At 70.6% G+C, this 113,768-nt stretch carries 105 protein-coding genes and 3 pseudogenes (2 of these 108 running past the window's edge); 63 read left to right on the top strand and 45 right to left on the bottom strand.

All coding sequences use genetic code 11. From position 1 onward, the window contains the following. The 3 genes from JIG36_RS04170 to JIG36_RS04160 form a co-directional block, all read left to right on the top strand. Positions 1-312: the 3' portion of a YciI family protein gene (locus tag JIG36_RS04170; RefSeq protein ID WP_203374616.1), read on the top strand. The gene continues 57 nt to the left of window position 1, outside the view; the window shows 312 of its 369 coding nt (coding positions 58-369); its start codon lies beyond the left edge, outside the window; it ends in the stop codon at positions 310-312. Next, positions 309-1,460, top strand: a complete 1,152-nt coding sequence (locus JIG36_RS04165; RefSeq protein ID WP_203374615.1) for an RNA polymerase sigma factor — start codon at positions 309-311, stop codon at positions 1,458-1,460. The genes JIG36_RS04170 and JIG36_RS04165 overlap by 4 nt, the downstream gene beginning before the upstream one ends. Positions 1,461-1,817: 357 nt before the next feature. Next, complete coding sequence (locus JIG36_RS04160; protein ID WP_203374614.1) at positions 1,818-2,180, top strand: hypothetical protein; 363 nt, start codon at positions 1,818-1,820, stop codon at positions 2,178-2,180. A gap of 50 nt (positions 2,181-2,230) precedes the next feature. Here the strand turns inward: JIG36_RS04160 and JIG36_RS04155 are convergent, their stop codons facing one another. Both JIG36_RS04155 and JIG36_RS54765 read right to left on the bottom strand, forming a co-directional pair. Next, positions 2,231-2,866 (bottom strand): DUF6082 family protein, encoded by a 636-nt coding sequence (locus JIG36_RS04155; RefSeq protein WP_203374613.1) that lies wholly within the window; start codon positions 2,864-2,866, stop codon positions 2,231-2,233. Positions 2,867-3,059: 193 nt separating this feature from the next. Continuing rightward, complete coding sequence (locus JIG36_RS54765; RefSeq protein ID WP_268919528.1) at positions 3,060-3,254, bottom strand: hypothetical protein; 195 nt, start codon at positions 3,252-3,254, stop codon at positions 3,060-3,062. A 322-nt stretch (positions 3,255-3,576) separates the two neighbouring features. Here JIG36_RS54765 and fdhA point away from each other — a divergent pair, with 322 nt between their 5' ends. The 4 genes from fdhA to JIG36_RS04130 are packed head-to-tail and all read left to right on the top strand — an operon-like array spanning position 3,577 to position 7,487. After that, positions 3,577-4,824 (top strand): formaldehyde dehydrogenase, glutathione-independent, encoded by a 1,248-nt coding sequence (fdhA, locus tag JIG36_RS04145; RefSeq protein ID WP_203374612.1) that lies wholly within the window; start codon positions 3,577-3,579, stop codon positions 4,822-4,824. A gap of 53 nt (positions 4,825-4,877) precedes the next feature. Then, the gene (locus tag JIG36_RS04140) at positions 4,878-6,050 is read left to right on the top strand and encodes a calcium-binding protein (protein WP_203374611.1); all 1,173 of its coding nucleotides are present in this window, start codon (positions 4,878-4,880) and stop codon (positions 6,048-6,050) included. A gap of 37 nt (positions 6,051-6,087) precedes the next feature. After that, positions 6,088-6,783, top strand: coding sequence for a hypothetical protein (locus JIG36_RS04135; protein ID WP_203374610.1), 696 nt, complete (start codon positions 6,088-6,090; stop codon positions 6,781-6,783). Further along, complete coding sequence (locus JIG36_RS04130) at positions 6,780-7,487, top strand: hypothetical protein (RefSeq protein ID WP_203374609.1); 708 nt, start codon at positions 6,780-6,782, stop codon at positions 7,485-7,487. The genes JIG36_RS04135 and JIG36_RS04130 overlap by 4 nt, the downstream gene beginning before the upstream one ends. On the opposite strand, the gene JIG36_RS04125 is transcribed toward JIG36_RS04130, so the two are convergent. Then, positions 7,488-7,925, bottom strand: coding sequence for a TIGR03618 family F420-dependent PPOX class oxidoreductase (locus tag JIG36_RS04125; protein ID WP_203374608.1), 438 nt, complete (start codon positions 7,923-7,925; stop codon positions 7,488-7,490). A gap of 74 nt (positions 7,926-7,999) precedes the next feature. Between JIG36_RS04125 and JIG36_RS04120 the strand changes: the two genes are divergently transcribed. Beyond that, complete coding sequence (locus JIG36_RS04120) at positions 8,000-8,761, top strand: hypothetical protein (protein WP_203374607.1); 762 nt, start codon at positions 8,000-8,002, stop codon at positions 8,759-8,761. Between the two features lie 635 nt (positions 8,762-9,396). Continuing rightward, positions 9,397-9,780: a tautomerase family protein gene (locus tag JIG36_RS04115; protein ID WP_203374606.1), complete on the top strand. Its 384-nt coding sequence runs from the start codon at positions 9,397-9,399 to the stop codon at positions 9,778-9,780. Positions 9,781-9,838: 58 nt separating this feature from the next. On the opposite strand, the gene JIG36_RS04110 is transcribed toward JIG36_RS04115, so the two are convergent. Continuing rightward, positions 9,839-10,705, bottom strand: coding sequence for a helix-turn-helix transcriptional regulator (locus JIG36_RS04110; RefSeq protein WP_203374605.1), 867 nt, complete (start codon positions 10,703-10,705; stop codon positions 9,839-9,841). 101 nt (positions 10,706-10,806) lie between these two features. Between JIG36_RS04110 and JIG36_RS04105 the strand changes: the two genes are divergently transcribed. Beyond that, positions 10,807-11,682, top strand: a complete 876-nt coding sequence (locus tag JIG36_RS04105; RefSeq protein ID WP_203374604.1) for an oxidoreductase — start codon at positions 10,807-10,809, stop codon at positions 11,680-11,682. A 15-nt stretch (positions 11,683-11,697) separates the two neighbouring features. On the opposite strand, the gene JIG36_RS04100 is transcribed toward JIG36_RS04105, so the two are convergent. Further along, the gene (locus JIG36_RS04100; RefSeq protein WP_203374603.1) at positions 11,698-12,285 is read right to left on the bottom strand and encodes a TIGR03086 family metal-binding protein; all 588 of its coding nucleotides are present in this window, start codon (positions 12,283-12,285) and stop codon (positions 11,698-11,700) included. A gap of 214 nt (positions 12,286-12,499) precedes the next feature. Here JIG36_RS04100 and JIG36_RS04095 point away from each other — a divergent pair, with 214 nt between their 5' ends. The 4 genes and pseudogenes from JIG36_RS04095 (at position 12,500) to JIG36_RS04080 (ending at position 18,003) form a co-directional block, all read left to right on the top strand. Next, on the top strand, positions 12,500-15,658 hold the full coding sequence (locus JIG36_RS04095) for a LamG-like jellyroll fold domain-containing protein (RefSeq protein WP_203374602.1): 3,159 nt from the start codon (positions 12,500-12,502) through the stop codon (positions 15,656-15,658). A 62-nt stretch (positions 15,659-15,720) separates the two neighbouring features. Next, entirely contained in the window at positions 15,721-16,131 is a 411-nt protein-coding gene (locus JIG36_RS04090) for a pyridoxamine 5'-phosphate oxidase family protein (protein WP_203374601.1), read from the top strand. Positions 16,132-16,159: 28 nt separating this feature from the next. Beyond that, positions 16,160-16,276: pseudogene (locus JIG36_RS54615) on the top strand (hypothetical protein); the annotation flags it as partial. A 50-nt stretch (positions 16,277-16,326) separates the two neighbouring features. Then, positions 16,327-18,003 carry a DUF262 domain-containing protein gene (locus JIG36_RS04080; RefSeq protein ID WP_203374600.1) on the top strand — a complete coding sequence of 559 codons (1,677 nt, stop codon included), beginning with the start codon at positions 16,327-16,329 and terminating at the stop codon, positions 18,001-18,003. A gap of 436 nt (positions 18,004-18,439) precedes the next feature. Here JIG36_RS04080 and JIG36_RS04075 read toward each other — a convergent pair whose 3' ends face one another. Further along, on the bottom strand, positions 18,440-19,018 hold the full coding sequence (locus tag JIG36_RS04075) for a dihydrofolate reductase family protein (protein ID WP_203374599.1): 579 nt from the start codon (positions 19,016-19,018) through the stop codon (positions 18,440-18,442). 93 nt (positions 19,019-19,111) lie between these two features. Here JIG36_RS04075 and JIG36_RS04070 point away from each other — a divergent pair, with 93 nt between their 5' ends. The 3 genes from JIG36_RS04070 to JIG36_RS04060 are packed head-to-tail and all read left to right on the top strand — an operon-like array spanning position 19,112 to position 20,917. Further along, positions 19,112-19,375, top strand: a complete 264-nt coding sequence (locus JIG36_RS04070) for a hypothetical protein (RefSeq protein WP_203374598.1) — start codon at positions 19,112-19,114, stop codon at positions 19,373-19,375. Between the two features lie 9 nt (positions 19,376-19,384). After that, positions 19,385-19,852 carry an alpha/beta fold hydrolase gene (locus tag JIG36_RS04065; RefSeq protein WP_203374597.1) on the top strand — a complete coding sequence of 156 codons (468 nt, stop codon included), beginning with the start codon at positions 19,385-19,387 and terminating at the stop codon, positions 19,850-19,852. A 45-nt stretch (positions 19,853-19,897) separates the two neighbouring features. Beyond that, positions 19,898-20,917: an alanine racemase gene (locus JIG36_RS04060; protein ID WP_307872562.1), complete on the top strand. Its 1,020-nt coding sequence runs from the start codon at positions 19,898-19,900 to the stop codon at positions 20,915-20,917. Between the two features lie 4 nt (positions 20,918-20,921). On the opposite strand, the gene JIG36_RS04055 is transcribed toward JIG36_RS04060, so the two are convergent. Next, on the bottom strand, positions 20,922-21,620 hold the full coding sequence (locus tag JIG36_RS04055) for a GntR family transcriptional regulator (RefSeq protein WP_203374596.1): 699 nt from the start codon (positions 21,618-21,620) through the stop codon (positions 20,922-20,924). 96 nt (positions 21,621-21,716) lie between these two features. Here JIG36_RS04055 and manD point away from each other — a divergent pair, with 96 nt between their 5' ends. The 6 genes from manD to JIG36_RS04025 are packed head-to-tail and all read left to right on the top strand — an operon-like array spanning position 21,717 to position 28,624. Further along, complete coding sequence (gene manD / locus JIG36_RS04050; protein WP_203374595.1) at positions 21,717-22,925, top strand: D-mannonate dehydratase ManD; 1,209 nt, start codon at positions 21,717-21,719, stop codon at positions 22,923-22,925. A gap of 5 nt (positions 22,926-22,930) precedes the next feature. Further along, positions 22,931-24,250, top strand: coding sequence for a mannitol dehydrogenase family protein (locus JIG36_RS04045; RefSeq protein ID WP_203374594.1), 1,320 nt, complete (start codon positions 22,931-22,933; stop codon positions 24,248-24,250). Between the two features lie 27 nt (positions 24,251-24,277). Further along, positions 24,278-25,813 carry an MFS transporter gene (locus tag JIG36_RS04040; RefSeq protein WP_203374593.1) on the top strand — a complete coding sequence of 512 codons (1,536 nt, stop codon included), beginning with the start codon at positions 24,278-24,280 and terminating at the stop codon, positions 25,811-25,813. After that, entirely contained in the window at positions 25,810-26,826 is a 1,017-nt protein-coding gene (locus tag JIG36_RS04035) for an alcohol dehydrogenase catalytic domain-containing protein (protein ID WP_203374592.1), read from the top strand. Before JIG36_RS04040 ends, JIG36_RS04035 begins: the two co-directional genes overlap by 4 nt. Continuing rightward, complete coding sequence (locus JIG36_RS53885) at positions 26,823-28,028, top strand: sugar kinase (RefSeq protein WP_307872561.1); 1,206 nt, start codon at positions 26,823-26,825, stop codon at positions 28,026-28,028. The genes JIG36_RS04035 and JIG36_RS53885 overlap by 4 nt, the downstream gene beginning before the upstream one ends. After that, positions 28,025-28,624 carry a bifunctional 4-hydroxy-2-oxoglutarate aldolase/2-dehydro-3-deoxy-phosphogluconate aldolase gene (locus JIG36_RS04025; RefSeq protein ID WP_203374590.1) on the top strand — a complete coding sequence of 200 codons (600 nt, stop codon included), beginning with the start codon at positions 28,025-28,027 and terminating at the stop codon, positions 28,622-28,624. Before JIG36_RS53885 ends, JIG36_RS04025 begins: the two co-directional genes overlap by 4 nt. A gap of 2 nt (positions 28,625-28,626) precedes the next feature. Here JIG36_RS04025 and JIG36_RS04020 read toward each other — a convergent pair whose 3' ends face one another. Further along, positions 28,627-31,209: a caspase, EACC1-associated type gene (locus JIG36_RS04020; RefSeq protein ID WP_203374589.1), complete on the bottom strand. Its 2,583-nt coding sequence runs from the start codon at positions 31,207-31,209 to the stop codon at positions 28,627-28,629. A gap of 76 nt (positions 31,210-31,285) precedes the next feature. Here JIG36_RS04020 and JIG36_RS04015 point away from each other — a divergent pair, with 76 nt between their 5' ends. Continuing rightward, entirely contained in the window at positions 31,286-31,756 is a 471-nt protein-coding gene (locus JIG36_RS04015; protein ID WP_203374588.1) for a hypothetical protein, read from the top strand. Positions 31,757-31,762: 6 nt separating this feature from the next. On the opposite strand, the gene JIG36_RS04010 is transcribed toward JIG36_RS04015, so the two are convergent. Further along, positions 31,763-32,704, bottom strand: a complete 942-nt coding sequence (locus JIG36_RS04010) for an alpha/beta hydrolase (RefSeq protein WP_203374587.1) — start codon at positions 32,702-32,704, stop codon at positions 31,763-31,765. Positions 32,705-32,946: 242 nt separating this feature from the next. On the opposite strand from JIG36_RS04010, the gene dhaK reads away from it, so the two are divergent. From dhaK to JIG36_RS03975, 7 genes are all read left to right on the top strand, one after another. Then, positions 32,947-33,948: a dihydroxyacetone kinase subunit DhaK gene (gene dhaK, locus JIG36_RS04005; RefSeq protein WP_203374586.1), complete on the top strand. Its 1,002-nt coding sequence runs from the start codon at positions 32,947-32,949 to the stop codon at positions 33,946-33,948. A gap of 5 nt (positions 33,949-33,953) precedes the next feature. Continuing rightward, complete coding sequence (dhaL, locus tag JIG36_RS04000) at positions 33,954-34,574, top strand: dihydroxyacetone kinase subunit DhaL (protein WP_203374585.1); 621 nt, start codon at positions 33,954-33,956, stop codon at positions 34,572-34,574. After that, positions 34,574-37,264 (top strand): phosphoenolpyruvate--protein phosphotransferase, encoded by a 2,691-nt coding sequence (gene ptsP, locus JIG36_RS03995; RefSeq protein WP_203374584.1) that lies wholly within the window; start codon positions 34,574-34,576, stop codon positions 37,262-37,264. The genes dhaL and ptsP overlap by 1 nt, the downstream gene beginning before the upstream one ends. Positions 37,265-37,331: 67 nt before the next feature. Continuing rightward, complete coding sequence (locus tag JIG36_RS03990) at positions 37,332-38,657, top strand: radical SAM protein (protein WP_307872560.1); 1,326 nt, start codon at positions 37,332-37,334, stop codon at positions 38,655-38,657. Between the two features lie 142 nt (positions 38,658-38,799). After that, positions 38,800-39,561 (top strand): alpha/beta fold hydrolase, encoded by a 762-nt coding sequence (locus JIG36_RS03985; RefSeq protein ID WP_307872559.1) that lies wholly within the window; start codon positions 38,800-38,802, stop codon positions 39,559-39,561. Positions 39,562-39,875: 314 nt separating this feature from the next. After that, positions 39,876-40,655, top strand: coding sequence for a hypothetical protein (locus JIG36_RS03980; protein WP_203374581.1), 780 nt, complete (start codon positions 39,876-39,878; stop codon positions 40,653-40,655). Between the two features lie 97 nt (positions 40,656-40,752). Beyond that, positions 40,753-41,379, top strand: a complete 627-nt coding sequence (locus JIG36_RS03975) for a pentapeptide repeat-containing protein (protein WP_203374580.1) — start codon at positions 40,753-40,755, stop codon at positions 41,377-41,379. A gap of 25 nt (positions 41,380-41,404) precedes the next feature. On the opposite strand, the gene JIG36_RS03970 is transcribed toward JIG36_RS03975, so the two are convergent. After that, positions 41,405-42,172, bottom strand: a complete 768-nt coding sequence (locus tag JIG36_RS03970; RefSeq protein ID WP_203374579.1) for an IclR family transcriptional regulator — start codon at positions 42,170-42,172, stop codon at positions 41,405-41,407. A gap of 92 nt (positions 42,173-42,264) precedes the next feature. Here JIG36_RS03970 and JIG36_RS03965 point away from each other — a divergent pair, with 92 nt between their 5' ends. The 9 genes from JIG36_RS03965 (at position 42,265) to JIG36_RS03925 (ending at position 53,228) form a co-directional block, all read left to right on the top strand. Continuing rightward, complete coding sequence (locus JIG36_RS03965) at positions 42,265-42,810, top strand: TetR/AcrR family transcriptional regulator (protein WP_203374578.1); 546 nt, start codon at positions 42,265-42,267, stop codon at positions 42,808-42,810. Positions 42,811-42,884: 74 nt separating this feature from the next. Beyond that, positions 42,885-44,771 (top strand): primary-amine oxidase, encoded by a 1,887-nt coding sequence (locus JIG36_RS03960; protein ID WP_203374577.1) that lies wholly within the window; start codon positions 42,885-42,887, stop codon positions 44,769-44,771. Then, positions 44,762-45,109 carry a hypothetical protein gene (locus JIG36_RS03955; RefSeq protein WP_203374576.1) on the top strand — a complete coding sequence of 116 codons (348 nt, stop codon included), beginning with the start codon at positions 44,762-44,764 and terminating at the stop codon, positions 45,107-45,109. The genes JIG36_RS03960 and JIG36_RS03955 overlap by 10 nt, the downstream gene beginning before the upstream one ends. A gap of 4 nt (positions 45,110-45,113) precedes the next feature. After that, positions 45,114-46,547 carry an APC family permease gene (locus JIG36_RS03950; protein ID WP_203374575.1) on the top strand — a complete coding sequence of 478 codons (1,434 nt, stop codon included), beginning with the start codon at positions 45,114-45,116 and terminating at the stop codon, positions 46,545-46,547. Between the two features lie 32 nt (positions 46,548-46,579). Then, on the top strand, positions 46,580-46,918 hold the full coding sequence (locus JIG36_RS03945) for a PadR family transcriptional regulator (protein ID WP_307872558.1): 339 nt from the start codon (positions 46,580-46,582) through the stop codon (positions 46,916-46,918). Continuing rightward, positions 46,915-47,958 carry a hypothetical protein gene (locus tag JIG36_RS03940; RefSeq protein WP_203374574.1) on the top strand — a complete coding sequence of 348 codons (1,044 nt, stop codon included), beginning with the start codon at positions 46,915-46,917 and terminating at the stop codon, positions 47,956-47,958. The genes JIG36_RS03945 and JIG36_RS03940 overlap by 4 nt, the downstream gene beginning before the upstream one ends. After that, positions 47,955-48,686 carry a hypothetical protein gene (locus tag JIG36_RS03935; RefSeq protein WP_203374573.1) on the top strand — a complete coding sequence of 244 codons (732 nt, stop codon included), beginning with the start codon at positions 47,955-47,957 and terminating at the stop codon, positions 48,684-48,686. The genes JIG36_RS03940 and JIG36_RS03935 overlap by 4 nt, the downstream gene beginning before the upstream one ends. Before the next feature lie 178 nt (positions 48,687-48,864). Then, positions 48,865-52,935: a SpoIIE family protein phosphatase gene (locus JIG36_RS03930; RefSeq protein ID WP_203374572.1), complete on the top strand. Its 4,071-nt coding sequence runs from the start codon at positions 48,865-48,867 to the stop codon at positions 52,933-52,935. Next, positions 52,932-53,228 (top strand): STAS domain-containing protein, encoded by a 297-nt coding sequence (locus JIG36_RS03925; RefSeq protein WP_203374571.1) that lies wholly within the window; start codon positions 52,932-52,934, stop codon positions 53,226-53,228. The genes JIG36_RS03930 and JIG36_RS03925 overlap by 4 nt, the downstream gene beginning before the upstream one ends. 192 nt (positions 53,229-53,420) lie before the next feature. Here the strand turns inward: JIG36_RS03925 and JIG36_RS03920 are convergent, their stop codons facing one another. The 12 genes and pseudogenes from JIG36_RS03920 to JIG36_RS03860 all read right to left on the bottom strand — a co-directional run bounded on the left by JIG36_RS03920 (position 53,421) and on the right by JIG36_RS03860 (position 68,364). Then, positions 53,421-53,900 carry a gamma carbonic anhydrase family protein gene (locus tag JIG36_RS03920; RefSeq protein ID WP_203374570.1) on the bottom strand — a complete coding sequence of 160 codons (480 nt, stop codon included), beginning with the start codon at positions 53,898-53,900 and terminating at the stop codon, positions 53,421-53,423. A gap of 174 nt (positions 53,901-54,074) precedes the next feature. Beyond that, on the bottom strand, positions 54,075-56,777 hold the full coding sequence (locus JIG36_RS03915) for an FAD-binding and (Fe-S)-binding domain-containing protein (RefSeq protein WP_307872557.1): 2,703 nt from the start codon (positions 56,775-56,777) through the stop codon (positions 54,075-54,077). Continuing rightward, positions 56,774-57,853 (bottom strand): PCC domain-containing protein, encoded by a 1,080-nt coding sequence (locus JIG36_RS03910; protein ID WP_203374569.1) that lies wholly within the window; start codon positions 57,851-57,853, stop codon positions 56,774-56,776. Before JIG36_RS03910 ends, JIG36_RS03915 begins: the two co-directional genes overlap by 4 nt. Continuing rightward, complete coding sequence (locus JIG36_RS03905; protein ID WP_203374568.1) at positions 57,850-59,649, bottom strand: AMP-binding protein; 1,800 nt, start codon at positions 59,647-59,649, stop codon at positions 57,850-57,852. The genes JIG36_RS03910 and JIG36_RS03905 overlap by 4 nt, the downstream gene beginning before the upstream one ends. Continuing rightward, positions 59,646-60,818 carry a thiolase domain-containing protein gene (locus JIG36_RS03900; RefSeq protein ID WP_203374567.1) on the bottom strand — a complete coding sequence of 391 codons (1,173 nt, stop codon included), beginning with the start codon at positions 60,816-60,818 and terminating at the stop codon, positions 59,646-59,648. Before JIG36_RS03900 ends, JIG36_RS03905 begins: the two co-directional genes overlap by 4 nt. A 195-nt stretch (positions 60,819-61,013) precedes the next feature. Beyond that, positions 61,014-61,811, bottom strand: coding sequence for an SDR family NAD(P)-dependent oxidoreductase (locus JIG36_RS03895; protein ID WP_203374566.1), 798 nt, complete (start codon positions 61,809-61,811; stop codon positions 61,014-61,016). Further along, a complete protein-coding gene (locus JIG36_RS03890; RefSeq protein WP_236045508.1) occupies positions 61,808-62,701 on the bottom strand; it encodes an alpha/beta hydrolase in 894 nt (297 codons plus the stop codon). Before JIG36_RS03890 ends, JIG36_RS03895 begins: the two co-directional genes overlap by 4 nt. Then, a complete protein-coding gene (locus JIG36_RS03885; protein WP_203374565.1) occupies positions 62,694-63,809 on the bottom strand; it encodes an ATP-binding cassette domain-containing protein in 1,116 nt (371 codons plus the stop codon). Before JIG36_RS03885 ends, JIG36_RS03890 begins: the two co-directional genes overlap by 8 nt. After that, complete coding sequence (locus JIG36_RS53130) at positions 63,790-64,542, bottom strand: ABC transporter ATP-binding protein (RefSeq protein WP_268919489.1); 753 nt, start codon at positions 64,540-64,542, stop codon at positions 63,790-63,792. The genes JIG36_RS03885 and JIG36_RS53130 overlap by 20 nt, the downstream gene beginning before the upstream one ends. Positions 64,543-64,670: 128 nt before the next feature. Beyond that, a pseudogene (locus JIG36_RS03870) lies at positions 64,671-65,804 on the bottom strand (ABC transporter permease); the annotation flags it as partial. Next, positions 65,801-66,742, bottom strand: a complete 942-nt coding sequence (locus JIG36_RS03865; protein ID WP_203374563.1) for an ABC transporter permease — start codon at positions 66,740-66,742, stop codon at positions 65,801-65,803. The gene JIG36_RS03865 and the pseudogene JIG36_RS03870, both read right to left, overlap by 4 nt. Positions 66,743-66,804: 62 nt before the next feature. Further along, positions 66,805-68,364, bottom strand: coding sequence for an ABC transporter substrate-binding protein (locus JIG36_RS03860; RefSeq protein ID WP_203374562.1), 1,560 nt, complete (start codon positions 68,362-68,364; stop codon positions 66,805-66,807). A gap of 293 nt (positions 68,365-68,657) precedes the next feature. Here JIG36_RS03860 and JIG36_RS03855 point away from each other — a divergent pair, with 293 nt between their 5' ends. The 3 genes from JIG36_RS03855 to JIG36_RS03845 all read left to right on the top strand — a co-directional run bounded on the left by JIG36_RS03855 (position 68,658) and on the right by JIG36_RS03845 (position 73,176). Continuing rightward, a complete protein-coding gene (locus tag JIG36_RS03855) occupies positions 68,658-69,377 on the top strand; it encodes a FadR/GntR family transcriptional regulator (RefSeq protein WP_203374561.1) in 720 nt (239 codons plus the stop codon). 158 nt (positions 69,378-69,535) lie between these two features. After that, entirely contained in the window at positions 69,536-71,956 is a 2,421-nt protein-coding gene (locus JIG36_RS03850) for a penicillin-binding protein (protein ID WP_203374560.1), read from the top strand. Further along, positions 71,953-73,176, top strand: coding sequence for a diacylglycerol/lipid kinase family protein (locus tag JIG36_RS03845; RefSeq protein ID WP_203374559.1), 1,224 nt, complete (start codon positions 71,953-71,955; stop codon positions 73,174-73,176). Before JIG36_RS03850 ends, JIG36_RS03845 begins: the two co-directional genes overlap by 4 nt. Before the next feature lie 169 nt (positions 73,177-73,345). Here JIG36_RS03845 and JIG36_RS03840 read toward each other — a convergent pair whose 3' ends face one another. Further along, positions 73,346-74,116 (bottom strand): metallophosphoesterase family protein, encoded by a 771-nt coding sequence (locus JIG36_RS03840; protein ID WP_203374558.1) that lies wholly within the window; start codon positions 74,114-74,116, stop codon positions 73,346-73,348. Between the two features lie 59 nt (positions 74,117-74,175). After that, positions 74,176-75,279: a glycoside hydrolase family 12 protein gene (locus JIG36_RS03835; RefSeq protein ID WP_236045506.1), complete on the bottom strand. Its 1,104-nt coding sequence runs from the start codon at positions 75,277-75,279 to the stop codon at positions 74,176-74,178. Between the two features lie 343 nt (positions 75,280-75,622). On the opposite strand from JIG36_RS03835, the gene JIG36_RS03830 reads away from it, so the two are divergent. Together JIG36_RS03830 and JIG36_RS03825 are read left to right on the top strand one after the other, a co-directional pair. Next, positions 75,623-76,276, top strand: a complete 654-nt coding sequence (locus tag JIG36_RS03830; protein WP_203374557.1) for a DUF3159 domain-containing protein — start codon at positions 75,623-75,625, stop codon at positions 76,274-76,276. A gap of 137 nt (positions 76,277-76,413) precedes the next feature. Next, positions 76,414-76,587: a CsbD family protein gene (locus JIG36_RS03825; RefSeq protein WP_203374556.1), complete on the top strand. Its 174-nt coding sequence runs from the start codon at positions 76,414-76,416 to the stop codon at positions 76,585-76,587. 40 nt (positions 76,588-76,627) lie between these two features. On the opposite strand, the gene JIG36_RS03820 is transcribed toward JIG36_RS03825, so the two are convergent. Further along, positions 76,628-76,990, bottom strand: coding sequence for a nuclear transport factor 2 family protein (locus tag JIG36_RS03820; protein WP_203374555.1), 363 nt, complete (start codon positions 76,988-76,990; stop codon positions 76,628-76,630). Positions 76,991-77,133: 143 nt separating this feature from the next. Between JIG36_RS03820 and JIG36_RS03815 the strand changes: the two genes are divergently transcribed. From JIG36_RS03815 to JIG36_RS03795, 5 genes are all read left to right on the top strand, one after another. Continuing rightward, a complete protein-coding gene (locus JIG36_RS03815; protein WP_307872556.1) occupies positions 77,134-77,724 on the top strand; it encodes a DUF4232 domain-containing protein in 591 nt (196 codons plus the stop codon). 164 nt (positions 77,725-77,888) lie between these two features. Then, positions 77,889-78,467: a DUF3455 domain-containing protein gene (locus JIG36_RS03810; RefSeq protein ID WP_203374553.1), complete on the top strand. Its 579-nt coding sequence runs from the start codon at positions 77,889-77,891 to the stop codon at positions 78,465-78,467. A gap of 355 nt (positions 78,468-78,822) precedes the next feature. Further along, positions 78,823-79,761 carry a YxiH-YxzG fusion protein gene (locus tag JIG36_RS03805; protein ID WP_203374552.1) on the top strand — a complete coding sequence of 313 codons (939 nt, stop codon included), beginning with the start codon at positions 78,823-78,825 and terminating at the stop codon, positions 79,759-79,761. Between the two features lie 90 nt (positions 79,762-79,851). Next, positions 79,852-80,220 (top strand): DUF4259 domain-containing protein, encoded by a 369-nt coding sequence (locus JIG36_RS03800; RefSeq protein ID WP_203374551.1) that lies wholly within the window; start codon positions 79,852-79,854, stop codon positions 80,218-80,220. Positions 80,221-80,360: 140 nt separating this feature from the next. Beyond that, positions 80,361-80,882 (top strand): GNAT family N-acetyltransferase, encoded by a 522-nt coding sequence (locus tag JIG36_RS03795; protein ID WP_203374550.1) that lies wholly within the window; start codon positions 80,361-80,363, stop codon positions 80,880-80,882. 202 nt (positions 80,883-81,084) lie between these two features. On the opposite strand, the gene JIG36_RS03790 is transcribed toward JIG36_RS03795, so the two are convergent. From JIG36_RS03790 to JIG36_RS03775, 4 genes are read right to left on the bottom strand one after another with little or no spacing between them, the layout of a single operon-like run. After that, positions 81,085-81,789: an alpha/beta fold hydrolase gene (locus JIG36_RS03790; RefSeq protein ID WP_307872555.1), complete on the bottom strand. Its 705-nt coding sequence runs from the start codon at positions 81,787-81,789 to the stop codon at positions 81,085-81,087. A gap of 47 nt (positions 81,790-81,836) precedes the next feature. Further along, a complete protein-coding gene (locus JIG36_RS03785; protein WP_203374548.1) occupies positions 81,837-82,940 on the bottom strand; it encodes a sensor histidine kinase in 1,104 nt (367 codons plus the stop codon). Next, complete coding sequence (locus tag JIG36_RS03780) at positions 82,940-84,061, bottom strand: sensor histidine kinase (protein ID WP_203374547.1); 1,122 nt, start codon at positions 84,059-84,061, stop codon at positions 82,940-82,942. The genes JIG36_RS03785 and JIG36_RS03780 overlap by 1 nt, the downstream gene beginning before the upstream one ends. A 20-nt stretch (positions 84,062-84,081) precedes the next feature. Continuing rightward, on the bottom strand, positions 84,082-84,597 hold the full coding sequence (locus JIG36_RS03775; protein ID WP_203374546.1) for a hypothetical protein: 516 nt from the start codon (positions 84,595-84,597) through the stop codon (positions 84,082-84,084). 144 nt (positions 84,598-84,741) lie between these two features. Here JIG36_RS03775 and JIG36_RS03770 point away from each other — a divergent pair, with 144 nt between their 5' ends. Beyond that, positions 84,742-85,398, top strand: coding sequence for a response regulator (locus tag JIG36_RS03770; protein ID WP_307872554.1), 657 nt, complete (start codon positions 84,742-84,744; stop codon positions 85,396-85,398). A gap of 99 nt (positions 85,399-85,497) precedes the next feature. On the opposite strand, the gene JIG36_RS03765 is transcribed toward JIG36_RS03770, so the two are convergent. From JIG36_RS03765 to JIG36_RS03735, 7 genes are all read right to left on the bottom strand, one after another. Beyond that, complete coding sequence (locus JIG36_RS03765) at positions 85,498-86,121, bottom strand: hypothetical protein (protein ID WP_203374544.1); 624 nt, start codon at positions 86,119-86,121, stop codon at positions 85,498-85,500. 84 nt (positions 86,122-86,205) lie between these two features. Continuing rightward, positions 86,206-86,349 (bottom strand): hypothetical protein, encoded by a 144-nt coding sequence (locus JIG36_RS03760; RefSeq protein ID WP_203374543.1) that lies wholly within the window; start codon positions 86,347-86,349, stop codon positions 86,206-86,208. 209 nt (positions 86,350-86,558) lie between these two features. Next, on the bottom strand, positions 86,559-87,443 hold the full coding sequence (locus JIG36_RS03755; RefSeq protein ID WP_203374542.1) for an ABC transporter ATP-binding protein: 885 nt from the start codon (positions 87,441-87,443) through the stop codon (positions 86,559-86,561). After that, on the bottom strand, positions 87,440-88,252 hold the full coding sequence (locus tag JIG36_RS03750) for an ABC transporter permease (RefSeq protein ID WP_203374541.1): 813 nt from the start codon (positions 88,250-88,252) through the stop codon (positions 87,440-87,442). The genes JIG36_RS03755 and JIG36_RS03750 overlap by 4 nt, the downstream gene beginning before the upstream one ends. After that, positions 88,249-88,944, bottom strand: a complete 696-nt coding sequence (locus tag JIG36_RS03745; RefSeq protein WP_203374540.1) for a hypothetical protein — start codon at positions 88,942-88,944, stop codon at positions 88,249-88,251. The genes JIG36_RS03750 and JIG36_RS03745 overlap by 4 nt, the downstream gene beginning before the upstream one ends. After that, complete coding sequence (locus JIG36_RS03740) at positions 88,941-89,792, bottom strand: anti-sigma factor (protein ID WP_203374539.1); 852 nt, start codon at positions 89,790-89,792, stop codon at positions 88,941-88,943. Before JIG36_RS03740 ends, JIG36_RS03745 begins: the two co-directional genes overlap by 4 nt. Further along, a complete protein-coding gene (locus JIG36_RS03735) occupies positions 89,789-90,331 on the bottom strand; it encodes an RNA polymerase sigma factor (protein ID WP_203374538.1) in 543 nt (180 codons plus the stop codon). Before JIG36_RS03735 ends, JIG36_RS03740 begins: the two co-directional genes overlap by 4 nt. Positions 90,332-90,486: 155 nt before the next feature. Between JIG36_RS03735 and JIG36_RS03730 the strand changes: the two genes are divergently transcribed. The 4 genes from JIG36_RS03730 (at position 90,487) to JIG36_RS03715 (ending at position 94,279) form a co-directional block, all read left to right on the top strand. Beyond that, positions 90,487-91,311, top strand: coding sequence for an alpha/beta fold hydrolase (locus JIG36_RS03730; protein WP_203374537.1), 825 nt, complete (start codon positions 90,487-90,489; stop codon positions 91,309-91,311). Positions 91,312-91,371: 60 nt separating this feature from the next. Beyond that, on the top strand, positions 91,372-92,346 hold the full coding sequence (locus tag JIG36_RS03725; protein WP_203374536.1) for a S1 family peptidase: 975 nt from the start codon (positions 91,372-91,374) through the stop codon (positions 92,344-92,346). A gap of 122 nt (positions 92,347-92,468) precedes the next feature. Beyond that, on the top strand, positions 92,469-93,455 hold the full coding sequence (locus tag JIG36_RS03720; protein WP_203374535.1) for an ATP-binding cassette domain-containing protein: 987 nt from the start codon (positions 92,469-92,471) through the stop codon (positions 93,453-93,455). Further along, a complete protein-coding gene (locus JIG36_RS03715) occupies positions 93,452-94,279 on the top strand; it encodes an ABC transporter permease (RefSeq protein ID WP_203374534.1) in 828 nt (275 codons plus the stop codon). The genes JIG36_RS03720 and JIG36_RS03715 overlap by 4 nt, the downstream gene beginning before the upstream one ends. Before the next feature lie 43 nt (positions 94,280-94,322). Here the strand turns inward: JIG36_RS03715 and JIG36_RS03710 are convergent, their stop codons facing one another. After that, positions 94,323-97,532, bottom strand: coding sequence for an ATP-binding protein (locus JIG36_RS03710; RefSeq protein WP_307872553.1), 3,210 nt, complete (start codon positions 97,530-97,532; stop codon positions 94,323-94,325). A gap of 184 nt (positions 97,533-97,716) precedes the next feature. Here JIG36_RS03710 and JIG36_RS03705 point away from each other — a divergent pair, with 184 nt between their 5' ends. Next, positions 97,717-98,865, top strand: coding sequence for a serine hydrolase domain-containing protein (locus JIG36_RS03705; protein WP_203374533.1), 1,149 nt, complete (start codon positions 97,717-97,719; stop codon positions 98,863-98,865). Positions 98,866-98,881: 16 nt separating this feature from the next. Here the strand turns inward: JIG36_RS03705 and JIG36_RS03700 are convergent, their stop codons facing one another. Genes JIG36_RS03700 through JIG36_RS03690 form a run of 3 tightly spaced genes read right to left on the bottom strand, consistent with a single transcriptional unit; the run spans position 98,882 to position 100,833 of the window. Next, positions 98,882-100,024 carry a hypothetical protein gene (locus JIG36_RS03700; protein WP_203374532.1) on the bottom strand — a complete coding sequence of 381 codons (1,143 nt, stop codon included), beginning with the start codon at positions 100,022-100,024 and terminating at the stop codon, positions 98,882-98,884. After that, on the bottom strand, positions 100,017-100,595 hold the full coding sequence (locus tag JIG36_RS03695; protein ID WP_236045503.1) for an RNA polymerase sigma factor: 579 nt from the start codon (positions 100,593-100,595) through the stop codon (positions 100,017-100,019). The genes JIG36_RS03700 and JIG36_RS03695 overlap by 8 nt, the downstream gene beginning before the upstream one ends. After that, positions 100,588-100,833, bottom strand: coding sequence for a hypothetical protein (locus JIG36_RS03690; RefSeq protein ID WP_203374531.1), 246 nt, complete (start codon positions 100,831-100,833; stop codon positions 100,588-100,590). Before JIG36_RS03690 ends, JIG36_RS03695 begins: the two co-directional genes overlap by 8 nt. Before the next feature lie 220 nt (positions 100,834-101,053). Here JIG36_RS03690 and JIG36_RS03685 point away from each other — a divergent pair, with 220 nt between their 5' ends. Genes JIG36_RS03685 through JIG36_RS03675 form a run of 3 tightly spaced genes read left to right on the top strand, consistent with a single transcriptional unit; the run spans position 101,054 to position 103,843 of the window. After that, a complete protein-coding gene (locus JIG36_RS03685; protein ID WP_203374530.1) occupies positions 101,054-102,046 on the top strand; it encodes a tripartite tricarboxylate transporter substrate binding protein in 993 nt (330 codons plus the stop codon). After that, entirely contained in the window at positions 102,043-102,504 is a 462-nt protein-coding gene (locus JIG36_RS03680) for a tripartite tricarboxylate transporter TctB family protein (RefSeq protein ID WP_203374529.1), read from the top strand. Before JIG36_RS03685 ends, JIG36_RS03680 begins: the two co-directional genes overlap by 4 nt. A 1-nt stretch (position 102,505) precedes the next feature. Further along, positions 102,506-103,843, top strand: coding sequence for a tripartite tricarboxylate transporter permease (locus JIG36_RS03675; protein WP_203374528.1), 1,338 nt, complete (start codon positions 102,506-102,508; stop codon positions 103,841-103,843). Positions 103,844-104,010: 167 nt separating this feature from the next. Here JIG36_RS03675 and JIG36_RS03670 read toward each other — a convergent pair whose 3' ends face one another. Next, entirely contained in the window at positions 104,011-104,178 is a 168-nt protein-coding gene (locus JIG36_RS03670) for a hypothetical protein (protein WP_203374527.1), read from the bottom strand. A 1,208-nt stretch (positions 104,179-105,386) separates the two neighbouring features. On the opposite strand from JIG36_RS03670, the gene JIG36_RS03665 reads away from it, so the two are divergent. After that, positions 105,387-106,175 carry an SAM-dependent methyltransferase gene (locus tag JIG36_RS03665; RefSeq protein WP_236045502.1) on the top strand — a complete coding sequence of 263 codons (789 nt, stop codon included), beginning with the start codon at positions 105,387-105,389 and terminating at the stop codon, positions 106,173-106,175. Positions 106,176-106,226: 51 nt separating this feature from the next. On the opposite strand, the pseudogene JIG36_RS03660 reads toward JIG36_RS03665, so the two are convergent. Continuing rightward, positions 106,227-106,922 (bottom strand): annotated as a pseudogene (locus tag JIG36_RS03660) (alpha/beta fold hydrolase); the annotation flags it as partial. Positions 106,923-106,965: 43 nt separating this feature from the next. Between JIG36_RS03660 and JIG36_RS03655 the strand changes: the two are divergent. After that, complete coding sequence (locus tag JIG36_RS03655; RefSeq protein ID WP_203374525.1) at positions 106,966-109,974, top strand: ATP-binding protein; 3,009 nt, start codon at positions 106,966-106,968, stop codon at positions 109,972-109,974. Here the strand turns inward: JIG36_RS03655 and JIG36_RS03650 are convergent. Then, on the bottom strand, positions 109,946-110,491 hold the full coding sequence (locus JIG36_RS03650; protein WP_203374524.1) for a dihydrofolate reductase family protein: 546 nt from the start codon (positions 110,489-110,491) through the stop codon (positions 109,946-109,948). The two genes, JIG36_RS03655 and JIG36_RS03650, sit on opposite strands and share 29 nt — an antisense overlap. A gap of 51 nt (positions 110,492-110,542) precedes the next feature. Continuing rightward, complete coding sequence (locus JIG36_RS03645; RefSeq protein ID WP_203374523.1) at positions 110,543-111,460, bottom strand: TetR/AcrR family transcriptional regulator C-terminal domain-containing protein; 918 nt, start codon at positions 111,458-111,460, stop codon at positions 110,543-110,545. A 104-nt stretch (positions 111,461-111,564) separates the two neighbouring features. Here JIG36_RS03645 and JIG36_RS03640 point away from each other — a divergent pair, with 104 nt between their 5' ends. Next, the gene (locus JIG36_RS03640; protein WP_203374522.1) at positions 111,565-112,302 is read left to right on the top strand and encodes an ABC transporter ATP-binding protein; all 738 of its coding nucleotides are present in this window, start codon (positions 111,565-111,567) and stop codon (positions 112,300-112,302) included. Continuing rightward, positions 112,299-113,615: an FtsX-like permease family protein gene (locus JIG36_RS03635; RefSeq protein ID WP_203374521.1), complete on the top strand. Its 1,317-nt coding sequence runs from the start codon at positions 112,299-112,301 to the stop codon at positions 113,613-113,615. Before JIG36_RS03640 ends, JIG36_RS03635 begins: the two co-directional genes overlap by 4 nt. On the opposite strand, the gene JIG36_RS03630 is transcribed toward JIG36_RS03635, so the two are convergent. Next, positions 113,605-113,768, bottom strand: partial view of an SDR family oxidoreductase gene (locus JIG36_RS03630; RefSeq protein ID WP_203374520.1) — the final stretch only. The gene runs 718 nt beyond the window's last position; only the last 164 of its 882 coding nucleotides appear in the window; the start codon falls outside the window, past its right edge; it ends in the stop codon at positions 113,605-113,607. The two genes, JIG36_RS03635 and JIG36_RS03630, sit on opposite strands and share 11 nt — an antisense overlap.

Genomic DNA, 113,768 nt, shown 5'->3' with positions numbered 1-113,768 from the left:
GAGGTGATCGCCGAGGGCAAACGGGCTATGACGAGCTATGCGGCGACGTTGCACGCGGCCGGGGTGCTCATCGGGGGCGAGGTGCTGCACTCGTCCGAGCTGACCACCACCGTACGGGTGACCGAAGGCGTCGCCCACGTGCAGGACGGCCCGTACGCCGACACCAAGGAACAGCTCGGCGGCACGATCATCATCGACGTGCCTGACCTCGACGCGGCCATCGACTGGGCCCGGCGGGCGCCGCAGGCTCAGTGGGGCACGGTCGAGATCCGGCCCGGCGCCTCGCATCTGGTCGAGGGCGTCTGGACGTGAGCGCCGACGAGGCGCGCGCCGCCGCCGAACGGGCCGCGCGTGCCTCGTACGGGAAGCTCGTCGCTCTGCTCGCGGCGCCGGCCGGAGACGTCGCCCTGGCCGAGGACGCGCTGGCCGGGGCGTTCGAGGAGGCCCTGCGCCGGTGGCCCGCGACCGGCGTGCCCGCGAACCCGGAGGGATGGCTGCTCACCGTGGCCCGCAACCGCCGGCGCGACGTGTGGAAGTCCGCCGCCGCGCGCACCTGCGCCCCACTGACCGAGGACAGCGCCCACATCGATCCGCTGGCCGACCACGACCCGTACGCGATCGGCGACAAGCGTCTCGAACTGCTCTTCGTCTGTGCCCACCCGGCGATCGACGAGACGGCCCGCACCCCGTTGATGCTCCAGACCGTGCTCGGGTTCGAGGCCGCCGAGATCGCCCGCGCGTACGCGGTCCCGCCCGCGACGATGGCGCAGCGTCTCGTCCGTGCGAAGAAACGCATCAAACAGGCCCGGATCCCGTTCACCGTCCCCGATCGACGGTCGATGCCCGACCGGTTGCCCCCGGTGCTGGAGGCCGTCTACGGCTGCGCCGCGATCGCTTCGTCTCCGGCGGGCGAGGCCCAATATCTGGCCGTGACCCTCGCGGTGCTGCTCGGGAACGAGGCCGAGGCGTGGGGCCTGGCCGCCCTGACGACGTTGACGCTGGCCCGCCACCGTACCGGTTTTGTCCCGCTGGACGCGCAGAACCCGTCCGACTGGGACGCCGCGCTGATCGACGAGGGCGAGGCCTACCTTCGGCGCGCGGATCCGTCCGGGCCGCCCGGCCGTTTCCAGCTGGAGGCCGCGATCCAGGCCGTCCACTGCGACCGCCGCCGCACCGGCCACACCGACTGGGCCGCGCTCGACACCCTGTACGCGGCCCTGCTGATCGTCGCGCCTTCGCTCGGAGCCCGGGTGGCCGCGGCCGCGGTGCGGGGCCGGATCGACGGCCCCGAGGCCGGCTTGGCCGCGCTCCCGACGGACGCCGAATCGTTCCAGCCCTACTGGGCGACGCGCGCCGACCTGCTGGCCCGCGCGGGCCGCGACGCCACGGCGGCTTATCACCGGGCCGCCGACCTGACCGACGACCCGTCGGTGGCCGCCTTTCTCCGCTCCCGCGCTTGACCTCGCAGGTCGGTAGATCCCGAGCTGCCCTCGATCTGGGGAAGTACCAGGACATCGGTAGATCGGTGACCAGTTCTCCTCCTTGGTAGAGCAGTCGATGGGAAAAGGTTGACAAAGCCGATATGATCTCATCCAAGTGGTACCTGTCCACACCATTTATGTGGACACGTACAGCTCTGCTGATGTGTGCGGTCGACCGAGATCGGGCCGACGCAAACTTTCCGTGTGCCCACGATCGCTCACGGTAATTACTTTTTTGCCAGCGGCTGTCGGCCCGTGGAAGTACCGGGCGCCGGCGTGCCATACCTACATAGAGCTCGAAGGCCTCCATTGGAAATGACAGAAATTGTTCGCCAGATGGGTACCTCGCCGCGCCAGAGGGTCTGCCGGACGGAATACAGTTGTCCAGCTTTCTTCTTTCTGAAGAACGGCAATATCGGCGCTATCGGGAAGACTGAGAACACCGACCTGTCGGCTCAGCTCAAGAATGTCGACGCCTCGAAGGGGCCCGACGAGACATTTGTCGTCTTCCCTCGTGAGGTGTACCACGATTCCGTGATCGACTATCTCGGCAGCCTTCCCCGGGACGAAGCCACGGCGATCGTCCGGCCGGTGCTGAAGAAGATCGCGGGCGACCTCCTCCGCGAATGGACCGAATCGCTCCGCATGCTCATCGCGGCGTGGATGGAGCGCCTTCTGGCGGCTCCGGCCTTCGCATAACTGCATACCGGCCGGCCCGGCTCTATCCAGCTCCGGACCGGCCGGATCAATCAATCCGCCGAAGGCGCGGGGCGAGCGCCTTCCATCTGTGCGGCCAATTCGGCAGACACACGCTCCATTTCTTCGAAGCTGCTCCACGCGACGGCAACGAACTCTCGGCGCCGCCGGGATCGATGCGCCATCCAGATGGGGCCCGCACTGCGCCACCAGTCGCGCGAAACCGCATCGGCGAACAGATCGTCGAACGCGTATCTCAGCGATTCCGCGTCCAGCTCACCGAGTTCCCACAAGAGCATCCAATGGGACACCCAGAGGTTGCACACGAGTTGCCGGCGATGCTCACGATCGGATTCGACGTCTGCCGGTCCGCGGTAGCTGAGCTCCGGATCTTCGAGAATGAGTTTGATCAGCTCGAAATGCCGCTCGCGGGCGCTCGCGATTCTGGCCCAGACGGTCTGCCGCCACTGCACGGTCACCGACACCGCCACCCCGCACAGTGCCAGCCCCGAAAGAATCGCCGAGATCGCGCCATAAGCCTGCCCCACGTCGGAGAGCGTCTGCCAGTCCCGGCCCGCCACGCCACGAACGAGGAACGGAAAGATCAGAATTCCGGCGAGAAACACCACCGAAGCGGAAATGATCAGTGACGTGTTGATCCATCGACGTCGGAGAGTGCGGGTTCGCATACTTTCAGTGTCGCAAGTCGAAGCATCTCGACCATGCTGCGACCATAGATGACATTTTCGGCCTGAGCCCGCCGTCGGGCCCGACCATTTGCCGCTGGGCCCACCCAGCGGTGCGCCAGCCGATCTATGCCGGCCCGGGTCCAGTGCGGCGGCGGTCAGGCGTCGGAGCGGTGATTCCCGAGCGGGACCGACTTCATCGCGCCCTCGATGCCGAAGAACCGGCGAGAGGCCAGGTCGAACTGGCCGGCGGGAGTCGCGGCCCGGGACTGCGTGGTCGGCTCGTAGGCCTGGATCGCCGCGTCCAGCGTGGTTTCCGTCGCGATGGCGTGGCCAGTTCGGCCGCGTCCAGCAGGGCCAGGTTGACGCCGAAGCCGCCGAACGGGCCCATCGCGTGGGCGGCGTCGCCGAACAGGGGCACGCCGGGGGCGTGCGGCCGGCGTCGGCGTAGCGCATGTTGTGGAACGCCACCCCGGAGTAGTCGGGACCGGCATCGGTGGCCAGGCGGCGTACGCAGGACCCGACGCCGTCGGCGCCGATCACCAGGTCGGCCTCGGCGGTGGCGCCGTGGGGAGTAGCGAGTCTTATCACCAATTGCGTATCTGTGAGCGGCACCAGCGGTTCTGTTTCGCGCGCCTGACGTGAAACATGGCGTTCATGGTGCCGTGACGACCCCGTCACTCACGGGCACCTAACGACGATGGGAGGCAACGATGCCAGCCAATCGCGCGGTGGTCTACGAGGGGCCCGGCCAGGTCGCGGTCCAGGACATCGACTACCCGACGTACGAGCTGAAGGACGGCCCGGGCGTCAACAAACTCAACGTGGGCCGCAAGGTGCCGCACGGCGCGATCCTCAAGACGGTCGCCACCAACATCTGCGGCAGCGACCAGCACATGGTGCGCGGCCGCACCACCGCCCCCGAGGGCCTGGTGCTGGGCCACGAGATCACCGGTGAGGTCGTCGACGTCGGGCCGGGCGTCGAGTTCATCAAGACCGGCGACATCTGCTCGGTCCCGTTCAACATCGCCTGCGGGCGCTGCCGCAACTGCAAGGAAGGCAAGACCGGCGTCTGCCTGAACGTCAACCCCGACCGGCCGGGCTCGGCCTACGGCTACGTCGACATGGGCGGCTGGGTGGGCGGCCAGGCCGAGTACGTCCTGGTCCCGTACGCGGACTGGAACCTGCTGAAATTCCCCGACCGCGACCAGGCCATAGAGAAGGCGCTCGACCTGGCCATGCTCGCCGACATCTTCCCGACCGGCTACCACGGTTGCGTGAGCGCGGGCGTGACGACCGGGTCGACGGTCTACATCGCCGGAGCGGGACCGGTCGGCCTGGCGGCGGCCACTTCCGCGTGGCTGCTCGGCGCCTCGGCCGTCATCGTCGGCGACCTGAACGAGGAGCGGCTGGCCCAGGCGCGCTCGTTCGGCTGCGAGACCGTGAACGTGGCCCAGGGCGACCCGGTCGAGCAGATCTCCCGGATCCTCGGCAACGACGCCGCCGCGATCGGTGAGCCGCTGGTCGACGCCGCGGTCGACGCGGTCGGCTTCGAGGCGCGCGGCCACGGCGAGAACGCGGACGTCGAACAGCCGGCCACCGTGCTCAACTCGCTGATGCAGATGACCCGGGCCGGCGGCGCGATCGGCATCCCGGGCCTGTATGTCACCGGTGACCCGGGCGGCGTGGACGAGGCGGCCAAGGTGGGTTCGCTCTCGCTGCGGCTCGGTCTGGGCTGGGCGAAGTCGCACTCGTTCGTCACCGGCCAGTGCCCGGTCATGAAGTACAACCGCAACCTGATGATGGCGATCCTGCACGACCGGGTGCAGATCGCGAAGAACGTCAACGCCGTCGCCATCACGCTGGACGAGGCCCCGCAGGGCTATCGGGACTTCGATCAGGGCGCGGCCAAGAAGTACGTGCTCGACCCGCACGGCATGGTGCGTAACCGGGCGGCCTGATGCGTACGCGGCGGGTCCGCGCGGGCGGGCCCGTCGCATTACGATCCGGCGTTATGAGGAAGCGCTGGATCGGGCTCGCCGCCGTTGCCGTGTTCATCTCCGCGACCGCGGTTCCGGCCGAGGCCGCCACCGCGGCGGGCGTCGCGCAGGTTCTCAGCCCCTACGTGGTGCAATACGCCGCGGGTCAGAAAGCCGTGAACGCGGTCGTCGTCACCCGGTCCGGCCGCACCGTGACGATCGACGACCGAATCCCCGTACGGGCGGGAAAGGGTTGTGCCGCCGTCAAGGGTGACTCGACGAAGGTGCGGTGCACGACCTCGCAGACGCCAAACCAGGTGCGGGTCTTCACCTACGACCTCAACGACACCGTCATCAACAAGAGCGACCTGCCGCTGACCGCGAACGGCGGCCCCGGCAGCGACAAGCTCCTCGGCGGCCCGAAGAACGACTTTCTCCAGGGCGACGTGTTCGGTCAGGCGGGCGCGGGCAACGACTCGATCTGGGGCTACGGCGGGGTCGACTTCCTCATCGGGGCCGGCGGCGACGACAGCATCAACGGCGGCGACGGCAACGACTACATCGACATCTACCTGACGGGCCCGGGCAACCCCTACAACCCGATTGCTTCGTACGGGCATGACAAGCTCTACGGAAGCAACGGCGACGACTGGCTGCTCGGCGGCGCCGGCAACGACCTGCTCTCCGGCGGCGCCGGCAACGACAACCTCGACGGCGGCACCGGCGACAACACCTTCTACGGCGGCGACGGCAACGACCAGATGGAGGCCACGACGGGCGCCGACAAGTTCTTCGGTGGTCCCGGCGCCCGCGACACCGCCTACTACGGCACCCGCGCCCGGCCGGTGACCGTCGACATGGACGGCCAGACCGGCGACGACGGCGAAGCGGGGGAGGGCGACACGGTCGGCTCCGACGTCGAGTGGCTCTACGGCGGCACCGGCAACGACGTGCTGATCGGCAACGCCTCGGCCAACTACATCTTCGGCGGCCAAGGCGACGACCTCATCCGCGGCGGCGCCGGCAACGACGAGCTCCGCGACACCCAGGGCAGCGACAAGGTCTACGGCGAGGCCGGCGACGACCTGATCCACGTGCACGAGTTCGAGGGGCAGGGTTTCCCCGATCTGGCCGACGGCGGCCCGAACACCGACACGTGCCAGGCCGACGCCGACGACACCGTCGCGGCGTGCGAGGTCACCGACTGATCGATTGCGGTGACGCTTTACCGTCCAGTGTGTGCGGTTGAATGATCTCCGAGCGGGCTGGCCGGAAGAGGTGCTGACCGGTCAATACTGGTTTCAGCGGACGGGTGGGACGGCGGCCCGCGAGGTCGTCAGCTTTCTCACCGACGACCTGCTCTACCCCGACAACGACACCTCGCTCTGGACCCGCGCCGGCGACCGGATCGTCATGCAGGTCTTCCGGAACCAGCATCCGGGCATCAAGGCCGTCCGCGCCGGGGGCAGCGCTCCCTGGCTCACCCTGCTCCAGCACGTCCGGTCGCCGCAGGGCGAGGAGCCGTACCTGCTGCACCGCATGAGACGCCAGATGTCCGACAAGCGATACACGTTCCGGTCCCGGCTGCGTCGGGCCCGGCGGGAGTTCACCGCCGACATGGCGCGACTCCAGCCGACGCCGCTCCAGGTCTGGGACGTGCTCGACAACCGGGCGGACCGCTTCCTCGGCCGCCTGACCGTGCCGATCGGCGTCCCCGGGGCCCGCACGGCGATCCACGGCGCGACCGGACGGACGGCCGCGCATCTGATGGCCGAGGGTGAATTGCTGACCGTACGGACCGGAGCCCGCCCCGTGGCTCAGTTCACGCGCGTGGACAACGCCTACCGCGTCGACGTCGCGGGCGCGGCCCCGGCCGGCCTGGATCCGCGGCTGGTGCTGGCCTGCGCGCTCCTGCGATACGCCCGGCTGAGTGACAAATGAGAATCGACGAGCTCCGCGCCGGCTGGCCCGAACAACTGCTCACCGGGCAGTACACGATCCGCATCTCGGGCGGCACGATCGGTGGGGAGATCCTCGACGACCTCGGCAAGCTGTTCACGCTCGGCCTGCACGAGCCCGGCAACGACACCCAGGTCCAGGTGATCGCCGGCGGCACCCCGGTGATGACGTTCCGGCGCGACGAGGGCGACGGGATCCGGGCCGTCGCCGACTGGCCGCTGCTCACCCTGGTCGAGATCTCGGGTTCCCGCCGCCCGCCCGGCCTGCTGCGCCAGATCTTCGACCCGCTCACCGGCACGAGTTTGACCTGGCGGTCCCGGCTGCGCACGGCGACCCGGCGGGCCCGCCGCGCCCGTCCGGTGGTCCCGGTGGTGTGGGACGTGCACGACAACCGCCTCGGCCGCGTCATCGGGCGGCTCACCACGCCGGTCGGGGCGCCACCCGGCACGCTGACCGTGCTCCTGGGCGAGGACGGCCATCCCGCCGCGTTCCTGATGGACGACCCGGGCCGCCGCGTGCCGCCCCGCAGCCTGACCTTCCTGTCCGGCGGCCACCCGGCGGCCCAGGTGACGCGCATACGCCGGGGCTACCAGGTCGACGTCGCGGCCGCAGCCGCCGCGGGCCTCGACCCGCGCCTGGTGCTGGCCGGCGTGATGCTGCAGTTCGCCCACCTGAGCACCAGGTGATCAGTTGCTGTAGACCCGTTCCGGTGCAACCAGCACAACGGCTCGCCGCTGCTCGACCATCACCCGGTCGTACTCGTCCCAGTCCTCGTGCGTGCCACCGGCCGCGGTGAACACTTCGCGCAGCAGCAGCCGCAGCCGCTCCCCGTCGATCCCGTCGGCGGGGTCGTCGGGCCCGATGATGCGCGCCGCCCCCTCGACGGTCGCCCACTGCCACCCCGAGCGCACCGACACCGCAATCCGCGGGCGTGCCCTCAGGTTGGCGAGCTTCACTTTCCCGTACGTCACGAACCCCACCGCCCGTACGCCGGTAGCTGGGTCTTCGAGCACGCCGGCGTTGACCAGCGAGGCCTGAACGCTGCCGTCCGCCCGAGTCGTAGCCACCGTCACCAGTCCCTGCTCGCCACCGGCCAGCCCCGCGAAGTCCTCCAACGTCGTCATGCCCCGAACCTACGCCGGATCGGATCAACGACTGCGGACTGGAACGGGGGCTCGGGGCGGACCACCGTGAGGGGATGCGATTCGACGGCGTCGAGGTGAAGGTCAGCCTGGACGGTGAGCACACCGTCAAGGCCGTGGAGGCGCTGAACCTGCCGGATGTCGACCCCTGGAAGATCTTCTTTCTGGAGGACGTCACGAGCGGGCTCAGTGCGGGCACTCCGTTGCAGGACCGGCAGCTGATTCTGCGGGCCCGCCAGAAAACCAAGGGCAAGGACGACGTCACGGTCAAGTTCCGGCCCGGGCGGCGTTCCCAGCTGACCGACGCGTGGCTCGGCACGACCACGACATCTCACGGCAACCTGAAGTCCGAGTTCAAGGTCGAGGCGGACTGGGCGGGCGACCGGCGCACGCTGGCTCTGTCGCTCACCGCCGACCGCCCCAAGGACCTGGTGGCCGGGGTCGCGGCCGGCGAGCGGAGCGTCCGGGCCCTGTTCACCGACGACCAGAAACGGCTCCTCGACCAGTGCGCCGGTTTCCCGCTCAACCTCGACGTGCTCACCGTCCTCCCACCGATCGCGGCCCGGCGCTGGCCCACCTTCGCCGTCAACGAGCCCCACCGTCCCCCGCTGGACGTGCGGGCCGAGCGATGGACGGTAGGCGACCTGGACTTCCTCGAGCTGTCGATCTCGGTAGCGCTGGAGGTCGCCGAGGAGGCGCAACAGGCGTTGCTCTCCTTCGTCGCACACCGCGGCCTGAAGGTCGGCGAGGGCCCGTCCAAAACGACGCAGGTGCTGCAACTGCTGGTCGCGAAGGCCGCTCACCTACCCAGCCCATAGAGCCCGAAGTCATACTTCCAGCCATGACCACAGACGCCAAAAAGGCCAAGAAAGAATGGTTTTCCCGAACCTTGACCACAGCATGGTGAGTTGCACAGAGCAGAAGGCTGTATGCCACCTTGAGTTTCACCGCAACCACCCCGAGAGGCCGCCCCAAGGAATCCATTAAAACCCCACAAGGGCGCAAGTTTTCAACCGCCCGCTCTCGAAACGCGGTTTTTCCCCTACCGCCTTCAGGGCAACCTCACCCGGATACGGCGCAGCATCCGGCCAAGTCAGACGCCCTTCGCGCCGAAGCCAGGCCAACTTCTCAGCATGCCGCCGCCGAAGCCCAAATTCCCGCCGCCGAGCATGCTCACGCCGAAATTCCTCACGCTCCGCGGAATATCGACGACCCAACGTCCGATCCCGCATCCGAGCAGTTTTCGCACGCCCAAACAACGACAACTGACCCATGAATCAATTGTCCTCCACCGTGCGAGCCGAATGTCAGCATTCAATCATGCCAAACTCAATTTGCCCACTCGAAATTCGGTGGAATGTGCTTCCGGTCAGAGACATGATGTGAGCGTGACCGAGATCCTGGCCAGCACGGCCAATTTCCCCGCAACACGACCGGCGCCGAGGAGTTGCTGATGCCCCACGTGACGCTCTACGCCCTGGAGGAAGAGCTGACCGGCCACGAGCCACGGCTCATCGAGCACCTGACCGACGCCGTCGTCTCGGTCTACGGCGAGTGGTCGCGCAGCGCGGTCGACGTCCGTCTCATCGGCATCCCCACCGGTCGCTGGGCTCGCGGCGGTGTCGCGGTTTCGGCGGCGGCGCCTTCGGTCACGTTCGGCATGCGCGAGGAGGTGTTCGCCCGCGACGACGCCGCCCGGGTCGTCGCCCAGCTCGTCACGGCGTTCACCGATGCCGTGACGGCTGTGTTCGGCGACGCCTGCCGCGACGAAGTCCTGGTCGAGCTGATCGGCCAACCCACGTCCCGTTCGGGCTTGGGCGGAAAGGTCATCGGCTGACGACGAGCGCGGCCTGCGCACCGACCAGGACGGGCACAGCCCGCGGCTCGGCCTGTTTTCAGGCCCTGCGGACCCGCGTGGCGTGCAGTGAGGCGAGCAACTGCAAGCGGTCGGCGTCCGGGCTGCCCGGCTCGGCCGTGAAGACCAGCATCACCGGCCCCGGGTTGCCCGGCAGCGGGTATGTGTCCCAGGTCAGGTCGATGTCGCCGACCTCGGGGGAGTGGAACGTCTTGAGGCCGCTCACCGACTCCCGTACGTCGTGGCGCGCCCACAGCCGGCGGAACTCGGCGCTTCGGATGCTCAGCTCGCCCACGACCTCGGTCGCGCGCGGATGCGTGGGGTCGGTGGCCACCGCGGCCCGCATCATGCCGATGTATTCCAGGGCCTGCCGCTCCCAGTTCTCGCACGTCCGGTCGCCGGTCAGTTCGTCGGAGAACATCAGCATCAGCATGTTGAGCTGCCCCGGCGGATAGCCGGCCGGGTCGCCCAGCAGCGCCTCGGCCATCGGGTTCCAGGCGAGCACGTCGAGATGCCGGCCCAGCACCACGGCCGGTGTCGCCATCACGGCCAGCAATCGCCGGGTGCTCTCGGGCACCCTTTCCGGCTCCCGCGACACGCGCTGCGGCTCCGGCCGCCGGGCCGCGCGGGCCAGGGCGAACATGTGCCGCCGTTCCTTCTCGTCGAGGTCGAGCGCCCCCGCCACGGCGTCCAGCACGTCGTCGGACGGGCGCAGGTCGCGGCCCTGTTCCATGCGCTGGTAGTAGTCGGTGCTCAGCCCCGCCAGCAACGCCAGTTCCTCGCGCCGCAATCCGGTCACCCGGCGGCGGCCACCCGGTTCGAGACCCACGTCCTGCGGCCGCAGCCTTCCACGGCGGGCGCGCAGGAATTCGCCGAGCTCGCGAGCGTACGGACGGGCCTCGTTCATGCCGACAAGTGTGCCCCGCCCGCGGACCAGCAAGGTAGGTCTGCCCGACCTAGGCAAAGGCGTGCGACGGCGCCGCCCCTCGACGCCCCCAGCATCGACTCATGACCTCCACCATTGCCGTCGTCACCGGCGCGAACTCAGGCCTCGGCCGCGTCACCGCCACCCACCTGGCCCGCTCCGGCGCCCGCGTAGTCCTAGCCGTCCGCAACACCACCGCCGGCGCCGAAGCAGCCCGCACGATGCCGGGCGACGTGGAGGTGCGCGAGCTGGATCTGGCCTCCCTGACCTCCGTACGCACTTTTGCCGCCAAGCTGACCGCCGACCACCCGAAGATCGACGTGCTCGTCAACAACGCCGGCGTCGTCCTGCTCGGCCCGCGCCGCACCACCGGAGACGGCTTCGAGATGCAGCTGGGCACCAACATGCTCGGCCATTTCGCGCTCACCGGCCTGCTGCTCGACTCCCTCGGCGCCGCGCCTGCACCCCGTGTGGTCACGCTCAGCTCGATCACCCACAAGCGCGCGCATCTGGACTTCGACGACCTGATGTCCGTACGGAATTACGGAGCCTCCCGTGCGTACGGCATCTCGAAGCTCGCCACCACGGTCTTCGGCCTGGAACTGGACCGTCGCCTGCGGGCCGCCGGTTCGTCGATCGTCAGCGTCCTCGCCCACCCCGGCATCACCCGCACCAACCTGACCCCGCGCGCCTGGGAGCACCTGGGCCTGTTCGGACGTTTCGTGGCCTGGGCGGGTCTGCTGTTCACCCAGCCGGTCGAGCGTGGCGCCGAGCCCCAGCTGCACGCCGCCACCACCCCCGGTCTGCGCGGCGGCGAGTTCTTCGGCCCGTCCGGTTTCCTCGAGATGCGCGGCCGGGCCGTGCCGGTGCGTCCGAGCACCGAGGCCGCCGACCCGGTCGTGGGCCGGCGACTGTGGGCGGCCGCCGAGGAGCTGACCGGGGTGCGTTACCTGGGATAGCGCGCCCGCCGGCGATCAGCGTGCCGGCGGCGTCCAGCGCGGGTCGCGCCCGAGGTAGCGCAGCAGGGTGGCGGCCGCGTCGTTGCCGGGCTCGGCGGGCAGGGCCGGGGCATAGGCGAAGCCGCGCAACGGCTCGACCGTCGCATGCGCGGCCGCCAGCAATTGCTCGGCCAGCGCGCCGGTCAACGGGGTCGGCCGGCCGAGCGCCACCGCGACGTCCCAGGCGTGGACGGCGGCGTCGAGCGCGCAGGCGCCTGCAGCGAGCGCGGGTGCCAGCTCCGGCACGGGCGGAAGCGGGGTGGGCACCGACGACACCTCCGGGTCGACACCGGCCCAGACCGCGGCGGCGGCATCGATCGCCTCGGCCACCGTCTTCTGAACGCCGGCCTCGAGCCGGAGGGGCGGATCGAACGGGTTGTAGGACGGCAACTCGGCCTTCCCGACCACGGACGCCCAGGCACGCTGGTCCCCGGCGGCGTGGAACAGCACCTGGGCCACTGTCCACTCGGAACACGGCGTGGGGTCGTCGAGCTGTCTGTCGTCGACGGCCGCGGAGACGTCGCGCAGCGCGTCCAGAGCGGTGGTCAGCACGGCGAAGGTCATGGACGTGTCCTCTCAGACGATTGTCGCGAAGAACCGAGCATGCCGGGTGCGTCGTGGCCGGCCCAGTGGCCGCGGGTGCCGTTCTCGCTCACGGAGTGCCTTTCCGTGCCCATCCGCTAGCGAAACTGTGCGGACCTGTTCCGTTCTGTTGACATGAGATATTTCGATGGCTCAATGTGGTCGCAACGCGTCGTTGATCGAAAGGAAACACTCGATGCCGCGATCGCTCCTGCGACCACTCCTTCTCGCCGTCCTCCTGATAGCTTCCGTCCTCTCGGTCCCCGCCTCCGCCCAGGCCGCCGTGACCGTCAACGGCCTCAAGGGCGAGTACTTCCGGATGTCGGCGCCCGGCGCCCGCGACTTCGCGGAGCTCGGCGGCACCGTGCTCGACCCCAACATCGACCTGCCCGGCCTGGCCGGCACCTTCGAATCGCTGACCGGCCGCACCGAGCACACGACCGCGCGCTGGACGGGCAAGCTCACCGCCCCGGCCACCGGCGACTACACGTTCTCGATGATCGGCGACAACGGCTTCCGCTTCTACCTCGACGACCAGCCGGTGATCGACCACTGGGTCGGCGACTGGGACGTCGAGCAGAACAGCACGCCCGTACGCCTCGTGGCCGGTGAGGCCCACACCGTACGCATCGAGATGTTCCAGGACGTCGGCGGCGCGAACCTGTTCCTGCGCTGGGCCGGCGCCGGCATCGCCAAGCAGATCGTGCCCGAGTCGGCGTTCACCCCGCCGGACGGCTTCCAGGTCTACCCGGTCGCGTTCGCCGTGGACAAGGCCGGCACGACGCTGACCGCCAACTTCGACAAGCGCGTGGACACCCTCGGGCAGTTCGCCGAGAAGACCAAGGTCGAGGTCGACACCACCCCGTTCCCGATCAAGTCGGCGAAGCGGGACGGCAAGAAGATCGTCATCAAGCTCGACGCCACGATCCAGAAGAACCAGCGCGTCCGGGTCAGCTATGACGGCACCGGCGGCCTGGTCGTCGGCGGCGAGACCGTCCCCGAATTCCAGCGCTCGGCCACCAACAACTCCACCCACCGCCTGACCACCCCGTGGGGCGACAAGGTGGACAAGAACCACCCGCTGCCGGAATACCCGCGCCCGCAGCTGATCCGCAAGGACTGGCTCAACCTCAACGGCCAGTGGGAGTTCGCCGGCGCCGAGGCGGGGGAGCAGCCGGTCTTCGGCCGGAAGCTGGCCGAGAAGATCACCGTGCCGTACCCGGTCGAGTCGCAGCTGTCCGGCATCGAGCGGCGCGAGGACCACATGTTCTACCGCAAGCTCGTCACCGTCCCCGGCGGCTGGAAGAACAAGCGGGTCAAGCTCAACTTCGGCGCGGTCGACTACCAGGCCAAGGTCTGGGTGAACGGCAAGCTGGTCACCGAGCACACCGGCGGCTACAACGCGTTCACGGCCGACATCACCGACGCGCTCAAGAAGAGCGGCCAGCAGGAGATCATCGTCGCCGTCACCGACGTGACCGGCCCGAACCAGCCCAAGGGCAAGCAGTCGCTCAACCCGCAGGGCATCGTCTACGAGCCGTCGTCGGGCATCTGGCAGACGGTGTGGATGGAACCGGTCGCCGCGGCCTCGATCGACGAGGTGGTCGTCACGCCGACGCTCGACTCGGCCAAGATCCAGATCCGCTCGCAGGCGGCCGCCACGGTCACCGTCGTCGCGCGGGACAAGAAGGGCAAGAAGGTCGGCGAGGTCAAGGGCGCGACCAACACGGACCTGACGCTGAAGGTCAGCAACCCGCGCCTGTGGAGCCCGGACGACCCGTACCTGTACGACCTGGACGTCAAGCTGGGCAACACCGATTCCGTACGCAGTTACTTCGGTCTGCGCACGGTCGAGGTGAAGAAGGTCGGCGGTTTCCCGAAGCTCGTCCTCAACGGCAAGCCGATCTTCAGCCTGGCCACGCTGGACCAGGGCTTCTGGCCGGACGGCCTCTACACCCAGCCCAGCGACGCCGCGCTCAAGTTCGACCTGGTCGAGACGAAGAAGCTCGGCTTCAACGCGGTCCGCAAGCACATCAAGGTCGAGTCGGCCCGCTGGTACCGGCACGCCGACGAGCTGGGCCTGCTGGTCTGGCAGGACTTCGTCTCCTCCGACATCAACAGCACGGCCGGCCAGGAGGCGTTCCTGAGCCAGGGCCAGGAGATGATGAAGCAGCACCACAGCTACCCGTCGATCATCGGCTGGATCGTGTTCAACGAGGGCTGGGGCGAGTGGAACCGCGAGGAGACCGGCCGTATCGCCGAGCGGATGAAGGCGGCCGACCCGTCCCGCATCCTCAACGCGCACAGCGGCGTCAACTGCTGCGCCTCCAAGGGTGACAGCGGCAAGGGTGACGTGATCGACCACCACGACTACGTCAACAACGACCCGGCCTGGCCCGACGCCACCCGCATCGCGATGGACGGTGAGCACGGCGGGTTCACGCTGCGCACGCCGGGGCACATGTGGCCTGGCCCGCCGGCCGTCATCTACAGCGGGGTCGCCGACAAGGCCGCGCTGACCGCCAAGTACGTCGACAACACCGAGCGGTTCTATCTCGAGGCGGCCGCGGCCGAACTGTCCGGCTCGGTGTACACGCAGATCACCGACCTGGAGACCGAGCTCAACGGCCTCTGGACCTATGACCGCCGGGAGATCAAGGTCAACCCTGGTCCCGTACGGGAAATCAACGCCAAGGTCATCCAGGCCGGCGCGAATCCGGTGACCGAAGCCTCGTATCCGGGCAAGGGCGACTGGACCCTGGACGAGGGCAGTGGCACGACCGCGCGCGACACCAGCGGAAGCGGCGCCGACTTCACGCTCTCGGGAAACACGGCCTGGGTGGACGGCGTACGGGGGAAGGGTCTGAAGTTCGACGGTGACGGTGACTCGGCCGACACCGCGAAGCCCGTGCTCGACACCACGAAGGACTACACGGTCGCGGCGTGGGTGACGCTCGACAAGCTGCCCGGCAACTACGCCTCGGCGGTGAGCCAGGACGGGCGCGTCACCGAGAACCCGTTCTATCTGCAGTACGGGCAGGGCGCGTTCGCGTTCAGCACCCCCGGCGGCAACCGGGCCCGGCTGGTCGTCACGCCCGAGCTGAACCGCTGGTACCACCTGGTCGGCGTGCGTGACCACGCCAGCGGTGAGGTCCGGCTCTACGTCGACGGCCAGAAGGCGGCCGCCGTCCCGGCCGGTCCCGACGTGGTCAGCACCGGCCCGCTGGCGATCGGGCGGGCCAAGTACGCGGGCAACCGCACCGATTACTGGTCGGGCTCGATCGACCAGGTGCACGCGTACAGCAAATCCCTGACCGACGCCGAGGTCGCGGCCCTCTACGCGGCCGAGAAGTAACCAGGCGAGGCCGACGGCCCGCTCCCGCGCACGTTGCGGGGGCGGGCCATAGTCTTGTGGGCATGCTCAGCGACGACGACCTCGCCCTGCTCAGCCGCCCGCTCTACGCCTTCCTGACCGTCGCGCCCGGCGCCGGCCGCTGGCCCGCGCCGCGCCCGGTGTGGTTCGGGCTCTCGGCCGGCAACGACATCGAGATGTTCTCCGACCCGGGCGCACCCAAGGTCCAGCGCCTGCGCGACGAGCCCCGCGCCTCCGTCGTCGTGGCCGCCCCGGCCGGCGAACCCGAGCACTGGGTGTCCGTCGAGGGCGAGGTCACGTTGCACGACGACGGCGCCGACCTCGCGGCCCGGCTCGCCGACCGCTACTACGACATGACCGATCCGGCCCACCAGCAGCTGCTGGCGTCGTGGCAGGCGAGCGGGATGGTCCGGATCGTCCTGCGTCCGCTGCGGGTGAACCGCTTCGCCGCTTAGGGCGCCGGCGGTTCGGTCAGCCCCTGCAGCGGGAGGCCTCCTGATCCACAACGCCGCCGGCGAGGTAATCGGCGTGAGCGGCGGCACCTCCGACGTGGACGAGGCCTGTGCCCAGGCCGGATTGAGCGGTTCGCCCAGCGACTGAGGACCGTCCGGTTGAGTGATCTTGGCTGGAACGCTGGGCAGAATGCATCGATGCAACAACTCGAGGCGCACGAAATGCCGCTCCACAAGGTCTTCTGCAGCGACTACAGCTTCCATATCCCGGAGTACCAGCGTCCGTACGCTTGGCGCAAGGAACAGGCTCTGCAGCTGCTCGATGACCTCTCCGAAGCCCTCGATCGCAACGAGAGGGAGCCCTACTTCCTGGGCTCCGTCGTGCTGGTGAAGAGCAAGCAGGACCCATCGGCGGGAGTCATCGACGGCCAGCAGCGGCTCACGACGCTGACGATTCTGCTGGCCGTGCTCCGCGACCTGGCCGACGACGAGGAAATTCGCTCCAGCCTGGGCCAGCTGATCTCCGAGCCCGGCAGCAAGATCCTCGGCCTGGAGACGCAGCCGCGGCTCGCCCTGCGCAAGCGTGACCGCGCCTTCTTCGGCGAGCACATCCAGCAGGCCGACGGTGTCACCAAGCTTCTTGACTTGAAGGACACCGTCGCCAAGAACGAGGCCCAGGCCACCGTCCGCGAGAACGCGGTCGCGATGTACGAGCGGCTGGTCCGGTGGCCGGAGCGGCAGCGCATGAGCCTCATGCGGATGCTGAGCCTGCATACGTATCTCGTGGTGGTCAGCACGCCCGACCTGGCCAGCGCACATCGCATCTTCAGCGTGATGAACGCCCGCGGCCTCGACCTGTCACCGACCGACATCTTCAAGTCGAGCATCATCGGGGACCTGCCGGCCGGCTCGTCCGACCTCTACGCGGAGAAGTGGGAGAACGCCGAGGAGCGCGTCGGCCGCGACCTGTTCGCCGAACTCTTCCAGCACATCCGCATGATCTTCGCGATGAAGCGGCCGGAGAAGGAGCTCCTGAAGGAGTTTCCGGACCAGGTCCTGGTCGACTATCTGCCGGGCAAGGGCGCGGATTTTGTCGATGACGTGCTCACGCCGTACGCCGAGGCCTATGGACAAATCCGCGACTTCAGCTACTCGGCGGCCTCCGGGGCGGACCGGGTCAACAACTGGTTCCGGCGGTTGGCCCAGATCGACAACAGCGACTGGCTGCCGCCGGCGCTGTGGGCCCTGCGTCACCACGCCGACGATCCGGAATGGCTGGACAGCTTCTTCCGGGCCCTCGAACGGCTCGCCGCGAGCATGCTGATCCGCCGGGTCTACGCGACTCCCCGTGCGCAGCGGTACGCCGGGGTGCTGCGGGAACTGGCCGACGGGCGAGGAGTCGACGCCCCTTCGCTGGCCCTGTCCGAGGGCGAGAAGGCCGAGGTGCTGCAGAAGCTGAACGCTGACCTCTACCTGCAGGAGAAAGTCCGGCGCTACGTGCTGCTCCGACTCGACGAGCTGCTGGCCCGCGCCCCGGGTGTCACGTACGAGCACGCGCGGATCACGGTCGAGCATGTGCTGCCGCAGAACCCGGCTCCCGCATCCTTGTGGCGGGTCAACTTCACCGATGAACAACGTGAGTACTGGACCCACCGCATCGCCAACCTGGTGCTGCTCAACCGGACGAAGAATTCCCAGGCCCGCAACTTCGACTTCGCCAAGAAGAAGACCGGCTACTTCACCGCCCGCAACGGCGTCGCGGCGTTCGCGCTGACCAGCCAGGTGGTCACCTATCCGCGGTGGACGCCCGAGGTTCTGCGGGACCGCCAGACCGAGCTTCTCGCCGTGCTGAAGAAGGCGTGGCTTACGGACTGACCCGTCTCCTAAAGGGGGGTAGGAGGTGACCCGACGGCCAGAATCTGCGGAGTGGCATTCAGACGACCGTGACGCTGATTTGGGATCTGGCGGGGCGCCGGGTCAACCTCGACAGTCGTCCCTCCTGCTTGAGCCGGGTGAGAACGCGGTGGTGGGTGTCGTTCGGGAAGGCTGGCGACGCGCCCAGGTCGGGTGGGGTGGCTCGCGAAGACGTCATCGGCGACGGACGACTCGTCCATGTATCGGCCGCGGTCCCGCGCGAGCCACAGCGGCGGTCGGACCTCGGCCGGCCAGAAACGAACAGCCCAGATGTCACCCTCGTCGTCGGCGGGACGGCGGCACACCCGTACGCGGAAATCGCCCGTCCCGCCCAGAGGAAGACCGGTTTGCGTGGGCCCGCTCGTCCTGCTGATGAAGCCGACGGCCCCGGAGAGGGCTAACCGTGCAACGTGGGTCGGTACGTGAGCTCCTGCGTGTGGCCGTCGAGCGTACGGTGGCCGACCAGTTCGAGGTCGAAGTCGGCGGCGCCGCGGAAGATGGGGTCGTCGCCGGTCCGGCCGGTGATGACCGGAAAGATGGTCACCTGGAGGAAGTCGACCAGGCCGGCCGCCATCAGCGCGCGGTTCATCCCCAGGCTGCCGTGGGAACGCAACGGCACCGGGGATTCCTCCTTGAGCCGGGCCACCACCTCGACCGCGTCGCCGCTCTCCACGGTCGCGTCGGGCCAGTCGAGGGACTTCTCCAGCGTGCTCGACACCACCGTGGCGGGCGTGTTCACCATCCTCGTGACCCAGGGGTCGAACACAGACTTTTCGACGCCCGAGGTCAGCAGCTCGACGAAGGCCCGGTAGGTGTTGGCCCCGAACACCATCCGCTGCGGTTGCCCATAGAGCGCGAGGCGGTGTTCGAGCAGTTCGGGACCCTGCTTGCCCCAGTAACCGCCCCAGTCGCCGCCGTCGGCGGCGCCGAAGCCGTCGAGGCTGCTGAAGACGTCGAACGTGTAGGTCGCGGTCATGATGCTCTCCTCCGTCAGTCAGTTGTCGAGAGCTAAGACCGGGCGGGTCCGCCGAACTCATCGGTCCTTCCGCTGCCCGTAGTGTGAGGTTCCATGAGTGAACCGACCCAGGACGAGATGATCCGAGGCGTGACCGCCCTGATCCCGTTCGTGCACCGCTGGAGTCTGCCGCTCAACCCCGAAGACCTGAACGAGCTGGCCTACGCCGTCCTGTTGCACGCCCGTTCCGGCCTTCCGCTGGAAGAGATCCCGGCCGCGGTCGAGCACCAGATCGACGAACACCGCCGGGCCGCGCAGGAGCTCTACGAGTCGATGAAGGCGGCCGCCGACCGCCGCCGCGTCGTCCCGCCCTGCTAGCCTCCGCCGATGCGGATCCTGGTGGAGGGCACGGTCGAGCGGTTGGTGCTGCTGCTCGGCGCGGACGACGATCCTGGGCCGGCGGAGACCTGGGCGCGTGGTGTCACGCTGGCCGTGACCGACGAGGCCGCGGTCGACCACTCAGGGCCGATCGGGGTCGTGGGCGCGTGGGGCGCCGGCCTCGAGGCGCTGGCTTTCGCCGCCCGCCACCCGGGCCTGGTCGACCGGCTCGTCCTGGTCGCGACCCCGATCCCCGACGAGGTGGAGGGCTTGAAGTTCAAGCTCTCCGAGGTCACCGCGAAGACGCTGCTGCTGTTCGGCGCGAAGGACCCAGACGCCGGCGCCCGCCACGGCACGTGGTGGCAGAAGAACCTTCCGGCGGCCCGCTTGGAGATGAACCCCGACGGCGACCACGACCTCCTGACCCCCATGTGGAAACGGGTGTTGTCCCACCTCGCCCCGCGCGCCAAGCGGTAGAGCCGGGCGGTGCGATCATGGGGGTCCGCACCGAGGAGGTAACCCGTGGCCGAAACGCCGTATGTGGCGGTTGACGTCGATGTGCTCGACCGGAACATCGCGGCCATGGCGGCCACGGCCCGGCAGCGTGGGCTGGCCCTGCGCCCGCATGCGAAGACCCACAAGAGCCTCGAAATCGCGCGGCGCCAGCTTGCGAACGGTGCCGCCGGGCTGACGGTGGCCACGGTCAGCGAGGCCGAGGTGTTCGCCGACGGCGGCTTCGACGACCTGTTCATCGCCTATCCGATCTGGCCCTCGGAGGAGCGGGCGCGCCGACTCCGGGCGCTGGCCGACCGCGTACGGCTGAGCGTCGGTGTCGACTCGATGGAGAGCGCGGTGGCCCTCGCGGCCCGGGTCGGCCGGCTCGATGTGCTGGTCGAGGTCGACAGCGGCCACCACCGCAGCGGCGTCCCGCCCAAGGAGGCCGAGCTGGTCATGGCGGCGGCCGAGCGAGCGGGGCACACCGTTCGGGGCGTCTTCACGTTCCCCGGGCACGCGTATGGGCCGGGACAACGACTCGAGGCGGTCAAGGATGAGGCCCGGGCGCTGCGGCGGGCCAAGACAGCTGCCGTACGCAGTGGCGGCTCCACCCCGACGGCGGCGATGACCGAAGCGGGGGACCTCACCGAGATCCGGCCCGGTGTCTACGTCTTCGGCGACGCCCAGCAGGTCGAGCTGGGCAACTGCACCTTCGACGACGTCGCCCTCACGGTGGCCGCCACCGTGGTGAGCCGTCGTGACGGGCATGTCATCGTCGACGCCGGCAGCAAGGTTCTCGGCGCTGACCGTCTGCCGTGGGCGTCGGGTTTCGGCCGTCTGCCCGACTATCCGCAGGCGCGCATCGTCGCCCTGTCCGAGCACCACGCCACGATCGAGATGTGGCAGGAGCCGGCCCTGGGCGACCAGCTGCGCATCGCCCCCAACCACGTCTGCGCCACGGTGAACCTGGCCGACGAGCTGATCGTCGAGCGGGCCGGCCGCGAGATCGACCGCTGGCCGGTTGACGCTCGGGGCGCCAACACGTAGAGCGCTAGTCCCAGGTGACGACGTTCCGCCGTACGGGCGTGGAACCGTCGTTGGAAGCGAACAACTCCGGTGACTGGGCCCGGATGCGCTCCACGTCGTCGAAGACCGCCCGCAGGTGGGTTCGCATCGCCGTGCGCGCGGCCGGCAGGTCGCCCCGGACCACGGCCTCGAGGATCGCCCGGTGCTGCCCGGCGTTCACGGCCGGCGGGGTCGCCTCGTTCAGGCCGAGGCGCCGCGCCCGGTCGAGATGGCCTTTGGCCGCGCTCACCGTGGCCCACGCCGCGCCGTGGCCGCTCAGCTTGAGCAGGCCGTGGTGGAACTCCTCGTCGAGCGTGAAGAACTCCTCCAGCCCGATGCCGGGCCGGTCCTGCCGGTTCAGGTTGTCGTCGAGCTCGGCCATCAGACGCTCGTCGAGCCGGCCGGGCAGGTCGTCGAGCGCGGTCAGCTCGACCGCCTCGCGCAGGAACTGGGCGTCGGCCACCCGCACCGGGTCGACCCGGGAGACGAACGAGCCGACCTTGGGGAAGACCTGGATCAGCCCCTCCTCGGCCAGCAGAATCAGACTTTCCCGTACGGGGGTACGCGAGACGCCCAGCGCCGCGGCCAGTTCGTTCTCGCTCACGGGGGCGCCGGGCGCCAGTTCCATCGAGAGGACCTTGCGCCGCAGCGTCGCGTAGACGGTCTGCCGGTTTGTGCCTGCCACGAGAACACATGATAGGGCCTTGACATCCTGAGCGACCGGTACTTGTATACAAGCACACGCACACAAGCAATCGGCCCGTGACGGAGGAGTGATCCGATGGCAACGATCGAGCGCGTCGAGGTCCTGGTGACCTCGCCCGGCCGCAACTTCGTGACGTTGCGGATCACCACCTCCGACGGCGTCACCGGGCTGGGCGACGCCACCCTCAACGGCCGCGAGCTGGCCGTCGCGTCCTACCTCCAGGAGCACCTGGCGCCGCTGCTCATCGGCCGCGACCCGGCCCGCATCGAGGACACCTGGCAGTACCTCTACAAGGGCGCCTATTGGCGGCGCGGCCCGGTCACCATGACCGCGATCGCCGCCGTCGACGTCGCGCTCTGGGACATCAAGGGCAAGGTCGCCGGCCTGCCGGTCTACCAGCTGCTCGGCGGGCGCTCGCGCGACGGCGTGCTGGTCTACTGCCACGCCAGCGGCGGGTCGGTCGACGAACTGCTCGACGACGTGGCGACGTACGGGGAAAAGGGTTTCCAGGCCATCCGGGCCCAGGCCGCCGTGCCCGGTCTGAGCGGCAGCTACGGCGTGCGCAAGGGCAAGCTGTACGAGCCCGCGGCGACCGCCCTGCCCGACGAACAGGCGTGGAGCACCGAGGCCTACCTCGACTTCGCACCGGGCTATCTGGCCAAGGTGCGCGAGAAGTTCGGATTCGGCTTCCACCTGCTGCACGACGTGCACCACCGGCTCACCCCGATCGAGGCCGCCCGGTTCGGCAAGAGCGTCGAGGACCTGCGCCTGTTCTGGATGGAGGACCCGACGCCGGCCGAGAACCAGGAGGCGTTCCGGCTCATCCGGCAGCACACCACGACCCCGATCGCGACCGGCGAGGTGCTCAACTCGATCTGGGACGTGCAGACGCTCATCACCGAGCAGCTCATTGATTTCGTACGCACCACGGTGGTGCACGCCGGTGGCATCACGCACCTGCGCCGTATTTTCGACCTGGCCGCGCTCTATCAGGTGCGCACCGGATCGCACGGCGCCACCGACCTGTCACCGGTGACAACCGCGGCCGCCGTGGCCGTCGACATCTCGGTGCCCAACTTCGGCATCCAGGAACACATGGGCCACGCTCCCGAGACGTACGAGGTCTTCCGCGGCACGCCGGAGCTCAGGGGCGGCATGCTGTTCCCGTCGGAGGCGCCCGGCCTGGGCATCGAATACGACGACGAGGTGGCCGCGCGTTTCCCGTACGAGCCGAGGTATCTGCCCGTGGCGCGGCGCCTCGACGGCTCCGTGCACGACTGGTGACGGCGATGGACCCGCGGATCCTGCACTTCGGCCTTGGCAACTTCCACCGCGCCCACCAAGCCGTCTATACCGAGGCGGTCGGCAACGGGGAGTGGGGGATCGCCGGTGTGGCGCCCCGTTCCCACGAGACGGTGGCCAAACTGCGCGCCCAGAACTGCCTCTACTCGGTCACCGTGCGCGGGCCCGGCGAGCCGCGGACAAGGCTGTGTCACGCGTTGACCGAGGCGCTGCACCTGACCGGCGACGCCGAACGGGTGGAACAGCTCATCACGAACCGGGGCACGACGGTGGTCACCCTGACCATCACGGAGAAGGGCTATTTCCGTACGCCGGAGGGCCGTCTCGACACGGCGGCGCCCGAGATCGCGGCCGACCTGGCCGGGGGCACCGCCCGTACGGTGATCGGCGCCCTGGTCCGCGGCCTCACGGTGCGGCACCTCACCGGCGGGGCGCCGCTGTCGGTCGTCTCGTGCGACAACATGGCGGCCAACGGCGCGGCCCTGCACGGCGTGGTCCGCGAGTTCGCCGAACTCTCCGGGGCGGGTGAGGCTTTCCTCGACTGGCTCGGCCGCAGCGTGGCCTGGCCGTCGACGGTGGTCGACCGGATCGTGCCGGCCACCGCCCCGGGCGACGCCGACGCGGCTTCGGCCGCCCTCGGCCTGCGGGACGAGATGCCCGTGTCCGCCGAGCCGTACCGCCTGTGGGTGCTCGAAGACGTGTTCGGCGCCGACCGGCCGCGCTGGGAACTCGACGGCGCCCTGTTCGTGCCCGACGTGACGCCCTACCAGCTGACCAAACTGCGGCTGCTCAACGGTTCGCACTCGGCCCTGGCCTATCTCGGCCTGGCCGCCGGGCTGGCGACCGTGGCCGACACGATGGCCACCGACTGGGGCCCGAAACTGGTGCGCCAGCTCGCCGACGAGGTCGCGCCCACGTTGCCCACCTTCGGGCCCAACCCCGCCGCGTACGCGGAGGAACTGGTGACCCGCTTCGAGAACCCGTCGATCCGGCATGCGCTGCGCCAGATCTCCTCGGACGGCTCCCGCAAGCTCCCCGAGCGCTGGTTCGCCGTGCTGCGGGCGGTGAAGGCGCCGACCCTCGAACTGGCCCTGGCCGCCTGGGTGCATGTCACCCGTGACGCGGCCGCGCCCGATCCGCTCTCGACCGAACTGGCCCGCAGCTGGGCCGAGCACAGCACCGCCCCCGAACTGGTCGCCGCCCAGCTGAGGCTTGTTGGCGCTCCCGACCTCGCCGACCGCGCCGAGCTCGTACGCTCCGTTGCGGAGCGGCTGCCCGCCGTGCAAGACGGGCGCATCGAAGTCTGACCGTTCTCTCCGACCACGGAGTGCCACATGACCGACATCTCCGAGCGGGCCACCCCCGTTCAGCGCAGCACCAGGGACCTCACCCGCGCCGCCGTGTCCGGCTGGCTCGGCACGGCCATGGAGTTCATGGACTTCCAGCTCTACTCTCTGGCCGCCGCCATCGTCTTCAACCACATCTTCTTCCCCGACGTCAGCCCGGCCATCGGTCTCATCGCGGCCATGGCCACGTACGGCGTGGGTTATGTGGCCCGCCTCGCCGGCGCCGTCTATTTCGGCCGCATGGGTGACCGGATCGGCCGCAAACGGGTCCTGTTCATCACCATCACGATGATGGGCGCCTCGACCACGCTGATCGGCGTGCTGCCCACATATCAGGCGATCGGCATCCTGGCGCCGATGCTTCTGGTGCTGCTGCGCCTGATCCAGGGTTTCGGGGCCGGCGCCGAGATCGCGGGCGCCACCGTGATGCTCGCCGAATACGCGCCGCCCAAGAGGCGCGGCCTCATCGCCTCGCTGGTCTCGCTCGGCACCAACTCGGGCACCCTGGCCGCCTCGGGCCTGTGGGCGATCCTGGTGGCCGTGCTCTCCGAGCAGCAGCTGCTCAGCTGGGGCTGGCGCCTGCCGTTCCTGCTCAGCTTCATCCTGATGATTTTCGCGGTCTGGATGCGCCGGAACCTCAAGGAGAGCCCCGTTTTCGAGGAGCGGGAGGCGAAGACCGCGCCCCCGATCGAGGCCGCCGTCAAGCAGCGCAAGGGCAGGTCGTTCTTCCTCGCGCTGGGCCTGCGGTTCGGCCAGGCCGGCAACTCCGGTCTCGTGCAGACATTCCTGGTCGGCTACATCGCCACCGATCTGGCCGTCAGCAAGAGCGTGCCGACCACCTCGATCGTGTGGGGCTCGCTGCTCGGCTTCGCCACCGTGCCGCTGATCGGCCTGCTGGGCGACCGGGTCGGCCGCCGCCCGGTGTACATCGCGCTGAGCATCCTCACGATGCTCTTCGCCGTCCCGATGCTGCTGCTCATCACCAGCGGCAGCACCGCGGGCATCATGGCCGGCATGATCCTGGGCCTGAACGTGGGTGTGCTCGGGCTGTTCTCGCTCGAGAGCGTCACCATGGCCGAGCTGTTCGGCGCCCGCAACCGGTTCACGCAACTGGCCCTGGCCAAGGAGATCGGCGGCATCCTGGCCACCGCCATCGGCCCGGTCACGGCGGCCGCGCTCACGGCCTGGACCGGGCACTGGTGGCCGATCGCCGCCATGCTCATCGTCTACTCGGCCATCACGCTGGTCTCGGCGGTGCTGTCGCCCGAGACGAGGGGGCGCGACCTGGTCCGGCTGGAGGACGCGAGTTCGTCCGAGCCGGTCCGGCTGGAGTCTTCCGAACCCGTCCGGTTGGAGGAGCCCTTCGCGTCCGTCCGGTCGGAAGACGCGAGCTTGTCCGACGCCGTCCGGTCGGAAGACGCGAGCTTGTCCGACGCCGTCCGGTCGGAAGACGCCAGCTCGTCCGAGTCTGTCCGGTCGGGGGACGCGAGCTCGTCCGAGCCCGAGCTGAGGGAGGCGCGATGAAGGCCGTTGTGGTCCATGGGGCTTTGGACGTACGGGTCGACGAACTCCCCGACGTGCAGGCCGGCCCGGGCGAGGTGCGGGTGGCCGTCGAGTGGGGCGGCATCTGCGGCTCGGACGTCTCCTACTACGCCCACGCCGCCTCCGGCACGGCCATGCTCAGGCACCCGCTGATCCTCGGCCACGAGATCGCCGGCCGGGTCTCGGCGGTCGGCCCGGGGGTGTCCGAGTCCCTGATCGGTACGGCGGTGGCGGTGCACCCGGCGACCCCGATCGGTGACCTGCCGGCCCGGCTGGCCGGGCGCGACAACCTCAACACCCAGGTCCGCTATCTCGGTTCGGCGGCGTTCGACCCGCACACCCATGGGGGCTTCGCCGAGGCCGTCGTGGTTCGGGCCGACCAGCTGCGGCCGTTGTCCTCCGGTGTCCCGACCCGTTCCGGGGCCCTCGCCGAGCCGCTCGCGGTGGCCATGCACGCGGTCTCGCGGGTTCCGGTGGCCGGGCGTGACGTGCTGGTGAACGGCGCCGGCCCGATCGGCTGCCTGGTCGTGGCGGCGCTCAAACTGGCCGGGGCGGCCACCGTCACCGCGGCCGACGTCGCCGACGCGCCCCTGGCGATGGCTCAGGCCCTGGGCGCGGACAAGGGGCTCAACCTGCGCGCCGGCGACGAACTGCCCTCGGACGCGGAACTCGTGTTCGAGGCCTCGGGTGTGCCCGCAGCCCTGGGAGGGGTGCTGCGGGCCACCGCCCGGGGCGGCACTCTCGTGCAGGTCGGCAACCTGCCCGGCGCCGCCGCCCCGGCCGTCCTGGGCGACCTGGTGACCCGCGAGATCACGTGGATCGGGTCGTACCGCTTCGCGGACGAGATCACCGACGCCGTACGGGCTCTGGGGTCGGGCCTTGATCTGGAGCCGCTGATCAGCGCCACCTACGACCTGGCGGACGCGCCCGCCGCCCTGGCCCGGGCCGCGCAGGGTGGCGGCGGCAAGGTGATGCTGCGGATCGGGGACGCGTGACCTCCGCGCCCGACGCGCCTGGCTCTTCGCGGGTTGTCACGATCGGCGAGACCATGGCTCTGGTTTCGGTGCCGGCCAACGGGCTCGTCCGCGGGCCGGCGCCGATCGGGATGGGCGGGGCCGAGTCGAACGTCGCCATCGGCCTGGCCCGCCTCGGGACACCGGTGACATGGATCAGCCGCCTCGGTGACGACGCGCTCGGCGCCTTCGTGCGGCGGGAGATCCGGGCCGAGGGAGTGACGGTGCTGGCGGCCGCCGACCCCGACGCGCCGACGGGTCTGATGCTCAAGGAGCTGCGCGGCGGGAAGCCGTCCCGGGTGCGCTACTACCGGGCCGGCTCGGCCTCGTCCCGCATGACACCGGAGGACATCGCGGACGAGGCGGTCGCCGCCGCCGAGGTTCTGCATGTCACCGGTATCACGCTTGCTCTCGGCCCCGGCCCTCGGGCGGCCGTCGCCCACGCGATCGCGGTGGCACGCGCGGCGGGCACGCTGGTGTCGCTGGACGTGAACCACCGCCGTACCCTGTGGACGGACATCGAGGCGCGGGCCGTGCTGACCGGCCTGTTGCCTTCGGTCGACCTGCTCTTCGCCGGCCCGGAGGAGGCGGCCCTGTTGCTGGACCGGCCCGCTCCCGGCGTCCCGTTCTCCGACGGCCGTCCCGCCGCGCACCGCGCCGATTCCGTTGCGAAAGAGGCCGATTCCGCCACGGCTCGGGCCGATTTAGCTGCAGGAGGGTCCGATTCCGTCACGGCGAGCGCCGATCTCGTTGCGGAGGGGTCCGATTCCGCTATGGCGAGGGCCGATTTCGCTGCGGAAGGAGTCGGCTCCGCCACGGCTGGGGCCGATCCCGGCGCCGGGTGGGATGCCGGGGCCGAGCTGGCGGCGGCCTTGGCCAAGTTCGGCCCGGCCACCGTTGTGGTGAAGCTGGGCGCACTTGGCGCCCTGGCCTTCGCCGGCGGCGAGGTCGTGCACGGCGAATCGGAACCGCGCGCCGTGGTCGACCCGGTCGGGGCTGGCGACGCGTTCGTGGCCGGCTATCTGGCCGCCCTCGGCGACGGCGCCGCCGTGGCCCGCTGCCTGGCCACGGGCAACGAGGCCGGGGGCCGGGTTGTCACCGTGCCCGGCGACTGGGAGGGTTTGCCCTTCGCCGCCGAACTGTCTGTTTCCGCCGAACAAGCCGAACAAGAGGTGATCCGATGAGCAGCCCGATCCTGCCCGTGGTGGTTCTGGACGAGCCCGGCCAGGCCGTCCCGCTCGGCCGGGCCCTGCTGGCGGGCGGCATCGACAGCGTCGAGATCACGCTGCGGACGGCCGCCGGCCTGGAGGGGATCCGCCGCGCCCGCGAGATTGAGGGCCTGCGCGTCGGCGCCGGTTCGGTGCTGACCCCCGACCACGTCGACCAGGTCGTCGCGGCCGGCGCCGAGTTCATCGTCTGCCCCGGCCTGTCCACAGCCGTGGTCGAACGCGCCCGGGAACACAACGTGGACATCCTCCCCGGCGTGGCCACCCCGTCCGAGCTGATGGCGGCCGTGGCGCTGGGCCTCGACGAGGTGAAGCTGTTCCCGGCCGGCCTGCTGGGCGGCCCGGCCTACATCGAGGCCTTGTCGGCACCGTTCCCCGGCATGCGCTTCGTCCCGTCGGGCGGCGTCAGCCTGGCCACGCTCGGTGGTTACCTGGCCGTCCCCGCCATCCACACCGTGAGCGGCACGTGGATGGTCGCCCGCAAGCTCCTCGCGGCCGGCGACTGGGCCCAGGTGACCGCCCTCTCCGCCGAGGCCGTCGCGGCCGCCACCTGAAGTCATTCGCCAGGAGCGTCCGCCTCGAGGCGCTCTGGCAGCCAGGACGGGTCGTCCCACAGCAGCGTGATGTGCCGGCCGATCTGGGCCGGGTCGTCCGGTGAGGCCACGGCGTTCAACCGCCACCGCAGCACCAGCTCGGGCAGCCCGGTGGCCTCGCCGTCGGAGAAGGCCTTGCTGATGGTGTCGCGGAACTCGGGATGAGCCGACGAGTCACGGTGCCACACGATGACGGGCACGCCGGCCTGCAGCGCGGCGGCGACGCCGGCGGTCGGACTGTTCTCCTGGCCGGATGGCGGCTCGTCCAGCACCACGGCCACGATGTCGGGATCGAGGCGGAGCGCCGCTTCCAGGCGTTCGGGGTTCTCCGCGTCGTGCCGGCCCGCGAAGTATGCCTTGGCGTTCTGGGGGGACTCGGACAACCTTCGCCAGCGGTTGCGCCACACCCGGTGCCACTGGCTGGCTTGCATCCGCTCCAGGCTGCGGACGACGACCGGGTATTGCTGGCCGATCCGAGCCCACTCGTCGACAGGCTCGTTGAGCAGCGCCGAGGGAAGGATGAACTCGACCGTGATCGGACCGTCCCGGTCGGCGTAGCGGCGTTCGGTCGCCTCGATGACCTCCTGCACGGCCGGCTGGAGGCGATCCCACGACACCACCCTGTCTTCGCCTCGCACCAGGCCAGCGTCGTTCCAGCCGTACCACTGCGACAGCCGGTAGGTGTCCGGCGTTTCGCCGTCGGGGGCGATCTCTACCAGGATGCGGCCGCCGTTCTCGGCGACAAGCGGCTGGAGCTGCTCCTGGATCGCCGAGCGGGCCGCCGGAGCCAGGCGGCCCAGCAGGGTGTCCCGCTCGCGGGACCGCATCGTGAGGAGCAGGCGCGCTCCGGCGCCGGCGTCCAGCTGGGTCAGAAGGGTGTTCGCGTTCGGCGCCTCCATCCGCGCGATCCGTTGCGCGGCATATTCGGGCGGCATGGCCAGGACCCGTTCGACGGCTTCGGCCGTGACCATCCGGTCGAGTTCGGCCGCCGCCTCGTCGACCGTCATCCGGGTCAGAGCCAGCGCGTCCGGCGCCTCCGTGCGCGGATAGATGGTCACCGTCACTACGCCGTCGCGTTGCTCCACGACCGGTTTCGGCGCTCCGACCGACTGGCAGTCGAGGATGGCCCGGGGGATGCCCGACCCTTCTCCCTCCACCAGCCGCATCCAGGTCAGGGTGCTGGCGAGCCGGAAGTTCCGCCGGTGCGAGTCGCCGCCCAGTTCGTCGAGCACCAGCCGCTCGCCGGGCGGGATCTCCCGGTTCGTCCAGCCGCCCGGACTGCTCACCTCGATCCGGTCGTCGAAGACGCGGACGTGCACGCAGACCGCGTGGTGTTCGTAGTCGCGGTGGACCAGGGCGTTCGCGATGATCTCGCGTACGGCCACCATGGGGTAGCGGTAGACCGGCCGGGCGATCGGCGAGCTCTCGGTCGGCGCCTCGCCGCGCCGGGACAGGGAGCCGACGAAGTCCACGGCGCTGAGGATCTGTTCCGCCACCGACCCTTTCAGATCCTCCTTGTCCAGCGCGACTCCCTTGGTCACCCCGTGGAAGCGGGCGCACTGGACGATCGCGGTGGGCAGGACGGCGGACGGGCTTTCGCCGAACAGCAGCGCACCGGTCCGAGTCAGCATCCCGGCGGTGAGTAGATGGGCGCGCTGCAGGAACTCGGCCGAGGTGAGCTGCTTCGGCATGTCACGGGCGATGTCCGCCCGCAGGTTCGCCCGGAACTCGGTGATCCGCTCCGGGCTGAACGAGGTCGCGGCGGTCGGCACGTCGAGAAAGGGCAGACCGGTGGCGGGTTCCTCGGACGGCAGCGCGGGGGCTGGAGCCGGGACCGACGCGGCGCGGCGCGCGATCGCCACGATGCCGGATCCGTCGAAGTTGCGCTGCGGCGCACCCCCTTCCGGCAGCCGGACGACGAGGTTCTTGTAGAGGTCGTCCAGGTCGACGAATCCGTCGTCGTTCTCGTCGACCGCTCCCCAGCGCAGCCCCTCGATCAGGGCCCGGGTGAACGGGCTGGTCTGTCCGGTGGTGCCCGCGTCGAGGGCGAGCCCGGTCGCCGTGGTCGCGGTAATCACGAAGCGGCCCTTCCCGGCCAGCTCGTCGGCGATCACGGTCGCGGTCGCGCCGTTGCTCTTGAAGGCGCCACCGTGGCAGCAGTCGAGGATGAGGATGCAGCACCGCGCCAGCGACTCCTCGACGAAGGCGGCGAGCGTACGACCCGGCAGGGCGGTGGACAGCAGCAAGCTGGTGTCGGTGTCGCGGGCGCAGAGATAGAAGCTCTGGTTGCGGGTCAGTCCGTGCCCGCTGAAGTAGAACAGAAGGACGTCCTCCGGGCCCGCCTCGGCGAAGAACTTGTTGGTCGCGACGGCTGTTTCCTGGAGCTTCAGCTCGGGCAGCACCTCGGCCTGCTCGAAGAGACCGAACTCGGGATCGAGCAGCGCGTCGCGCAGGGCGATGCCGTCTCGGCGTGGCCCGTGCAGCTCGTGGAGAGCGGTGGTGTCCGCTTCGTAGAGTGAGTTGCAGACCAGCAGTGCTCGGTACACGCCGAACGCCTCCAGGAGAGTGCCGGGCCCGTCGAAGGGCTCACTCTACTGCCGGGCCCGGGGGCGAAGGGGAGTCATGCGACCGTCCGAAGTGCAGTTCGCGCCGGGGCTGGCGGGCCTTCCGCGCGACCATTCCGCGTTGCTGCTGGCCGAGCAGGAGCTGCGGGACGATCTGCGGGAAGCCGGCGTGCCGGTCGAGGAACGCCGGACCGTCGCCGCGAACACGAAAGGGTGGCACACCGACCTGGTGTTGTCGCTCGGCGGTCCCGCCGCCGTCGCCGGAGCCGTCAAGATCTTTCAGGTCTGGCTGGGGCGGGATCGCCGCCGGTCGCTGACGGTGGTGCGCGCGGACCGGCCCGACGGGTCGACCGAGGTGACGATCCACGGTGAAGCGGTCAGCGACGAGACGATCCGCGCGGTGCTGGCCAACGCGCTCCAGCCGGCGCCAGAGCCTCCGCAGGCCCCAGAGCCTCCGCAGACGCCAGAGGTTCGGCAGCCGCCGGAGCTAGCAGGGGCGCCGGACGAGGAGACTCCCGGGAGGCAGTGAGCCGCCTCATCCGAGGTTGCGGTCGAGGAAGCGGATCACGTAGTCCCAGGAGAGGGTGACCGGGCGGTCGCCGCCGGTTGACAGCTCGTGGGCGCCGGCCATGGTGGCCGGGTCGGTGAGGAAGTGGTTCCACGGGCCGTGGGAGCCGTTCGGAAGCAGCACCAGGGTGGCGTCGGGCGCGGCGTCGTAGAGCAACTGACCCTGCTGCCACGGGACCAGCGTGTCCAACTGCCCGTGCAGGATCAGCAGCGGCGGGGTGCGGGCCGAGACGTACGACATGGGGCTCGCCTCGGCGACCAGGTCGGGGCGCTCGCGGATCGGCCGGCCGAGCAGCCGGGACTCGGGGGAGCGCGGGTCGGCGTGACAGTCGGCCAGGCCGAACGCCTCGTTGAACGACCGGCAGGCGTCCACCATCGTCTCGTCCATGCGCAGGAAGTCGGTCGGGGGATAGAACGCGACCGCCGCCCGTACGGTGCCGGTCACCGCGGCCATCGCCGCCGCCCAGCCACCCGACGACTCGCCCATGAAGGCGATCCGCGCCGGGTCGAGGTTGAAGCGGGCCGAGTTGGCCTTCAGGAACCGGACGGCGGCCGTGACGTCGTCGAGCTGCCCCGGGAACTGCGTCTGCGCGCTGGACCGGATCGCGACGCCCGCCACCGCGTACCCGTGCGGGTTGACCGCCCGCGCGACGATGTCGGCCCCGTCGCGCCCGTTCTCGGCCATCCAGCCCGACCCGTGCGACCAGACGATCAGCGGTGCGGGCCGCTCGCCGCGCGCGGGCAGATAGAGGTCGAGCAGGTGGCCCGCGCTGTCCGAGCCCGCCACATAGCTGATCCCCTTGACCACACGCCCCCCACCCGAAGCCGGCCCCGGCGCCGCCACCAGCAACGACGCGGTCACGGCAAGCCCGAACACCGCGCCCAGCCAGCGCCGCAACCCTCGCCCCATGAACGACCCCCTGGCGACATCGTGCGGCTGCGGGTCAAGCTCCGGCCATCCCCCGAAGGCGCTGTGCCGACCGCCGGAAAGCTCCCGCGCAATGACGCGATGGCTGGGCGGCGCGGCGGGGAGCCGGCAGCTCGGCGGTATGACCGGACTCCCGCGTAATCGTTGCGTGACGGTCTCGTAACGGAGCGATCTCGGGCGTAGCTTGGGGACGGAAGGTCGTTCCCCATCGGTGAGGAGCCACCATGAAGAAGCTCATCAACGATCCCGCCACCCTCATTCAGGACGCGTTGCACGGCATCGCGGCCGCTCATCCGCAACTGCGCGTCGACTTCGAGAACCGTGTCATCGTCCGCGGTGATGCCCCCGTACGCGGGAAGGTCGGTCTGATCTCCGGAGGCGGCTCGGGGCATGAGCCGTTGCACGGCGGGTTCGTCGGGCCGGGGATGCTCGACGCCGCGTGTGCCGGGGAAGTGTTCACCTCGCCGGTGCCCGACCAGATGGTGGCCGCCACCCAGGCCGTCGACGGCGGCGCCGGTGTGCTGCACATCGTGAAGAACTACACCGGTGACGTCATGAACTTCGAGCTCGCGGCCGAGATGGTGGCGGCCGACCAGGGCACCGAAGTCGTCGCGGTGGTGATCGACGACGACGTTGCCGTGCAGGACAGCCTCTACACGGCGGGGCGCCGCGGGGTCGGGGCCACCGTGCTGGTCGAGAAGATCGCCGGGGCCGCGGCCGAGGAGGGCCGCCCGCTCGCTGAGGTGGCCGAGGTGGCGCGCAAGGTCAATACGTACGCACGCAGCATGGGTCTCGCCCTCACCTCGTGCACCGTGCCCGCCGCCGGGCGCCCGACGTTCGAACTGCCCGACGACCAGATGGAGGTCGGCATCGGCATCCACGGCGAGCCCGGCCGCCGCCGCGTGCCCGTCGCGCCCGCCAACGAGATCGCCGAGATGCTGGTCAGCCCGATCCTGTCCGACCTCGACTACACCGGCGGCGACGGGGTCATCGCGTTCGTCAACGGCATGGGCGCCACCCCGCTGATCGAGCTGTACCTGATGTTCAACGAGGTCACGCAGTTGCTCGCGAAGAACGGGATCCCGGTCGCACGGTCGCTGGTCGGCCCCTACATCACCAGCCTCGACATGGCCGGCTGCTCGGTGACGCTGCTCAAGGCCGACGACGAGCTGCTGCGATTGTGGGACGCGCCCGTCAACACACCGGCCCTGCGGCGCGGGGTCTGAGGCCCGTGGACACGAAGGACCTCACCGCGTGGATCCGGGAGTTCGCCGGCCTGGTCGCGCAGCACAAGGACGAGCTCACCGCGCTCGACTCGGCGATCGGGGACGGCGACCACGGCGTGAACATGGACCGGGGTCTCACGGCCGTCGTCGCCGCGCTCGAGGCCGAGCCTCCCGACTCGCCGTCGGCCCTGTTCAAGAAGGTCGGCATGACGCTGATCAGCAAGGTCGGCGGGGCCAGCGGTCCGCTCTACGGCACGGCGTTCCTGCGGATGGCCGCCGCGGCCGACTCGGTTCTGGACGGCGCCGGGTTCGCCAAGGTGCTCCGCTCCGGTCTGGACGGCGTGGTGGCCCGCGGCAAGGCCCAGCCCGGCGACAAGACGATGGTCGACGCGCTCGGCCCCGCCGTGGACGCGCTCGACGCGGCTCTCGCGTCGGGGGCCGGCACCAAGGCCGCGCTGCAGGCGGCCGCCGATGCCGCCGAGCAGGGCCGCGAGGCCACGATCCCGCTGGTGGCGCGCAAGGGCCGGGCCAGCTATCTGGGCGAGCGCAGCGCCGGTCACCCCGATCCGGGCGCGACCTCGGTGACGTTGTTGATGCAGGCGGCGGCGTCGACGCTGGGTTCCTGATGGTCGGGCTCGTCGTCGTGTGTCACAGCCGTGCCCTGGCCCGGGCGGCGGCCGCCCTCGCGTCCGAGATGACGCAGGGGCGGCCGGTGGCGGTCGAGATCGCGGCCGGCCTCGACGAGACGACGTTCGGGACCGACGCGGTCGAGATCAGCGAGGCCGTGGTGGCTGCCGACAGCGGTGACGGCGTGGTCGTGCTGATGGACCTGGGCAGCGCCGTCCTCTCCGCCGAGACCGCCCTGGAGCTGCTCGACGACGACCAGCGTGCCCGCGTCGTGCTGTGTCCGGCGCCGCTGGTCGAGGGCTTGGTCGCGGCGGCGGTGACGGCGGCCGGAGGGGCCCCGCGCGACGAGGTGGCGGCCGAGGCGATGGCCGGGCTGGCGGGCAAACAATCCCATTTCGGCGCATTGTCAGAAGAGCCGGGCGACCCCGTTTCCCGTACGGAGGAAGCCCCTTCCGCCGTCGTCAGAGTGCTGAATCCGCATGGCTTGCACGCGCGCCCCGCGGCCCGGCTGGTGTCGGAGTTGCGGCCGTTCGACGCGCGGGTCGAGCTGCGCAACGAGTCCACGGATTCGGCGTGGGTGCCCGCGTCGAGCCTGACCCGGGTGGCGACGTTGGGCGCGCTGAAGGGCCACGAGTTAGCCGTACGGGCGTCAGGCCCCCAGGCCCAGCAAGCGATCGACCGTCTGGTGACCCTGGCCGCCGAGTCGTTCGGCGAATCCCCAGTTGATCATGCCGAGTTGATCAAGTCAGGGCCCGCCCTCCACCGGGGGTCCCCCGCCACCGACCATTATCCCCGTTCGGAGCGATCTTCACCGGCCCCCTGTGGACAGCCCGGAATTGTGGATAACTCCGACCCGCCCAGCCCGCAGCCGACGGACACAGCCGACCCGCCCAGCCCGCAGCCGACGGACACAGCCGCCGCGCCCAGTCCGCAGCCGACGGACGCAGCTGCCGCGCCCAGTCCGCGGCCGACCGACGCAGCCGCCGCGCCCAGTCCGCGACCCGACCAAGCCGCCGCACTTAGTCCGCAGCCGACGGACGCAGCGACCGTCTATGGGCTGACGTGGCAAGGGACCGCCTCCTCGCCGGGCATCGCGATCGGGCCCGCTGTCCGCCTGCACGAGACGGTGCTCGAGATCCCCGCCGAGGAGTCGCGGGGGAGCGAAGCGGAACGGGACCGGCTCGGCGACGCCCTGGCGACGGCCCGGCGCGAGATCGGCCGGCTGAGCGGCGACATCTTCGAAGCGCACCTTGTGCTTCTGGACGATGACGACCTGCTCGGCGACGCCCGCGCCCGCATCGACGGTGGCGCCACCGCTCCCCAAGCCTGGCGCGACGCCACCGACCGGGTCGCCGCCGAGTTCGACGCGCTGCCCGACCCTTATCTGCGCGCCCGCGCCGCCGACGTCCGCGCGGTCGCCGCCCAGGTGCTGCGGGCCCTGCTCGGCGTGGCCGCGGCCACGGTCGACGGCGAGGGCATCCTCTTCGCCGCCGACCTCACCCCGGCCGAGGTCGCCGGGCTCGACCCCACCCGGACGAAAGGGGTCGTACTGAGCGGCGGCAGCCCCACCTCGCACGCCGCGATCCTGCTCCGAACCAAGGGCATCCCGGCCGTGGTCGGCGCCGGCCCGATCGAGGTCACCGAGGGCACCCCGGCCGTCGGCGCCGGGCCAATCGAGATCGCCGAGGGCACCCCGGCCGCGGGTGCCGGCCCGATCGGGATCGCTGAGGGCACGCCGGCCGTGATGGACGGCAGCACCGGTGAGGTCGTCGCCGACCCCGACCCGAAGACGCTGGCCGACTTCCAGGCGCGGGTCGAACGGCAGCGGACCCGCCGCGACGAGGCGCACAAGCGGGCCACCGAACCGGCCGTGACCAGGGCCGGCGTGACGATCAAGGTGGGCGCCAACGTCGGTTCCGTCGCCGAGGCGCGCGCCGCCGCCGAGCACGGCGCCGACCTGGCCGGGCTCGTCCGCACCGAGTTCCTTTTTCTCGACCGCGACACCGCCCCCGACGCCGACGAGCAGGAGGCCGTCTATCGGCGGATCGCCGAGGCCCTGGGCGGCCGCCGCATCACGCTGCGCACCCTCGACGCGGGCAGCGACAAACCGCTTCCCTACCTGCCCGCGCCGGTCGAGGCCAACCCCTTCCTCGGCGTACGGGGGATCCGCCACTCCCTCGTGCACCGCGCCATGTTCGCCGAGCAGCTGCGGGCGATCGTCCGCGTGGCCCGGGAGACGCCCGTCAGCGTGATGTTCCCCATGGTCACCACGGTCGGCGAGGTCTTCGAGGCCCGGCGGATGCTCGACGAGACCACCGGCGGCAACACGCCGGCCGGCATGCGGGTCGGGATGATGGTCGAGGTGCCGGCGGCCGCGATCCGGGCGGCGGCTTTCGTCCCGTACGTCGACTTCTTCAGCGTCGGCACCAACGACCTCACGCAGTACACGCTCGCCGCCGAGCGGGGCAACGCCGACCTGTTGTCGCTGGCCAGTGGGCTCGACCCGGCCGTGGCCGAGCTCATCGACGGCGTCTGCCGGGCCGCGGGTGACCGGGTTCTGGTGGCGGTCTGCGGTGAACTGGCCGCGGACGAGACCGTCGTGCCGCGGCTGCTGGCTTCCGGCGTACGGGAACTCTCGGTTGCTCCTTCTCTGGTGCCGCTGGTCAAGCAGGCGGTCCGGCAAGGGTGACCGAACGCTCACCTCGGCTCGCGCGGTGGGAAGTGTCAGAGGTGTGAGAGAGGATTAGCGTCTAGCTGTGGATCAGGAGGGTTACATGACGTCGCGCACCGAGCTCGTCGAAGACCTTATGGGGCGGTTCCCGCACGTGCCGCGGGAAGCCGTCATCAAGGAGGACCTGCTGCGGGGCGGCATGGCCTTCGACGATTCGGCGCTGACCGACAACGAGCACGGCGACGTCAAACCCAAGTCGTACTTCATCTTCTCGTTCGACCACCGCACCCTGCCCGAGCTGGGAACGGCCGCCCTGCGCCGCCCGCCCGAGGAGGTCGTGCTCACCGGTGGTCCCTACGGCTTGCGTCGTACGGTCGTGTCCGTCCGCACCAACCCCAGCTCGCCCTACCGGGTCAAGACGGACGACGACGGCTTCATGCGCCTCTACCTCGACGGCAAGCCGATCGCCGACGTCGGGCTGCCGCCTATGCCCGACTATTACCGTCACACGCTCGCCAACGGCAAGTCGGTGATGGAGGTGGCCCCGACCATCCAGTGGGGCTATCTGATCTATCTGACCGCCTTCCGCGTCTGTCAATACTTCGGCGCGAAGGAGGAGTGCCAGTACTGCGACATCAACCACAACTGGCGCCAGCACAAGGCGGCCGGCCGGCCGTACACCGGGGTCAAGCCGGTCGATGAGATCCTCGAAGCGCTCGAGATCATCGACAAGCACGACACCGCCCGCACCTCCCAGGCCTATACGCTGACCGGCGGCAGCATCACCTCGCACGTGCAGGGCAAGGCCGAGGCCGACTTCTACGGGCAATACGCCCAGGCCATCGAGGAGCGGTTCCCCGGGCGCTGGATCGGCAAGGTCGTCGCGCAGGCGCTGCCCAAGGCCGACGTGCAGCGCTTCAAGGACTACGGCATCCAGATCTACCACCCCAACTACGAGGTGTGGGACAAGAAGCTGTTCGAGCTCTACTGCCCGGGCAAGGAACGCTATGTGGGCCGCGAGGAGTGGCACCGCCGCATCCTCGACTCGGCCGAGATCTTCGGGCCGCGCAACGTCATCCCCAACTTCGTGGCCGGGGTCGAGATGGCCGCGCCGCACGGCTTCACCACCGTCGACGAGGCGATCGACTCGACCGCCGAGGGCCTCCAATACTTCATGTCCCGCGGCATCACGCCCCGCTTCACCACGTGGTGCCCCGAGCCGACCACGCCACTGGGCCGCACCAACCCCGAGGGCGCGCCGCTGGAATACCACGTGCGGCTGCTCGAGACGTACCGCGCGGTGATGGAGGCCAACGGCCTGACCAGCCCGCCCGGTTACGGCGAGCCGGGCGCCGGCCGGGCCGTGTTCTCGGTGAGCTCGTTCATGGACTCGCTGCCCGCCCGCGACTGAGGGCTCGCCGAAGACGGAGGGCTCGCCGAAGACGGAGGGCTCGCCGAAGACGGAGGGCTCGCCGAAGACGGAGGGCTCGCCGAAGACGGAGGGCCCGCCGAAGACTGAGGGCCCGCGCGAGGTGACGTGCTGTGATCATGTGGTGATACGGGCCGAGGACGGCTTTCCGCTCGCCGCGCAGGTCAGTGGGCTCGATGACGGCCCACTGCTCCTGCTGCTCTCGGGGCAGGCCAACTCGCACGACTGGTGGACCGGGCTGCGCGAGGCGTTCGAGGGCGACTTCCGCGTCGTGACGTTCGATTTCCGGGGTACGGGCGGCAGCCGCGGCCCGGTCGGGGAGTGGACCACGGCCGGGTTCGCCGACGACGCCGCGGCCGTGCTGCGTGAAATCGGCGCCGGGGCGCCCGCGTCGGTCTACGGCACGTCGATGGGCGGCCGGGTCGCCCAGTTCCTCGCGGCCCGGCACCCCGACCTGGTCGAGCGGCTGGTGCTCGCCTGCACCTCGCCCGGCGGCCCGCACGCGGTGGAACGGACGGCCGAGGTGCGGCGGAAGCTCGCCGACGACGGGTTGCGCGGGCAGACGCTGCGCGAGCTGTTCTACACCGACGGCTGGACCGGCACGAGCCACCTCTTCGGCGACCCGACCATGACCCTCGACGAGAGCCGCGGGCACCTGAGGGCCAGCAACCGGCACGACGCGTGGGACGTGCTGCCGCTGATCCAGGCGCCGACCCTCGTGCTGCACGGCTCGGACGATCTCATGGTGCCGACGGCCAACGCCCCGCTGCTGGCCCGGCGCATCCCCGGGGCGAGCCTGCACCTGCACCACGGCGGGCGGCACGGGTTCTTCGACGAATTCGAGGGCGAGATCGCGCCGGTGCTCGACTCGTTTCTCACCTCTTAGCGGGGCTCGCGGCTTTTGCGCTTTTGCGCTCCGAGTCATAGACACCGAGTACTAGCCTCCGATTGTCACGGAGCGTGTCGGTAGTCGGTGGGGAACATTCCGTCACGGCGCGCATTGTGTTGACTGTGCGTGATCACGGCGGTGAGCTGTGGCTTCGGCTCTTTCGGAGATCATTTTCGGGATCTGACCAGTCAGGTCGATCAGATTTGCTCAACCCGGCTCTGAGCTGCGTAAAGACGTTTACCCGGCCCAAGTCAAGTGCGCATTCCCGCGTACGAGAAACCGGTGTTGACGTGTCTTGCAAGATGTGGGTCGTGGCAGCGGAATTACCTGATCTCACCCGATCCCGATCCCAGCGCCGGCACCGGGCCGCGCCCTCGGCGCCCCGCCATTCCTACGAGATTCCGGTTCCGGCGGCGCCGCCGGAAGCCGTACGCGGGGACGGAATTCAGGCCCTCACCCACGACGTTCTCGTCCGCCGCTCGCTGGAGATATCGCCGGGCGGTTTCATCACGATCATCAGCATCATCCAGGGCGTCGCGCTCGCGTTGCTGGCCGAGAACACGTTCGAGAAGCCCAGCGTGCTGGGGTTCGTGCAGAGCATCGCAACCCTGCTGATCTTCGTCGTCGTCTTCTACTGGTATCTGACGATGAGCGTTCTGCTGCGCTGGGCGCCCTCATTCCTCGATTCGTTCCTGCCGTTCGCGATCGCGAGCCTGGAGATCCCGCCGGCCTTTTTCCTCGGTGACGCGCGCGCCTGGAATCTGTGGCTGGCGCTTTTCTGGTTCGGCACCATGACCGGCCTCTACATCACCAAGAAATGGTCGCCCCAGTCGCACTTCGGCGACGCCGTCGAGGCCCACCGCACCCTGCACAATCTGTTACGCGAGCTGCAGACGATGGCCGGCATCACCGCGCTGGCCCTCGGCCTGTGCGGGGTGTGCGCGTTCCTGGACTGGACGAACCAGCTCTTCTGGGGCCTGGCCGGCGCCCTGATCGTGCTCTTCACGGTCGGCGTCATCGTGGCCCGCACCGAGGTCTGCTCGTCGGTGATCCACGCCCGTTTCGGCGTCCACCGCCCGCCGTTCAACTGAGCCGCCCGGCTCGCACTATTGGTCCGATTCTCCAGGTGGCCGGGATGTCAGTCTCCTGCCGACGGTTCCCCACGACAACGGTAGGTAGCGGATCCCCATGCAATTCCCTCTGTCCGACGACCGGCCCCGGGCCGATCAGGTGGCCGGAACCGGGCCGTGCGCGCCGCGGATGGTGATCGAGAGCGGCGCCGACCTGTCCGAGGCCGACCTCTGCGGCATCGTCCTGCACCGGGCCGATCTCTCCCGGGCCAAGCTGGGCCGGGCCAACCTCTCCGAGGCGGACCTCACGCGTACCGACCTGTCCGGCGCCGACCTGCACGCGGCGAACCTCTTCCGGGCTGATCTCTCCGAGGCGTGCCTGGCCGGGGCCGACCTGGCCGGCGCCGACCTGTGCAAGGCCCTGCTCATCAGGGCCGACCTGAGCGGTGCCGACCTGACCGGGGCTCGGATGGACAAGCGGACCGTGCTGTTCGGGGCGAAGCTGGCGGGGGCCCGCCTGACCGGTGCCGTGCTGGCCGGCGCGAACCTCGCCGGGGCCGACCTCTCCGGCGCCGACCTGGCACGCACCGACATGCCCCGGGCCAACCTCGCGGACGTCAGCTGGGACGGCGGGACGATCTGGCCCGAGCCGCTGGTCCAGATTGTGGCCGAGCGGTCGGAGCGGGTCAGTTCCGGCCTCTACCGGATTTTTCGTACGGGCAGAGCCGCCGTCGCGCCGGAGTGAGCCCCCACCGGCGCGAGCAGGTCGGTCAGCCGGCCACGGCCAGGGACGCCTCGAGGGAGCGGCTGATGTGGGCCGCCGTTGCCCAGAGGGCCCGGATCACCGGCTGGTCGTCGCGGCGGGCCAACGGCAGGGTGGCCGAGACGGCGGCCACCACCTGGTGCGGGCCGCTCACCGTGACCGGGACCGCGTACGACTTGTAGCCCTCGACGCACTCTTCCTGCTCGACCGCCCAGCGCCGTTCGCGGATCGCGGCTATCTGAGGGCGCAGCTGGGCGGCGGTGCGCACGCTGTGTGAGGTGCGCGGAGGGACGCCGTCGCGGTCGAGGGCCGTCAGCAGGTGTTCGGCGTCGGCGCTGTGGGCGATGAACAGCTTGCCCGACGCGGCGAACCACAGCGGGATCCGGTTGCCGACCGCGGTGTGCAGGCGGGCGTCACGGCGGCCGGCCAGCCGTTCCAGGTAGAGCGTGTCGAAGCCGTGCGGGACGGCCAGGTGCACGACCGCGCGGGTGGCCGAGTGCAGGTCCATGAGCACCGGCCGGGCCAGGTGGCGCAGGTTGGCCGGGCCGGGCACCAGCTGGCCCAGCTCGTACATGCGCCAGCCCAGCTGGTAGCCGGCCTCGACCCGTTCCAGCAGGTTGAGGTCGACCAGCTCCTGGGCCAGCCGGTAGGCGGTGGCCTTGGGCACGCCGGAGCGGCGGCTGAGGTCGGTGAGCCCAAGCGTGGTGCGGGCGCCGTCGAACGCCCCGAAGAGCAGGAACGCCTTGCCCAGCACGGACGGCGGATGATGCTGCACGCCCTGCCTCCCCTCGAATTGTCCACCTGGACAATTCACATTCTGTGGCCGCCGGGCTTCCCGCGTCCAGCCCGCAATGTAAATTCTGCGAAATGAACGCCCCCATCCGTGACCGCCTGCTCGACGCCGCCATCCACATCGCCGGCGCCGAGGGGCACGACAAGGTCACCTACCGGTCGGTCGCCGCGCTCGCCGGCACCTCGCACAGCCTGGTCCGGTTCTATTTCGGCACCCGCGAGGCCATGCTCACCGAGGCCTTCGAGCTGGCCGCCCGCCGGGACGCGGCCGAGGCCGACCTGCTCGCCGACAGTGTCGAGGCGTTCGGCGCCAACCTCGTGCGCCTGATCACCGAGGCCCGTGACCGGCAGCTTCTCCAGTACGACTTCCTGCTGCGGGCGGCCCGCGGCGACGGCGAGATGGGGCCGGTGGCCGAGCTCTACGACCACTACATCGCCCAGGTCGCCGGCACCCTGACCGCCCTGGGCATCGACGACCCGGGCGACGTGCGGGCCGCGCTCGTGTTCGCCGCGCTCGACGGGCTCGTGCTGCAACATCTCGTCCACGGGTCGGATGCGCGTACCGAGGAAACGCTTGTCGAACTGCGTGAAGTGCTGACCGGATGGAAACCGGCCCACTGAGCGGACCGGAACACGGAATCCGCACCGAAATACGTGTTTCGCTGAGGTCTGCGAAAAGGAAAGGACCTCACGCCATGCGCAATCCCCTGTTCGACGCCCTGACCGCGGACGAGATCCGCCGGGTCGCGTCGGTGGTCCGGAACGAGAAGATCGGCGGCGACCGGCCGGGCTTCAGCGCCGTCTTCACCGACGAGCCGGACAAGTACGCGCTGCGGGCCGGCGAGAAGGTCACCCGCCGGGCCCGGGCCATGATCCTCGACCGCGACACCGCCCGTACGTTCGACGTGGTCGTGGATCTCGAAGCCGACAAGCTGGTCTCGTCGACCGAGATCACCGACGGGTCGGCGCCGGTGCTGCTGGAGGAGTTCGAGCGGGCCCCCGAGCTGATCAAGCAGGACCCGCGCTACATCGAGGCCCTGGCCAAGCGGGGCATCACCGACCTGGGCCAGGTGCAGATCGACCCGTGGGGCGTGGGCAACATGGCCGACGTGCCGGTCGACGGCCGGCGGATGTGCGGCTCGGTTTCGTACTACCGCGAGTTCCCCGACGACAACGGCTACGCCCACCCGATCGAGGGCGTCATCGCGATCGTCGACCTCACCACCGGGCAGGTCGTCGACGTGCACGACTTCGGGGTGCGGCCGATGAACCCCGACCTGTGCAACTACACGGCCGACGCGAACCAGCCGATGCGTACGGACATCGCGCCTCTCGAGATCACCCAGCCCGAAGGGGTCGGCTTCACCCTGGACGGGCCCGAGCTCACCTGGCAGAAGTGGCGTTTCCGGATCGGCATGCACCCGCTCGAGGGGCTCGTGCTGCACGCCGTGGAATACCAGGACGGCGACGCCTACCGCTCGGTCATGCACCGGGGGTCGCTGTCCGAGATGGTGGTTCCGTACGGGGATCCGTCGTCCGAGCATTTCTGGCGCAGCGCTTTCGACGTCGGCGAGTTCGGGCTCGGCAAACTGGCCAACCCGCTGCGCCTCGGCTGCGACTGTCTCGGCGAGATCGTCTACATGGACGCGGTGCTCGCGGGCGAGGACGGCGAGCCGGCGACGATCCCGAACGCGATCTGCATCCACGAGGAGGACGACGGGATCCTCTGGAAGCACACCGACTGGGTCACCGGCAAGGTCGACGTGCGCCGCTCGCGCCGCCTGGTGGTCAGCTTCATCGCCACCGTCGGCAACTACCACTACGGCTTCTTCTGGTACTTCTACCAGGACGCCTCCATCCAGATGGAGATCAAGCTGCTCGGCATCGTGCAGACCCGCGCGGTCGAGCCCGGCGAGCCGACCCCGCACGGCACGCCGATCAGCACCAACCTGGTCGGCACGTACCACCAGCACCTGTTCTCGTTCCGCCTCGACATGGAGGTGGACGGCTGGGAGAACACCGTGGTGCAGAACGACGCGTACGCCGTACCGGTCGGACCGGAGAACCCGCACGGCAACGCCATCGGTGTGCGGAAGACCGTGATCGACCGGGAGAACGCGGGGGACTGGGTCACCAACACCCAGAGCTCGCGCAACTGGACGGTCGTGAACCGGGGGAAGACCAACGCGTGGGGTGTGCCGGTCGGCTACAAGTTCTTGCCGGGCTGGAGTTCGGCGACCATGCTGGCTCAGCCGCCGTCGTTGATCGCCCAGCGGGCCGGGTTCGCCACACGCAACATGTGGGTGACCCCGTACCGGGCCGACGAGATGCGCTCGGCCGGCGAATACCCGAACCAGAGCCGCTCGGGTGACGGGCTGCCCCGCTGGACCGCCGCCGACCGGCCGACCGAGGACACGGATGTGGTCATGTGGCACACGCTGGGCGTCACCCACATTCCGCGGGCCGAGGACTGGCCGGTGATGCCGGTCGAGAAGGCGGGTTTCCACCTGCTGCCGGTCAACTTCTTCGACAAGAACCCGGCCCTGGACGTCCCCGCATCGGAGCCGAAGCATTGCCACTGATCGCCCGGGCCGCCGCCGCTCTGTCGGTCGTCTGCCTCGTCGCGCACGCCGCGCTGGTCGCCACGACCGGCGCGGCGGCGGCCCCCATGCTGGCGCTGTCCATCGTCTGCGCCGTCTGCGCCCGCGACGGGTGGCGCGGCCGGATGACGGCCGGTGAGAGCGCGACCATGCTCGTTCTCAGCGTTCTCATGACGGCGCTCCACACCGGGCACGCGTCGCATCACGCCTTCGGGCAGGCGACGTTGGTGCTCGCTTACGGGCAGATCGGGCTCGCGCTAATTTCCGGACCACTGACCGGACCGGCCCATCGGACCAGCTCACAGCGTCTGCCACGGTGACCGGATGGCGACCACCACGGAAACACCAGGCGCGAAAGCGGCCGGCCTGGCCGGCGGCACGCTCGGCGCCGGCCACCTCGTCTTCATGGTGATGGCAGCGGTGGCCCCGGCCGCCGGCGCCGTCGCGCTCATCCCCCTGTCGATCGCGCTCGGCGTCGGCGTCGGCACCCCGGGCGTCTTCGTCATCGTCGCGCTGATCCTGCTGCTGTTCGCGGTCGGGTTCACGCGCATGGTCCCGTACGTGCGCAACGCCGGCGCCTTCTACGCCTTCATCACCAAGGGCCTCGGACGCCTGGCCGGCCTCCCCGCCGCGTACGTGGCCCTGACCGCCTATCTCTGCGTCGGCACCGCCACTCTGGGCGCCCTGGGCTTCTTCGCCAACCTCACCCTCGACCAGTTCTTCGGCGTGGATGTGCCGTGGTGGCTCTGCTGCCTGATCTCCATGTTGATCGTCGCCCTGCTCGGCTGGTTCCGGATCACGGTGGCGGCCGGTGTGCTCGGCGCCGCCCTGATCGCCGAGGGCGTGGCCGTGCTGGTCCTTGACGTCGCCATCCTGATCCGCCAGGGCGCGGGCGCCTTCACGCTCGACTCGTTCTCGCCGGGCACCGTGCTCACCACCGGCTCGCTCGGCGTCGCGCTCATCTACGGCTTCTCGTGCTTCCAGGGCTTCGAGGGCACCGCGATCTATGCCGAGGAGGCCCGCGACCCCGACCGTACGGTGCCCCGGGCCACCTATGGCGCGGTGCTCTGCGTCGGCCTGTTCTTCGTGCTCACCTCGTGGGCCCTGATCGCGGGCGGCGACATCTCGGCGGTGGCGGCCGACCCTGGCAACTACGCGTTCAACCTCAGCACCGAGTTCGTCGGCCAGTTGTGGACCGACCTGCTCCAGGTGCTGATCGTGACGAGCAGCTTCGCGGGCGTGCTGGCGTTCCACAACGCGGCCTCCCGCTACCTCTATGCCCTCTCGCGCGACGGGTTCATGCCGCGCGCGCTGGCCCGTACGCACCCCCGCTTCAAGTCGCCGACCGTCGCCGGACTCACCAGCTTCGCCGTCATGACCCTGGTGATGCTCGGGTTCGCCGTCGCCGGCCTCGACCCGCTGACCAACCTGGCCACCTCGCTGACCGGGGTCGGCGCGGTCGGCATCCTCGGCCTGATCACCACCACGTCGCTGGCCGTGCTGGTCTTCTTCCTGCGGCGTAAGCAGCACGGCTGGAAGTACACGGTCGCGCCGGCGCTGGCCACGCTGGGCGTCGGGACCGCGCTGGTGCTCGCGCTCTCCAACTACGAAGCCATCACCGGCACGACCTCCTCGGTGATCAACTCGCTGCCGTGGATCCACCTCGTCGTCATCGCCGTCGCGGTCGGTCTCGGCCTGTGGGCCCGTTCGCGGCAGCCCGCGCGCTACGAGTCGATGGGCGTCACCCGCGTCGATTGACGCATACTCAGATCATCTTTATATTGCCTCGCATGGCGAAGAAGGCGAAGGCGATGCGGGAGCCCACCTTCTGGATTCTCACCGCGCTGGTCAAGCAGGCCCGGCACGGCTACGGGATCATCCAGGAGGTGTCCGCTCTCTCCGAGGGCCAGGTCACGCTGCAGGCGGGCACGCTCTATGCGGCGCTCGACCGGCTGCACGCCGAGGGCCTGGTCGAGGTCGACCACGACGAGAAGGTCGACGGCCGCGACCGGCGTTACTACCGTCTGACCACCGGCGGCGTGGCTGCTCTGGAGGCCGAGACCGCGCGGCTCGAGCGCAACGTGCGCACGGCCGCGACCCAGCTCGCCACCCGGCCGGCGACGGCATGAGCCGCGGTTATCGCCTGCTGGTGCGGGCCTATCCGCCGGGCCGCCGCCGTGGCGAGCTGCTCGACACCCTGGCCGAGGCGGGCCGGGCCCGCCCGACCGTCCGCGAGGCGGTCAACCTGCTGCGGCACGGTCTCCGCGCCCGCCTGGGTCGCCCGGCCAGCCGCGGCGTGGTTGTGCTGGCGACGATGATCGCGCTGGTCACCGGCTTTGTCGGCGCGGCCGTGACGACCCGGATCGCGTGGGAGTTCGCCCCCGGCTATCCGTCCGGGGCGCGGCTCGAAGCGATCGAGGAGTCCCTGTTTCCCGGGCTCGACCCGAGTTCCGAGCGCGACGGTGACGGCTTGTTCCACGACGTCTCCGAGCGGAGCTTCGGCGAGGTGTTCCTGCGTGGCCACGACGAGGACTTCGCCTTCGCCACCGTATGGATCGGTCCCGACGGCGGCTTCGTCAAGGGTGACTACCCGGCCTGGACCGCGGCCGCCCAGCAGCGCCTGGTCTCCGAGGGCTGGCAGGTCAGCGACGCCGAGGTCACCGGCGCGACCTGGATCGCCACCGGCGAGATCGACGACAGCGGCCGCCGGTTCACCGCCACCCGCGACGGCCTGGCCCTGACCGTGCAGACCGAGACCGACGTCGTCGACACCCCGGCCGGCTCGTTCTATGCCACCGCCGAGCTCGACCGCCTCACCCCCGGCTGGATCACCGCCGCCGGCGTGCTCGGGATGCTGGTGGGCGGGCTGATCGGCTGGCTGATCACCGGCTGGGCCTCGCGCCGCACCCAGGAGTCGAGTGGCCCGGTCCGCTCGCTCACCCGCGAACCGGCCGTGCTCGCGCTCGTCCTGCTGCTGCCGCAGGCGCTGCTCGGGCTTCCCGCGATGGTCTTCCAGCAGGTCTCCGGCGGTCCGCCCGTCCAGCCGTTCTGGTCGCTGTCCCTCACGTACGGCTTCGGCTGCGGCTTCCTGGGCTTCGTGCTCTTCGCGGTCGCCCTGATCACCGCGGCCGTCGCCGGTCGTCCGGCCCGGGTGGAGGTCTCGGCGTGAAGATCGTGCTCGCCCTGCTCGGCGCCGTCCTCTTCGGACTTCCCGCCGCCCTGCTCGGCCGTGGCGTCGCCGAGGCCGGGCAACCCGACCCGGATCCCGCCGCGACCGTAGCCGTCCTCTATCCCGGGCAGGCCATCGCCGTGGAGAAGGACCCGTTCCGGGCCGACCAGGCGGCGTGGCTGCGCTTCATGATGGACCGCCGCGACGGCGCCCCGATGGCCGCGCCCAGCCCGAACGCGCCCCTCGACACCACCACCGCCCGGGCCCGGGTCGAGGCCGAGGGCTGGCAGACATCGGACGGCCCGCCCGACACGTACGCGTTCTCGGCCACCCGGGGCGAGGTGCGGCTCGACGTCTACAGCGACTTCACCACCGTGCACAAGCAGGCCGCCTGGTGGGTCATCGCGCTGACAATCGTGGCCGGTCTGGCCGGGGCGGTGCTGGGGGCCTGGCTGACCCTCTCGGCGCGACGGCTGGCCCGGCACAAGACACCCCGTTCCCGTACGGTGATCCGCGAAACCGCCGTGGTCGGCGTGGCCCTGCTGGTCCCGTTGCTGGTGCAGACGGCCCTCAATCTGTTCGGCGTCGTCGACCTGACGCTGCCCTATTCGGCCCAGCTCCTCGTCGAACTGGCTCGCTGGCCCGCCGTCCTGGGCATCCTGCTGCTGGCCGCCACCCTGCTGACGCTGCGCGTGGCCGACGTGAAGACGCCCGCGAGCCGTGCGTAGGGTATCCGCGAGCCGTGCATGAGACGCCTGCATGAGTCATCAAGATCCGGGTATAGGGCCACCCGCCCGGAGGACGTCAGGACGCGGGCTGCGAAGTATCCTGCGGAGGGATCGACGCAGCGCGGTACGGACGGAGCCGGGCCTGGTGTGCGGTTGACGAAGCGGGAGAGCTCGGTTCATGGATCGGGAGGAGCCGGACGCCGGCGCTGAGGTTTTCGCCGGCGGGGGCGAGGTCGGTCGCGACCTCATGGCGGTGGCGTGGGACCAGACTCCGCTGGGGCCGCCCGCGCAGTGGCCGCAGAGTCTGCGCACCGCGGTCAGCATCCTGCTGTCGTCGCGGTTCCCGATGTGGATGGCCTGGGGCCCGCAGCTCACCTTCTTCTGCAACGCCGCCTATCGCGACGACACCCTCGGCAGCAAATATCCGTGGGCGCTGGGCCGTCCGGCCAGCGAGGTCTGGGCCGAGATCTGGGACGACATCGGCCCGCGCATCCTCAGCGTGCTCGCCACCGGCCACGCGACCTGGGACCAGGGTCTGCTGCTCTTCCTCGAACGCTCCGGCTACCGCGAGGAGACCTACCACACGTTCTCCTACAGCCCGCTGCGCGACGACGACGGCGACCTGGTCGGCATGCTCTGTGTGGTCAGCGAGGACACCGTACGGGTGATCGGCGAACGCCGGATGGCCACCCTGCGCGACCTGGGCTCCGACCCGACGGTCGTGCGCACCGAGGAGCAGGCCCTCGCGTTCGCCGGCGCCCAGCTCGAGCGCAACCAGCACGACCTGCCCTTCACACTGACCTATCTCTTCGACCCTTCCGGTTCCCGGCTGGCCGGGGCGACCGGGATCATCGACGGGCACCCGGTGGCCGACCCGGCGCGCTGGCCCACCGAGGCGGTCATGCGGGGCGAGTCCGAGCTGGTGCCGCTGACCGGTGACCTGCCATCCGGCGACTGGCACGAGCCCCCGACCGAGGCCTTGCTGGTGCCGTTGCTGCAACAGGGCGGCATCCCGTACGGCTTCCTGGTCGCCGGGCTCAACCGGTTCCGCGCCCTCGACGACGTCTATCGCGGGTTCGTCGATCTGGTCGCCGGCCACATCGCGGCCGCCATCGGCAGCGCCCGCAGTTATCAGGCCCAGCAGCGCCGGGCCGAGGAGCTGGCCGAGCTCGACCGGGCCAAGACGGCGTTCTTCTCCAACATCAGCCACGAGTTCCGCACCCCGTTGACCCTCATCATGGGCCCGGTCGAAGAGCTGCGCGGCCGCCCCGACATCACCGACGGCGGGGTGCGGGCCGAACTCGACGTCATCCACCGCAACGGGCTGCGGCTGGGCAAGCTGGTCACCACGCTGCTCGACTTCTCGCGCATCGAGGCCGGCCGCATGCAGGCCCGCTTCGAACCGCTCGACCTCGGCGCCACCACGGCCGAACTGGCCAGCGTGTTCCGGTCCGCGATCGAGCGCGCCGAGTTGAGCTTCGAGGTCGACTGCCCGCCGCTGCCCGGGGTCTACCTCGACCGCGGCCTGTGGGAGAAGATCGTTCTCAACCTGCTCAGCAACGCGCTCAAGTTCACCTTCACCGGGGGAGTGCGGGTTTCCGTACGGCCCGAGGGTGACGACGCCGTGGTCACCGTGGCCGACACCGGGGTCGGGGTGCCCGAGCCCGAGATGCCGAAACTGTTCGAACGCTTCCACCGCATCGAGAACGCCCGTTCCCGGTCCAACGAGGGCAGCGGCATCGGCCTGGCCCTGGTCAAGGAACTCGTCGAGCTGCACGGCGGCACGATCACCGCGACCAGCGTGCTGGGTGCAGGAACGACGTTCACCATCCGGTTGCGGGCCGGCGCCGGTCACCTGCCTCCCGAGTCGGTGACCACCGAGGCCGGCGCGGTGACGGTGTCGTCCACGGCCGACCCGTTCGTCGAGGAGGCGCTGCGCTGGCTGCCGGGCGGGCCCGAGGAGCCGATCCCGGACCGCTCCGAGAAACCGGCCACGGTGCTGATCGCCGACGACAACGCCGACATGCGCGACTACCTGACCCGGTTGCTGCGCTCGGCCGGCCACGAGGTGCAGGCGGTCCCGGACGGGCAGGCCGCGCTCGAGGCGGCCCGGCTGCGCAACCCGGACCTGATCGTCAGCGACGTCATGATGCCCCGCCTCGACGGGCTCCAGCTCGTGGCGGCTCTACGGGCGGATTCCCGTACGGCGGGAACTCCGGTCTTGTTGTTGTCGGCCCGCGCCGGGCAGGAGGCGTCGATCGAGGGGCTGGAGGCCGGAGCCGACGACTACCTGGTCAAGCCGTTCTCGTCGGCCGAGCTGCTGGCCCGGGTCCGCGCCAACGTGGAGCTGTCGCGGCTGCGCAACCACCACGCCCGATGGCGCACGGCGATGATCGACTCGTTGCAGGAGGCGTTCTTCGTCTGCGACGAGGACGGCGCCGTCATCGAGATCAACTCGACGTTCGCGAGCGTCCTCGGTTATGGCCCCGAGGGGCTGCCCTATGCGCCGGTCCACCCGTGGTGGCCCGACCGGGAGTCCGACCCCGAGGGGTTCCAGCAGGTGCAGGACGCCTTCGGGCTGCTCATGGACCAGTCCGCGGGCAACTACACGATCCCGGTCAAGCACCGCGACGGCCACAAGCTGTGGGTGGCGGCGGCGTTCAACCAGGTCGAAGACCCGGATACCGGTCGCCGGGCCGTCGTCGGCACGTTCCGCGACGTCACCGCCGAGCACTACGCGGTGCAGCGCGAGAGCGCGCTGGCCGCCCTGAGCGTCCGGCTGTCGCAGGCCGAAAGCGTGCCCGGAGCCCTGACCGGGGTGTTGCCTGTCCTCGAGGAGCTGTGGCAGGCGACCCGGGTCTACGCGGTCGTCTTCAACGGCGGCGCCGACCCCACGGTGTTCACCACCGAACCGGAGGCCCGTTGGGACGCCCTGAGCGAGCGACGCCGCCGCGCCCTGACCACCCTGCGTGACAAGCCATTGCTGACCCCGGTCGCCGAGCAGGCCGGGGGAGCGGGCATCGCGCTGGAACACCCCGACGGCGCCATGGTCCTCTGGGTCGAGCTGGCCGAGAAGCGCCCGTTCACCGAGCAGGACCAGACCCTGCTGGCGTTGCTGGCCGGCCACCTCGGGCAGGGCCTGCACCGCATCCACCAGATCGACCAGCAGCGCGAGACGGCGCTCGCCCTGCAACGGGCCATCCTCGGCCCGGCTCAGCTGCCCGCCGGTTTCGCCGTCCGCTACTCGCCCGCGACCCGGCCGCTGAAGGTCGGCGGCGACTGGTACGACACGGTCACCCTGGCCGACGGCCGGATCGGGATCGTGGTCGGCGACTGCGTCGGGCACGGACTGCGGGCAGCCACGGTGATGGGCCAGCTGCGCTCCGCCTGCCGCGCCCTGCTGCTGCAGAACACCGACCCCGCCCAGACCCTGACCGCGCTCGACCGGTTCGCCGCCCAGCTGCCGGGCGCGATGTGCGCCACGGTCTTCTGCGGCGTGCTCGACCCGGCGAGCGGGGAACTGACGTACGCCAGCGCCGGCCACCCACCGGCCGTCGTGACCCACGCCGACGGCGCGACCGACCTGCTCGACCAGGGGCGGTCACGGCCCCTGGGCGTACGGGCGGAGACCGAACGACCCGAGGCCCACTACACCGTCCCGGTGCGGGCCACGCTGCTGCTCTACACCGACGGCCTGGTCGAACGCCGCCGCCAGCCGCTGACCACCGGCATCCAGAGGGCGGCCACCGCCGTCCAGCAGGCCCGCTCGGCCGCCCTGGAAGACCTGGCGACGGTGGTCATGGACAGCATGGCCCCCGACAGCGGCTACGACGACGACGTGGCGCTGCTGCTCTACCGTCACCCCGGCCCGCTCGAGGTGGAGTTTCCGGCCGAGGCGACCCGCCTGGCCACGGTCCGCTCGATGCTGCGCGGCTGGCTGGCCCGCTGCGGCGTCGACTCCACCACCACCCAGAACGTGCTGGTCGCGGCCGGCGAGGCCTGCGCCAACGCCATCGAGCACGGCCACCGAGCCCTGCCCGGCGGCCTGATCCGCCTGCGGGCCGCGGCGACGGCTCACGACCTGCATCTGACCATCACCGACACCGGCGCCTGGAAAACCCCGCAGCCCGCCGCCGACCCCCACCGTGGCCGAGGCATGACCCTGATGCGCGCCCTGATGTCCGAGGTAACCGTGACAACCGGCGCCGCCGGAACCATTGTCGGCCTGCAAACAAGGATCCCGCGATGAGCACTCCGCTGACGCTGACGCCCGCCCGCACCCCCGACGGCGCCGTCCTGCTGACCGCCGTCGGCGAGATCGACATGAGCAACGCGGCCGCCTTGGCCACCGCCCTGACCGACACCGAGGACGCCGCCACGGTAACCGTCGACCTGACCGCAGTCGAATACATCGACAGCGCGGGCCTGGCGGCCCTGTTCCCGCACATCGACCGCTTGCGCCTGGTCTCCAACTCCCTGTTGGCGCCGGTCCTGTCGATCGCCGGCCTCGACGACATCACCACCATCCCCGACCAGCAGTAGCGTGTAATCTCCGGCCCGGTGCGACGCGGCACTGCCGGGGCGGCGCCGCTCTGCGGGCCGACGTCGTGGACGCGCGGATCCTGCTCGGCATCCACTTCCGTACGGCCGATACCGCGGCCCGCACCCTCAGGGTCGAGGTGGCCGACTGGGGGAGCCGGCACTACTTCAGGTCGCGGTGGTAGCGGGCCGGACCTACGTACTCGAGTTCAGGTCACGGTGGTAGCGGGCCAGGTCGACGTATTCGAGGGCGTTCGCGCGGATCGTGGACCGCTCGGCGTCGGTGACCGGGCGGCGGACCTTGCCGGGCATGCCGAGCACCAGTGAGCCCGGCGGTACGGCGAAGCCCTCGGGAACCAGCGCGCCGGCCCCGACGATCGAGCCGGCGCCGACGCGGGCGCCGTTCATGACGATCGCGCCCATGCCGATCAGCACGTCGTCCTCGACCGTGCACCCGTGCAGGACCGCGCGGTGACCGACGCTGACCCGCTCGCCCAGCAGTACGGGGTGGCCGGGGTCGGCGTGCACGACCACGCCGTCCTGCAGGTTCGTGCTGTCGCCGACCGTGATGCTGTCACGGTCGGCGCGCAGCACGGCGGTGTACCAGACGCTCGCGTTCTCGCCGAGCGTCACCTTGCCGAGCACGAACGCGCCCGGCGCCACCCACGCGGTCATCGGATATCCCTTTCGTGCCCGGTCATCGGGTCGTCCTTTCGTGCCCGTCATCGGGTTGCGCTTTCCGGCACGGTCTTCGGGTTACGCTTCCAGCCCGTCTTCGGGTCGTGCCTTCCAGCACGGTCATCGGGTCGTGCCTTCCAACATGGTCTTCGGGCCACCCGTTCAAGACGGTCATCGGGTCACTCTTTCCAAGACGTCCAGGACATGTTCGTACGTGTGCCCGGTCGCCCGTGTCATGCCGAGCTCGCAGGTGCGGTTGCAGGAGGCGTACGCGTCGAAGTGCCGCCCGGCCAGCTCGGCCGCCTGGGGTGCGGTGGCGGCGGCGGTCAACTCCGGGTGCAGCAGCCCGCGGTCGCCGGCGAACCCGCAGCAGCCCCACGAGTCGGGAACGGTCACCCGTTCCGCCACCGCCTCTGCGACCGTGAGGAGCGCCGGGGTCAGGCCCATCCGCTGAGCCGAGCAGGTGGGGTGCAACGCCAGGTCGCCGAGGCGCGCAGTCACCTTCAGCCGGTCGAGCAGGTGGGTGGCGGTGAACTCCACGGCGTCGACGACCGTCGCGACGTCACCCAGGAGCTGGCGCAATCCCTCGGTGCAGGAGGCGGCGTCGACCACCACGGGGATGTCGCCCGCGAGCGCCGGCCGCACCCGGGACGCCATCTCGGCCAGGCCGCGGGTCATGCCTTTCGACTTCCAGGGCGTGCCGCAGCAGAGCGACGGCAGACCGGGCGGGGTGGCCAGGACGACGCCGGCCCGGTCACACAGCCGCGCGAAGGATTCGTTCGCCGGCCCGAACATCGTGCCCGTGCAGGACGAGAACAGGATGGCGTCGGGCTTGTCCTCCGGTGTCACGCGCGGCCTCGCCCGGCCTCCGCCCGGCAGGTCGGGGCTCCACAGTGGAGCTCCGGCGATCCGGTGCGCGGCCCGGCTGACGGGCGCGGCGACGATCGGGAGCCGGCGGGCGGTGGACAACGCCGCGCCCATTGCGCGGGTTGTCGCCGACCAGTGCCGGGCCGCGAACGCCCACGCGCCTTGAGAATCCGACGCCCGCAACCGCCGTACGAGGTCACCGGTGTTGATCTGCACGGGACACGCGGTCTGGCACATGCCGTCGACCGCGCACGTGTCCACGGCGTCGTACTCGTAGTCCTTCTCCAGCGACGCGACGAGGGCGGCGTCCCCGTCGAGGCGGGCCTGTTCGAGAGCGCGGCGCAGCAGGATCCGCTGGCGGGGCGTGGTGGTGAGGTCGCGGCTCGGGCACACCGGCTCGCAGAACCCGCACTCCACGCAGCGGTCCACCTCCTCCTCGACCACGGGCGACGTCTTGAGGGCGGCGAGGTGCGCCCCCGGATCGTCGTTGAGCACCACGCCGGGGTTGAGGATGCCGCGCGGGTCACACAGCCGCTTGATCTCCAGCATCACGTCGTACAGTTCGTCGCCGTACTGACGCCGTACGAACGGGGTCATCATCCGCCCGGTGCCGTGTTCGGCCTTGAGCGTGCCGCCGTGCCCGAGAACGACGTCGACCATGTCATCGGTGAACCGGCCGAACCGGTCCCGCCCCGACGAATCGCCCAGCCGCTCGGTCAGCATGAAGTGGATGTTGCCGTCCTTGGCGTGCCCGAAGATCACGGCGTGGTCGTAGGCGTGCCGCTCGAACAGCCCGATCAGCTCACGGCAGGCCGGCAGAAGTTCCGGCACCGGTACGGCGATGTCCTCCAGCAACGCGGCCGTGCCCGGCGGCCGGGCGCCCGCCACCTTGGCGTAGAGGCCTTTTCGCAGGTGCCACAGTCGGTTGCGGGCGGCGGGGTCGCTCTTGAGCTCGGCCGGTGTCACCAGCGGAAGACGCGCGAGTGTCCCGGCGGCTTCCTCGGCCCGCGCGTCGGCCTCGGCCGCGGTGCCGGCCCGGTATTCGACCAGCAGGGCGGCGTGGTGGCGGACGTCGAGGGCGGCCAGTCCCGGGTCGACGTCGGCGTCCGACTGGCCGACCCGCAACGAGGTGGCGTCGAGCAGTTCGATCGCGGCCGGGTCGGTGGCGACCAGGCCCGGCAGCGCGGCGGTGGCGGCGGCCAGATCGTCGAAGACCAGGAATCCCGTACGGGCGTGGGCGTGCACCGGCACGGTCCGCATCACGATCGAGGCCAGGAAGCCGAGCGTGCCCTCGCTGCCGACCAGCAGACGGGTCAGGATGTCGGCCGGCCGGTCGTGGTCGAGCAGGGCGTTGAGGCCGTAGCCCATGGTGTTCTTCAGCGCGAACTGCCGCTCGATCGAGGCGCGTGAGGCGGCGTTTCCGCGAACCCGGTCGCGCAGGCGGTTCAGCCCGGCCCACAGGTCGGGTTCCCGCGCCCGGAGCTGGTCGTCGGCGTCGATGTCACCGGTGTCCAGCGTGGTGCCGGAGGGCAGCACGACCACGACCGAGTCGATCAGCGCGTAGCTGTTGGCAGCGGTGCCGCAGGCCATGCCGCTGGAGTTGTTGGCCACCACGCCGCCCAGCGTGCAGGCGACCTCGCTGGCCGGGTCGGGCCCCAGCATCCGCCCGTACCGGGCCAGCCGCGTGTTGACCTGCCGTACGGTGGCGCCCGGGCCGACCCGTACGCGGAAACCGTCGTCGAGGACCTCGATGTCGCGGAAGTGGCGGCGGCTGTCGACCAGGATGCCATCGGTGACACCCTGGCCGGACAGGCTCGTGCCGCCCGACCGGAACGTGAGCGGCTGCCCCGCGGCGAAGAGCCGGGCCACGTCACCGGCCGACGCCACCGTGACCACCGCGCTGGGGGTGAGCGCGAAATGCGAGGCGTCGCGGGCCAGGCGCAGGCGGTCGGTGGGCCGGGTGCTGACCGCGCCCGGCATGTCCGCGGCCAGACTCTCCACACTCACGCCGGTGCCGTCCCGTCAGCCTGCGCTCGATCGGGTGTGGCTTGGCTGGCTGTGGCTTGGCTGGGCGTGGCCCGGCCTGGGTCAGGTTGATGGCGCGTCGCCTGTTGGGGCGCCGGCGTTGACCCGTCTGGTGTGGCTTGGCCGGGCGTCGGGGCGTCGGGTGCGGGCCGCCTCACTGCCGGGGTCTGCTCGATGATCAGGAGCTCGGCCGTGATGGCGACCGGGCTGCGGGCCGGGTCGATGACACCGCCGTGGAGGCGTCCTGTGCGGTCGACGGCCAGGGCGTGCATCGGCGCCTCCGGGTCGACGGCCGGCCCGGCCTCGCCGTAGAGGGACATGACCTCGGCGCACGGCCCGGCCAGGACCGTGCCGCCGGCCTCGGCGAACACCGGCCCGACCAGGCTGCCCAGGCTGGCCCGCACGGAGGCCCGCGCGAACCCGGCTTCGGCGCAGATGCGATCGGCGGCCACCCGCAGATTCTCCCCCGGAAGCACCCGCGAGAACACCACCCTGGTCCCTTCGGCCGGGGCGAACCCCATCGCGTACGGGGTGAAGACCGGCATGTGGGTCTCGGTGTCGGTGGCGCTGATGCTCCGGACGCCCGGCAGCGGATGGATGACCGCGTGCACCGGGACCGGGCCGACGGTGGTCTCCGGCCAGAGATGCCCCGCCTGCAGCACACCCGCCGCATCCATCCAGGCCGCGTGGGTGTGCATGAAGACCGCGCCGTCGCGTTGCCCCAGCGTGGCCGACCCGCCGATCACGTTCACCGGCCCTCGCGCGTGCCGGGTGGCGCTGTACCAGGCGGCCGTGCTGCCGTCCGGGCATTCGGCCGGTACGCAATAGGCCACCTCGCCCAGCGTGCCGCCGAGCAGCTCGACCTGGGCCGCCTCCACGCCCAGCCGGGCCGCCGCTGCGGACACCGCGCTCACCAGCGTTTCGCCCGGCGTGAGCAGCAATGTCACCGGTGTCGACCGGGTCGGCACCGAGATCGAGCGGGTGGGCAGGGCCGGCCCGGGATGAACCAGCGGAGCCGGCGCGGCGCCCGTCCTGCTGTCGGCCGGGTGTGTGGTCACGGCTTCCACCCCTCGGCCAGCAGGCGTTCACGGATGGTCCGTTTGACTATCTTCCCGTAGCCCGACTTGGGCAGCTCCGGCCACTGCACGAAATGCCGCGGCACCTTGTAGCGGGCCATCTTCGGTTCCAGCCAGGCCCGCAGCGAGTCCGCGTCGGCGGTACCGACCCACACCGCGACCCCGACCTCGCCCCACACCGGGTGCGGCATGCCGAGCACCGCGACCTCGGTGACATCCGGATGCGCCACCAGCTTCTCCTCGATGTCGCGCGGATGGATGTTGGAGCCGCCCGAGATGTACATGTCCGAGGCCCGCCCGGTCAGGTACAGATAGCCCTGCTCGTCGGTCATGCCGAGGTCGCCGGTGTGGAACCAGCCGTCCCGGAAGGCGGCCGCGTTGGCCTCGTCGTTGTCCAGATATCCGGCGCACACCGCAGGCCCGGCCACGCACACCTCACCGGTCTCGCCCGGCCCCAGTTCGTTGCCATCGGTGTCACGGATGGCCAGCTGCATTCCCGTACGCACCCGCCCGCACGTGCCGAACTCGACGCCCTCGGGCCGGGGCCGTCCGTGCTCGTGCGGCGGCAGCACGGTGATGTTCCCGGTGACTTCCCCCAGCCCGTAGTACTGCACCAGCACGTCCCCGAGCACCGCCCGGGCGTGTTCCTGATCGGCGTGATACATCGGCGCACCGGCGTAGATGACATGCCGCAGGCTGGAATGATTCCGATTCGAGGCGTCCGAATGCTCGGCGATCTTCTTGAGAATCGTCGGCACGGTGAACATGTTGCTGACCCGCTCCCGCTCGACCAGCTCCCACACCTCGGCCCCGTCCAGCCCCGGCCCGGTGGTCAGCACCGACCGCGCGCCGGTGGCGACCTGCGTCAGGAAGTGCACGCCGGCCCCGTGTGACAGCGGTGCCAGCACCAGAGACGCGTCCCGCTCGGTCGTACCCGGCATCAGGTCGCACAGGTGGTTGTTGACCACGAACCCCATCTGATCGTGCGTCAGGATCGCGCACTTGGGCCGCCCGCTGGTCCCCGAGGTGAAGAAATACCAGGCCGCTGCGCCGTTCATGACCGGCGCATCCGAAATGTCACCGGTGACGGCCGCAGACACGGATTCGGCGGTGGCCGGCGTGGTGGCGACGCTCGGCGGCGAGGCGGGATCGGAGTGCGTGGTGTCGACACCGGAGGGCGTGGTGGCGACGCTCGGCGGCGAGGCGGGGTTGGAAGGCGCGGTGTCGACACCGGTGGCCGCGGTGGACAGGGAGCCGACCGCATCCGGGCCGGAACCGTCGATCCACATCGTCTGGGCGCAACCGACGGCTTCGGCGTGGGCCGGCTGCGAGGCGTGACAGACCATCAGGACCGGCCGGCAGGCCTTGGCGATGACCACGACCTCGTCCGGGGTCAGCCGGCTGTTGGTCGGAGCGAGCACCGCCCCGATCCGCCACACCGCGAACATCGTCTGCACCAGCTCGACGTGGTTGCCGCTGTGCAGCAGCACGCAGTCCCCAGGCTTCACCCCGCGCCGCACGAGCTCGGCCGCCAGCAGGCCGACCCGCTCGTCGAGCTGTTTCCACGTCCAGCGCAGCGGGCCGTGCACGAGGGCGTCGTGGCCGGGCAAGCGCCGGGCGGTTTGAGTGAGCAGGGTCGCGAGGTTCACCGCACGCCGTACGGGGGCCGTGGCTCTGTCGCTGGAAACGGCGGCCATCGGGTCGCTGCCGGTAGTGGCGGTGGTCGGGTCGATGCCCGGAACGGCGATTGTTGCGCCGCTGTCGGGAGCGGGGGTCATCGGGTCACCGCCATGATCGAGGCGTAGTTGGCGACCGCGACGCCGCCCATGTTGAACACCGCGGCCCGGTCGACACGGGGCAACTGCATGTCGCCGGCCTCGCCGACCAGCTGCATGGCGGCCATGACGTGCTGCGAGACACCGGTGGCACCGATCGGGTGGCCCTTGGCCTTGAGGCCGCCGCTCACGTTGACCGGCAGCATGCCGTCGCGCTCGGTGCGGCCCTCGGCCAGCAGTTCGCCCGCCTTGCCCGGCTCGGCCAGCCCGAACGCCTCGTACTGCAGCAGCTCGGCCTGGGTGAAGCAGTCGTGGGTCTCCAGCATGTCGAGGTCGGTCAGGTCCAGCCCGGCCGAGGAGAGCGCCCCCAGGAAGGCCCGGCGTGCGCCTTCGAACGCCAGCGGATCGGGCCGGGCGTCGATCGCCATGTGGTCGTTGGCCTGGTTGCGGGCCAGCCATGACACCGAACGACGGGCGTTGCGGGCCAGGTCGGGGGTCGTGACGACCAGAGCCGCCGCGCCGTCCGAGATGAGCGAGCAGTCCGTGCGCAGCAGTGGGGGAGCGACCATCGGGTTCTGCGGCGACTCGGTGGCGCAGAACTCGACGCTGAAATCCTTGTGCAGATGGGCGTACGGGTTGCTCAGGCCGTTGCGGTGGTTCTTCGACGCGATCCGGGCCAGGGCCAGCCGCTGGTCGCCGTAGCGGTCGGCGTAGCGCCGGGCGAGTTCGCCGAACACCGCGGCGAAGCTGCCGTACTTGAGCTCGGTGGGCCGGTGGCAGGCGGACAGCAGCGAGGCAGCGGCCACGTCACCGGTGACCGCCGTCATCTTCTCGGCCCCGATGACGAGGGCGGCCCGGGCCCGCCCGGCTGCGACGGCGTCGAGGGCCGTGAACAGGGCCGCGCTGCCGGTGGCGCAGGCGTTCTCGACCCGTACGGCGGGAACCTGGGCCAGCTCGGGCGAGCCCGCCCCGACCAGGGCGGCGTGGAAGCTCTGATCGGAGAAGCCGTGCCCGTAGACACCGGCCGCGATGAAGTCGATGTCACCGGTGTCGAGCCCGGCGTCGGCGACGGCCGCGGTGGCGACCTCGGCCATCAGCGTCTCGACATCGGGTGCGTCGAGCTTGCCGAACCGGGTGTGGGCCCAGCCGATCATCTGTGCGGATGACGTCATGAAGACCTCCGAGGGGTTGGGGGTCGAGGAAATCGGGTCGCCCGATGCGGAAGACGGAAATCGCGGAAAAAGCGAGAGCAGAGGATGAGCGCGTGCGGGGAGGAGTGCGTGCGGAGGGCAGTGCGGCTGGGAGGGCTGAGGACCGACGACCGGGCGAAGAGCCGCGACCCAGCCGTCCGGACCGCGCCGCCGCGGCTAGCCGGCGCGGACGTGCAGGCCGCCGTCGACGGGGAGCAGGACACCGTTGACATAGGAGGAGGCGTCGGAGGCGAGGAACAGGGCGGCCTCGGCCACGTCGCGTGCGGTGCCCATGATTCCGGTCGGGCTCTTGGCGTTGCGGGCGGCCTTGATGGCGACCGTGTCCGCGTCACCGGAGAGCTCTCGGTAGGCGAGGGGAGTGTCGATGAGCCCGGCCAGAATGGCGTTCACCCGCACGCCGGTGTCGGCGTACAGGATGGCCAGGCTCTGCGTCAGCTGGTTCACTGCCGCCTTGGCCGCCGAATAGGCCGGATAGGGATAGCCGGTCCAGCGGATCGATGCCACCGATGACACGTTGATCATCGAGCCGCGGGCGGCGACCAGGTGCGGCAGCGCGTACTTCGCGCCCAGGAACACCGTGTCCAGGTTGATGGCGACGGCCCGGCGCCACTGGTCGAGCGTCAGCTCCTCGGGGCCGCCGAGCTGGGTGGTGCCGACGTTGTTCTGCACGATGTCGATCCGCCCGTACGCCGTGACCGTCTCGTCGACCGCGGCCGCCATGGCCCGCTCGTCGAGCGCGTCGGCCACGATCGGCCGGCAGGTCCCGCCGTCTTCGGCGATGAGTTTGGCCGCGCGCAGGGCCGCCTCCCGGTCCCGGTCCACGACCACCACGCTGGCGCCGCTGCGCGCGAAGGTGAGCGCGCACTCGTAGCCGATGCCGTTGACCCCGCCCGGCCCGGTGCCGGAGTGTCCGCCGCCGAACACGATGGCGGTGCGGCCGTCGAGGCCGGTCATACGACGTCCGACCAGAGCCAGCGCATCGTGTCGGGGAACAGCGCCCCGCCATGGATGAGCGTGTGCCCGCCCTCGCCGAACTCGAGGCGGACGTCGTAGCCGCGGTAGAGCAGCGCCGCCTCCATCTCGCGGTTGGCCAGGGGGATGTGGCCGAGCTTGATGTCCAGGTCCTTGGCGCCGGTCTGCAGATAGACCTTGAGCGGCCGCCGGTACTGCCGGCGGATCCACGACGGGTAGTTGTGGGCGCCCATGATCTCGATGAAGCTGCCGCAGTGGCTGACGACCTTGCGGAACTGGTCGGGCCGGAACCAGCCGGCCGTGAACGCGCAGGCGCCGCCCGACGAGATGCCGCAGATCGCCCGGTGCTCGGGGTCGCCGGAGATGTTGTACTCCTGGGAGATCTGCGGGATCAGCTCCTCGGCCAGGAAGGTGGCGTAGTCGGCGTTGCAGTTGTCGTACTCGACGTTGCGGTTGCCGGTGCCGCCATAGACGGGTGCGCCCGGTCCGGGGTTGCCCGGGTTGACGAACAGCGCGATCGTCACCGGCATCTCGCCGCTTGCGATGAGGTTGTCGAACACCACCGGCACGTTCACGATCGGGCCCGCGTATTCGTCGCCGTCCTGGAACACCATGAGGCACGCGGGCTTCGCCGGGTCGTACTGCGCCGGCACGTAGAGGTTGTAGGTGCGCCGCGTCTCCGGGTAGACGAACGTGCTCTCGAATTCGCGGTGCGGTGTCACGGTTCCCCGCGGCACACCGTCCTTGGGCCTCGAGTCCGGGCCCAGCTCGTACGGCTCCTTGCCGTCCATGCTGTAGGCATAGAACAGCCGATCCTTGGAGGGCAGGCCGCCCCACTCGACCGGGGCCTCGGCGGCGTTGTCGTCACTCATCGACGGTTCCTTTCCACAACGTGTCGTGGGCGGCGCGCGCGGCCACCAGGTCGCGGGCGTGCAGGGCGGCGGCCAGGTTCCGCACGGTGGCCGTGTCACCGGGGGCGGTGAGCGTGATCGAGCCGGCCGCCTCCGGATCGGCCGTGCCCGCCTCGAAAAGCAGTCGGTGCGCCTCGGCTACGGGGGCGTCGGCCAGGCGGTCGGCCAGAAGCGCGTTTCCCGTACGCACGGCCAGCCGCTCGACCGCACGCTGCCAGGCCGCCCGGTCGCCGTCGTCGCCCGCGCTGAGCGCCCGCCAGGCCCGGCCCGCGGCGCGGCGCATCGACTGCACCTCGACGTCGGGCACCGGCGCCGCGGCCAGCAACCGCCGGGTGTAGGTCGTCGACGGGTCACCGATGACATCTTCGGTGCGGTCGAACTCCATGAGCCGCCCCTGCCGGAGCACGGCCACCCGGTGGCTGACATGCCGCACCACCGACAGGTCATGCGTGATGAACAGATAGCTGACACCGAGGTCACGCTGCAGCTCGACGAACAGGTTGAGCACCTGCGCCTGCACCGACAGGTCGAGCGCCGACACCGATTCGTCGCAGACGACCAGCTTCGGCGCCGGCATCAGCGCCCGCGCGATGGCGATCCGCTGCCGCTGGCCGCCGGAGAACTGCGACGGGTAGCGCTCGGCGGCCGACCGGTCGAGCCCCACCCGCGTCAGCATCTCGCCGAGCCGGGCCTCCCGCTGGGCCGGCGGCATCGTCGAGGCGGTCAGCGTCTCGAGCACCGACTGGCCCACTGTCCGATAGGGATTGAGCGAGCTGTACGGGTCCTGGAACACTGCCTGGATCTCGGTCGCCAGTGGCCGGCGGGCGCTGCCCCGGAGGTGGGTGATGTCGCGCCCGCCGAACTGGATCCGGCCTGACACCGGTGGCACGAGGCCCAGCACGGCGTTCCCGAGGCTGCTCTTGCCGCTGCCCGACTCGCCGACCAGGCCGACGGTCTCGCCGACACCGATGTCAAGGGAGACCGAGTCGACCGCGGTCGCGGCCGCCCGGCGCCGGCGACCCCGATAGCTGATCGTCAGGTCGCTGATCTCAAGCAGTGGTGACCGCATCGGCCGCCTCCTTCTCCTCGAGCCGGTCGACGTGCACGCACCGGCTGACACCGGTGTCAGTGCGGGTCAGCGGGATCGGCGCGTGGGTGCAGTCGTCGGTGGCGAACCGGCAGCGGCCCGCGAACCGGCACGACGTGGGCCAGTTCGACGGCGGGGGAACGGTTCCGCCGATCATCGGCAGCATCGCGCCCGGGTCGACCTTGGCCGGGATCGACTCCAGCAGCGCCGCCGAGTAGGGATGCCTGGGCGCGGCGATCAGGTCCCTGGTCGGCGCGTCCTCGACGATCTGCCCGGCGTACATGACGATGGCCCGGTCGCAGGCGTCGGCCAGCACACCCCAGTCGTGGGTGACCAAGATCAGCGCCATGCCCCGCTGGTCGCGCAGGTCGACCAGCAGGTCGAGCACGCCGGCCTGCACCGACACGTCGAGCGCGGTGGTCGGTTCGTCGGCGATCAGCAGCTCCGGCTCGCCGGCCAGCGCGCGGGCGATGGCCACGCGCTGGGCCATGCCGCCCGACATCTCGTGCGGATACTTCGCATAGACTGCTTCCGGGTCGGGTAGCCGTACGGAAGCCAGAAGCTCCAACGCGATGCGCTTGGCCTCGGCCCGCGAAACCCCGCGATGAGCCCGTACGGCCTCAGCGACCTGGCGCCCGGCGACGTGCAACGGGTCGAGGCTCGAAATCGGTTCCTGCGAGATGTAGGCGATCCGTTTGCCCCGCACCTTGTGCATCTGCTGCTCGCTGAGCCCAACAGATCCAGCGACTGTTCGCTCGCGGCGGTCCGGGCCTTGTCACCGGTGGCAGGGGAGCCGGCGAGGGAGAGCCGGCTCGCCGAGATGGTGGCCCCCGGCGGCGGCACGCGCAGCAGGCCCGACACGGTCATCGACTTGCCGCAGCCGCTCTCACCGACGATGCCGATCGTCTCACCCCGCCCGACGGTGAAGCTGACCTTGTCCACCAGCGTGAGGTCCCCAACCGCAACGGAAAGGTTCTCCACCACGAGCAGGGGAGCCTCGCGTGAGGGCGAGGGCGAGGGCGAGGGTGGGGGCGTGCCCGGCGACGCGGGTGAGGATGTGGCGGGCTCGCGGCGCATGGTGGCGGCGAACGCGCGCCAACTGCTCAGGGACCGGCCGCTGGAGGTCGACTTGCTGGAGTACGTGTCGCGCAACGCTATGCCGAGCAACGTCAGGCACAGACACATCAGCGCCACGATTCCGCCCGTCGGCACCAGCAACCACTGCTGCCGGTTGATGGCCAGCTGCGCGTCCGACACCAGGTTGCCCCAGCTCGCGGCCGGCGGCAGCACGCCCAGGTTGAGGAAGCCGAGCGACGCCTCGACCAGCATCGCGATGCCCGCGAACAGCGACACCTGCGTGAGCACCGGACCGATCACGGCCGGGCGGATGTGCCGCCACAGGATCTGGAACGGCCCGAGCCCGGCCACCACACCGGCGGCCACGTACGGTTCGGTGCGGGTGATCATGCTGACGCCCCGGACCACGCGCATCAGGCCGGCCGACGCGAAGATGCCGAAGCTGACCATGGCCGCGGTCTCGCTGCGGCCGAACACCGCGAGCACCACCAGCAGCGTGATCAGGGCCGGGATGGACTGGATGACGTCGGCGAGCCGCATCAGGATCGAGTCGACGATGCCCCCGATCGTTCCCGCGATCAGGCCGATCGAGACCCCGATGACCACGTACGTCACCACGGCTTGCAGCGTGCCGAACAGCGTGACCCGTCCGCCGTACAGGATGCGGCTCAGCACGTCGCGGCCGAGCGCGTCGGTGCCCAGCCAGTGTGCGCTGCTCGGCCCGCTCAGGATGTTGGAGAGATCCTGCGCGTACGGATCGTAGGGCGCGACCAGGCTGGCGAAGACGCTGCCGAGCACGACCACCGTGATGATCGCCAGGCAGGCCACGGCCAGGGGCTGGCGCAGCAGCAGGCGGAACAGGTGGGGCCGGCCGGTCGGGGGCGGAACGGGGACGGTCACGACGCCCTCACCTTCGGGTTGACGTAGGACACGAGCACGTCCAGCACCAGGAAGACGACGATCACGGCGAGCGTGTAGAAGACGACGATCCCCTGGATGACCGGCAGGTCGTGCTGGGTGGTGGCGGTGACGGCGAGCGCGCCCAGCCCGCCCATCCCGAAGATCTGCTCCATCAGCACGGTGCCGCCGAGCAGGCCCACGAACAGCAGCCCGACCACCGGCAGCAGCGGCGCGGCCGCGTTGCGCAGCGTGTGCACGAACAGGATCCGGGCGACCGGGATGCCGTTGGCGCGCAGGCTCTTCACGAAGTCGGCCTTGAGCACGGTCAGCATCTCGCTGCGGGTGTTCAGGGCGAGCGACGCCATCGAACCCACCATCAAGGCGATCACCGGCAGGAACAGCGACGCCACCCAGTCCCGGGGCGAGACGCCGAACGGCACGTAGCCCGAGACCGAGAACAGGCCGAGCTGGACGGCCAGGACCGCCAGCAGGATCGTGGCGAACCAGAAGTTGGGGACGCTCATCAGCAGCACGGACAGGCCGTCGGTGATGCGGGCCGCGATCCCGCCCCGGATCGCGCTGAACGCGCCCAGGGCGACGCCGAGCACCACCGCGAAGAGCAGGGCCGCGATCGCCAGCGACAGCGTGATCGACATCCGGCTGGCGAGCAGGGCGGTCACCGATTCCCCGTTGAACAGCGAGGAGCCGAGGTCACCGCGGACGGCGGCCGCGAGCCAGTCCCCGTACTGGGAAAGAACTGGTCTGTCGGTTCCGAGCTGCTGCTCGACGCGCGCGATCTGCTCGGGGGTGGCGCCGGTGCCGAGGATCGACGCGGCGATGCTGCCCGGCGTGAACGACGCCAGCACGAAGCTCAGGATCGAGACGATGAACAGGAGCGGTACGGCCATCAGGGCGCGTCCGCCGACGAGACGTAACACGGTGATCGAACCTCCGATCGGAGCCGGCCGGGCTGGAAAAGGGGCCCGGCCGGCGCACCGGATCAGGACGTGGCTTTCCAGGAGATGTAATCGAACTGGCCGAGCAGGGCCGACTTGCCGACCTCGACACCCTTCGAGTAGAGCGTCGCCGGGGCCTCGGCTACCGGGACGAACCATGCCTTCTGGGTGATCAGCTTGTTGAACTCGACCGACAGGGCGGGCAGGTCGGTCTCGGAGGCGCGGGCGAGCTTGTCGTACGCGGCGTCGACCTCGGAGTCCTGCGGGTGGAACGGGTTCCACACGTCGGCGTACGGGTCCTTGGTCAGGCGGACGGCGTCGAAGTAGACGTCACCGAGCAGCGCGTAGCTGACCGCGCCGACCGAGTACTTCTTCTGCCCGACCTCGGTGAAGTAGCTGCCCGCGGTGATCGGCGTGATCGTGGTGTCGATGCCGACCGCCTTCCACTGCTGGGCCACGGCCTGGGCCATGTTGGCCGCCCCGGCGTCGGCCGCGTCGGTGGCCACGGTCAGCTTGAAGCCGCTCGGGAAGCCGCCCTCGGCCAGCAGCGCCTTGGCCTTGGCCGGGTCGTACGGGTATTTGCCGACCAGCGACTCGTCGTAGCCGGTGTAACCGTCGGGCACGAACTGGTCGAACGCCTTGTACCGGGGGCCGAGCACCTTGGCCAGGTTGGGCCGGTCGATGGCGTACTGCATCGCCTGGCGCACCTTCTCGTTCTTCAGCGCCGGGGTGAGCGTGCCGTCGCGGTCCCAGATCATCAGGCCCGCGCCCAGGCGCTGCCCGTCGGCGACGTCGACCCCGGCCGCCTCGGCCGCGGGCACCAGCGTGCCGTCGTTGACCGTGGAGACCTGGATCTGGCCGCTCTTGACCGCGTCGAGCGCCGTGGTGGCATTCGAGAAGACCCGCAGCACGACCTTCTTCCAGTGCTGGCTCGCGGTGTCGTAGTAGTTGGGGTTCGGGACCAGCGTGTAGTGGTCGCCCGAGACCGTGTTGGCCGCGTCGAGCGTGTACGGGCCGGCGCCGAACGTGGCGGTGCCCATCTTGGCCGGCTCGGCCAGGCCCGCCTTCGAGATCATCATGCCGTTGTTGCACTCGCCGTCGTTCGCGAGCAGCGTCTCCATGCCGATGAACGGCTCCGCGTACTTGATCACGACGGTGGACGCGTCGGACGCGGTGATCGAGGTGAACGGCTTGAGGTAGCCCTGGTTGAGGCCGGGGGTGGTCTGGAAGTACTTCAGCGTGTCGACGACGCTCTGCGCGTTCAGTTCGGTGCCGTCGGCGAACTTCAGGCCCGTACGCATCTTGAGCGTGAACTCGGTGTTGTTGTTCGCGTACGACCACGACTCGGCCAGGCCCGGCCCGTACGACCCGTCCGCCGTCACGTTGATCAGCGACGCGTACGTCAGCGAGAACAGCGGCGAGGAACAGTTCGTCGGCAGCGCGAGGCTGTTGATGCCGGGCGGGATCGCGATGGTCAGCGTGTCCGACGCCGTGCTGGTGCTCTGGTTCTGAGCCGAGGTGGTGCACGCGGAGAGCGCCGCTATCGCGAGGCCGGCGACGAGGGCGACGGCCATGCGCCCCCGGCGAGTTCTGCGTATCGCCATACCCACTCCTAGATCTCGAGGACTTCCGGGCGGCACAGGCGTTGTGACCTGTACCACCAGGTGGCGTAACGGTATGACCACTTGCTCGCAATGGCAATACCGCCGTCGGCCCGAAATTGAAGACGGGCAAAGCCCTGTTTATCGTGCGGTAAAACCCTGTAAGCCGTGACGCGCACGTAAAATCCGTCGACACTCTGTAACCAACGCGGCGAGGGTGGTGCACCTATCGCGGTCGATTGGTATGGTGCCTCATCACATTGGTAGTGCCACTTCGAGCACAGGGGGAGCCGATCGTGGGCGCAGCGCCGATCGTCCCGGCCGTGGGTTACGGCGACCCGGTCACCAACGCACTCGTCGAACGTCTCCGCTCGGTCGGCGTCGGCAAGCGCATCCCCGGAGAACGCCTGCTCAGCGAGGAGCTGGGCGTCTCCCGCACCCTGCTGCGTGACCGGCTCGGCACGCTCGAGGCGCTCGGCGTGCTGCGCCGCCAGACCGGCGCCGGCACCTACGTGCAGGAGCTCGACCCGTCCCGCCTGGGCAATGCGCTCACGATCGGGCTCGCGCTCTCCCACCAGAGCACCGGGTCCCTGCAGTCCGTACGGGTGGCGCTCGAACGCCAGGCCGCCCGCGAGGCGGCCGCGCAGCGTAACCATCTCGACATCGCGCACATGCACATCGCGCTCGACGTCATCGAGTCGAACCCCGACAGCGCCACCTCGGAACAGGCCGACTTCGACTTCCACGACGCCCTGCTGCGCGCCTCGGGCAACCCGTCGATCCGGTTCTTCGCCGACGCCCTGGGTGTGGCCCTGCGCCGCACGTTCTCCCAGCGGCGGGTGATCCTGGAACGCATCGAGGGCTACCAGGACATGATGTGCCGCGTGCACCGCCCCATCCTGGAGGCGATCCTGGCCGGCGACGGCGCCACCGCGATGACCGCCGTCGACGCCCACTTCGACGCCTTCGACAACGCGGTGGCCGACCTGGGCCTGCCCCACCCCGGCGACGAGTAGCACCCGGGACGCGGTCGCCTCGTTAGATCTTCCGGCTCAGGTAGGGTCCGTTCCCAAGCCGCCTGCCCTGGTGAGGCCCCCACGGTCTTGACAAGGTAGGGGAAAATCGACGGGGCTCGCTTCGGGCGACGAAGGACGAGGCACGGGTGGGTGGTTCGGTGGGATCCTGGTTCCGCAGGCGCGATCACAACATCTTCTTCAACGTGTTCGCCCTGCTCACGTGCGGTCTCGTCGCGGGCGTGGTGGTCGCCGCGGCGGCCTTCCCGGTCGCGGCCATGTCGGGGCTCACGGCCAAGGCCGGCGGTGACGCGTTCGCCAGCCTGCCGAGTGAGCTCAAAGATTTCGCCTCCCCGCAGATCACCCGCGTCTATGCCTCCGACAACAAGACCCAGATCGCCCAGTTCTACGACGAGTTCCGCAGCGATGTCCGGCTGAAGGACATCTCGAAGCACATGATCGCCGCGATGGTGGCCGCCGAGGACCGCGACTTCTACAACCACAACGGCGTCGACCTCAAGGGTGTCGCCCGCGCGGTGGTCAACAACAGCGGCAAGTCCGACTCCAAGCAGGGCGCCTCGACGATCACCATGCAGTGGGTGCGCATGTCGCTGGCCTACTCCGCGACCAGCCCGTCCGAGGTCGTGAAGGCCACCGAGGACACGAACAAGCGCAAGGTCACCGAGATCAAGTACGCCATGCAGGTCGAGAAGAAGTTCAGCAAGGACCAGATTCTCGAGCGCTACCTGAACATGGCACCGTTCGGCAAGGCGACCTACGGGATCTTCGCGGCCAGCAAGGTCTACTTCAACAAGAAGCCCAAAGACCTGACGATCGGCCAGTCCGCGCTGCTCGCGGCGATCGTGCGGGCGCCGTCCTTCTACGACCCGACCACCGCCGACGGTTACGACGAGATCCGCCAGCGCCGCAACAACTACGTCATCCCCGGCATGGTCGAGGCGGGCGCGATCACCGCCGCGCAGGGCGAGGCCGCCAAGAAGGAGGCGATCCCGCGCAAGGTCCAGTCCGTCGGCAACGGCTGCGTGTCGGTGGCGAACAACAACTGGGGCTTCTTCTGCGACTTCTTCTACCGCTGGTGGATGGACCGGCCCGAGTTCGGCGCCACCCAGTTCGACCGGGAACGGCGTCTCAAGAGCGGCGGCTACCGCATCACCACGACGATCGACCTCAAGGCGACGAAGGACGCCCGGGGGCGGATCGCCGACCTGATCAAGGAGAAGAACAAGAACGCCCTGCTCCTGGCGGCGGTCGAACCCCGTACGGGAAAGGTCAAGCTTCTCGCCACCAACCGCAAGTACAACCTGGACAACTCGAAGAACCCGCTCTCCTCCGACCCGGCGAAGCGGCGCGAGGACGTCAAGGCGACCTACCCCAACACGGTGAACCCGCTGCTCAGCGGCGGCGGTGACATCACCGGCTACCAGGCCGGCTCGGTCATGAAGATCTTCACGCTGATCGCGGCGCTCGAGAAGGGCTACCCGCTGCAATACACGATCAAGGCGGAGAAGTTCTACCGGTCGAAATACATCGTCGAGCGCAGCAGCGACTCCGCCTGCCCGGGCAGCCACTTCTGGTGCCCGCAGAACTCCGGAGGCGGCGGCGAGGGCGTCTACAACATGTGGACCGGGTTCGGCCGCTCGATCAACACCTTCTTCGTGCCGCTCGAGGAACGCGTCGGCGCCGACAACGTGGTCGACGTGGCCAAGCGGTTCGGCATCAAGTTCCGCGACCCCAGCGACGCCAAGCTGGCCTCGGACGGCTACTCGCACCAGTGGGGCGCGTTCACGCTGGGCGTCTCGGCCACCACCCCGCTCGACATGGCCAACGCGTACGCCACCCTGGCCGCCGACGGCAAATACTGCGATCCCACCCCGATCGAGCAGATCACCACCCGCGACAACGAGAAGCTCGACATCGGCAAGCCGCACTGCGTCCAGGCGACCAGCGTCGACGTGGCCCGGGCGGCGCTCGACGCGGCCCGCTGCCCGGTCGGTGACCGCGCCCGCACGGGAAGCTGCGGCGGCGCCACCGCCCGGCAGGTGCGCGGCGTCGTCGACCACCCGGTGTTCGGCAAGACCGGCACCACCGACCGCGACCGCACGGCCTCGCTGATCGCCGGCACCACGTCGCTGGTCGTCGCGGGCTACCTGGTCAACCCCGACTACCAGGCCCACAAGGACCGGCTGCGCCACGACCAGGTCAACCCGGCCGTCTACCGCACGCTCGCCGACTACATGGAAGGCAAACCGAGCGTCCAGTTCAAACGGCCGGAGAACCGCAAACTGGTGTACGGCGAGCAGCGGCGCATCCCCGACGTCGAGTGCGACTCGCTGCGCAGCGCCCGCAACCGGCTCGAGAACGCCGGCTTCTATCCGGTGATCAGCGCCGAGGAGGTCGAGTCGGACTGCCCGGCCGGCACCGCGGCGGGCACCGAACCGAGCGGCCGTACGGTGAAGAACGGCGTCGTGGTGATCAACGTGAGCAGCGGCAAGCCGACCACCCCGCCGCCGGGCACCCCGACCACCCCGCCGACGGGTGGGCCACCCCGGCCGCCCCGGTGAGCACGGGCCGGCGCACCGCCGCGGTCGTGGCCCTGGCCGCGCCGCTGCTGGCGCTGGCCGCGGGTTTCGAGACGGCGGTCCGGCACTTCGGCTCGTTCGTGCTGTTCGTGCTGGCCGTGACCGTGGTGACGCTGGCCGCCTGGTACGCCCTGACCCGTCGCGGCCTGCTGCGCGTGCTCGCCGTGCTGGCCGCGGCGGCCGGCCTGCTGACGGTCGTCCTGCTCGGCCTGTCCCTGTTCATCACCCAGGCCGCCATGCTGGTCGTGTTCGCCGTCGCCGGCCGCTATGCGCTGGGCCCGCGCAAGAGCCGGGCCGAACCCGCGGAACCGGCCCGCCACGGCGTCCTGCTGATCAACCCGCGCTCGGGTGACGGCGCGGCCGAACGGGCCGGACTGGCCGCGGCCGCCGCCCGGCGCGGCATCGAGGTGGTCACGCTCGGGCCCGGCGACGACCTGGCCGCTCTGGCCGAGAAGGCCGTGAGCGACGGCGCCGACGTGCTCGGCATGGCCGGTGGCGACGGCTCGCAGGCGCTCGTGGCCGCCACGGCGATACGCCACGGGGTCGCGTACGTCTGCGTCCCGGCCGGAACCAGGAACCACTTCGCGCTCGACCTGGGGCTCGACCGCACCGACGTGGCGGGCGCGCTCGACGCGTTCACCGACGGCGCCGAACGGCTCGTCGACCTGGGGCGGGTCAACGACCGGGTGTTCGTCAACAACGCCTCGCTCGGGGTGTACGCCGAGGTGGTGCGCTCCCAGGGCTACCGCCGAGCCAAGTTCCGCACGTGGGGACGACTGCTGCCCGACCTGCTGGGCCCCACCGCGCCGCCGCCCGACCTGGTGTTCGACGGCCCCGACGGCCGCCCCGTGAGCGGCGTGACCCTGGTGCTGGTCTCCAATAACCCGTACGACCTGTCCCGCGTCGGTCGCGCCGGAGGGCGGCCCCGCCTCGACACGGGCCGGCTCGGCATCGTGGCCGCCCGCGGCGCCCGGCCGGCGGGGGAGTGGACGGCGTCCGCGTTCGAGGTGAACTCCGGCGCTGACGTGCCGGTCGGGCTGGACGGGGAGGCGCTGCTGCTGACGCCGCCGTTGCGCTTCGCCTCGTTGCCGGGCGCCTTGCGCGTACGGGTGCCTCGGAACCTCGCGCCGCTGGCCACCGGCGCGGCCCTCACCCGGCGCGACCTGAACGCCCTGGTCCGCGTGGCGTCCGGTGCGCCTTAGTGCCTTATTGGTGCCAGCCGTCGCCTGCACGTCGCCACTCGGCCGTGCGGGCGTCGCGTTCAGGGGTGCCAGCCGTCGCCTGCACGTCGCCACTCGGCCGTGCGGGCGTCGCGTTCAGGGGTGCCAGCCGTCGCTCGTGCGGTGCCACTCGGCCGTGCGGGCGTCGCGTTCAGGGGTGCCAGCCGTCGCTCGTGCGGTGCCACTCGGCCGTGCGGGCCTCGCGGAAGCCGCCGTCGTGCCAGTGCCGCACCGTGATCCGCAGCCGGTCGCCGTCGAGGTCGAGCACGGTGTACGACTGGCTCTCGCCCGCCCGCACCCGCCACGAGCAGGCCGTCCCGCTCATCACGCCGATCATTCCGCCGCCGATCCGAGCCTGCGCGGCCACGTGGTCGTGCCCACAGAGGATCACGTCGACACCGGCCCGGGCCGCGGCCGTGATCGCGGCCTCGGCACCTCGCACGAGCGTCTCGCGGGGCCGCTGCGGTGACCGCAACACCGGATGATGCAGCATCAGCACCTTGAGCTCGGCCGCCGACGCGAACTCCCCGGCGATCCGGGCGCGCTGCTCCCCGTCGACCCGGCCTCCCTTCCAGAGGTACGGCCGCGGCGAGCTCAGCCCGAGCAGTAGCAGACCATTTTCCCGTACGGCGGGTTCCGGTTCCCGGTCGATGAACGCGCGGTACGCGTCGAGGCTCCCGTAGGCCCGCGCCGGCCGGTCGAGCGGCAGATCGTGGTTGCCGGGCACGCTGGTCCACGGCCGCCCGATCTCATCCAGCAACTCCCGCGCGGCGGCGAACTGCTCGTCGCGGGCCCGCATGGTCAGGTCACCCCCGACCAGCACCCGATCCGCGTTGATCCCGCCCAGGTCGTCGCGCAGGCCCCTCACCACGTCCGGCTCCTCCGCCCCGAAATGCAGGTCAGTGATGTGAGCGAGACGCATTCCCCGAGCTTAGGGGGCTGCGCCGGCCGGGGGAGGACAGCCCCGGGCCGGCCCCGGCCTCAGCTGTAGCTCAGCGAGAAGCTGTTCGTGGTGAAGTTCGACTGCCCGGCGGTGCCGGTGATCTCGAAGCCGAACTGGAGCTCACCCACGGTCACGTTGCCCCACCAGTTGTTGGTGCGCAGCCAGTTCATGACGGCCAGCAGGTCGATCGTGCCCGAACCGGTGTTGGTGCGGATGAACGAGAACACCGCGTTGGCCCCGTTCGAGCCGCGGTAGACGTTCCAGGTGTGCCCGCCGACCGACAGGTTGCGGACGTTCGGCACGGCCCCGTTCGCGTCGTACTGCTCGGCGATCGGACCCACCGCGCCGTGCTGGTTGGTCCAGATCATGACTTCGTACGCGTGGTTGTCGGCCCAGATGTCGTACGTGGTGGCGTAGTCGCCGTCGGCCGGCACCGACACGTTGAACGAACTGGTCACGCTGGACAGCGAGCTCAGCGTGCGGTTCAGCGTCTTGCCGGTGTTCGGGTACGACTTCACGCCACTGGTGCGCGGATGGTTGGCGACGACACCCCAGTTGGTGCCGCTGCGCGCCCAGATCGTCTGCGTTCCCGCGCCCGAGCCCCAGATGTTGTTGTAGAGCGTGTAGCCGTTGTTCGTCCACGAGGCCCACTGCCCCGAGTCGACCCAGGCCGCGTCGCTCGGAACACCACCGGTGGTCGGCGGTGTAGTCGGCGGTGTCGTGCCCGGCGTCGTCGTTCCGGTGCAGGCCGTGCCGTTCAGCGTGAACGCCGTCGGCACGCTGTTGGTGCCGCTCACCGACCCGTTGAAGCCGAACGACACCGTCCCGTTGGTCGCGAGCGATCCGTTGTAGCCCGCGTTCCGGGCCGTCACGGTCGACCCGCTCTGCGTGAGGTTCGTGTTCCAGGCCTGGGTCACGGTCTGCCCATTCCCGTACGTCCACACGAGCGTCCACGAACTGAGCGGGTCACCCAGATTCGTGATCGTCACATTGGCCCCGAACCCGCCCGGCCAGGAACTGCTGATCGAGTAGGCCACCCGGCACCCCGCCGCCGCCGACGCCGGCAGGGCGGTGAGGACAGCCGCCCCTCCCGTGGCCGTCACCGTGGCGGCCAGCGCGAGCGCAAGAGTCCGACTGCGCATCTCTCCTTCTTCCCGACATTCATCGAAGCGCTTCGACGGTGGCGCCAACGCTTCGACGGACGTCAATGTGTGATTGCCGCGATGCTAGAACTCCCGGCCCCCGTCGGCAACAGCCCACCCGCCTGTTGAGCGCCCGCCAATTGAGTGCCCGCCGGTTAGGCCGCCGCCTGTTGAGCGCCCGCCAGTCGAGTGCCCGCCTGTGACGCAGTCGCCTGTTGAGCGCCCGCCAGTTGGGCACGTACCGGTTGAACGCCCGCCCGGCGCGTCGATCGTCCACCTCGGGTGAGCGCCGGCCGAGGGTGCGGTTAGGCTTTCCTAACCTCTTGTGAGAAGCGGGGTTGGGATGACGCAGCCGGAGTCGCTGGCACAGCTGCTGAACGGGCGGCGGGCCGCGCTCGACGCGACGCTGCCGACGGTGGGATTTGTTGCGGGCTGGCTGATTTTCCGCCAGTCGATCTGGGCCGGGGCGATCGTGGCCGTCGTCTTCGCGCTGGGCCTGTCGGTGTGGCGGCTGCGCTCCGGCGACAAGCCTCGCGCGGTGGTGATCGGCCTGCTCGGCGTGTGCGTGGCGGCGCTGATCGCGCTCTACACCGGCAGGGCCGAGAACTTCTTCCTCATCCAGCTGTTCAGCAACGCCGCCAGCGCCCTGGCCTGGGCGGTCAGCATCGTGATCCGGTGGCCGCTGCTGGGCGTCGTGGTCGGGGGAGTGCTCGGGCAGAAGACGCGGTGGCGGCGCGACCCGGCCCTGCTGCGCTCGTACGGGCTGGCCAGCTGGGTGTGGGTGCTGCAGTACGTCGTACGGGTAGCGGTCTTTCTGCCCCTCTACGCCGCCGGTGAGGTCTTCGCGCTCGGCGTGATGCGGGTCGCCCTGACGTGGCCGCTCATCGCCGCGTGCCTGGCCGGCAGCTGGTGGGTCATCCGCCGTACGCTCCCGCCCGGCCACCCCGGCCTGCGCCACCCGGTCACCGAGCCGTCCCCGGCCCCCGACCCGGCCTGACATCGTCGCTCGGCCTCCGAGGCCGGCCCCCGCCGAAACGTCGCCTGACCGTCTCCTGGCTCACACCGCGATCAATGGTTGCCATTCGGCAAGCATGGGTACCCGGAGTGCGTTGGCACGACGATGTGGAGGCTGTCATGGCATTCGACGACAAGGTTGACAACAAGTCCGAAGAGCTCGGCGGCAAGGTCAAGGAAGGCGTCGGCCGCGCCACCGACGACGAGCGTCTCGAGGCCGAGGGCAAGGCCGACCAGCGCGAATCCAAGGTCAAGCAGGCCGTGGAGAACGTCAAGGACGCCTTCAAGTCCTGACCGCCCGCGCGAACGTGAACAGGGACGGGGTCCTCGCCGCTCAGGCCGGGGCCCCGTTCAGCAATGTGTAGAGCTTGACGATCCGGTCGTCCTCGACGATCGAGATGTCCACGCCGGTCACGACAGGGTCGGCGCCCTCGGGCCCGAGCGCCCACGGCAGCATCACCAGGTTGCCCGCAATCTGTGCCGTCGCGGTCGCGCGGAACACGAAGTCCGGGGCCTGGTCGAGCAGCTTCTGCGCCTTGGCGCCCAGAGCCTCGCGGCCGACCAGCTCCTCCTCGGCGTCGGTGAAGACGACATTCTCCGCGTACGTCTCCTCGATGGCCTTCGCCCGCGCCTGCGGGTCGCGCTCACCGAAGACGCGCAGCAGGTTGTTCTCGGCCAGCTCAGTCAGACGGTCCATGTTCTCTCCCCGGGTCGCTTGCTCTCGGCTTTGGTTGCTTCGCCAAGCAGATGGTTACAGCCATCGCCGATTTTCGCCGTCGCCCTCGTCACGGTTAGGAAGGCGCACTACTGCGGTATGTGTGCTTGGTGAAGCGTCTGCCAGTGATTTTCAGCGCATCGGCCCTGCTGCTGGCCGGCTGCGGCTCCTCGTCGTCCTCGGCCCCGGTCCCCGGCGCAACGTCGAGCACCGCCGCTCCGTCGTCCCCGTCACCCAGTGCCTCCGCCTCTCCGTCGCCCACCAGCGCGGGAGGGGGTGGATCAAGCACGCGATGTCACACCGCCGACCTGGGCATCACCACCGGCGAGGGTGGCGCCGCCGCGGGCACCCACTCCGTCAACCTGGTCTTGACGAACAAGAGCGGCAAGACCTGTTCCCTGTACGGATATCCGGGCGTCTCGTGGGTGACCGGCGACAACGGCACACAGGTCAACGCCGCGTTCAGCCGTGAGGCGGGTGAAGCCGGCAAGACGACGGTCTCCGTCAAGCCGGGCGGGAAGGCGTACGTGCTGATCCTCTGGCCCTACTACGCGAACTATGACAAGTCGGAGTGCAAGCCGGTCGATGTCCGTGGCTACCGCGTCTATCCGCCGGACGAGACGGCAGCGATCTTCGTGGCCGATCCGCAGACCGTCTGCTCCGCAAAGGGCGTCGGCGCTGGCCGTGTTCACCCCGTTGAAGTAAATTCCGAGTGAACGATGCATCCTTGCTTCGACCAGCGTAAATGCAGAGTGGTCCGTTCGTACCATCCATGAGGGACAAACGGACCGCATTGACGGCTGTCATAATCCGCAGCGGCCCGGCTTCCGTGTCTCCGGTTTGAAGGGGCGACGCTCACGCCCCCAAATGAGGAGATCTCATGCTCAACTCGAAGCGTTCCCGGGTCCGCGCCGCTGCTGGGGTGGGAATGGCGGCCGTGGTGGCCACCGTCGGCGCCGTGACCTTCAACGCCTCCGCCGCGGAGCAGGCCCCCGTGGCCCCGGCCGCGATCGGCCCCGACGCGCGTGCGGTCTCGATCCCCGGAATCCCGGCCGCGATCAAGCCCCCGAAGGGTTCGAAGCCGATCAGCGCCTTCTTCGTGGCGTCGGGCACCCAGACCTACACCTGTACGGGCGGCATCTTCACCGGCGCCTCCGTCCCCGAGGCCCAGCTGATCGGCACCGGCGGCCGCGTGCACCACTTCGGCGGCCCGAGCTGGCAGTCCACCCGCGACGGCTCCCTGGTCACGGCGGCCAAGAAGGCCGAGAGCCCGCGCGCCGGCACCATCCCCGAGCTGCTGCTCGAGGTCAACTCCCACTCCGGCTCCGGCATCTTCAGCAAGGCCACGTTCATCAACCGCCTGCTGACCTCCGGCGGCACCGCCCCGGCCGGCGCGTGCACCGACGGCGAGAAGAAGGCCGTCCCGTACGGCGCCATCTACGTCTTCTGGACCAACTGACCCACCGCGCCACCGGCACCACCCGCACGACTGCACCACCCGTACGACTGCACTACCGGCACGACCCGCACGCTCCGGGCGCCGACCGCACCAGCGGCCGGCGCCCAGCGCTGTCTCCAGGCCCGTCCCGCCGTACCAGGGGCCGGCGCCCAGCGCTGTTTCCAGGCCCGTCCCGCCGCTCTCCCGCGTGATCGGTCCCGCCATCACCCCCGGCGAGCCGGCGCCCGTGCGCGGAAGTATTCGACGAACTGGTCTTCCCCGTCGGCTCGAACCACCATGTCTCCTTTCCATCGACCACCCCACGTACTCGGCGCAGGTCTGAAAGGTTGCACTCCACGCGTGATCGAATGTGAGCGTGGAGAAACTGCGACTGCGTCCGTACGGCCGTCTGACCCCCGCCGAGCCGGGCGACGCCCTGTTGTCCGTCTCGGTCGGCCCGGCCGGCGAGGCAGTCGCCCTGTGGTCGGCCCCCGACGACCGCGAGGCGCTGACATCGCTGAGTTCTGAGACGTCCCCCGACGCGCGCGCCGCACGCCCGGCCGGCGTCCGGATCACCGTGCACACCCCCGACCTGACCACCGTGGTGCGCATCGCCTCGATGCCGCTCGCGCACGTCACCGCGCAGCCCCTGCCCGGCGGCCGCTTCCTGGTGGTGGCCGCCCGGTGCCGGCTGCGCCCCGAAGGTCCCGACCGCAACGCGATCGTCTACGACCCCGACGGCACTCCGGTCGCCGAGTTCACGTTCGGCGACGGCATCGAGGAAGTCCTGACCACACCGACCGGGCAGGCCTGGGCCGGCTATTTCGACGAGGGCGTCTACGGCAACTACGGCTGGGACGACCCCCTCGGCTCCTGCGGCCTGATCCGCTGGAACACCGCCGACGGCGAGCAGGCATGGCGCTTCCGCGGCGGCGACGCTCCCTACATCGACGACTGCTACGCCCTCAACGTCACCGACGAGACCGCCTGGGCCTGCTACTACTCCGACTTCCCCCTCGTACGCATCCACGACGGCAAGCTGACGGTCTGGCGCAACAAACTGGCCCGCGGCGCCCGAGCCCTGATCGTCGACGACAGCCGGGTCGCCCTGTTCGGCGGCTACAGCCCCGACCACGACGCGGTGGCGGTCGGCAAACTGGGAAACGGCAAGCTGCGCGCGGCCGGGCGCTACCGCCTCACCCTGCCCGACGGCACACCGTTGCCCGACCGCTACCGCTTCACCGGCCGGGGCCCGACCCTGAACTTCTTCCACGGCACCGACTGGCATCAGCTCACCCTGGCCGACATCGCGTAACGGGCTGGAACCCGCCCTCTTCAGCGCTCCGCGCTGGACACCGCCGCGGCGAAGCCGGCCGACGTGGATGGGCACGCTAGGGTGCTGGGCGTGGGCACCTGGGGCAGTGGCAACTTCGACGACGACACGGCTGCGGATCATCTGTCCGGCCTGACCGCGCGGCTGGTGCGTGAGGTCGAGGACGCCATGGCCGGCGATCCGGTCGAGCTGGAACCGGACGAGTACTGGGGTGTTGCCGTCCCCTGCAATCTCGAGATCCTGCATGTGCTGGCCGGTCGGGGCTGGGTCGGTGTCCAGTTGCCCGAGGCCGCGACGGTGGAGGCGTGGAAGGCGACCTACCTCGGCGTGTGGGACGCGACCATCGACGACCTGGAACCGGGCCCGGAGTACAAGACGCAGCGGCGGGCGGAGCTGGAGCGCACCTTCGACCAGCTCGCCGAGGCGATCCGCGCCGAGTAAGCCCAGCGCCGCACCCCTCGCGGAAGCGCCAAGCTCATTGCCCGGGCGGCGCGGTGTCGCGGTAGTTGCAGCTCGGCCAACACCCGCGTCAGTGCGCATATCGGTTGCTCCGCTCGCGGCTCTCCGGGCACGCTGCGCGGATGATCGAGATTCGTGTTCTCACCGAGGACGACTGGGCGTTGTGGCGAGTGCTTCGGCTTCAGGCTCTGACTGAGGCGGCGTACGCCTTTGGGTCCCAGTTGGCGGACTGGCAGGGCGAGGGTGATCGCGAGGAGCGATGGCGTGCCCGGCTGGCCCTTCCCGGCTCGTACAACCTGGTGGCGTCGGTCGACGGGCGGGCGGTGGGGATGGTGAGCGGCGTACGGACCGATGAGGTTCGGGCCGTCGAGCTGATCTCGATGTACGTGGCCCCGGAAGGGCGCGGCCGCGGAGTGGGCGACCTTCTCGTGCGGCGCGTCGCGGAGTGGGCCGACGAGGCCGGCGCCGCGGAACTACGGCTGTCGGTCACCGAGGGCAATACAAAGGCCCGCGAGCTGTACGAGCGAAATGGCTTCCACGAGACCGGCGAGTTGGGCGACCTCATGCCCGACGGCCTACGTCGTGAGCAGGTCATGGCGAGAAGGCTGACGGGCTCCTCGTCGAAGTCGATCTCGTCCAACTAGGGAGCACGTCATTACCCGCCCTCCCAGGGGGCCACCGCCACGACCAATTCTATCGAGTTCGACCGATCTTCGAGCCCGCCCCGCGTCCGCCCTGTGGACAACCGTGAATTGTGGACAAGCGCAGAACTGACCAGCAGCGTAGGAAGATGCCCGGCGACGCGGACAACCACAGCGCCGGGCAACGGTGCGGACGAACGAGATGTCAGCCGCCGACGTGGGCGGCCGCCGCCAAGAGAGCGTCGATCGCGGCCTGCGGCTGCGACACCATCGACACGTGCGAGGCCGACACATCGGTTATCTTGGCGCCGGCCCGCTCGGCCATCGAGCGCTGCGTCCGGGGCGGAATCACCCTGTCCTCCAGCCCCACTACCGCCCACGACGGCAGCGTCTTCCAAGCCGCCACGACCGACGGCGTCGTGTTCGCGCTCAACGTGATCGGCCGCTGGCCGGCCGCGATCAACCAGCGCTCGTCCGACGGCAGGTCCTGGGCGAACGCGCTGTGCACCGCGTCCGGCTTCAGGAACGCCTCGACGTCGCCCTCCGGCGCGCCGGGGTAACCCGCCAGGTCGAGCACGGTCGTCGGGTCGGGCACCGCCAGCGCCGAGCCCGATCCGTCGAGAATACCGAACGTGGTCTCGCCCTCGTCGGGGATGAACGCGTCCACATAGACCAGCGCGCGCACGTCACCACCACCCAGGGCGGCGTTGGTGATCACAAAACCGCCGTACGAGTGCCCGGCCAGCACCACTGGTCCGGTTGTGCGCTGGGCCAGAAACGAAGAGAGGTACGCGGCGTCGGTCGCCGGCCCGCGCAGCAGATTGGTCGGGGCGAGAACGGTGAATCCCTGGCTCTGCAGAGCGGCCGCGACGGCGTTCCAGCTCGACGCGTCGGCCCAGGCCCCATGCACCAGAACGATCGTAGGTTTCGACATTGCTGTCCCCCTGAACGTCGTAGTCAGGGCCGATCGTAGGAGCCTGGGAGCGCGGCCACTACCTCCCAACCTCCGCCCGCGGCCGGGCCCGCCGAGAGCTGACCGCCCAATTCCTGTACGCGTTCACGCAGCCCAGTCAGCCCGCGACCGGTGCCGCCGAGATCCAGTCGAGCCTGCCCGGACGGGTCGTTTTCCACACGTACGGTCAAAGACCGCAGTTGCCCAGCGACAGGTCCGGCGACAACAACACGCACCGCCGCACCGGGCGCGTGCCGCAACGCGTTGGTCAGGCTCTCCTGCACCACGCGGAAGGCGACGTGTGCGACCGGCGCCGCCACCCCGTCCCGGTCACCGGAGAACCGGCACGTCACGTCGAGACCGCTGCGCGCCGCCCGGGTCACCACCTCGTCGATCAGCGACAGGTCGGGGCCACCCACCTCCGTACCGCCAAGAAGGTCGACCAGCCGCCGCAGATCCGCCTGCCCCTGCCGGGCCGACTCCGCGATCGCCCCGAACGCCTCGCGGGCCAGCGCCGGATCGTGGTCGACGAGCCGCTGCCCGGCCGCCGCCTGAATGATCATGACGCTGATCGCGTGGCCGACGATGTCGTGCAGTTCGGCGGCGATCCGCGCGCGTTCGTGCCGCAGCGCCAGCTCCGCGAACAGCTCGCGCTCCTCCTCCAGCTCACGCCCGCGCGCGTCGAGCTGGGCGGCCGCCTCGCGACGCAGACGCAGCACCGTCCCTGCGAAGAAGGCCGGCACGCTGAACATGGTCAGCCCGACCGGACTGCCGTCGACGATCAACCACAGAGTTCCCACGTACGCCATCAGGCCCGCCCCCGCCACCCAGGCCGCCCGCCCGCTGAACGCCAGGGCCGCCAGCCCGGCCAGCAACGCCATGATGACCAGGGCCGGGTCGGGGAACCACCCGTGGCCCGCCACCGCCGCCCCGGCCAGCCACAGCGTCGCGCCCGCGACCGTCACGAGCTGCGGCTGCTCCCGCCACCACAGCAGTGTGGACCCGGTCGCGAGCAGCAGCACCGTCAGCGGCCCCCACTGCCCGGCGATCGCGGTCGGGATGAGCACGACCCCGGCCACCAGCGCCGCGATCGCCGCCTTCTCGAGCATCAGCCCAGCACGGGCAGCTGGGCCACGATCCGGGCCCGGCCCCGCCCGACCCTCACGTCGACCGACCCGCCGAGCAGCCGCGCCCGTTCCCGCGCCCGGGCCACCGCCGCCCGTACCTCGCCGCCCCGGTTCACCGACCCGTCCACCCGGATCTCCAGCGCTTCGTTGTCGAACCGCACCACCACTTCGAGCCCGCCGAGCGCGCCGACCAGATATTCGACGATCCGGTATGCCGAGAGCTCCACCGTGGCCGGCAACGATCGCGGATCACCGGTCACCGTGAGGCGCGAGCCGGGTGAGCGGTGCCGGGCCAGCAGCGCGTCGAGGTGCGCGACGGTCGGGGCCGGCGCCAGGTCGACCTCACCGCCGCGCAGCAGCCCGACGATCTCGCGCATGTCGTCCATGGTCCGGCGGCTGCTCGTCTCGATCGACTCCAGCAGCGCCCGGGCCTGCGCCGGCTCGAGACCGTGGGCCGACTCGGCGGCGCGGCTGAGCTGGTCGAGCCGTTCCTGCAGCAGCCCGTCGAGCTGCCGCGAGAGCCGGGCCCGGTCGTCGGCGACCATGAGCGCGGCCCGTTCGTCGCGCAACTGCCGCAGCTCCTCGTCACGGCTCTGCAGCTGCCGGTTGAGCGCGCTGCGTTGCCGGGCCGCCCGCCCCACGCCGAACACGATCAGGGCCACCGGTGCCGCCAGGATCATGGCGCCGGGCCCGGCCGAGGAGTCGACGGCCAGGACGGCGTAGCAGAGCAGCACATTGAGGACCAAGACCGACCAGGCCCGCGTACGGGAACAGGTCAATGCCCCCAGGAAAGTGAGCACAAAGGCCAGTGGGAGCCCGGCGCCGCAGCGGGTCACCCAGCCGAAGATCAGGTCGTGCAGCACCATCACGCCGAGCGCGACACCGGTGACCGGGAGAACCCCGCGCCGCCACCACAGCACCGGAATCGTGGCCGCCGCGAACAGCGGAAGCATCCACACCGAATGCGTTTCGATCGGGTGATAGGCCGCGCCGTCGGCGACATCACGGGCGAAGTCCGCGTCGTCCGACGTGATGTTGAAAGCCATGAGCACGGCGCCGAGGGCGGTGAGAAGCCCCGCGATGATCCAGTCGATTTTCCGCATCGCCCTCGGCTCCTTCCGCCTCAGACGGCCACGCGCTCGGCGACCTTTTTGCTGGTGACCCGATTCTGGACCCAGAACCCGATCCCATAGAAGAGCGCGGCCCCCGGAAGGGCGATTTCGAGCCCACCGGGCAGCCCGCCGATCGACGAATCCTGCGCCAGCACGAGCAGAATCAGCACGACGACCCCGGCCAGCCCGATCGCCTGGTTCCGGATGTTCCCGGCGAACCGCGCCACCGCGTACGAAAGCGCAAACGCCAACGGCAGCCCCGCACCGCACCGCGTGACCCACTCGAATGACACGAGATGCACCGCCATGACCGCTACCGTCACGCCGACCACGGCCAGAATGTTCCGCCGCCGCCACAGAATCGGCACCATGGCCAAGAGGAACACCGGCAGCATGGCCCACGAGGTGGTCGACAGCGGATGGGCCAGCGACTCGTCGGCCGAGGCCGTGATGTTCTCGACCATGAGCAACGCCCCCGCCGCCGTGAACAGCCCCGCCAGAATCCAGTCGGTCTTCTTCATATTCATCGGTCAGTTCCTTTCGCGTCTTCGATACCCGAGACGCTAGGAACCGCCCGCCGTAGCCTTCGTCTGCCGCAAGGACGATGTTCCGCCCCCGCATCCTCCGCAGGGATGACCCGCGGGCGGCGGCAGTTTCGGCAGAATCGCTATGTGATCCGCGTGCTGATAGCCGACGACCAGACCTTGGTCCGTACGGGCTTCCGCGTGATCCTGGAAGCCGAGGGCGACATCGAGGTGGTGGCCGAGGCCGCCACCGGAACCGAGGCCATCCGCCAGTCCCAGCTGACCAGCCCCGATGTCATCCTGATGGACATCCGCATGCCCGACCTGGACGGCCTGGCCGCCACGGAACAGATCCGCCGCCACCCCGACGCCCCCACCGTGGTCGTCCTGACAACGTTCGACCAGAACGAATACGTCTACCGGGCGCTGCAATCCGGAGCGGCCGGCTTCCTCCTGAAAGACGCCCCGTCATCCCGCCTGATAGCCGCCGTCCGAGCCGCGGCCACCGGCGATTCTCTGATTGAGCCGTCCATCACCCGGCGCATGGTCGAGCGTTTCGCCACTCCCGCCGAGCCCACCGGACCACCACCCGAGCTGTCGGCTTTGACCGACCGCGAACGAGACGTCCTACGCCTGATGGCCCGAGGCTTGTCCAACGCCGAGATAGCCGCCGAGCTGGTGGTAGCCGAAACCACGGTCAAAACCCACGTGGCCCGAATCCTGACCAAGCTGAACATCCGCGACCGAGTCCAGGCCGTGGTGGTCGCCTACCAGTCCGGCTTCGCCACCCGCCACCAGAGCTGACTTCGAGGCAGGCCGCGCCGCCGGCGGTCCCGATCTGCTCGGTCGGATCGGCTTGACTGTGTCCACCGATGGTGCACCTTGGGCGACGGGCTGGTGGGTTCATGTCCGCGCGACGACGACTGAGTCGACCGGGTTGCAACCGGTGGGACGAGGCTGGCCGGCGTAGTCGCTCTTGTCGCCGGTCTTGGCTCGGCCGGCGTATGCGGGGCCGGAAAGCTTGGTCGCGGCCTCGACGTCGCAGTCGTACAAGGTGACGACGAAAAGTTTGCCGGACCTTTCAGTAACGTCGCCCACCACGGCCTCGGGACAGCTCAAGGCTTCATTTATCACGGAGCATTCCTTCTCGGCGAAGTGATGGAGCTGTTCGTCGTTCGCGTGGACGTCGAACCACAGCGTGTGATTCTTCTGCAGGTTTCGCTGGACGACACCCTCGAGGATGTTCCGTTGTGGGACCTGCGCGTTCTGGGCCGGTCGGGTGATGGTTACCGTTCCGGGATTGTCGGCGTGGCCTGCGTAGTACGCGATGAAGGCGCTTCCTGCCACCAGTATTCCTAGGACGGGTAACGCCGCCGACGGCTTGAACCACGCGGGGCGAGGTACCCAATTCGCCACGATGCCGGAGGCGCCCGCTATCAGGCCGAGCGCCAAGGCGAATACGATCTCGTTTGTCACACGTCGAGTGTGGCAATAGCGTGCAAATAGAATGCGATCGAAGAATTGCACGGCGATGCATTATATTTCTCGGCCGGTGGGCATCAGGAATGGATGGCTCAAGCCCGGGACGGTTCCGCTTGGTTACTGGCCGGGTCAGCTCGGGGTGGGTGACGGCTCGGACGACCATGGGCCGACGGGAATGGCTGCGCCGTCCAGGCGGGCGGTGGCGGTGTCATCGTCCAGCAGCAGGAGGATCGCACCGGTGGTCCCGGTGAGCAGGGCGGCCCCCGCCGCCACGATCAGATGTGAACGGCTACGCCGGCCGGCACGGCACCGCTCCAGCAGCTGTCGAGCAGGACAACCCGGCGCCGTGCGCGGCCGGTGTGGCGCACCTCGCGGCGGATGTGTTCGTACCTCAGACCGAGGGGCGTCCCGCCGTAGGTGGCGATGTCACCTTCCGTGTGGAGAACAAAACGAGAGATTGAGCGCTCACGAGACCCGTTGGCTCAACGGCCGACGGGTCTCCGTTCATCGGGGACGGTCACCGCGAGATAGCCGTCCTCGAGGCCAGGATCGACCGGCGTTGCCTCGGCGCCGGGTGCGGTCGGGGCGACGATGCGGTAGCGCATGCCGCCCTCGTGGGGGAGGGCCGAGACCACGGTTCCCTCGCTCGGTGGCGGGCCGCTCGTCACGAGCGACCACACTTGACCCGCCGCCCGCTGGGTCAGGTCGTCGACCGTGCCTCGGAAGGCCAAACGGCCCTGCGCCAGCACGGCCACCTCGCGGCATGTCTGGGCGATGTCCTCGACGATGTGGGTGCTCAACACGACCGTACGATCGCCCGCGAACTGCGACAACAACGTACGGAACCGGATGCGTTCCTCCGGGTCCAGGCCCGCCGTCGGCTCGTCGACTATCAGCAGCTGGGGGTCGGCCAGCAGGGCCTGGGCGATCCCGACCCGCTGGCGCATGCCGCCGGAGAAACCGCGCAACCGCCGCCCCGCCTGGGCGGTCAGGGCGACCACCTCCAGCAGCTCGCCGACGCGACGACGCCGTACGGCCGGGTCGTCCATTCCCTTCAGCAGCGCCACGTAGTCGAGGAACTGCCGCGCCGTCAGGTCGGGATAGACGCCCAGGTCCTGGGGCAGGTAGCCGAGGCTCTGCTGCACCGCATGGCGGCCCGCGCCGGTGGCCAGGTCGTGCCCGCCCACGGTGACCCGACCGGCGGTGGGGCGCACGATTCCGGCCAGGATGCGCATCAGCGTGGTCTTTCCGGCGCCGTTCGCTCCGAGCAGGCCGAACATGCCGGTGGGGACGGTCAGGTCGAGGCCGTCCAGGGCGGCCACCCCGCCGCGGTAGGTCTTGGTCAGGGCGGTGATCTCGATGGTCACGAGCGGGTCCTCTCGGAGAAGCGCACCCAGTGGCCGCCGGCCAGGGCCGCTGCCGCGAGTGCCAGCAGCAGGGCGATGGACAACCAGGCGAGCAGCGGGGTCGGTTCGGGGCGCAGGACATTGAGGGCGGCGCCGGGGATCGGGCCCGCCCACACTTCGGCGCCGTCGATTCCGTGGAAGCCGAGCAGGCCGGCCAGCGGATAGCCGCCCAACGGGTTGAAAAGGGTGCGGGACAAGGTCGGCATCAGGTCGGGCGGGACCACGTTGCCCCACAGCCAGTAGCCGACGAACAGCACGCGGAACAGCGGCGCCGGCATCACCAGCGGCAGGGTCAGCGCGAACGCGGCCACGAACAGCAGGCCCGGCACGAACACCACCCCGAACGTCGCCAGCGCCCACAGCACGGCGGGGAAAGAGCCGGAATTGATGGCGTACGCGATGGCGAAGCCGAAGTAGGCGGCGGCGATCGGGACCGCGGTCGCCGTCCCGGCCCCGAGGTATTTGCCGACCAGCCGGGCGGCCCGCGAGGCGGGTGTGGCGTCCAGGATCGGCGCCACCCGCAGCCGGTCGTCGCGGACGAGGCGGTCGGCCAGCAGGCAGCCGAACCCGATCGACAGCAGCGCGTGCACCTGGACGGCCAGCCCGACCACGGCCGTCTTCGCCTCGGGCGGGCGCTCGGCCGGATCGAACAGGTCGCGCAGCAGGCTGCCGCCGATCAGCACGAACAGCACCAGGGTCAGCGCGGGCACGATCCACACCGAGCGTTTGCGGATCTGCATGCGGAACTCGTACCGCAGGGTCGCGATCATTCGTCCTCCGAGCGGATCAGGCGTTCGGAGCGGCCCAGCACCACCACGGCGAGCGTGAGGAGGGCGGCCGCCGTGGCGAGCAGGGTGAGCCGGTTCGCGGTCCACGCCTCGGGGTCGGCGCCCCGGGTCGTCGCGAACAGGTAGAGCAACCGGCCGGGGAGATGCTGTTGCGCGGCGCCGGCGAAGAACTGCTGAACGGCCCACACCGTCGTCACCAGTGCCCCGGCCGCGGCCGGACTGCGGGTCAGCGCGGCCGCCGCCAGCCCCAGCCCGCCCAGGGCGAGGGTCGGCGCCACCCAGGTGAGCTGCCCGGTCAGCGGGCCGTGGTTGTCCGGCCAGCGCGCCCACCAGCCGGTCGCGATCAGCGCGCCGGCCGTCACCGCGGCGACCAGTGCGGCCCACCCCAGCGTCACCACGGTCCGGCGCAAAAGCGTTTCCCGGTACGGCGTAGGGACCGCGAGCTGGATCTCGACCGCCGGGTCGCGCCCGATCAGCGACGCGCACGCCACCCCGGCGGTCAGCGGCACCGCCATCTCGAGGGCACCGAGCAGTATGCGGGCCGTGGTCGCGTCGCCCGCCACGGGACTCGCGACCGCGGCGGCGACACCCAGCGCGACGGCGAGCGGCGGCCCGAGCACGGCCGTCCAACCGGCGCGGCGAACCTCGTACCGCCAAAGGGTTTTCGGTCTCACAACGGGTAGGTAGCGGGCCGGCCCACGCCAGGTTCACCGCGCCCGGCGGCAAACACCGCGAAGGCCGCGACCGCCGCGCTGACCGCCAGGACGGCGGCGTTGGTGACCCAGACCTCCACGATGAACCGGGCCGGCCAGACCGTCGCCAGCACCCGGACCGCCCACAGCCCCACCGCCGTGCCGAGTGCGACGTCCGGTCCGAACCGGACGGCGATCAGCAGGCTCAGCGACGACAGCAAGGCCATCGGCCCCAGCCAGGCGGCGATCAGAGTGTTCAGGCCGGCGGTCCCGGCGGTTGCGGCCGAGGCCAGCAGCGCGAGCGCCAGGTCGTAGCCGAAGACCAGCGCGATCCGTACGAGCAAAAGCAACCGGCCCGACGTGGGCAGCGTCGCCATCAGCTCGGCTGCCGGGTCGCGGCCGGCGCGGTAGGTGCCCGCGACCCCGGCCGCGGCGACGATCGGCGCCACCAGCGAGAGCACCAGCCCGGCGGTGGCCGCGGCCGGCTGCAGCAGCACCACCGCGACGCCCAGCGCCATCACCAGCGCCGACGCGATCGGGACGGCCGGGCGGATCAGGCGGCCCTCGGCCAGCACGAGCGCGGCCAGGCGCCGCAACCGCTTCGGCGCGGTTCGCTCGGCCGGTGGTTCCATCGCGCTTCGGGTCAGAACGGCGCGAACCAGCGTCGCGGCGTCGGGCGGAACCGGACGGGGGCCGGCCGCGGCCGCGATCGCCTGCCACGCCCCGAGTTCGGCCCGGCACGCCGGACACTCCTCCAGGTGCGCGCGCATCCGGTCACGCTGCTCGGCGTCCAGCGTTCCCGCCGCGTACGGGGGAATCAGGTCTTTCATTCCGGCACCTCCTGGCCGACGAGCGCCGCGGCGACAGCGGCCCGCGCGTGATGAAGCCGGCTCTTCACCGTTCCCACCGGAATCGCCAGCACCTCGGCGACGTCGGCGAGCGGCAGCCCGGCCACGAAGACCAGCGCGATGACGTCCCGGTGGTGGGCGGGCAGCCGGTCGATCGCCGCCGCCACCGGAGTGCCCCCGGCCGCCGCGATCGCCAGCTCCTCGGGACCGGCACCCGGGTCGGCCCGATCCGGCAGTTCCCCGGCGAGCGGCGCCGGCCGCAGACGCAGCCGGTTGTGGGCCTGCCGGTGGGCCACCCCGAACAGCCAGGTCGTCACCTTGGCCCGCCCCTCGAACGCCCCGGCCGACCGCCACACCGCGAGCATCGTGTCCTGCAGGATCTCCTCGGCCGTCCCCCGATCACCGGCGAGCCGGTGCAGGTAGCCGAAGAGCGGGCCGGAGTGCCGTTCGTAGAGCCGCGCGAGGGCGCCCGAGTCCCCGGCCGCGACCGAGCGCAGCAGTTCGACGTCGCCCGGTTCCATCCGCCACCCCTTCCAAGAAAGTTGGTAGCACCCGGGCACGCGGATGGTTCACGGCTGTCCTCCGGCAAAGTTGGTTGTTCATCACGTGTTCTGGTCGTCGCGCGGGGGACGGGCATAGCTTGAGGGGCGAGGAAATCAGCCAGGGGAGGCTCGGCATGGGATTCGTGACCACCGACGACGGCGTGGAGATCTTCTACAAGGACTGGGGGAGCGGGCAGCCCATCGTGTTCAGTCACGGGTGGCCGCTCTCGGCCGACGACTGGGACGCGCAGATGCTGTTCTTCGTGCGGAACGGGTTCCGGGTCGTCGCGCACGACCGGCGCGGGCACGGGCGGTCCACCCAGGTCGGCGACGGCCACGACATGGACCACTACGCCGACGATCTGGCCGCCGTCGTCGCGCACCTCGACCTGCACGACGCGATCCACGTCGGACACTCGACCGGCGGCGGCGAGGTGGCGCACTACATCGCCCGGCACGGTGAGAGCCGGGTCGCCCGGGGTGTGCTGATCAGCGCCGTCCCGCCGATCATGGTGCAGACCGAGAGCAACCCGGGTGGCCTGCCCCAGAGCGTCTTCGACGACCTGCAGGCGCAGCTGGCGGCGAACCGGTCGGAGTTCTACCTGGCGCTGCCCTCGGGCCCGTTCTACGGCTTCAACCGGCCGGGGGTCGAGTCGTCCGAGGCGATCATCCGGAACTGGTGGCGTCAGGGCATGATGGGCGGGGCCAAGGCCCACTACGACGGCATCGTGGCGTTCAGCCAGACCGACTTCACCGAGGACCTCAAGAAGATCACGGTGCCGGTTCTGGTCATGCACGGCGACGACGACCAGATCGTCCCGTACGCGGACTCTGCCCCGCTTTCCGCCGCGCTGCTGAAGAACGGCACACTCAAGACGTACGCCGGTTTCCCGCACGGCATGCCGACCACTCAGGCGGATGTCATCAACGCCGACCTGCTGGAGTGGATCCGCTCCTGACCGCGTGCGACAACGGCGGAGCGGTCCGTAATTGGCGGTTTGTCACTACAGTCGTCAGCGATGAAGACGCTATCGAGGGTCGTCGTCGCGCTGGTGGCCGCAACGCTGGGCGCCGGGGCTCTGACCACGCCGGCCCACGCGATCGCGAACGGTGAGGATGTGGCCGACGGACAGTACAAGTTCGCGGTCAAGCTCACCGACATCGGCATACCGACCAAGGACGGCGGCAAGCGCAACAGCTCCTGCTCGGGCGGGCTGATCTCGCCGCGCTGGGTGCTCACCGCCGGCCACTGCTTCAAGGACGAGAACGACCGCCGGGTGTCGCGTCCGGTCGCCGACCGCACGGTCGCCACGATCGGGCGGGCCGATCTGACCGGGACGGCCGGGTTCAGCGCCAACGTCGTCGAAGTGCGCCAGCACGGCGACGCCGACGTGGCGCTGGCCCGGCTCGACCGGCCGATCACGGCCATCGCCCCGATGCGGCTCAACCGCAAGAAGCCGGTCAAGGGGCAGAAGGTCCGGCTGGTCGGGTTCGGCGATCTCAAGGACAACGCCAAGCGCACCACCGACCGCCTCCAGACCGGCGTCTTCGAGGTCACCAGCACGTCGAAGCTGGAGATGGGCGTGATCGGCACCTCCCCGGCCGACGACACCAGCGCCTGCCCGCACGACTCCGGCGGCCCCTATTTCGTGGGCAGCCCGACCGGCGTGGCCACCGTGGTCGGAGTGGTCAGCCGCGGCCCCAGCTGCCCGCACAGCGGCGCCGACACCTCGGCCCGGGTCGACTCGATCGCCCCCTGGATCCTCTCCGTGATCGGGGCCGACCTGCGTACGGCGGTCAGACCCAGCACCAAGCCGCCGGCCGCGAGCCCGCCGCAGGCCCGTCAGAATCCGGCCGCCGCCGCTCGCGAACCCGCCGACGACGAGCCCGTCCCACCCTTGTTGTGGCTGGCCGCGGTGCCGATCGTGCTGCTCATCGGCGCCCTCGTGATGTGGACGGCCCGGCCTCGCCGGGGATCGCACCGGCGCCGCTGACACCGCGTGCGCTGCCGGACAGCGCCGTGTCAGCGCTATGTGCGCGCCGTGTCAGCGCCGCGCGGGATTCTCGACGCCGAGGCAGACGACCGTGTTCTGCCCGCGACGAGAGGACGGACATCATGAGTGATCTCGTGGTGCGCGCGGAGGGTCTGCGCAAACGATTCGGGAAGACCCAGGCGCTGGACGGCGTGGACCTGGCGATGCGCCGCGGCACGGTGCTCGGCGTGCTCGGGCCGAACGGCGCAGGCAAGACCACAGCCGTACGGGTCCTGGCCACCCTGCTGCGCCCCGACGAGGGCTACGCCGAGGTGGCCGGCATCGACGTGCTCAAGGAGCCGGGCCGGGTGCGCCGGCGGATCGGGCTGACCGGCCAGTACGCCAGCGTCGACGAGGACCTGACCGGCACCCAGAACCTGGTGCTGATCGGCCAGCTGCTCGACCTGCCGACCCGCGACGCCAAGCGGCGCGCGGCCGAACTGCTCGACTGGTTCGACCTCGCCGAGGCGGCCGGGCGGCAGGCCAAGACGTACTCGGGGGGCATGCGGCGCCGCCTCGACCTGGCCGCCAGCCTGGTCGGCCACCCCGAGGTGATCTTCCTGGACGAGCCGACCACCGGCCTCGACCCGGCCAAGCGCGAGGACATGTGGGGCGTCGTGCGCACCCAGGTCACCCAGGGCGCCAGCGTGCTGCTGACCACGCAGTACCTGGAGGAGGCGGACGCGCTGGCCGACGAGATCGTGGTGGTCAACCACGGCAAGGTCATCGCGCACGACAACCCGGTCGGACTCAAGCGCCGGGTGGGTGGCCTGACCCTGCACGTACGCCCGTCCGACCCGGCCCACGTGCCCGACGCGCTGCGGATCCTGGACGCCGTGGCCGCCCCCGGCACCAACGCCTCGGCCGACACGGCCGCCGGCGCCCGCCCCGGCGCGGTCAGCGTGCCGGTCAAGGACGACACCGCCCTCGACGTGGTCGTCCCGGCCCTGCGCCAGGCCGGCATCGAGGTCGTCGACCTCGGCCTGCACCTGCCCAGCCTCGACGAGGTCTTCCACTCCCTCACCGAAGGCACCCCGACCACCGCAGCCAAGGAGGGTGAGCTCGTATGACCACGCTCGACGTGCCCGTTCGCAACATCACCGGCGACATCGACAAGCCCCGCGGCGGCGCGCTAGCCGCTCTTGTGCGCCACAGCGTGGCCCTGGCCCGGCGAAGTCTGATCAAAACCATCCGTACGCCGGAAGCCCTGATCGACGTCACGCTGCAACCGGTCATCTTCCTGATGCTGTTCACCTACCTGTTCGGCGGCGCCCTCTCCGGCGGCGACCGCGGCGCCTACCTGCAGTTCCTGCTGCCCGGCCTGCTGGCGCAGTCGCTCGCCCTGGGCGGCATCGCGCTCGGGCAGAACCTCAACGCCGACATCGAGAAGGGCGTCTTCGACCGGTTCCGGTCGCTGCCGGTGGCCCGGTCGGCGCCCCTGATCGGCGCGGTCGCGGCCGACGTCGTGCGCTACCTGACCGTCTGCGTCGTGATGCTGGCGTTCGGCACCCTGATGGGCTTCCGGGTCGAGACCGGGCTGGTCCCGGCGGTCGCGGCGGTCGCGCTCTCGATCGGGTTCGGTCTGTGCTTCTGCTGGATCTCGGTCTGGGTCGGCATGATGGTCCGTACGCCGGGAGCCGTGCAGGGTGTGATGTTCCTGCTGATCTTCCCGTTGTCCTTCGGCAGCAACGTCTTCGTCCAGACCGACACGCTCCCCGGCTGGCTGCAGGCGTTCGTGCACGTCAACCCGATCACCCCGCTGGTCGAGGTGATCCGCGGGCTGCTCGTCGGCGGCCCGGTGGCGCACGGCCTGACGCTGACCCTGGCCTGGATGGCCGGCCTGCTGGTGGTCTTCGTGCCGCTGGCGCTGCGGGCCTACAACCGCCGCGCCTGAGCGCACGGCAGCTCGCCCTGGGGCGACAACCGGGCGCGCCTGACTAGGCGCTGGGGAGCTCGCCTCGAACGAGACGGGCCGGGTCGACCTGGGCGGTAGCGGTCTTACCGTCCAGGTCAAAGCCTTTCCCGTACGCCTCGTCGAACGCGTCGGAGCCGAGCGAGCGCCGCAGCGCCTCGCTCACCTGACGGACGTGCACATCGCTGGGGTCGTGCGAGCCGCGCAGCCGGGCCGCCGCGCCCAGCATCCGGGCCGCCTCGTGGTGCTGGCCCTGGAGTTCGGCCAGCCCGGCCGCGGCCACCGCGACCAGGGCCAGGATCGGCATGTCACGGGTCTCCAGCGCCGCCGCGTACGCGCTGGTCAGGGCCTTCTGCGCCCCCGCCGCGTCCTCGATCTCGACACACACCGCGGCCCGGATCGCGCCGACCACCGCCCGGCCGTGGTCACCGCCGGAGGCGAACAGCTCGTCCATGCCCCGCTCGGCCTGCGCGATCAGGTCGAGGGCGCGGATCACGTCGCCCAGCCGCAGCCAGAAGCCGGCCTCCAGCGCCGCCACCAGCACGACGATCTCGGGTGCGGCCGAGCGGACCACCCGCTCGCTGGTCGCCTCCATCAGCTCGATCGCCTGGGCGGTGTCGCCCCGGCGCAGGTGCAGCTCGACCCAGCGCAGGTCGATGAAGATCTCGTCGCTCAGGCTCAGCGACCCGAACTCGGCCGCCAGCGACCGGGCCTGGCGCAGGTCGGCCAGCGCCCCGTCGAGGTCGCTGTCGTACTGCCGCAGCAGGGCCCGCATGGGCAGTGCGGTGGCCACGCCCCAGCGGTCGCCGACCCGTTCGAAGGCGTCGAGCGCGGCGACCACGTCGATGCGTACCTGCTCGAGGTCGCCGTCGTTCTCGGCGAACTGGGCCCGGAACATGCGGGCCAGCCCCGACAGCCACAGGTCGCCGCCGTTGATCAGTTCCTGGGTGACGGCCCGCGCCGAGTCCATCTCGCGCAGGAAGAACAGAGTGATAGCGGTCAACGCGCCGGTCAGGCCGGGCCGGGCCGGGTGCTGGAGCAGCCGGTTCGCGGTCTCGCGCAGCTCGGCCTGGCTCAGCTCCATCGCCTCGCCGGTCATCACCGAGCGGGTGGTGATGCGGTTGAGCACAAACACCGCCTCGGCGCAGTCCCGGGCCAGCGAGCGTTCACCGCCCGGCACCGCCAGGGCCTCGCCCAGCCAGAACGTGGCGTCGGCGTGCCGACCGAACATCTGCCAGTACCAGGCCAGCGTCATCGCCAGGGTCACCGCGCCGTCGGCGTCACCCGAGTCGCACCGGTGCCGCAGGGCGGCCAGCACGTTGTCGTACTCGGCGCTGAACACGTGCAGGGCGTTCAGCTGCTCGGGGCCGCGCAGTTTCGGTTCGACCTCCGCCACCAGCTCGGCCAGACAGTCCGAGGCCAGGTCCCGTACGGCGGTGAGCACGCCCTGCTCGGCAAGGCGTTCGGTGCCGTACTCCCGCAGGGTCTCCAGCATGCGGTAACGGCCCGCGTCGGGCGCCAGTTGCAGCAGGGACCGGTCGACCAGCGCCGCCAGCAGATCGGGGATCTCGCCGGGCGGAACCGGGGTGCCGGCACAGACCGCGGCCGCGGTGACCGGGGTGACGCCGCCGGGCAGCACGGAGACCCGTTCGGCCACCGTACGTTCGTGGTCGCCGAGCAGATCCCAGCTCCACGCGATCACGGCCCGCAGCGTGCGGTGGCGTGGCGCGGCGGTGCGGTTGCCCGTGGTGAGCAGGCGGAACCGGTCGGACAGCCCCGCGGTCAGCTCGCCCAGGGACAGCGTGCGCAGCCGGGCCGCGGCGAGTTCGAGCGCCAGCGGCATGCCGTCGAGGGCGGTCGTGACGTGCCGGATGTCGTCCAGCGTGGCCTCGTCGATGTCGAACCCCGGGCGTACGGCGGAAGCTCTCTCGGTGAAGAGGCGGACCGATGCCTTGCGCCGGGCCTGCTCGACCGTGTCGTCCGGCCCGGGCAGGGTGAGCGGTCCCAGCGGCACCAGCGCCTCGCCGTCGACCGCCAGCGGCTCGCGGCTGGTGGCCAGCACCCGGACCCCCGCACTGCGCGGCAGCAGCGTCGCGACCAGGTGCGCCACCGCGTCGATCAGGTGCTCGCAGTTGTCGACCACGAGCAGCGTCTCGCGGCCCTGCAGCTGTTCGGCCAGCACTTCGATCTCGCCCGCCTCGACCCGCAACTTGGCCGACGGATCGAACATCGCCCCGCCCCGCAACCCGACCGAGGTCAGCAGGGCCGCGCCCACCTTGGCCGGCTCGGTGACCGCGGCCAGGTCGACCAGCCAGGCGCCGTCGCGGTATTCGTGCCGCCGGCGCCGGGCCGCCTCGATCGCGAGCCGGGTCTTGCCCGCCCCGCCCGGCCCGAGCACCGTGACGAGCCGGCCCGTGACGAGCAGCGTGTCGATCCGCGCGAGGTCGTCGTCGCGCCCGACAAAACTGGTCAGCGGCGCCGGCAGGTTGCTGCGGACCTCCGGCGCCGGTTCCCGTTCGGCCCGCAGCAGCCGCACGTGACGCTCGCTGAGAGCAGCCCCCGGGTCGGCGCCGAGCCGGTCGGCCAGGGCCTCGCGCACGGTCTCGAAAAGAGCCAGCGCCTCAGCCTGCCGGCCCTGGGCGGCGAGCGCGTCCATCAGCAGCGCCGCGGCCCGCTCGTGCACCGGGTCGTCGACCAGCAGCCCGCTCAGCCGCGCAGCCGCCGCCGCGGGCCGGTCGAGCGCGAGTTCGGCCTCGGCCAGATCACCGACCGCCTCGGCCCGGATCAGCTCCAACCGGGTCGCCGCGCCCGCCACCGGTGACCCGCCCCAGAGCCCGACCGCTTCACCGAGCAGGCCGGCCGCCGCGCGCGGGTCCCCGGCCCTCAGACAGTCCCGCCCGGCCGCGGCCAGGCGTTCGAACCGCAGCGCGTCGACGTCGTCCGGGGCCACCTCGAGCCGGTAGCCGCCCGGCACCTGGTTGATGAGCCTCGGTGCCCCGAGCACCCGGCGCAGGCGCGACACCAGCGACTGCAGCGAGTTGGCCGGGTCGGCCGGCCCTTCCTCGGGCCACAGCGCGTCGACCAGCGCCGACGGATCCACGGCGCGGCCGCCGGCCAGAGCGAGCCGCACCAGGAGCCCGCGCAGACGGGCACCGGGAACCGGCACGACGGCGTCGTCGAGGCGCACCTCGAAGGCGCCCAGCAGCGTCACGCGTAACCGTGCCCCGTCCCCCACACCCTCGATCCTCCCGCGCGCGGCGCCCGGACCCAAACCCGGCCCTCTCAGCCGCCCCTCAGTGGCCTGCCCGATCGGCGGCGCCCGGTCCCACGCTCACCCGTCTCAGCCGCCCCTCAGCGGCCTGCCTGTTCGGCTGACGCCGGTCGCGCCGGGCCGGGCCGAGGATGGAGAGGAGACTGTCATGTCACAGTTCGTGATCTCCCGGACGCGTCGTGCGGCCGTCGCCTGTCTCGCCGGCCTGACCCTGTTCACGTCCGCCCCCGCTTTTTCTGCCGCCGCGGCCGTATCGCCCACGCCGGCCCAGATTCAGCGGCTGCTCGACCAGGTCGTCGCGGCCGGAGCTCCCGGAGCGATCGCCGTGGTGCGTACGGGCGGCCGGACGATCCGGCTCGCGGCCGGCCGCAGCGTTCTCGATCCGGCGGCACCGATGCGCCCGGGGCTCCGATCCCGCTTCGGGGGCGTCACCAAGTCGTACACCGCCACGGTCGTGCTGCAGCTGGTGGCCGAGCACCGCCTGTCGCTCGGCGACACCGTCGAGCGCCGGCTCCCCGGTGTGCTCCCCAACGGCGGCGCCATCACGATCCGCCAATTGCTGAACCACACCAGCGGCGTCTTCGACTACGTCCAGGACCCGCGAACACTCGCGCCCTACCTGGCCGGCGACCTCACGCGGATCTTCGACCCACGCGACGGGCTGCGCTACGCGGCCGAACACGGGCCGCTGTTCCCGCCCGGCACCGGGCTGGCCTACTCCAACACCAACTCGCTGCTGCTGGCGATGATCGTCGAGTCGGTGACCGGCCGCTCGTTCGCCACCGAGCTGCGCCGCCGGCTGTTCGTGCCGCTCGGACTGGCCGGCGCCGACTATCCGGACTCGTCGCCGATCGCCGGCCCGCATGTGCACGGCTACACACCCGACGCGCCGCCGATGGACATCACCGCGCTCAGCCCCACCCTCTACGGCGCCTCCGGGGCTCTCGTGTCGAACGCCGAGGACGTCGCCCGTTTCTTCCGGGCGCTGCTGCGCGGGCAGCTGCTGCCGGCCCGGGTGCTGGCCCAGATGAAGACCATCGACCCGGTGGCGACGGGCGGAACGCCGGACTCGGGAATCCTCGGCGGCGGCTGGGGCCTCGGCCTGCTGCGCGAGAGCTTCCCGTGCGGCACCGCGTGGGGGCACGACTCGGAGATCCCGGGCTACACAACCGCGGCGTGGAGCAGCCCGGACGCCGACCGGCAGGTGGTGGTCGTGGTGAACAGCTTCTACGACCACGACGCACCCGTGAACCAGGCCCTCCGGCGCCTCCTGATCACAGCCATGTGCGCCGGGTGAGCCGGGCTCCCGGCGGCTAGGGAACGGCCGCCGGGCCCTCTTGCGGCCGGACTTCCCACAGGTCATCGGCGATGAGCTGCGAACTCCGGCGGACCGCGGCCCGCACCGCCTCGGGCCAGGCCGTGCCCGACGACCAGCGAAGGCCGTCGAGGTCGACGTCCGACAGGTCGACCCCGCTCAGATCGGCCCCGCTGACGTCGCTGAGGGCGGCGAAGAGCTCGATCAGGCCGGCCAGGTCGACCTCGGCCGGCTCGATCGGATCCTGACACCGGAGGCGGACCGCCAGATCCACCACGCCCTGGTCGATTGCGCTCCGGAGGCTCGCCCGCAGCTGGTCGACTTGCCCGGCGAGGCGTTCGCGGTGCCGGGCGGCGTAGCCGTCCCCCCGGAACAGGATGTCCTCGATCGTGCGTCCGATGGCTTCCGCGTGGTCCGACACGAAGAAGATGGCGGCGTCCTCGGCCAGGTCGCCGACGGCCCGGATCTCGAGGGACACGCGGTGGACACGGTTGCGGGCAAGCGCCTCGAGGTCTTCGCGACGGATCTGGGTTTCGCGGCCGGAGACGCCGTCGCGCTGATCGATGAACTCCCCGATCTCGTCGATGTGACGCCGCGCCCGTTCGGTGGCTTCGAGCGCCCGGTTCCGCAGGAGCAGCCCCTTCACCGCGGCACGCGACAGCAGCCGCCGCTGGGCGGGGTTCACCCGGGCCGCCGAGATGAGACACGTCAGAGAATTCTCACGAGCGGCGGCCCGGGCGCTGTCGTCGATGTCGTCCGGGGGAGGAGCGGTCCCGGCCACGATCTGCGCCAGCCCGGCCTCGAGATCCAGCAGTTCGATGAGGTCACCGGTGGTGGCCGCGGCGGCCTGGGGGAACTCGGCGTCCCGCAGGCCGGACTCGACGTCGATCACCGCGGCCAGGTCGTCGATCAGGGCCGTGTGTCCGTCGTCGAGCCAGCGGTCGATGGCCTGGACCGCCTTCCTCTCCCGTTCCAGCACTGTGGCCTGCTCGGGCGTCAGCGATGCGGGCAACTCGTTCCGGGTCAGCTCGATCCGCTGAAGTTCGACCGGTAGGTCGGCCCACCAGCGCGCGGCCTGATAACCGCTTCCGAGCCGGCCGGAGCGCATCTCGCCCGTCCGCGTCACGTCGTTCTCACTCATGGTCGGCTCCTCCCGTGTGGCCGTCTCCACGCGTGAGAAGCAGAGCGACGGCTCGGCGGGCCAGCCGGAGACTGCTTCGTACGGCATCCGGCGTCATCTTGAGCTCAGCGGCGATCTCGGTCGGCGAATTGCCTTCGAGGGTCCACGCGAGTACCTGACGCTGCCGGCTCGGCAACTGGTCGAGGATCGCGATGATGTCGTGCCGCTGTTCCCACTCCGCGATGTCGGATCTCGCCCGGAGCAACGGAGTGGCCTCGCTCGGATCCACCGTTGTCACGTGTTCGGTGCGGGCCACCCTCCGCGCCCAGAGCCGGGATGCGACCCGCCTGGTCCAAGCGTCGGGATAGGTGATCCGTTCCCACTGGGTATAAGCGTGGATCATGGTTTCCTGAGCGATGTCGGCGGCGTCCGGAACGGGAACTCCTTGGTAGCGGAGGAATCCGACGAGCCTCGGGACCAGGCGCCGATATTCCTCGGCGAATCCTGGTGCCGTCTTCTCGCCGGAATGGATCTCTTGCGCGGTGGATGTTTCCGGTGCGAGCGCCGATCTCATCGGCTCCGGATCATTCATGACCGCCCGATTTCCCGGCCGCTGCGGGGAGGACGACCGTGACCCGGGAGCCGTCCGAACGGCACTCCTGGATGCGGCCTCCGGCAGGCAAGGCGGCGACCAGTCTCGCGAGCGTCCGCGCTCGAGCGTCCTCATTGCGTATCCGAACGCGCATGTGGATCTCCATGGCCATGATTCCGAGAAACTGACCCGCCATCAACGTAGTTGCCGCGGATTCGGGATCCAACAGTTCGATCATGGGGTAGCCCTTCAGTTCGCCTCCGTCTATGTGAGTAGTGGCCCGGCACCGGCAAGATCGTGAATTCCCGCGCCGAATTTGTCCTGTGCCGTGGGCGGGTGGGGCTGTCGTGCGGGGGAGGGAGGTGCGCCGGGCGGCGTTCTGGTTCAGACTGATAGATCCAGGTACCTGAATCTATGGGGGAGTCGCGCGGAACGTCGCGAAAGTGTGGTGAGGACCGATGCCGGTGGGCCGTCGGGCCGCGGCCGCGGGGCCGTACGGGGCTGCCGTTCTGGCGGCGATTGTGCTGGTCGCGACGACATTGTGGGGGCACGACGGGGACGGGTTCGGCAACGGGCGGCAGCTGCGGATCATGGTGCCGGCCGCGCCCGGAGGTGGCTGGGACCAGACCGCCCGTGAGATGCAGGCCGCGCTGCGCGGGGAGGTGGGGCGCACCGAGGTCGCCAACGTGGCCGGGGGCGGCGGCACGATCGGGCTCAGCCAGTTCGTCCGGCACGAGGGGGACCCGACCCGGCTCATGGTGACGGGGCTGGTCATGGTCGGTGCCGTCGAGAGCAATGACTCGCCGGTCGGGGTGGACCGCACCACACCCCTGGCCCGGCTCGTCACCGACCACCAGGTGATCGTGGTGCCGGTGTCGTCGCCGGTGCGGACCGTGGCCGACCTGGTCGCACGGATGCGGCAGGACCCGGGGTCGGTGTCGTTCGCGGGCGGCCCGGCCGGGGGCATCGGGCAGATCCTGGCCGGGATGATCGCCGACACGATCGGGGTGGATCCGGCGCGGGTCAGCTACCTGGCGCACCCCGGCGCCGGTGAGGCGCTGTCGACGGTGCTCTCGGGGCGCGCGACCGTCGGCGTCGCCGGGGTGTCGGAGATGCAAGGGCAGATCAGGGCGGGCACCGTACGGGCGGTGGCCGTCTCCAGTCCGCGGCGGCTGCCCACCCTGCCCGACGTCCCCACGCTCGGGGAACGGGGCGTCGACGTGGAACTCGCCAACTGGCGTGGCGTGGTGGCCCCGCCCGGCATCGGCCCCGACGACGAGCGGCGGCTGGAAGACCTTCTCGTCCGCATGACCCGCACCGCGGCCTGGCGGGAGACCCTGCGGCGGCGGGGCTGGACCGAGGCCACCCTGACCGGGGACCAGTTCCGGCAGTACATCGAGCGGGAACGCCGTACGGTCACCCGGGTCCTCGTGCTGATGGGTCTGGCGTGAACCGTCCCCCGGGCCCCGAGCAGCGGGCCTCGGCGTTGCTGGGCCTGCTCATGGTCGTCGCCGGCGTGGTCGTGCTCGTCGACGCGGCCCGGTTGCCGGGCTCGGACGAGGCGCTCGGCCCGGCCGCGGCGCCCACCCTGATCGGCGTGCTGCTCGGCCTGCTCGGCGGTGGTCTGCTCGTCCAGGCGCGGGGCTCCCTGCGTACGGGAAACGGAAAACCCCGCCGTTTGTGGCGTCTGACCGCGCTCGTGGCCACGCTGCTCGCCTTCGCGTTCCTGCTGCCGATCATGGGGTTCGTCTTCTGCGCCGCGGTCCTGTTCGTCAGCGCCGCACTGCTGCTCGGGGCGCCGCATCCCGCGCGCGTGGTGGCGTACGGATGGACCTTGGCGGTTGTCGTCTTTCTGGTCTTCGACGTGCTGATCGGGCTGTCGCTGCCGGCCGGGCCGTGGGGGTTCTGAGGTGGGCTTCGCGGACGCGCTGGCCCCCGCGAACCTGCTGTGGGCGCTGGTCGGCGTCACGATCGGCGTGGCCGTCGGCGCGCTGCCCGGCATCGGTCCCGCGCCGGCCGTCGCGCTGCTGCTGCCGCTGACGTTCCGGCTCGACCCGACGGCTGCGCTGATCATGTTCGCGGGCGTCTACTACGGCGGTTCGAGCGCCTCCGTCCTGCTCGGCACGCACGCATCGTTGGAGGTCAACCGGGTGGCGCCGATCGGCCGCTTCGTCGGGGGCACCATCGGCGCCGTCGCGCTCCTGGTGGCCGCACCGTTCGTAGCCGGCATCGCGGTCCACTTCGGCCCGCCCGAATACGTGGCCCTGATGGCGGTGGTGTTCGCGACGGTCAGCGCGCTCGCCGGCCCGAGCCTGCTCAAGGGCGCAGCGAGCCTGGTCATCGGCGCCGCGATCGGCCTGGTCGGTCAGAACCGGCTCACGTTCGGGATGCCGTCGCTGTTCGACGGCATCGACGTGGTCGTGGTGGTGATCGCGTTGTTCGCGCTCGGCGGGACGTTCGCCCATCTCGTCGAGGGCACGGGGGAGAGCCGGTTCGAGCCCGTACGGGGTAAGCCAGTGCTCTCGCGCGAAGACTTCCGCCGCTCGTGGCCGGCGTGGCTGCGCGGCACCGCGCTCGGATTTCCGTTCGGCGCCAAGGTGTCGGCCTACCTCAGCTACCGGGTCGAGAAGCGGCTCTCCCGGAATTCCGGCGCGATCGAGGGCGTCGCCGGTCCGGCGGCCGCGTTGTCGGCGGCCTCCGTGGGCGCGCTGCTTCCATTGCTCGCGATCGGCCTGCCCACCTCGGCGACGGCCGCCGTCATCCTCACGGCCTTCCCGTCGTACGGGCTGCAACCCGGCCCGCAACTCTTCAGCGAATCCGGGGATCTGGTGTGGGCACTTATCGCCTCGCTGTTCGTCGGCCACATCCTGTTGCTCGCGCTCACCCTGTCGCCGGCGCGCGTGCGGTTGCCGACCATTCCCGCGTACGGGATCCACGCCGGTGTCCTGGTTTTCGCCTGCCTGGGGGCGTTCGCCGCCGGCGGGACGATCGCCGCCTTGGTCGTGCTCACCGCGCTCGGCCTGGTCGGCCTGCTCATGCGGGAGGCCGGCGTCCCCGTCGCGCCGGCCGTGGTCGGTCTGGTCCTGGCGCCGTCGGCCGAACAGCAGTTGCGGCGGGCCCTGGCATCGTCCGAGGGGGACTGGACCGTGCTGGTGTCCTCGCCGCTGACCGTGACCCTGTGGATCGTGGCCGTGCTGGTCTTGCTGACGCCGTTGGTTGTCGCTCTCCGTGCGTCGCGCCGTTCTTGACGGCCCGCCGTTCCCCGCCCCGATGTTCCGGGCCGTGTCTGGTTCGCGTCTCCCGGGCCGTTGTTTGTTCCGGGTCTCCGGCGTCGCTCTTTGCGCGTCGCCCGCGGGTTCGCTCTTAGCTCGCGGCCCGCGGGTTGGCTCGTGGCTCGAGGCCCGCGGGTTGGCTCTTAGCTCTGCGACTCCGGGGCCGCGTGGCGCCCCTGGCTCTCGGCGGCCGCCCGGCGCTCCAACTCTTCGTCCTTCAACAGATACTTCTTGATGTTGACGGTGGAGCGCTCGCCGAGATCGTCCGGCTTCGCCGCGTGCCGGCCGGACTGCTGATTGCTGTCGGTCATGACCGCAGAACCTACCCTCCGCACGCGCGACTGCAAAACATCGACAGGCACCGAACTGATAGATCACCTTAAATTCCCCGGCGCCGCTGGATCTTCGCCGCCGCCGCAGCCCCGCTCACTCACGGACGCCGCTGCTGCTCAGGCCACCCATCCATCATCGTCATAGCTCTCAGTGACGGACCCGTCTCGCTCAACTCCACCGGCGCGCACCGCCCGTCACCAATGCCGACGGGCAGGAACAGACATTTTTCGTCCGCCCCGCCACCGTGAGCAACGCACACTTCCGTCATCGCTGAGCAAATACGCAGTCACTGCATGTAGTTGTTTCAGCGGTGGGTGGGACGGGGTGGTTTGCGCGGCGGTTTGGCGAGGTGGTTTTTCGCGGCGGGGTGGGCGAAGTGGTTTCAGCGGCGGGGTGGGCGAGCAGGTCGAGGTGATCAAGGCCCAAGTCGCTCCCCAGCCGACCGGTCTCACCCCCGGAGGCGACGGCCCTCCCTGGCGGTCGGCCCTCCCTGGCGGTCGGCACTGCTTGGCCGTCGGCACCCCCTAGCTGTCCCCACCCATAGCCCGCCCTCCCAGGGGGCCACCACCAGCGATCTGATTGTTGCGCTTCCAGCCGATCTCTGCCGACGCCCCTGTGGACAACCTCGAACTGTGGACAACCCATCGTTGATCGACAGGGATCTGACCTGGACGTTTCCGAATTCTTGCTCGCTGCCGCTTTGAGTGATCTCTGGAGGGCGGGCGCAATGATCCCGCTGTTGTTACCGCCGAGGGGCCGCAGGTAGCTGGGCTGGTCGTGGACGCTCGCGGTGGTGCCTGGCTGGGCCGGATGCCAGGCGCGGTGGCGTCGTGGTTGAGCCGGCTGCGGCCACTCGCGGTGATGCCTAGCTTGGCCCGATGCCAGGCGCGACGGTGTCGTGGCTGGGGCTGGGGTGCGGCCGCTGAGTTCGGACTCGCCGGCCAAGCGCTCCACGTGGGGTACCGCGAGCGCGCCGAACTGGCCGGTGAACCCGTCGCGGTGGATGGCCGGGCTGCAGCACTCAGCGAAGAGCTGTTCGGGGCTTCTGTGGGGCGCCGTGCCGACAATCGCGTCCCGGAACTCTCGCGGTGGGCGAGCGGTCGGCGGCAACCGCGCCGGCCCGCGAGGCAGCGCCCGGGATTGTTTGGGGGTTCTTAAGGCGGCCCCCGTGCCCTAGGCTCGGCCGATGACCGAAGCCTTTGACAACGGACGGCCGCATCCGGCGCGGGTCTACGACTATCTGCTGGGCGGCAAGGACAACTTTGCCGCGGATCGGGCTGCTGCTGAGCAAGGGATCAAGGTCAATCCGAACGCCGTGACGGCGCCTCGGCAGAATCGGGCGTTTCTCCGGCGCAGCGTGAACTATCTGGCTCAGCGCGGGGTTCGGCAGTTCCTCGACATCGGCACGGGGCTGCCCACCAAACCCACCGTGCACGAGGTTGCCCAGCGGGTCGAACCGGCCGCCCGCGTGGTCTACGCCGACAACGACCCGCTCGTGCTGGCCCACGCGCGGGCCCTGCTCACGGGATCACCCGAGGGACGCACCTGTTATGTGGACGCCGACCTGCGCGAACCGCGGCGGATCCTCGAGTCGGCCGAGCTGCGCGAGACGCTCGATCTCGAGCAACCGGTGGGTCTGCTGCTGTTCGCGGTTCTGCACTTCATCGAGGACGACCACGACCCGTACGGGATCGTCAAAGAACTGATGAGCGCCCTGCCCAGTGGCAGCTTCCTCGTCGTCTCGCACCTCACGGCCGACTACGACCCGGAAGCCTGGGGGCGGTTCACCGAGGTCATGCGGAACCAGGGCATGGTGTCGCGGCTGCGGTCACAGGCCGAGGTGGGCCGCTTCTTCGACGGGCTCGAGATGGTCGAGCCGGGTGTCGTCCCCATCCTGAGCTGGCGCCCCGACGAAGACGTCCCCTTCACCGACGCCCAGGTCTCCCTCTACGGCGGCATCGGGAAGAAGCCCTGAGTCCAGGAACTCGGTGACCATCGGCGCCAGCATTGCGGCCCGGTGCGGCAGCGACGTGTGGGTGGTTGCGGGCAGCACGGCCAGACGGCACGACGGCAGCCCGGACAGGTCGCCGGGCACCGCGCCGCCGAGGAGCCGGAACATTCGTACGGCGTGTTCGGGCCGGACGATGTCGGAGTCGCCGACCACGATCAGGGCCGGCGCGCTCAGGCCCCGGATCTGGTCCGGCGTCCACTGCGGCAGGTTCGCGTCCAGCACCTTCATCTTCGTGACCAGCCGATGCCAGCCGGCCGGGTCGGGCGCGCGCCGTACGTAGTCGTCGTGGAGCTCCGAGCCGTACAGGTGCTCGGGTCGCAGGTCCTGGATGCCGTCGAGCAGGCCCGGATGCAGGCCGCCGTGGTCGAAACTGACCGACGCCAGCACCAGCCGCCCGACCCGGCGCGGATGGTCGGTGCCGAGCCGCAGCGCGACGGCCGCGCCCAGGCTCCAGCCGAACACGTCGGCCCGTTCCACGCCGAGCCGGTCCAGTACCGCCACCACGTCGTCGGCGAACGCCTCGACGGTGAACGGGCGGTCGATGTCGGGGGTGCGGCCGTGCCCCTGCAACTCGACCGCGATCACCCGCCGGGTCGCGGCCAGCCGGGGCAGGATCGGGCCGAACGACGTACGGATCCCGGACAGCGCGCCGTGCACCAGAACCACCGGCCGGCCCGGGCCGCAGCCGTGTTCTTCGAGGTAGAGGTCCATGCGCTCAGGGTGTGCGAGGACGCTTACGGCAGACTTACCACTCGTGCGCTTCGGGATCCTCGGTCCGCTCGCCGTCACGACCGACGACGGTGGGCCCGTCGTCGTGCCGGGGGCGAAGGTACGGATGCTGCTGGCCGTCCTGCTCGCGAACCGCAACCGGGTGGTGTCGGCCGACCGGCTCATCGACGACCTGTGGGGTGACGACGCGCCCGCGAACCCGGGCGCGGCCCTGCAGGTGCGGGTCTCGCAGCTGCGCAAGGCGCTCAACGACGCCGAGCCGGGCGCCCGTGACCTGGTCGAATCCTGTCCGCCCGGCTATCGGCTGCGGGCCGGCGAGGTGGACGCCGACCAATTCACGGCGCTGGCCGACTCGACCGACGCCGACCCGCTGTCCGCGGCCCTGGAACTGTGGCGCGGGCAGGCGTACGCCGATGTCGCCGACCAGGAGTTCGCGCGGGCCGAAGCGTCCCGGTTGACCGAGCAGCGCTTGGTCGTGCACGAGCGCCTGGCCGCGGCCCGGCTGGCCCGCGGCGAGCACGACCTGGTCGCCGCCGATCTGGCCGCGCTGGTCGACCGGCATCCGCTGCGCGAGGGGCTGCGGGCACTGCAGATCCGGGCCCTGTACGCCTCCGGTCGCCAGGCCGAGGCTCTGGAGAGTTACGCCGGGCTCCGCGAACACCTGGCCGACGAGCTGGGCCTCGACCCCGGCCCGGAGCTGGTCGCGCTGCATCGGCAGATCCTCGACCAGGACCCGGCTCTCAGCGCCACCCCCAAGGCCGCGATCGTCCGCAACAGCCTGCCCGCCCAGCTCGACGAGCTGATCGGTCGCGCCGAGGCCCTGACCGAGCTGCGCGCGCTTGTCCCCAGCAGCCGGCTGCTCACACTGGTCGGCCCGGGTGGTGTGGGCAAGACGCGCCTGGCCGTGGCGGTGGCGGCCGAGCTCGAAGCGGCCGTGTTCGTGGAGCTGGCGCCGCTTCCGGCCGGCGACACCCGGGTGGCCGAGCACGTGCTGGGTGTGCTCGGCCGGCACGAGGCTCCGGGCGCGACCGTCGACGCCACCGAACGGCTGGTCTCGGCGTTGCGCGAAACCGGCACGGTGCTCGTTCTGGACAACTGCGAGCACGTCGTCGAGCCGGCTGCCGAGCTGGCCGGCCGGCTGATCAGAGAAGGCGTCCGCGTGCTGGCCACCAGCCGGGAGCCGCTGCGCGTGGCCGGCGAGCGCATCTGGGATGTCGGGCCCCTGGCCGTGCCGGACGACCCCCGAAGCCTTGATTCCGTACGGCGTTCCGCCGCGGCCCGCCTCTTCATGGCCCGAGCCGCGGCGCAGCAGCGCGGGTTCCAGCTCGACGAGCGCACCGCGCCCGCCGTGGCCCGGCTCTGCCGTCGGCTGGACGGCCTGCCGCTCGCCCTCGAACTCGCCGCCACCCGCGTCCGCGCCCTCGGCGTGCAGGGTGTGGTCGACCGGCTCGGCGACCGTTTCGCGCTGCTCACCTCGAAACAGCGGGACGTGCCGGAACGGCAGCGCACCCTGACCGCGGTCATCGCCTGGAGCTGGGACCTGCTGCCGGCCGAGGACCAGCGGGCGCTGGCCCGGCTCTCGGTGTTCCGCGACGGCTGCACCCCGGAGGCGGCCGAGCGGGTCGGCGGCGCCGGTCTCGACACCGTGGACCGCCTGGTCGACCGGTCGCTGGTCGTGATGGAGGACGGGCCGCGCTACCGGCTGCTCGAGTCGGTCGCCGAGTTCGGCGCCGGGCAGCTCACCGGCACCGACGCCGACGAGCTGCGCGCCCGGCACACCGCGTACTACGTGGATCTGGCCGAACGCGCCGACCCCGAACTGCGCGGCCCGCGTCAGCGGGAGTGGCTGGCCGTGCTGGATGCCGAGCGGGCCAACCTGCGGGTGGCGCTGGAGAACGGGGGTGGGCTGCGCCTGGCCCTGGCCCTGTGCTGGTACCTCTATCTGCGGGGCCGGCTCAGCGAGGCTCGGCTGGCCCTGGCGATGAGCGGCCGCCCGGACGAGGAGCGGCGGGCGGCGCCCTGGCGGCTCGGATTCGCGCTGCTGCAAGGCGATCCAGTTCCCGACACCGTACGGAAGAACCTCCCTGACGCCGTACGGGAGAAGGCGCCGGAAACCGGGCGGGCCGACTGGTTCGTGGCGCACGCTGTGCTCGAACGCGGCGACCTGGCACTGGCCGGCGCTCTGCTGGCGGGGGAGTTCGACGGGCCCTGGACCGAGGCGGCCGCGCTGACCAGCCGCGCGATGATCGCCCACGCGGCCGGTGACCTGAGTGCCCTCGAAACCACGGCGACCCGGGCCGACGTGCTCTTCGCCGGGCTGGGGGACCGGTGGGGCCGGCTGCGGGCCGCCGACTGGCTGGGCGGGCTGGCCGACATGCGCGGCGAGGCGGACCGGGCGGCCGCGCTGAACCGGGAGGCGCTGCGCTGGGCCGAGGAGCTCGAACTGTGGCCCGAGGTCGCGGCCAAGCTGTCCTGGCTGGCGTGGCTGGCCGTGCAGTCCCGGGAGTACGAGCAGGGCCGCGAGCTGGCCGAGCGCGCCTACCGGATGACGGTCGAGCAGGGCGCTCCGACCGCGGTCGTGTTCGCGGAGATGTGTCTCGGCATGGCCGCCCGGCGGTCCGGGCGTCTCGACGTGGCCGTGCGGCACCTGTCGCGGATCGCCGACGAGGGCCGGACCGCGCCGCAGCCGGCGCTGTACCTGCCGATGGTGCTGGTCGAGCTGGGCTACGCGGCCGAGCTGCTCGGCGATGCGGAGAAGGCCCGGGCGCTGCACACCGAGGCCTACCAGGCGGCCGAGGAGATGGGCGCGCCGCGCGACACCATCGGCGCGCTGGAGGGGCTGGCCGCGGTGAGCGAACCGGAGGAGGGCGCCCGGTTGCTCGGGGTGGCCGCCGCGGCCCGCGAGAAGCACGCGACCCCGCCCGCCCCGGCCGAGCTCGACGAGATCGGCCGGGTGACCGCGCGCCTGGTCGCCGCCCTGGGCCGGCCGCGCTTCGACGAGCTGGTCAGCGCGGGCGGTACGTCGCCACGATGACGCCGTTGGTGAAGACCTTCGTGCCGATCAGCTCGAACGTGGCTTTCACATCCTTGAGCGCACTGGTCAGGTTGGCACTGCCCTCCAGCACCGGGTGGATCCAGAAGTGCACCTCGTCGACCAGCCCGGCCTTGAGCAGCGTGGCGGTGACCTCGCCGAAGCCGTACTGGATGATGTTCTGGCCGTCCTGAGCCTTGAGCGCGGTGACCGCCTCGACCAGGTCGCCCTGCAGCACCTCGGTGTTGTTCCACGTCGGGTCGGTCAGGGTGGTCGAGGCGACGTACTTCTTGACGTGGTTGAAGTAGGCGGCGCCGGTGCTCGGGTCGCTCTCGTCCATGGCCGGCCAGGCCACCGACATGCCGTCGTAGGTGGCCCGGCCCATCAGCATCGCGTCGGCGTCGCCGGTCAGCTCGGCCGCCAGGGCCGCCGCCTCCTCGGCGAAGTAGGGCGAGGTCCAGACCGGGTTCTCGATGACACCGTCGAGGGTGATGTAGGTCGAGTTGATCAGCTTGCGCATCGTGGGCTCCCAGGGGTCGTTGGTGACACCCGGAACACTGCCCGAGCCCGCTTACGGTTTCCTTCCGGTGCCGTCGAAAGCCGGCGGGGTCAGCTGGGTCTCGAGGCCGTCGAGCAGGCGCTGCAGGCCGTACTCCAGCAGCGTGTCGAGGTCGAAGTCGTGATCCTCGCCGGTGATGAAACGGGCCATCAGCGGCAGCTTGCCGGTCGCCAGCACCTCGGTGAAGCGTTGCTGCTGCGAGTCGAGCCATTCCAGGTCGGTCATCCCGGTCTCCTGCTCGGCCTGCGCCTCCTCCTCCAGGTTGACCGCGGTTCCCCGTACGTAATTGGCCACCGTGACCGCCGCCCGGAACTGGATCCTGGGGTCGAGCCCGAAACCGTCCAGGGCCCGCATCGTCCACTCGGTGTGGGCCATCGCGTTCGGCGCCAGCAGCGGGCGGGTGAACGAGACCGCCATCGCCAGCCACGTGTGCCGCCGGTACATCGACCACTGCAACCGGGCCAGGGCCTCGACGCAGGCCCGCCAGCCGTCCCTCTCGGCCGACATCAGCGGCGGGGGCGGGTTGGCCGCCATCACCTTGTCCATCATCAGCAGCACGAGTTCCTCCTTGTCGGCCACGTGCCGATAGACCGACATGGTGGGGATGCCCAGCTCACCGGCGAGGCGCCGCATCGACAGGCCGGCCAGGCCCTCGCTGTCGGCGATCGTGATGGCGGTGCGGACGACCAGGTCGCGGTCGGGGCCTGTGCCGGCGGGCCGGGCGCCGACCGCTACGACCGTGCCCACCCCGGGTCTCGTACGGACCAGGCCCTCCTCCCGCAGCAGCGTGATCACCTTGGTCGCGGTGGCCATCGCGACCCCGTACTCGGCCATGATCTGGCGGGTCGACATGATGCGCTCGCCCGGGGCGGGTTCGCCGGCGGCGATGCGCGCGGCGATCTCGTCGGCGATCCGGCGATAGACACTCATGCGGGCCCTCCCTAGTGCACTAGTGCATTCGAAGCTAGTGCACTAGGCGGATACGGGTGCTAGCACTACCGCTTTCCGATGTAGTGCGTTCGTACGGTGTATCCATGACAGACATCGTCAGAGTAGAACATCTGTACAAGACGTACGAGGGTGGCGTCACCGCTTTGGACGGCGTCACGGCCGGGTTCCCCGCGGGCAGTTTCACCGCCGTGATGGGACCGTCCGGTTCCGGCAAGAGCACGCTGCTGCACTGCGCGGCGGGGCTCGACCGGCCGACCGGGGGTCGCGTGTTCATCGACGGCGCCGAGCTGACGGCCACCAAGGACACACCCATGACGAAGTTCCGCCGTACGAGGGTGGGGTTCGTCTTCCAGGACTACAACCTGCTGCCGTCGCTCACCGTCGAGCAGAACACTGTGCTCTCGCTGCGCCTGGCCGGCCGCCGTCCGGATCGCAAGCGGGTGCGCGCGGTGCTCGAACAGCTCGGGCTGGGGGACCGGACGGGCGAACTGCCGGAGCGTCTCTCGGGCGGGCAGCGGCAGCGCGTGGCCGTGGCCCGGGCGCTGGTCACCGAGCCCGCGGTCATCTTCGCCGACGAGCCCACCGGCGCGCTCGACCTGCGCAGCGCCCGCGAGGTGCTGACGCTGCTGCGGTCCGTCGTGCACGAGCACCGACGCACGGTGGTCATGGTCACCCACGATCCGGTCGCCGCCGCGTACGCGGACTCGGTCGTCTTCCTGGCCGACGGCCGGCTGGCCGGATCGCTGGCCGCGCCCACCGCCGACGCCGTGGCCGAGCGCCTGGCCCACCTCGGTGACCGTCTGCGGGCGGTGCCGGCATGATCGCCGTCGCGCTGCGCAACCTGCGTCACCGTCCCGGCGGCTTCGTCGCCACCTTCCTCTCCGCGTTCCTCGGGGCCGCGCTGATCATGGCGTTCGCGTCGCTGATCGACACCGCCTCCGGGGTCTCCGCCGCCGACGGCAACGAATCGCTGGTCACCACGGCCAGCGTCGGCGGCGGCTGGTGCCTGGTCATCGTCGCGTTCGCCGTGACCTCGACGCTCACCCTGGCCGTCCGGCAGCGCTCCGAGCAGATCGCGCTGCTGCGCCGGGCCGGGGCCACCGGTCCCCAGCTGCGCCGGATGGTCGTGGGGGAAGCCGTGACGGTCGCCGTGGTCGCCTCGGCGGTCGCGGTACCGGTCGGCTGGCTGCTCGGGCGGGTGCTGGTCTCCCTGCTGCAGGACACCGGGCAGGTCGCGGAGACGGTCGGCGCCGCCTTCGGCCCGATCGCGCTCGGAGCCGGTTTCGGGGTCACGCTCGCGGGTTCGCTGGCGGCCGGGATCGCCACCGCCCGGCGCACCTCGTCGGCGTCGGCCCGTCGCGAGCGGCCCCGGCTGCGCCGCATCGGGGCCGGCCTGATGCTGCTGGCCGGCGCCAACTGCGCGGTGCTGACCGCGACCCTGATGGACGGCAAAGGCATCGACGCCATGCAGACGGCCGGGCAGGCGGGCATCTGGGCGTCGATCGGCCTGGCCCTGCTCGCCCCCGAGCTGCTGCGCCTGGTCACGGTCGTTCTGGGTCCACTCTTACGGGTCCTCGGGGTGCCCGGCTCGCTGGCGGTGACCGGGGTGCACGCCCGGACCCGGTCGCTCGCCTCCGCGGTCATGCCGGTGCTGCTGTTCACCGGCATCGCCACCGCCACCGTCTATATGCAGGGGATCGAGGATCGGGCGGCGGAGGGCCAGATCCAGCCCGAGTACGCGCAGGACATCCAGACCCTGAACTACGTGGTGGTCGGCATGATCACGCTGTTCGTGGCCATCATGCTGGTGAACACGCTGGTCGCGGCGACCGCCCACCGCCGGCGCGAGTTCGCCCAGCAGCGTCTGGCCGGCGCCACCCGGGGCCAGCTGCTGGCGATGGTCTCGCTCGAAGGGGTGCTGATCACCGTGACCGGCGTGCTCGGCGGCCTCGCGGCCTCGATGTTCACGATCCTGCCGTTCGGCTCGGCCCGGGCCGGTCAGGTGTGGCCCGACGTGTCCCCGGTGGCGTTCGCGCTCATCGCCGCGGCGGCGGTCGCGCTCACCGGGTTCGCCACGGTCCAGACCACCCGCCGTACGGTCCGGGGCCCGGCCGTCAGTGCGGTCAGGGCTTGATGTTCTCGAGGTCGGCCAGCAGGCTCGGGTGGGTCGGTTCCCATCCGAGCTGCCGGCGTGTGAAGGTGCTGGTCGAGGGCTGGTCGGTCGCGAAGATCGGGCCGAGCGGTCCGTACGTCTCCTCCGGAACCGATTCGACCGGCAGCCCCAGGC

The sequence above is a fragment of the Paractinoplanes ovalisporus genome (genome assembly GCF_016834655.1).
Lineage (GTDB): Bacteria > Actinomycetota > Actinomycetes > Mycobacteriales > Micromonosporaceae > Actinoplanes > Actinoplanes ovalisporus.
This window is presented reverse-complemented; position numbering and strand designations above follow the sequence as displayed.

Bases quoted from the DNA above. Each gene is read 5' to 3' on its own strand.
- JIG36_RS04160 (WP_203374614.1), top strand. From the start codon at position 1,818: ATGGGTACCTCGCCGCGCCAGAGGGTCTGCCGGACGGAATACAGTTGT.
- JIG36_RS04155 (WP_203374613.1), bottom strand. From the start codon at position 2,866: ATGCGAACCCGCACTCTCCGACGTCGATGGATCAACACGTCACTGATC.
- JIG36_RS54765 (WP_268919528.1), bottom strand. From the start codon at position 3,254: ATGGGCCCGTTCGGCGGCTTCGGCGTCAACCTGGCCCTGCTGGACGCG.
- fdhA (WP_203374612.1), top strand. From the start codon at position 3,577: ATGCCAGCCAATCGCGCGGTGGTCTACGAGGGGCCCGGCCAGGTCGCG.
- JIG36_RS04140 (WP_203374611.1), top strand. From the start codon at position 4,878: ATGAGGAAGCGCTGGATCGGGCTCGCCGCCGTTGCCGTGTTCATCTCC.
- JIG36_RS04130 (WP_203374609.1), top strand. From the start codon at position 6,780: ATGAGAATCGACGAGCTCCGCGCCGGCTGGCCCGAACAACTGCTCACC.
- JIG36_RS04125 (WP_203374608.1), bottom strand. From the start codon at position 7,925: ATGACGACGTTGGAGGACTTCGCGGGGCTGGCCGGTGGCGAGCAGGGA.
- JIG36_RS04120 (WP_203374607.1), top strand. From the start codon at position 8,000: ATGCGATTCGACGGCGTCGAGGTGAAGGTCAGCCTGGACGGTGAGCAC.
- JIG36_RS04115 (WP_203374606.1), top strand. From the start codon at position 9,397: ATGCCCCACGTGACGCTCTACGCCCTGGAGGAAGAGCTGACCGGCCAC.
- JIG36_RS04110 (WP_203374605.1), bottom strand. From the start codon at position 10,705: ATGAACGAGGCCCGTCCGTACGCTCGCGAGCTCGGCGAATTCCTGCGC.
- JIG36_RS04105 (WP_203374604.1), top strand. From the start codon at position 10,807: ATGACCTCCACCATTGCCGTCGTCACCGGCGCGAACTCAGGCCTCGGC.
- JIG36_RS04100 (WP_203374603.1), bottom strand. From the start codon at position 12,285: ATGACCTTCGCCGTGCTGACCACCGCTCTGGACGCGCTGCGCGACGTC.
- JIG36_RS04095 (WP_203374602.1), top strand. From the start codon at position 12,500: ATGCCGCGATCGCTCCTGCGACCACTCCTTCTCGCCGTCCTCCTGATA.
- JIG36_RS04090 (WP_203374601.1), top strand. From the start codon at position 15,721: ATGCTCAGCGACGACGACCTCGCCCTGCTCAGCCGCCCGCTCTACGCC.
- JIG36_RS04080 (WP_203374600.1), top strand. From the start codon at position 16,327: ATGCAACAACTCGAGGCGCACGAAATGCCGCTCCACAAGGTCTTCTGC.
- JIG36_RS04075 (WP_203374599.1), bottom strand. From the start codon at position 19,018: ATGACCGCGACCTACACGTTCGACGTCTTCAGCAGCCTCGACGGCTTC.
- JIG36_RS04070 (WP_203374598.1), top strand. From the start codon at position 19,112: ATGAGTGAACCGACCCAGGACGAGATGATCCGAGGCGTGACCGCCCTG.
- JIG36_RS04065 (WP_203374597.1), top strand. From the start codon at position 19,385: ATGCGGATCCTGGTGGAGGGCACGGTCGAGCGGTTGGTGCTGCTGCTC.
- manD (WP_203374595.1), top strand. From the start codon at position 21,717: ATGGCAACGATCGAGCGCGTCGAGGTCCTGGTGACCTCGCCCGGCCGC.
- JIG36_RS04045 (WP_203374594.1), top strand. From the start codon at position 22,931: ATGGACCCGCGGATCCTGCACTTCGGCCTTGGCAACTTCCACCGCGCC.
- JIG36_RS04040 (WP_203374593.1), top strand. From the start codon at position 24,278: ATGACCGACATCTCCGAGCGGGCCACCCCCGTTCAGCGCAGCACCAGG.
- JIG36_RS04035 (WP_203374592.1), top strand. From the start codon at position 25,810: ATGAAGGCCGTTGTGGTCCATGGGGCTTTGGACGTACGGGTCGACGAA.
- JIG36_RS04025 (WP_203374590.1), top strand. From the start codon at position 28,025: ATGAGCAGCCCGATCCTGCCCGTGGTGGTTCTGGACGAGCCCGGCCAG.
- JIG36_RS04015 (WP_203374588.1), top strand. From the start codon at position 31,286: ATGCGACCGTCCGAAGTGCAGTTCGCGCCGGGGCTGGCGGGCCTTCCG.
- JIG36_RS04010 (WP_203374587.1), bottom strand. From the start codon at position 32,704: ATGGGGCGAGGGTTGCGGCGCTGGCTGGGCGCGGTGTTCGGGCTTGCC.
- dhaK (WP_203374586.1), top strand. From the start codon at position 32,947: ATGAAGAAGCTCATCAACGATCCCGCCACCCTCATTCAGGACGCGTTG.
- ptsP (WP_203374584.1), top strand. From the start codon at position 34,574: ATGGTCGGGCTCGTCGTCGTGTGTCACAGCCGTGCCCTGGCCCGGGCG.
- JIG36_RS03975 (WP_203374580.1), top strand. From the start codon at position 40,753: ATGCAATTCCCTCTGTCCGACGACCGGCCCCGGGCCGATCAGGTGGCC.
- JIG36_RS03965 (WP_203374578.1), top strand. From the start codon at position 42,265: ATGAACGCCCCCATCCGTGACCGCCTGCTCGACGCCGCCATCCACATC.
- JIG36_RS03960 (WP_203374577.1), top strand. From the start codon at position 42,885: ATGCGCAATCCCCTGTTCGACGCCCTGACCGCGGACGAGATCCGCCGG.
- JIG36_RS03950 (WP_203374575.1), top strand. From the start codon at position 45,114: ATGGCGACCACCACGGAAACACCAGGCGCGAAAGCGGCCGGCCTGGCC.
- JIG36_RS03945 (WP_307872558.1), top strand. From the start codon at position 46,580: ATGGCGAAGAAGGCGAAGGCGATGCGGGAGCCCACCTTCTGGATTCTC.
- JIG36_RS03940 (WP_203374574.1), top strand. From the start codon at position 46,915: ATGAGCCGCGGTTATCGCCTGCTGGTGCGGGCCTATCCGCCGGGCCGC.
- JIG36_RS03930 (WP_203374572.1), top strand. From the start codon at position 48,865: ATGGATCGGGAGGAGCCGGACGCCGGCGCTGAGGTTTTCGCCGGCGGG.
- JIG36_RS03925 (WP_203374571.1), top strand. From the start codon at position 52,932: ATGAGCACTCCGCTGACGCTGACGCCCGCCCGCACCCCCGACGGCGCC.
- JIG36_RS03920 (WP_203374570.1), bottom strand. From the start codon at position 53,900: ATGACCGCGTGGGTGGCGCCGGGCGCGTTCGTGCTCGGCAAGGTGACG.
- JIG36_RS03905 (WP_203374568.1), bottom strand. From the start codon at position 59,649: ATGACCCCCGCTCCCGACAGCGGCGCAACAATCGCCGTTCCGGGCATC.
- JIG36_RS03900 (WP_203374567.1), bottom strand. From the start codon at position 60,818: ATGACGTCATCCGCACAGATGATCGGCTGGGCCCACACCCGGTTCGGC.
- JIG36_RS03895 (WP_203374566.1), bottom strand. From the start codon at position 61,811: ATGACCGGCCTCGACGGCCGCACCGCCATCGTGTTCGGCGGCGGACAC.
- JIG36_RS03890 (WP_236045508.1), bottom strand. From the start codon at position 62,701: ATGAGTGACGACAACGCCGCCGAGGCCCCGGTCGAGTGGGGCGGCCTG.
- JIG36_RS03885 (WP_203374565.1), bottom strand. From the start codon at position 63,809: ATGCGGTCACCACTGCTTGAGATCAGCGACCTGACGATCAGCTATCGG.
- JIG36_RS53130 (WP_268919489.1), bottom strand. From the start codon at position 64,542: ATGCACAAGGTGCGGGGCAAACGGATCGCCTACATCTCGCAGGAACCG.
- JIG36_RS03860 (WP_203374562.1), bottom strand. From the start codon at position 68,364: ATGGCGATACGCAGAACTCGCCGGGGGCGCATGGCCGTCGCCCTCGTC.
- JIG36_RS03840 (WP_203374558.1), bottom strand. From the start codon at position 74,116: ATGCGTCTCGCTCACATCACTGACCTGCATTTCGGGGCGGAGGAGCCG.
- JIG36_RS03835 (WP_236045506.1), bottom strand. From the start codon at position 75,279: ATGCGCAGTCGGACTCTTGCGCTCGCGCTGGCCGCCACGGTGACGGCC.
- JIG36_RS03830 (WP_203374557.1), top strand. From the start codon at position 75,623: ATGACGCAGCCGGAGTCGCTGGCACAGCTGCTGAACGGGCGGCGGGCC.
- JIG36_RS03825 (WP_203374556.1), top strand. From the start codon at position 76,414: ATGGCATTCGACGACAAGGTTGACAACAAGTCCGAAGAGCTCGGCGGC.
- JIG36_RS03820 (WP_203374555.1), bottom strand. From the start codon at position 76,990: ATGGACCGTCTGACTGAGCTGGCCGAGAACAACCTGCTGCGCGTCTTC.
- JIG36_RS03810 (WP_203374553.1), top strand. From the start codon at position 77,889: ATGCTCAACTCGAAGCGTTCCCGGGTCCGCGCCGCTGCTGGGGTGGGA.
- JIG36_RS03795 (WP_203374550.1), top strand. From the start codon at position 80,361: ATGATCGAGATTCGTGTTCTCACCGAGGACGACTGGGCGTTGTGGCGA.
- JIG36_RS03785 (WP_203374548.1), bottom strand. From the start codon at position 82,940: ATGCTCGAGAAGGCGGCGATCGCGGCGCTGGTGGCCGGGGTCGTGCTC.
- JIG36_RS03780 (WP_203374547.1), bottom strand. From the start codon at position 84,061: ATGCGGAAAATCGACTGGATCATCGCGGGGCTTCTCACCGCCCTCGGC.
- JIG36_RS03775 (WP_203374546.1), bottom strand. From the start codon at position 84,597: ATGAATATGAAGAAGACCGACTGGATTCTGGCGGGGCTGTTCACGGCG.
- JIG36_RS03750 (WP_203374541.1), bottom strand. From the start codon at position 88,252: ATGATCGCGACCCTGCGGTACGAGTTCCGCATGCAGATCCGCAAACGC.
- JIG36_RS03740 (WP_203374539.1), bottom strand. From the start codon at position 89,792: ATGAAAGACCTGATTCCCCCGTACGCGGCGGGAACGCTGGACGCCGAG.
- JIG36_RS03735 (WP_203374538.1), bottom strand. From the start codon at position 90,331: ATGGAACCGGGCGACGTCGAACTGCTGCGCTCGGTCGCGGCCGGGGAC.
- JIG36_RS03730 (WP_203374537.1), top strand. From the start codon at position 90,487: ATGGGATTCGTGACCACCGACGACGGCGTGGAGATCTTCTACAAGGAC.
- JIG36_RS03725 (WP_203374536.1), top strand. From the start codon at position 91,372: ATGAAGACGCTATCGAGGGTCGTCGTCGCGCTGGTGGCCGCAACGCTG.
- JIG36_RS03720 (WP_203374535.1), top strand. From the start codon at position 92,469: ATGAGTGATCTCGTGGTGCGCGCGGAGGGTCTGCGCAAACGATTCGGG.
- JIG36_RS03715 (WP_203374534.1), top strand. From the start codon at position 93,452: ATGACCACGCTCGACGTGCCCGTTCGCAACATCACCGGCGACATCGAC.
- JIG36_RS03705 (WP_203374533.1), top strand. From the start codon at position 97,717: ATGTCACAGTTCGTGATCTCCCGGACGCGTCGTGCGGCCGTCGCCTGT.
- JIG36_RS03700 (WP_203374532.1), bottom strand. From the start codon at position 100,024: ATGAGTGAGAACGACGTGACGCGGACGGGCGAGATGCGCTCCGGCCGG.
- JIG36_RS03695 (WP_236045503.1), bottom strand. From the start codon at position 100,595: ATGAATGATCCGGAGCCGATGAGATCGGCGCTCGCACCGGAAACATCC.
- JIG36_RS03690 (WP_203374531.1), bottom strand. From the start codon at position 100,833: ATGATCGAACTGTTGGATCCCGAATCCGCGGCAACTACGTTGATGGCG.
- JIG36_RS03685 (WP_203374530.1), top strand. From the start codon at position 101,054: ATGCCGGTGGGCCGTCGGGCCGCGGCCGCGGGGCCGTACGGGGCTGCC.
- JIG36_RS03670 (WP_203374527.1), bottom strand. From the start codon at position 104,178: ATGACCGACAGCAATCAGCAGTCCGGCCGGCACGCGGCGAAGCCGGAC.
- JIG36_RS03665 (WP_236045502.1), top strand. From the start codon at position 105,387: ATGACCGAAGCCTTTGACAACGGACGGCCGCATCCGGCGCGGGTCTAC.
- JIG36_RS03650 (WP_203374524.1), bottom strand. From the start codon at position 110,491: ATGCGCAAGCTGATCAACTCGACCTACATCACCCTCGACGGTGTCATC.
- JIG36_RS03645 (WP_203374523.1), bottom strand. From the start codon at position 111,460: ATGAGTGTCTATCGCCGGATCGCCGACGAGATCGCCGCGCGCATCGCC.
- JIG36_RS03640 (WP_203374522.1), top strand. From the start codon at position 111,565: ATGACAGACATCGTCAGAGTAGAACATCTGTACAAGACGTACGAGGGT.
- JIG36_RS03635 (WP_203374521.1), top strand. From the start codon at position 112,299: ATGATCGCCGTCGCGCTGCGCAACCTGCGTCACCGTCCCGGCGGCTTC.